85 protein-coding genes, 1 tRNA gene, 2 rRNA genes and 5 pseudogenes (2 of these 93 running past the window's edge) are annotated in these 115343 nt (G+C 74.4%); 45 read left to right on the forward strand and 48 right to left on the reverse strand.

All coding sequences use genetic code 11. The annotated features are described in order from the left end of the window. A 23S ribosomal RNA gene (locus tag QMQ26_RS25035) occupies positions 1-1904 on the forward strand; it begins 1206 nt to the left of the window's first position. A 76-nt stretch (positions 1905-1980) separates the two neighbouring features. Next, positions 1981-2097: ribosomal RNA gene (rrf, locus tag QMQ26_RS25040) — 5S ribosomal RNA — on the forward strand. 67 nt (positions 2098-2164) lie between these two features. Here the strand turns inward: rrf and QMQ26_RS25045 are convergent. Beyond that, positions 2165-2611 carry a hypothetical protein gene (locus QMQ26_RS25045; RefSeq protein ID WP_282202753.1) on the reverse strand — a complete coding sequence of 149 codons (447 nt, stop codon included), beginning with the start codon at positions 2609-2611 and terminating at the stop codon, positions 2165-2167. Positions 2612-2866: 255 nt separating this feature from the next. Between QMQ26_RS25045 and QMQ26_RS25050 the strand changes: the two genes are divergently transcribed. The 5 genes from QMQ26_RS25050 to QMQ26_RS25070 all read left to right on the forward strand — a co-directional run bounded on the left by QMQ26_RS25050 (position 2867) and on the right by QMQ26_RS25070 (position 9759). Then, positions 2867-4252, forward strand: a complete 1386-nt coding sequence (locus QMQ26_RS25050; RefSeq protein ID WP_282202754.1) for a hypothetical protein — start codon at positions 2867-2869, stop codon at positions 4250-4252. Positions 4253-4382: 130 nt separating this feature from the next. Further along, the gene (locus tag QMQ26_RS25055; RefSeq protein WP_282202755.1) at positions 4383-4838 is read left to right on the forward strand and encodes a hypothetical protein; all 456 of its coding nucleotides are present in this window, start codon (positions 4383-4385) and stop codon (positions 4836-4838) included. An 18-nt stretch (positions 4839-4856) separates the two neighbouring features. Then, a complete protein-coding gene (gene recD2, locus QMQ26_RS25060; protein WP_282202756.1) occupies positions 4857-7055 on the forward strand; it encodes an SF1B family DNA helicase RecD2 in 2199 nt (732 codons plus the stop codon). A gap of 233 nt (positions 7056-7288) precedes the next feature. Next, a complete protein-coding gene (locus tag QMQ26_RS25065; RefSeq protein WP_100840339.1) occupies positions 7289-8578 on the forward strand; it encodes a citrate synthase in 1290 nt (429 codons plus the stop codon). 461 nt (positions 8579-9039) lie between these two features. After that, the gene (locus QMQ26_RS25070) at positions 9040-9759 is read left to right on the forward strand and encodes an SDR family NAD(P)-dependent oxidoreductase (protein ID WP_100840338.1); all 720 of its coding nucleotides are present in this window, start codon (positions 9040-9042) and stop codon (positions 9757-9759) included. 7 nt (positions 9760-9766) lie between these two features. Here QMQ26_RS25070 and QMQ26_RS25075 read toward each other — a convergent pair whose 3' ends face one another. Next, on the reverse strand, positions 9767-11998 hold the full coding sequence (locus QMQ26_RS25075) for a heavy metal translocating P-type ATPase (RefSeq protein WP_282202757.1): 2232 nt from the start codon (positions 11996-11998) through the stop codon (positions 9767-9769). Positions 11999-12074: 76 nt separating this feature from the next. Beyond that, positions 12075-12293, reverse strand: coding sequence for a heavy-metal-associated domain-containing protein (locus QMQ26_RS25080; protein ID WP_282202758.1), 219 nt, complete (start codon positions 12291-12293; stop codon positions 12075-12077). Positions 12294-12641: 348 nt separating this feature from the next. Here QMQ26_RS25080 and QMQ26_RS25085 point away from each other — a divergent pair, with 348 nt between their 5' ends. Beyond that, positions 12642-13823, forward strand: a complete 1182-nt coding sequence (locus tag QMQ26_RS25085; protein ID WP_282202759.1) for a PP2C family protein-serine/threonine phosphatase — start codon at positions 12642-12644, stop codon at positions 13821-13823. A 15-nt stretch (positions 13824-13838) separates the two neighbouring features. Here the strand turns inward: QMQ26_RS25085 and QMQ26_RS25090 are convergent, their stop codons facing one another. Further along, entirely contained in the window at positions 13839-15527 is a 1689-nt protein-coding gene (locus QMQ26_RS25090) for a bifunctional 3'-5' exonuclease/DNA polymerase (protein WP_282202760.1), read from the reverse strand. Between the two features lie 309 nt (positions 15528-15836). On the opposite strand from QMQ26_RS25090, the gene QMQ26_RS25095 reads away from it, so the two are divergent. Then, positions 15837-17864, forward strand: coding sequence for a M3 family metallopeptidase (locus tag QMQ26_RS25095; protein WP_282202761.1), 2028 nt, complete (start codon positions 15837-15839; stop codon positions 17862-17864). Positions 17865-17914: 50 nt separating this feature from the next. On the opposite strand, the gene QMQ26_RS25100 is transcribed toward QMQ26_RS25095, so the two are convergent. Both QMQ26_RS25100 and QMQ26_RS25105 read right to left on the reverse strand, forming a co-directional pair. Next, positions 17915-19123 carry a glycoside hydrolase family 5 protein gene (locus tag QMQ26_RS25100; protein WP_282202762.1) on the reverse strand — a complete coding sequence of 403 codons (1209 nt, stop codon included), beginning with the start codon at positions 19121-19123 and terminating at the stop codon, positions 17915-17917. Between the two features lie 106 nt (positions 19124-19229). Beyond that, entirely contained in the window at positions 19230-19886 is a 657-nt protein-coding gene (locus QMQ26_RS25105; protein ID WP_282202763.1) for a TetR family transcriptional regulator, read from the reverse strand. A 155-nt stretch (positions 19887-20041) separates the two neighbouring features. On the opposite strand from QMQ26_RS25105, the gene QMQ26_RS25110 reads away from it, so the two are divergent. Then, the gene (locus QMQ26_RS25110) at positions 20042-21259 is read left to right on the forward strand and encodes an acyl-CoA dehydrogenase family protein (RefSeq protein WP_100840331.1); all 1218 of its coding nucleotides are present in this window, start codon (positions 20042-20044) and stop codon (positions 21257-21259) included. 134 nt (positions 21260-21393) lie between these two features. Here the strand turns inward: QMQ26_RS25110 and QMQ26_RS25115 are convergent, their stop codons facing one another. The 3 genes from QMQ26_RS25115 to QMQ26_RS25125 all read right to left on the reverse strand — a co-directional run bounded on the left by QMQ26_RS25115 (position 21394) and on the right by QMQ26_RS25125 (position 23669). Then, positions 21394-22011, reverse strand: coding sequence for a hypothetical protein (locus QMQ26_RS25115; RefSeq protein WP_282202764.1), 618 nt, complete (start codon positions 22009-22011; stop codon positions 21394-21396). 92 nt (positions 22012-22103) lie between these two features. Beyond that, positions 22104-22940 carry an enoyl-CoA hydratase/isomerase family protein gene (locus QMQ26_RS25120; protein ID WP_404813957.1) on the reverse strand — a complete coding sequence of 279 codons (837 nt, stop codon included), beginning with the start codon at positions 22938-22940 and terminating at the stop codon, positions 22104-22106. A 168-nt stretch (positions 22941-23108) separates the two neighbouring features. Beyond that, positions 23109-23669, reverse strand: a complete 561-nt coding sequence (locus QMQ26_RS25125; protein ID WP_282202765.1) for a GNAT family N-acetyltransferase — start codon at positions 23667-23669, stop codon at positions 23109-23111. A gap of 50 nt (positions 23670-23719) precedes the next feature. Here QMQ26_RS25125 and QMQ26_RS25130 point away from each other — a divergent pair, with 50 nt between their 5' ends. After that, positions 23720-24334 carry a TetR/AcrR family transcriptional regulator gene (locus tag QMQ26_RS25130; protein WP_282202766.1) on the forward strand — a complete coding sequence of 205 codons (615 nt, stop codon included), beginning with the start codon at positions 23720-23722 and terminating at the stop codon, positions 24332-24334. Between the two features lie 100 nt (positions 24335-24434). Here the strand turns inward: QMQ26_RS25130 and QMQ26_RS25135 are convergent. Further along, positions 24435-24507, reverse strand: a tRNA-Arg gene (locus tag QMQ26_RS25135). Positions 24508-25267: 760 nt separating this feature from the next. Here QMQ26_RS25135 and QMQ26_RS25140 point away from each other — a divergent pair. The 5 genes from QMQ26_RS25140 to QMQ26_RS25160 all read left to right on the forward strand — a co-directional run bounded on the left by QMQ26_RS25140 (position 25268) and on the right by QMQ26_RS25160 (position 30776). Beyond that, positions 25268-25897: a single-stranded DNA-binding protein gene (locus QMQ26_RS25140; RefSeq protein WP_282202767.1), complete on the forward strand. Its 630-nt coding sequence runs from the start codon at positions 25268-25270 to the stop codon at positions 25895-25897. A gap of 277 nt (positions 25898-26174) precedes the next feature. Continuing rightward, positions 26175-27602 carry a Cys-Gln thioester bond-forming surface protein gene (locus QMQ26_RS25145; protein ID WP_282202768.1) on the forward strand — a complete coding sequence of 476 codons (1428 nt, stop codon included), beginning with the start codon at positions 26175-26177 and terminating at the stop codon, positions 27600-27602. A 213-nt stretch (positions 27603-27815) separates the two neighbouring features. Continuing rightward, the gene (ettA, locus tag QMQ26_RS25150; protein ID WP_100840326.1) at positions 27816-29480 is read left to right on the forward strand and encodes an energy-dependent translational throttle protein EttA; all 1665 of its coding nucleotides are present in this window, start codon (positions 27816-27818) and stop codon (positions 29478-29480) included. Positions 29481-29595: 115 nt separating this feature from the next. Further along, positions 29596-30039, forward strand: coding sequence for an acyl-CoA thioesterase (locus tag QMQ26_RS25155; protein ID WP_100840325.1), 444 nt, complete (start codon positions 29596-29598; stop codon positions 30037-30039). A 44-nt stretch (positions 30040-30083) separates the two neighbouring features. Continuing rightward, positions 30084-30776: a hypothetical protein gene (locus QMQ26_RS25160; RefSeq protein WP_282202769.1), complete on the forward strand. Its 693-nt coding sequence runs from the start codon at positions 30084-30086 to the stop codon at positions 30774-30776. Between the two features lie 82 nt (positions 30777-30858). Here QMQ26_RS25160 and QMQ26_RS25165 read toward each other — a convergent pair whose 3' ends face one another. The 10 genes from QMQ26_RS25165 to QMQ26_RS25210 form a co-directional block, all read right to left on the reverse strand. Beyond that, a complete protein-coding gene (locus QMQ26_RS25165; RefSeq protein WP_100840323.1) occupies positions 30859-31269 on the reverse strand; it encodes a globin in 411 nt (136 codons plus the stop codon). Positions 31270-31349: 80 nt separating this feature from the next. After that, a complete protein-coding gene (locus QMQ26_RS25170; protein ID WP_282202770.1) occupies positions 31350-32480 on the reverse strand; it encodes an ABC transporter permease in 1131 nt (376 codons plus the stop codon). Further along, a complete protein-coding gene (locus tag QMQ26_RS25175; protein ID WP_100840321.1) occupies positions 32477-33394 on the reverse strand; it encodes an ABC transporter ATP-binding protein in 918 nt (305 codons plus the stop codon). Before QMQ26_RS25175 ends, QMQ26_RS25170 begins: the two co-directional genes overlap by 4 nt. 186 nt (positions 33395-33580) lie before the next feature. After that, positions 33581-35038, reverse strand: coding sequence for an FHA domain-containing protein (locus QMQ26_RS25180; RefSeq protein WP_282202771.1), 1458 nt, complete (start codon positions 35036-35038; stop codon positions 33581-33583). 87 nt (positions 35039-35125) lie between these two features. After that, positions 35126-36454: a vWA domain-containing protein gene (locus QMQ26_RS25185; RefSeq protein WP_100840319.1), complete on the reverse strand. Its 1329-nt coding sequence runs from the start codon at positions 36452-36454 to the stop codon at positions 35126-35128. A 39-nt stretch (positions 36455-36493) separates the two neighbouring features. Next, positions 36494-37765, reverse strand: coding sequence for a PP2C family serine/threonine-protein phosphatase (locus QMQ26_RS25190; protein ID WP_404814202.1), 1272 nt, complete (start codon positions 37763-37765; stop codon positions 36494-36496). A gap of 2 nt (positions 37766-37767) precedes the next feature. After that, entirely contained in the window at positions 37768-40227 is a 2460-nt protein-coding gene (locus QMQ26_RS25195; protein ID WP_282202772.1) for a serine/threonine-protein kinase, read from the reverse strand. Continuing rightward, positions 40220-41578, reverse strand: a complete 1359-nt coding sequence (locus tag QMQ26_RS25200; protein ID WP_282202773.1) for a hypothetical protein — start codon at positions 41576-41578, stop codon at positions 40220-40222. The genes QMQ26_RS25195 and QMQ26_RS25200 overlap by 8 nt, the downstream gene beginning before the upstream one ends. Before the next feature lie 320 nt (positions 41579-41898). Further along, the gene (locus QMQ26_RS25205) at positions 41899-42909 is read right to left on the reverse strand and encodes a glutamate ABC transporter substrate-binding protein (RefSeq protein ID WP_282202774.1); all 1011 of its coding nucleotides are present in this window, start codon (positions 42907-42909) and stop codon (positions 41899-41901) included. A 15-nt stretch (positions 42910-42924) separates the two neighbouring features. Beyond that, positions 42925-44316 (reverse strand): hypothetical protein, encoded by a 1392-nt coding sequence (locus tag QMQ26_RS25210; RefSeq protein ID WP_282202775.1) that lies wholly within the window; start codon positions 44314-44316, stop codon positions 42925-42927. Between the two features lie 481 nt (positions 44317-44797). On the opposite strand from QMQ26_RS25210, the gene QMQ26_RS25215 reads away from it, so the two are divergent. After that, positions 44798-45370, forward strand: coding sequence for a nucleosidase (locus QMQ26_RS25215; protein ID WP_282202776.1), 573 nt, complete (start codon positions 44798-44800; stop codon positions 45368-45370). 120 nt (positions 45371-45490) lie between these two features. On the opposite strand, the gene QMQ26_RS25220 is transcribed toward QMQ26_RS25215, so the two are convergent. Both QMQ26_RS25220 and QMQ26_RS25225 read right to left on the reverse strand, forming a co-directional pair. Continuing rightward, on the reverse strand, positions 45491-46060 hold the full coding sequence (locus QMQ26_RS25220) for a hypothetical protein (RefSeq protein WP_282202777.1): 570 nt from the start codon (positions 46058-46060) through the stop codon (positions 45491-45493). A 207-nt stretch (positions 46061-46267) separates the two neighbouring features. Continuing rightward, complete coding sequence (locus QMQ26_RS25225; RefSeq protein ID WP_100840313.1) at positions 46268-46711, reverse strand: MarR family winged helix-turn-helix transcriptional regulator; 444 nt, start codon at positions 46709-46711, stop codon at positions 46268-46270. A 106-nt stretch (positions 46712-46817) separates the two neighbouring features. Here QMQ26_RS25225 and QMQ26_RS25230 point away from each other — a divergent pair, with 106 nt between their 5' ends. Beyond that, positions 46818-47651, forward strand: coding sequence for an alpha/beta fold hydrolase (locus QMQ26_RS25230; protein ID WP_282202778.1), 834 nt, complete (start codon positions 46818-46820; stop codon positions 47649-47651). A 48-nt stretch (positions 47652-47699) separates the two neighbouring features. On the opposite strand, the gene QMQ26_RS25235 is transcribed toward QMQ26_RS25230, so the two are convergent. Continuing rightward, entirely contained in the window at positions 47700-48566 is an 867-nt protein-coding gene (locus QMQ26_RS25235) for a PP2C family protein-serine/threonine phosphatase (RefSeq protein ID WP_318552040.1), read from the reverse strand. Between the two features lie 15 nt (positions 48567-48581). Between QMQ26_RS25235 and QMQ26_RS25240 the strand changes: the two genes are divergently transcribed. The 8 genes from QMQ26_RS25240 to QMQ26_RS25275 all read left to right on the forward strand — a co-directional run bounded on the left by QMQ26_RS25240 (position 48582) and on the right by QMQ26_RS25275 (position 57118). Beyond that, a complete protein-coding gene (locus tag QMQ26_RS25240) occupies positions 48582-49898 on the forward strand; it encodes a helix-turn-helix domain-containing protein (protein WP_282202780.1) in 1317 nt (438 codons plus the stop codon). 269 nt (positions 49899-50167) lie between these two features. Next, positions 50168-50908, forward strand: a complete 741-nt coding sequence (locus QMQ26_RS25245; RefSeq protein WP_282202781.1) for an LbetaH domain-containing protein — start codon at positions 50168-50170, stop codon at positions 50906-50908. 2 nt (positions 50909-50910) lie between these two features. Next, complete coding sequence (locus QMQ26_RS25250) at positions 50911-51993, forward strand: hypothetical protein (protein WP_282202782.1); 1083 nt, start codon at positions 50911-50913, stop codon at positions 51991-51993. Beyond that, the gene (locus QMQ26_RS25255; protein WP_282202783.1) at positions 51990-52202 is read left to right on the forward strand and encodes a hypothetical protein; all 213 of its coding nucleotides are present in this window, start codon (positions 51990-51992) and stop codon (positions 52200-52202) included. The genes QMQ26_RS25250 and QMQ26_RS25255 overlap by 4 nt, the downstream gene beginning before the upstream one ends. Then, on the forward strand, positions 52199-52444 hold the full coding sequence (locus QMQ26_RS25260) for a hypothetical protein (RefSeq protein WP_282202784.1): 246 nt from the start codon (positions 52199-52201) through the stop codon (positions 52442-52444). Before QMQ26_RS25255 ends, QMQ26_RS25260 begins: the two co-directional genes overlap by 4 nt. Then, positions 52423-53292, forward strand: a complete 870-nt coding sequence (locus QMQ26_RS25265; RefSeq protein WP_282202785.1) for a serine hydrolase domain-containing protein — start codon at positions 52423-52425, stop codon at positions 53290-53292. The genes QMQ26_RS25260 and QMQ26_RS25265 overlap by 22 nt, the downstream gene beginning before the upstream one ends. Further along, positions 53289-54362 carry a UDP-N-acetylmuramate dehydrogenase gene (locus tag QMQ26_RS25270; protein ID WP_282202786.1) on the forward strand — a complete coding sequence of 358 codons (1074 nt, stop codon included), beginning with the start codon at positions 53289-53291 and terminating at the stop codon, positions 54360-54362. The genes QMQ26_RS25265 and QMQ26_RS25270 overlap by 4 nt, the downstream gene beginning before the upstream one ends. Before the next feature lie 92 nt (positions 54363-54454). Next, entirely contained in the window at positions 54455-57118 is a 2664-nt protein-coding gene (locus QMQ26_RS25275; protein WP_282202787.1) for a DUF7507 domain-containing protein, read from the forward strand. Positions 57119-57326: 208 nt separating this feature from the next. On the opposite strand, the gene QMQ26_RS25280 is transcribed toward QMQ26_RS25275, so the two are convergent. The 7 genes from QMQ26_RS25280 to QMQ26_RS25310 form a co-directional block, all read right to left on the reverse strand. Beyond that, positions 57327-58346 (reverse strand): N-acetylglucosamine kinase, encoded by a 1020-nt coding sequence (locus QMQ26_RS25280; RefSeq protein WP_282202788.1) that lies wholly within the window; start codon positions 58344-58346, stop codon positions 57327-57329. Positions 58347-58407: 61 nt separating this feature from the next. Then, positions 58408-59688 (reverse strand): 6-phospho-beta-glucosidase, encoded by a 1281-nt coding sequence (locus tag QMQ26_RS25285; RefSeq protein WP_282206611.1) that lies wholly within the window; start codon positions 59686-59688, stop codon positions 58408-58410. An 8-nt stretch (positions 59689-59696) separates the two neighbouring features. Next, positions 59697-60590 (reverse strand): carbohydrate ABC transporter permease, encoded by an 894-nt coding sequence (locus tag QMQ26_RS25290; protein ID WP_282202789.1) that lies wholly within the window; start codon positions 60588-60590, stop codon positions 59697-59699. Positions 60591-60594: 4 nt separating this feature from the next. Then, positions 60595-61551: a carbohydrate ABC transporter permease gene (locus tag QMQ26_RS25295; RefSeq protein WP_100840307.1), complete on the reverse strand. Its 957-nt coding sequence runs from the start codon at positions 61549-61551 to the stop codon at positions 60595-60597. A gap of 1 nt (position 61552) precedes the next feature. Then, on the reverse strand, positions 61553-62926 hold the full coding sequence (locus tag QMQ26_RS25300) for an ABC transporter substrate-binding protein (RefSeq protein WP_199847231.1): 1374 nt from the start codon (positions 62924-62926) through the stop codon (positions 61553-61555). A gap of 98 nt (positions 62927-63024) precedes the next feature. Then, complete coding sequence (locus QMQ26_RS25305) at positions 63025-64215, reverse strand: ROK family transcriptional regulator (protein ID WP_282202790.1); 1191 nt, start codon at positions 64213-64215, stop codon at positions 63025-63027. 244 nt (positions 64216-64459) lie between these two features. Next, the gene (locus QMQ26_RS25310; protein WP_100840306.1) at positions 64460-65230 is read right to left on the reverse strand and encodes an SDR family oxidoreductase; all 771 of its coding nucleotides are present in this window, start codon (positions 65228-65230) and stop codon (positions 64460-64462) included. 90 nt (positions 65231-65320) lie between these two features. Here QMQ26_RS25310 and QMQ26_RS25315 point away from each other — a divergent pair, with 90 nt between their 5' ends. Further along, entirely contained in the window at positions 65321-66211 is an 891-nt protein-coding gene (locus tag QMQ26_RS25315) for a LysR family transcriptional regulator (RefSeq protein WP_282202791.1), read from the forward strand. Positions 66212-66538: 327 nt separating this feature from the next. Here QMQ26_RS25315 and QMQ26_RS25320 read toward each other — a convergent pair whose 3' ends face one another. Further along, positions 66539-67609 carry a mechanosensitive ion channel family protein gene (locus QMQ26_RS25320; protein ID WP_282202792.1) on the reverse strand — a complete coding sequence of 357 codons (1071 nt, stop codon included), beginning with the start codon at positions 67607-67609 and terminating at the stop codon, positions 66539-66541. Between the two features lie 298 nt (positions 67610-67907). Between QMQ26_RS25320 and QMQ26_RS25325 the strand changes: the two genes are divergently transcribed. Next, positions 67908-68519, forward strand: coding sequence for an HNH endonuclease (locus QMQ26_RS25325; RefSeq protein WP_033212661.1), 612 nt, complete (start codon positions 67908-67910; stop codon positions 68517-68519). A 245-nt stretch (positions 68520-68764) separates the two neighbouring features. Here QMQ26_RS25325 and QMQ26_RS25330 read toward each other — a convergent pair whose 3' ends face one another. Continuing rightward, on the reverse strand, positions 68765-72592 hold the full coding sequence (locus QMQ26_RS25330) for a beta-N-acetylglucosaminidase domain-containing protein (protein WP_282202793.1): 3828 nt from the start codon (positions 72590-72592) through the stop codon (positions 68765-68767). A gap of 378 nt (positions 72593-72970) precedes the next feature. Here QMQ26_RS25330 and malQ point away from each other — a divergent pair. The 4 genes and pseudogenes from malQ (at position 72971) to QMQ26_RS25350 (ending at position 77686) form a co-directional block, all read left to right on the forward strand. Beyond that, positions 72971-75123 (forward strand): annotated as a pseudogene (gene malQ, locus QMQ26_RS25335) (4-alpha-glucanotransferase). A gap of 21 nt (positions 75124-75144) precedes the next feature. After that, positions 75145-75366 (forward strand): hypothetical protein, encoded by a 222-nt coding sequence (locus tag QMQ26_RS25340; RefSeq protein ID WP_100840302.1) that lies wholly within the window; start codon positions 75145-75147, stop codon positions 75364-75366. A 174-nt stretch (positions 75367-75540) separates the two neighbouring features. Further along, a complete protein-coding gene (locus QMQ26_RS25345) occupies positions 75541-76245 on the forward strand; it encodes a response regulator transcription factor (RefSeq protein WP_282202794.1) in 705 nt (234 codons plus the stop codon). Beyond that, a pseudogene (locus tag QMQ26_RS25350) lies at positions 76242-77686 on the forward strand (sensor histidine kinase). Before QMQ26_RS25345 ends, QMQ26_RS25350 begins: the two are co-directional and overlap by 4 nt. Before the next feature lie 74 nt (positions 77687-77760). On the opposite strand, the gene pepN reads toward QMQ26_RS25350, so the two are convergent. Continuing rightward, positions 77761-80325: an aminopeptidase N gene (gene pepN, locus QMQ26_RS25355; protein WP_282202795.1), complete on the reverse strand. Its 2565-nt coding sequence runs from the start codon at positions 80323-80325 to the stop codon at positions 77761-77763. Between the two features lie 163 nt (positions 80326-80488). Here pepN and QMQ26_RS25360 point away from each other — a divergent pair, with 163 nt between their 5' ends. The 6 genes from QMQ26_RS25360 (at position 80489) to QMQ26_RS25385 (ending at position 88935) form a co-directional block, all read left to right on the forward strand. Continuing rightward, on the forward strand, positions 80489-81658 hold the full coding sequence (locus QMQ26_RS25360) for an ROK family transcriptional regulator (protein ID WP_100840296.1): 1170 nt from the start codon (positions 80489-80491) through the stop codon (positions 81656-81658). 192 nt (positions 81659-81850) lie between these two features. Continuing rightward, positions 81851-82945 (forward strand): sugar ABC transporter substrate-binding protein, encoded by a 1095-nt coding sequence (locus tag QMQ26_RS25365; protein ID WP_282202796.1) that lies wholly within the window; start codon positions 81851-81853, stop codon positions 82943-82945. Positions 82946-83098: 153 nt separating this feature from the next. Continuing rightward, complete coding sequence (locus QMQ26_RS25370; protein WP_100840294.1) at positions 83099-83887, forward strand: ATP-binding cassette domain-containing protein; 789 nt, start codon at positions 83099-83101, stop codon at positions 83885-83887. Beyond that, a complete protein-coding gene (locus QMQ26_RS25375; protein WP_100840293.1) occupies positions 83884-85143 on the forward strand; it encodes a sugar ABC transporter permease in 1260 nt (419 codons plus the stop codon). Before QMQ26_RS25370 ends, QMQ26_RS25375 begins: the two co-directional genes overlap by 4 nt. A gap of 204 nt (positions 85144-85347) precedes the next feature. Next, positions 85348-87249 (forward strand): 1-deoxy-D-xylulose-5-phosphate synthase, encoded by a 1902-nt coding sequence (gene dxs / locus QMQ26_RS25380; RefSeq protein ID WP_199847230.1) that lies wholly within the window; start codon positions 85348-85350, stop codon positions 87247-87249. A gap of 168 nt (positions 87250-87417) precedes the next feature. After that, a complete protein-coding gene (locus tag QMQ26_RS25385; protein ID WP_100840291.1) occupies positions 87418-88935 on the forward strand; it encodes a glycosyltransferase family 39 protein in 1518 nt (505 codons plus the stop codon). A 69-nt stretch (positions 88936-89004) separates the two neighbouring features. On the opposite strand, the gene QMQ26_RS25390 is transcribed toward QMQ26_RS25385, so the two are convergent. The 6 genes and pseudogenes from QMQ26_RS25390 to QMQ26_RS25415 all read right to left on the reverse strand — a co-directional run bounded on the left by QMQ26_RS25390 (position 89005) and on the right by QMQ26_RS25415 (position 96559). Further along, on the reverse strand, positions 89005-89589 hold the full coding sequence (locus QMQ26_RS25390; RefSeq protein ID WP_100840290.1) for an alpha/beta hydrolase: 585 nt from the start codon (positions 89587-89589) through the stop codon (positions 89005-89007). A gap of 107 nt (positions 89590-89696) precedes the next feature. Beyond that, a complete protein-coding gene (locus tag QMQ26_RS25395; protein ID WP_282202797.1) occupies positions 89697-91823 on the reverse strand; it encodes a 3-hydroxyacyl-CoA dehydrogenase NAD-binding domain-containing protein in 2127 nt (708 codons plus the stop codon). 2 nt (positions 91824-91825) lie between these two features. Continuing rightward, positions 91826-93043: a thiolase family protein gene (locus QMQ26_RS25400; RefSeq protein WP_100840288.1), complete on the reverse strand. Its 1218-nt coding sequence runs from the start codon at positions 93041-93043 to the stop codon at positions 91826-91828. A gap of 173 nt (positions 93044-93216) precedes the next feature. Further along, a pseudogene (locus QMQ26_RS25405) lies at positions 93217-94454 on the reverse strand (HRDC domain-containing protein). 291 nt (positions 94455-94745) lie between these two features. Beyond that, complete coding sequence (locus tag QMQ26_RS25410; protein WP_100840286.1) at positions 94746-95486, reverse strand: response regulator transcription factor; 741 nt, start codon at positions 95484-95486, stop codon at positions 94746-94748. 419 nt (positions 95487-95905) lie between these two features. Then, entirely contained in the window at positions 95906-96559 is a 654-nt protein-coding gene (locus QMQ26_RS25415) for a DUF3000 domain-containing protein (RefSeq protein WP_100840285.1), read from the reverse strand. Between the two features lie 172 nt (positions 96560-96731). Here QMQ26_RS25415 and hemE point away from each other — a divergent pair, with 172 nt between their 5' ends. Then, positions 96732-97811 carry a uroporphyrinogen decarboxylase gene (gene hemE, locus QMQ26_RS25420; protein WP_282202798.1) on the forward strand — a complete coding sequence of 360 codons (1080 nt, stop codon included), beginning with the start codon at positions 96732-96734 and terminating at the stop codon, positions 97809-97811. A 253-nt stretch (positions 97812-98064) separates the two neighbouring features. Here the strand turns inward: hemE and QMQ26_RS25425 are convergent, their stop codons facing one another. After that, the gene (locus QMQ26_RS25425) at positions 98065-99066 is read right to left on the reverse strand and encodes a DUF4349 domain-containing protein (RefSeq protein ID WP_282202799.1); all 1002 of its coding nucleotides are present in this window, start codon (positions 99064-99066) and stop codon (positions 98065-98067) included. Between the two features lie 184 nt (positions 99067-99250). On the opposite strand from QMQ26_RS25425, the pseudogene hemG reads away from it, so the two are divergent. Continuing rightward, a pseudogene (hemG, locus tag QMQ26_RS25430) lies at positions 99251-100653 on the forward strand (protoporphyrinogen oxidase). Next, positions 100650-101360, forward strand: a complete 711-nt coding sequence (gene hemQ / locus QMQ26_RS25435; protein WP_100840281.1) for a hydrogen peroxide-dependent heme synthase — start codon at positions 100650-100652, stop codon at positions 101358-101360. Before hemG ends, hemQ begins: the two are co-directional and overlap by 4 nt. A gap of 216 nt (positions 101361-101576) precedes the next feature. On the opposite strand, the gene QMQ26_RS25440 is transcribed toward hemQ, so the two are convergent. The 3 genes and pseudogenes from QMQ26_RS25440 to QMQ26_RS25450 form a co-directional block, all read right to left on the reverse strand. After that, positions 101577-102338, reverse strand: coding sequence for a TIGR04222 domain-containing membrane protein (locus QMQ26_RS25440; RefSeq protein ID WP_100840280.1), 762 nt, complete (start codon positions 102336-102338; stop codon positions 101577-101579). Between the two features lie 80 nt (positions 102339-102418). Next, positions 102419-103465 carry a TIGR04222 domain-containing membrane protein gene (locus QMQ26_RS25445; protein WP_282202800.1) on the reverse strand — a complete coding sequence of 349 codons (1047 nt, stop codon included), beginning with the start codon at positions 103463-103465 and terminating at the stop codon, positions 102419-102421. Positions 103466-103499: 34 nt separating this feature from the next. Then, positions 103500-104763 (reverse strand): annotated as a pseudogene (locus tag QMQ26_RS25450) (DUF692 domain-containing protein). A 215-nt stretch (positions 104764-104978) separates the two neighbouring features. Here QMQ26_RS25450 and QMQ26_RS25455 point away from each other — a divergent pair. Further along, positions 104979-105896, forward strand: a complete 918-nt coding sequence (locus QMQ26_RS25455; RefSeq protein WP_282202801.1) for a GNAT family N-acetyltransferase — start codon at positions 104979-104981, stop codon at positions 105894-105896. Positions 105897-105943: 47 nt separating this feature from the next. On the opposite strand, the gene QMQ26_RS25460 is transcribed toward QMQ26_RS25455, so the two are convergent. From QMQ26_RS25460 to QMQ26_RS25480, 5 genes are all read right to left on the reverse strand, one after another. Then, the gene (locus QMQ26_RS25460) at positions 105944-108013 is read right to left on the reverse strand and encodes a restriction endonuclease (RefSeq protein ID WP_282202802.1); all 2070 of its coding nucleotides are present in this window, start codon (positions 108011-108013) and stop codon (positions 105944-105946) included. Positions 108014-108109: 96 nt separating this feature from the next. Further along, a complete protein-coding gene (gene msrB, locus QMQ26_RS25465) occupies positions 108110-108514 on the reverse strand; it encodes a peptide-methionine (R)-S-oxide reductase MsrB (protein ID WP_100840275.1) in 405 nt (134 codons plus the stop codon). Between the two features lie 26 nt (positions 108515-108540). Next, positions 108541-109887, reverse strand: coding sequence for a UDP-N-acetylmuramate--L-alanine ligase (gene murC, locus QMQ26_RS25470; protein WP_404814203.1), 1347 nt, complete (start codon positions 109885-109887; stop codon positions 108541-108543). Between the two features lie 156 nt (positions 109888-110043). After that, positions 110044-110508, reverse strand: a complete 465-nt coding sequence (locus QMQ26_RS25475; RefSeq protein WP_100840273.1) for an indole-3-glycerol phosphate synthase — start codon at positions 110506-110508, stop codon at positions 110044-110046. A gap of 121 nt (positions 110509-110629) precedes the next feature. Further along, complete coding sequence (locus QMQ26_RS25480) at positions 110630-111418, reverse strand: pyrimidine reductase family protein (RefSeq protein ID WP_282202804.1); 789 nt, start codon at positions 111416-111418, stop codon at positions 110630-110632. A gap of 329 nt (positions 111419-111747) precedes the next feature. On the opposite strand from QMQ26_RS25480, the gene zapE reads away from it, so the two are divergent. The 3 genes from zapE to QMQ26_RS25495 all read left to right on the forward strand — a co-directional run. Beyond that, entirely contained in the window at positions 111748-112704 is a 957-nt protein-coding gene (gene zapE / locus QMQ26_RS25485; RefSeq protein ID WP_404814204.1) for a cell division protein ZapE, read from the forward strand. 38 nt (positions 112705-112742) lie between these two features. Beyond that, positions 112743-114833: an excinuclease ABC subunit UvrB gene (uvrB, locus tag QMQ26_RS25490; protein WP_100840270.1), complete on the forward strand. Its 2091-nt coding sequence runs from the start codon at positions 112743-112745 to the stop codon at positions 114831-114833. Between the two features lie 222 nt (positions 114834-115055). After that, positions 115056-115343 carry the 5' end (the start) of a TerD family protein gene (locus QMQ26_RS25495; RefSeq protein WP_100840269.1) on the forward strand. The gene runs 297 nt beyond the window's last position, so 288 of the gene's 585 nt are visible here — the first part of the coding sequence; it begins with the start codon at positions 115056-115058; its stop codon lies off the right edge, out of view.

The raw sequence follows: 115343 nt of genomic DNA on the forward strand, positions 1-115343 counted from the left end.
TTCCGCGCCGACAATGTAGCGGGGCTCAAGCACACCACCGAAGTCGTGTCATTGCAGCAATACTCCCAACGGAGGCTGTGATGGGTAGGGGAGCGTCGTGTGCCGGGTGAAGCAGCCGAGGAATCGAGTTGTGGACGGTTCACGAGTGAGAATGCAGGCATGAGTAGCGATACAAGAGTGGGAAACTCTTGCGCCGATTGACCAAGGGTTCCTGGGTCAAGCTGATCTGCCCAGGGTAAGTCGGGACCTAAGGCGAGGCCGACAGGCGTAGTCGATGGACAACGGGTTGATATTCCCGTACCCGCTTTGAAGCGCCAACGTCGAACCTCTTGATGCTAAGCCCGTGAAGCCGGCCCGGAGTCTTCGGACGAAGGGACGTGGTGGAGCCGGTGACCCAACGGGGTAGTAGGTGAGCGATGGGGTGACGCAGGAAGGTAGTCCAGCCCGGGCGGTGGTTGTCCCGGGGTAAGGGTGTAGGACGAACGGTAGGCAAATCCGCCGTTCACATAGTCTGAGACCTGATGCCGAGCCGATTGTGGTGAAGTGGATGATCCTATGCTGTCGAGAAAAGCCTCTAGCGAGTTTCATGGCGGCCCGTACCCTAAACCGACTCAGGTGGTCTGGTAGAGAATACCGAGGCGTTCGGGTGAACTGTGGTTAAGGAACTCGGCAAAATGCCCCCGTAACTTCGGGAGAAGGGGGGCCATTGCTGGTGACGGGACTTCGCTCCCTGAGCTGGTGGTGGCCGCAGAGACCAGCGAGAAGCGACTGTTTACTAAAAACACAGGTCCGTGCGAAGCCGTAAGGCGATGTATACGGACTGACGCCTGCCCGGTGCTGGAACGTTAAGGGGACCGGTTAGTCCGATTTCGGTCGGGCGAAGCTGAGAACTTAAGCGCCAGTAAACGGCGGTGGTAACTATAACCATCCTAAGGTAGCGAAATTCCTTGTCGGGTAAGTTCCGACCTGCACGAATGGCGTAACGACTTCTCGACTGTCTCAACCACAGGCCCGGTGAAATTGCATTACGAGTAAAGATGCTCGTTTCGCGCAGCAGGACGGAAAGACCCCGGGACCTTTACTATAGCTTGATATTGGTGTTCGGTTCGGCTTGTGTAGGATAGGTGGGAGACTGTGAAACTCGGACGCCAGTTCGGGTGGAGTCGCCGTTGAAATACCACTCTGGTCGTGCTGGATGTCTAACCTGGGTCCGTGATCCGGATCAGGGACAGTGTCTGGTGGGTAGTTTAACTGGGGCGGTTGCCTCCTAAAGGGTAACGGAGGCGCCCAAAGGTTCCCTCAGCCTGGTTGGCAATCAGGTGTTGAGTGTAAGTGCACAAGGGAGCTTGACTGTGAGACTGACGGGTCGAGCAGGTACGAAAGTAGGGACTAGTGATCCGGCGGTGGCTTGTGGAAGCGCCGTCGCTCAACGGATAAAAGGTACCCCGGGGATAACAGGCTGATCTTCCCCAAGAGTCCATATCGACGGGATGGTTTGGCACCTCGATGTCGGCTCGTCGCATCCTGGGGCTGGAGTAGGTCCCAAGGGTTGGGCTGTTCGCCCATTAAAGCGGTACGCGAGCTGGGTTTAGAACGTCGTGAGACAGTTCGGTCCCTATCCGCTGTGCGCGTAGGAGTGTTGAGAAGGGCTGTCCCTAGTACGAGAGGACCGGGACGGACGAACCTCTGGTGTGCCAGTTGTCCTGCCAAGGGCATGGCTGGTTGGCTACGTTCGGGAGGGATAACCGCTGAAAGCATCTAAGCGGGAAGCCTGCTTCGAGATGAGCACTCCCACCTCCTTGAGAGGGTAAGGCTCCCAGTAGACGACTGGGTTGATAGGCCGGATATGGAAGCCCTGTGAGGGGTGGAGTTGACCGGTACTAATAGGCCGAGGGCTTGTCCTCAGTTGCTCGCGTCCACTGTGTTGTTCTGAAACAACGACCCCCGCATGATGGCGGGCGGTGCACAGTTTCATAGTGTTTCGGTGGTCATAGCGTGAGGGAAACGCCCGGTTACATTCCGAACCCGGAAGCTAAGCCTCACAGCGCCGATGGTACTGCAGGGGGGACCCTGTGGGAGAGTAGGACGCCGCCGAACAATCTTTGTGGGAAAGCCCCCTGATGGGATGTCAGGGGGCTTTTTCGCGTTCCCGGCAGACTGCCGGTCACCAGGAGGGGAGGACCGGGCGGGGTGCGCCTGCCGGCGTGCGCTGGGCCGGGCAGCACGGGGTGGTGTTGACGGCGAGTTCGGTGACCGAGGGGATGCGGCGGCGGTTGGCGGAGGACCCGTGGCTGTCCGTCTCGATGTCGGGGCGGTACGCGGACGGGGCGGACGAGCAGACGGACGCCCAGGTGCGGGCAGCGTTGCACCGGGCGCTGCCGGGGACGTCAGTGCAGGTCGAAGAGGTGTTGCACGCCTCGGTTCCGCTGGTGGTGCCGCTGCCGGCGGGAAGCGCCGCCGAGGTGGGGGCGGGGCAGGGCGCGGGGTAGTCGTTGACGCCGTTGGCGGTGGCGGGCCCGCAGCGGCTCGCGGAGTTGGTGCGGGGGGCCTGGCCGGCCGGGGCGGGGGAGGTGGTGCTGTCGGAGTCGGTGGCGTTGACGAAGCCGGGCAAGCCAGTGCCCGTGCCGGTGGTGGTGAGGGGGTATACCGGGAGGCGCCGGGGGTGGTGCTGGCCCCGCGGGACCTGTTGCGGACGGACCCGCTGCTGCGGGGGAGGTGGACGTCCAGTGGACGGCGCTGCTGGACCTGCGGCGGTTGCGGTTGGGCGGGGGGACGGTGTTTGCGGAACGGAGCCGGGTGGAGCGGTTGACGGCGGGCTATCCGGTCCGGGCGGCATTCCGCGGGGCGGAGCCATTGGTGGGGGGCGGTGCGGGCGGTCAGTGAGATCCCGGCGGTGCTGATGGCGCGTTCGGGGATGCTGGTGTCAGTGGTGATGCTGGGGGTGCTGTCGGCGGTGGCGATGGTGATGACGGCTCGTCAACTGGCAGACTTCCGGCGGGCGGAGCTCCTGCTGCAGTTGGCGCGCGGGTCGGGTCGGGCCCGGCTGCTGGGGACTGCGGCGGGACTGGAGGCGATGGAGGCGCGCGGGTCGGGTCGAGCCTGGCTGCTGGGGGCCGCGGCGGGGTTGGAGGCGATGGAGGCACGCGGGTCGCGGACGCTGGATGCGACCTGGGCGTTCTGGACGGCCGAGCAGCCCTGGGAGACCGGCGGGACTTCCCGCAGGGCGGGGGAACTGTCGTGCGGGGCTCGGGACTTCGGTAAGGCGCTGGCGGTGTCGGCGTGTGGCGGGGTGGTCTCGGACCGGTTCCCCTGCCCGGCCGGGACCAGGACGATGGGGGTGCCGAAGCTGACCGAGCGGCTGTCGGCGCTGGTGGACGCCTGCGCGGTGCAGTGGGCCCGGACGGTGGTGCTCCGGTCGTTCGCGTCGGCGGGTCTGCCGGCGATCGGGGTGTCTGCGGTGGTGGCCGCGGCCCGGCTGGGGGCGCGGCGCAGGGAGGCGGCGCTGGCGCTCCAGCGGGCCCGAGGTGCGGGTGAGTCCCGCGCTGGCCGCCGTTCGGCGGCTGGAGGCGGCTCCGGCGGCCTTGGCGGGCCTGCTGGCGGGGTGGGCGGTGTCCGTCCGGTGGGCGGACGGGCGGCTGCTGGGGGCGTGGTGGCGGGTGCGTCGGCGGTGGCGGTGTGGTGGCAGGGCCGGGCGGCACGCCGGGCGGGTCGTGAGCCGGTGCGCCGACGGGGTCCGAGGCGGGCATCGGGGTTGTCCGCGCGGCTGGTGGCGGAGGGGGCGGGCGTGCTGCAGTTACGGCTGCGCGGCGCGGCCCCGGCGGGGGTCGGGGCGGAGCCTCAACTGGCGCTGATGCCGGTGGTATCGGGCCTGGCGGCGGCCGCGCAGTGGCGTACGGGCGGTGGCGCAGTGATCCTGGGCCCGGCGCAGCGTCCGCTGCCGGTGGAGGAGTTGGGCCGGGTGCCGGGGGTGGCCGGGGTGCTCCAGGTGCGCGGTGGGCTGGCGGCGCTGACCTCGGACGACGACGGTGTGACGGTAAGGGCGTCGGCCTATCCGGTGGCGTTGGCCCGGTACGAGCCGGGGTCGGCGCTGGCGGCGCTCGCGGCGGTGCCGGAGCTGGCCGAGCCGCTCGGCACGAGGGCGGAACTCTCGGCGCTGGCCGATCAAGTGACGGCGGATCGGTTCCCGGACGGCTCGTTTGACGCGGACGCGGGGCGCGGTGGCGGACCGGGCGATCGGGCCGGTGGCCGGTGACGTCGACGTGGCGGGTGGGCTGCTGGTGTTCGGCGGGCCGGGGGCAGAGCGGGCAGCGCGGCGCGGCGGTGCTGTTCGCCGATCCGGGTCGGCCGGGGTCGGCGGCAGGTGCGGCGCGGATCGACGCGGCGTGCCGGTCGAAGTCCGCTTCCTGGGTGGGCAGTTGAGGGAAGCGTCGGGGGACGGTCTGGTGGCCGCGCTGGAGACGGCGTTCCGGGTGCTGGCGGCGCTCGGGCTGCTGCTCGGGCTGGTCGCGGTGGTACTGGAGCTGTTGCTCGGCGGGCGGGCCGCGGCGGGCGTCCGGCTGGTCCAGCTGCTGCCGGTGGTGGCGGCGGCGGTGGTCGGCGGCACGCTGCTCGGGCTGGCGCTGCCGTGGTTGCTCGGCCCGGCGCTCGACCTGCGAGCCTCCACGGCCGGTCCGGGCGCGCCGGTGCTCGCCCCGGACCGGGCGGCGGTCGGGTTGCTGGTGCCGGGCGCGGTGGTGCTGGAGGGGGTGGCGGGGTGGTGCGCCGCGAGCGCGCGGCCCCGCCGGGCGCGACCGGTCTGTCGGTCGGGCGGAGTACCTTTCCCGGTGGCGTGTTCCTGATCGCGGGTGAGGTGTCCGGTGCAGCTGGCTCAGGTGGAGGGGGTCCTGGAGCGGATCACGTACGCCAACGAGGAGACGGGGTACACGGTCGCCCGGGTGGACACCGGGCGCGGGGCGAACGACCTGCTGACGGTGGTGGGGGCGCTGCTGGGGGCGCAGGTGGGGGAGAGCCTGCGGCTGTTCGGGCGGTGGGGCTCGCACCCGCAGTACGGGCGGCAGTTCACGGTGGAGAACTACACGACGGTGCTGCCGGCCACCGTCCAGGGCATCCGGCGGTACCTGGGCTCGGGGTTGATCAAGGGGATCGGGCCGCGGTTCGCGGAGCGGATCGTGGAGCGCTTCGGGGTGGAGACCCTGGAGGTGATCGAGAACGAGCCGCAGCGGCTGATCGAGGTGCCGGGCCTGGGCCCGAAGCGCACGAAGATGATCGCCAAGGCGTGGGAGGAGCAGAAGTCCATCAAGGAGGTGATGGTCTTCCTGCAGGGCGTCCAGGTGTCGACCTCGCTGGCGGTGCGGATCTACAAGCAGTACGGCGACGCCTCGATCGGGGTGGTGAAGAACCAGCCGTACCGCCTGGCGTCGGACGTGTGGGGCATCGGCTTCCTGACGGCGGACCGGATCGCGCAGGCGGTGGGCATCCCGCACGACTCGCCGGAGCGGGTGAAGGCGGGCCTGCAGTACGCGCTGTCGCAGTCCACCGACCAGGGGCACTGCTACCTGCCGGAGGAGCGGCTGATCGCGGACGGCGTGAAGCTGCTCCAGGTGGACGTCGGGCTGGTGATCGACTGCCTGGCGGAGCTGGTCGCGACGGAGGGGGTGGTCCGCGAGCGGCTGCCGGGGGCGGACGGGCAGCAGGTCACGGCGGTGTACCTGGTGCCGTTCCACCGGGCGGAGCTGTCGATGGCGGGCCAGCTGCTGCGGCTGCTGCGGGCGGACGGGGACCGGATGCCGTGGTTCCGGGACGTGGACTGGCCGGCCGCGCTGGGCTGGTTGGCGAAGCGGACGGGGGCGGAGCTGGCCCCGGAGCAGGAGCAGTCGGTGCGGCTGGCGCTGACCGAGAAGGTCGCGGTGCTGACCGGCGGCCCGGGCTGCGGCAAGTCCTTCACGGTGCGCTCGATCGTCCAGTTGGCGCTGGCGAAGCGGGCGAAGGTGGTGCTGGCGGCGCCGACCGGGCGGGCGGCGAAGCGGCTGGCGGAGCTGACCGGCGCGGAGGCGTCGACGGTGCACCGGCTGCTGGAGTTGAAGCCGGGCGGGGACGCCGCCTACGACCGGGACCGGCCGCTGGACGCGGACCTGGTGGTGGTCGACGAGGCCTCGATGCTGGACCTCATCCTGGCGAACAAGCTGGTCAAGGCGGTGGCGCCGGGCGCGCACCTGCTGTTCGTGGGGGACGTCGACCAGCTGCCCTCGGTGGGCGCGGGCGAGGTGCTGCGGGACATGCTCTCGCCCGGCAGCCCGATCCCGTCGGTCCGGCTGACCAGGATCTTCCGGCAGGCCCAGCAGTCCGGCGTGGTGGTGAACGCGCACCGGATCAACGAGGGCCTGCCGCCGCTGACCGAGGGCCTGCCGGACTTCTTCCTGTTCGTGGAGGACGACGCGGAGCGCGCGGCGGGCCTGACGGTGGACGTGGTGGCCCGCCGCATCCCGCAGCGCTTCGGCCTGGACCCGCGGCGCGACGTGCAGGTGCTGGCGCCGATGCACCGCGGCCCGGCCGGGGCCGGCGCGCTGAACACGCTGCTCCAGTCGGCCGTCACCCCGGCCCGGGAGGGACTGCCCGAACGCCGCTTCGGCGGGCGGACGTTCCGGGTCGGCGACAAGGTCACCCAGGTCCGGAACAACTACGACAAGGGGCGCAGCGGCGTCTTCAACGGCACCGTGGGCGTCGTGACGGCACTGAGCGTGGACGACCAGCGGCTGACGGTGATGACCGACGAGGACGAGGAGATCCCGTACGACTTCGACGAGCTGGACGAGCTGGCGCACGCGTACGCGGTGACGATCCACCGTTCGCAGGGCAGCGAGTACCCGGCGGTGGTGATTCCCGTCACCACCTCGGCGTGGACGATGCTCCAGCGCAACCTGTTGTACACGGCGGTGACGCGGGCCCGGAAGCTGGTGGTGCTGGTCGGGTCGCGCAAGGCCATCGGGCAGGCCGTGCGGGCGGTCAGCGCCGGTCGGCGGCACTCCGCGCTGGACCACAGATTGGCTGCGGGCTGAGTTCCAGGGGGTACGGTACGTTCAGAGGTTGTCTTGACGTGAAGAGATTTAGGGCGGAACCTGGTCCGGTGCCGCTGCCGATCTTGTCCGGTTCGCACCGGTGGCGGCAGCGGAGTTTGTAGGCCCCGGTCCTTCCCGGGGTCACCCCCGGGTGCGCGGCCGTCCTTCGGGTGGGGGATCGTTGAGACAGTCAGGGCAGTCGGATGAGGATCAATTTCGTCGGTGAGGAAGACGTGAGCGACAAATCGGTAGTACTGCGGTACCAGGACGGCGAGTACGAGTACCCCGTCGTCGAGAGCACTGCGGGCAACTCCGGCTTCGACATCTCGAAGCTGCTCCCGCAGACCGGCCTGGTCACCCTGGACAACGGTTTCGGCAACACCGCCGCCAACAAGTCCGCGATCACCTTCATTGACGGTGACGCCGGAATCCTGCGCTACCGCGGCTACCCGATCGAGCAGCTGGCCTCGGAGGCCAACTTCATCGAGACCGCTTACCTGCTGATCAACGGCGAGCTGCCGAAGGCCGGCGAGCTGGAGGCGTTCAGCAACGAGATCACCCAGCACACCCTGCTGCACGAGGACGTCAAGCGCTTCTACCAGGGCTTCCCCCGGGACGCGCACCCGATGGCGATGCTCTCCTCGGTGGTCGGCGCGCTCTCCACGTTCTACCCGGAGAGCCACAACCCGTTCGACGAGGCGCAGCGCAACCTGTCGACGGTCCGCCTGCTGGCGAAGCTGCCGACCATCGCGGCCTACGCGTACAAGAAGGCGATGGGCCAGCCCTTCGTCTACCCGCGCAACGACCTCGGCTACGTCGAGAACTTCCTGCGGATGACCTTCGCCGTCCCGGCCGAGGACTACGAGCTGAACCCGGTCGTGGTCAACGCCCTGGACAAGCTGTTCATCCTGCACGCGGACCACGAGCAGAACTGCTCCACCTCGACGGTGCGCCTGGTCGGCTCCTCGCACGCCAACCTGTTCGCCTCGATCTCGGCGGGCATCTCGGCGCTCTGGGGCCCGCTGCACGGCGGCGCCAACCAGGCCGTGCTGGAGATGCTGGAGCAGATCCAGAAGGACGGCGGCGACGTCGACGCGTTCATCCGCAAGGTGAAGAACCGCGAGGACGGCGTCAAGCTGATGGGCTTCGGCCACCGCGTCTACAAGGCGTTCGACCCGCGCGCCGCGCAGGTCAAGGTGCTCGCCCACGAGGTGCTGGCCCAGCTCGGCCAGTCCGACGAGCTGCTGGAGATCGCGCTCAAGCTGGAGGAGCACGCGCTCAAGGACGACTTCTTCGTCTCGCGCAAGCTCTACCCGAACGTGGACTTCTACACCGGCCTGATCTACCGCGCGATGGGCTTCCCGACCAGCATGTTCACCGTGCTGTTCGCGATCGGCCGGCTCCCCGGCTGGATCGCCCACTGGCACGAGATGATCAAGGACCCGACCAGCCGGATCGGCCGCCCGCGGCAGATCTACACCGGCGTGGAGATCCGCGACTACGTGCCGCTCGACGCGCGCTGAGCCGTCGGCCGCGGAGCCGAAGGGGCCCGGTCCCGCCCTCCCGTACAGGGGGCGGGACCGGGCCCCTTCGCGTGTCGCCGTACCGGGGCGCACGGCGCCCGGGACGGGCCCGGTCGGGAACGGCCGCTCAAAGCGTCCCCGGGTCCGGGTCCGGCCCGGTGCCGTGCGCGAGGGCGATCGACGAATCGACAGCCCGTCCGGGGCCCGCCGGAGCCCCGCTCTACAAAAGGTAAGACGTACCAGGGGGCGCAGAGTTACGCCAGGGGGGTGTGAGTTGGCTCTCTCCACTCTCCGTGTGCGTCCGCGCACCCGGGCGTCCGCGCGCATACCACACCGCACGGCCGGCGTGCGGCGTCACCCACCCCACCGGCTCCGCGACCCAGCGTGATAGGAATCGTGGCAATCCGGTACGGACCGCCCGCGACCTGCGGCGCGGCGAACGGTCAGGGAGGGAGTGCGCAATGGCCAGGAACGTCGTCGTCACCGGTGGTGGCACCGGCATCGGGCTGGATCTGGCCCGGCGCTTCGCCGAGGCCGGGGAGCGGGTGGTGATCGTCGGCCGCCGCCCCGGCGTCCTCGACCACGCCGTCCAGGAGCTCGGCCCGAACGTCACCCCGCTGGTGTGCGACCTGGCCGACCCGGACGCGGTGGAGGCCGCCCTGGACGTGCTGCCCGCCCGGATCGACGTGCTGGTCAACAACGCCGGCAGCCGGGAGACCGTGCCCGGCGCCGGACCGCACGCGGTGCTGGCCCGCTGGCGCGGCGACTTCGAACGCAACGTGCTGACCGCGGTGCTGCTCACCGAGTCCGTCCGCGACCGGCTCACCCCCGGCTCCGGCCGGGTGGTCACCGTCTCCTCGATCGCCGCGCTGCGCGGCGCGGGCTCCTACGGGGCCGCGAAGGCCTCCCTGCACGCCTGGAACCACTTCCTGGCCGCCCAGCTCGGCCCGTCCGGGATCACCGCCAACATCGTCGCCCCGGGCACCGTCGCGGGCACCGAGTTCTTCGGCCCGCGACTGGACGAGGCCGAGGTGGCCCGGCGCTCGGCGCGCACGCTGCTCGGCCGGATCGGCGAACCCGGGGAGGTCGCCGCCGCCGTCTACTTCCTCGCCTCCGCCGAGGCCGGGTTCATCACCGGCGAGATCCTGCACTGCAACGGCGGCGAACTGCTGGGCCGCTGACGTCCCGTCAGGCTGCTCGGAACTTGCGTAGTCGCAGGCTGTTGCCGATGACGAACAGGGAGGAGCTGGCCATGGCGGCTCCGGCGATCATGGGGTTGAGGAGGCCGGTGGCGGCGAGGGGGAGGGCGGCGGTGTTGTAGGCGAAGGCCCAGAAGAGGTTGCCTTTGATGGTGGTGAGGGTGTGGCGGGCGAGGCGGATGGCGTCGGCGGCGGTGCGCAGGTCGCCGCGGACGAGGGTGAGGTCGGCGGCTTGGATGGCGGCGTCGGTGCCGGTGCCGAGGGCGAGTCCGAGGTCGGCTTGGGCGAGGGCGGCGGCGTCGTTGACGCCGTCGCCGATCATGGCGACGGTGTGGCCTTGGTGTTGGAGGTGTCGGATGGTGGCGGCTTTGTCCTGGGGGAGGACGTCGGCGTGGACGTCGTGGGCGGGGATGCCGATTTCGGCGGCGACGGCTTCGGCGGTGGTCCGGTTGTCGCCGGTGAGCAGGATGGGGCGTAGGCCCAGGGCGCGTAGTCGGGTGACGGCTTCGGCGCTGGTGGGTTTGACGGCGTCGGCGACTTCCAGCAGGGCGCGGGGTGTGCCGTCCCAGGCGAGGGTGATGGCGGTTCGTCCGGCTTGTTCGGCGGTGGTCTTGGCGGTGGCGAGGGCGGGTGGCAGGGGGGTGTCGAGGAGGGTGGCGCGTCCGGCGGTCACCGCGTGCCCCTCGACGGTGCCCCGCACGCCCAGGCCGGGGAGGTTCTGGAAGTCCTCGACGGCGGGCAGCTCACCGAACCGTTCTCGGGCGGCGGTGGCGATGGCGCGGGCGATGGGGTGTTCGGAGGCGTGTTCCAGGGCGCCGGCCAGCCGTAGTGCCTGGTCCTCGTCGACGTCTTCGGTGGTGTGGAGGGTGAGGAGGGTCATCTGTCCGGTGGTGACGGTGCCGGTCTTGTCGAGGACGACGGTGTCGGCTTTGCGGGTGTTCTCCAGGACTTCGGGGCCTTTGATGAGGATGCCGAGTTGGGCGCCGCGTCCGGTGCCGACGAGGAGGGCGGTGGGGGTGGCCAGGCCCAGGGCGCAGGGGCAGGCGATGATCAGGACTGCGACGGCGGCGGTGAACGCTTCGGTGGGGTTGTCGGAGGTCAGGAGCCAGCCGACCAGGGTGGCCAGTGCCAGGACGATGACGGCGGGTACGAAGAGGGCGGAGATCCGGTCGGCCAGGCGTTGGGCGGCGGCTTTGCCGTTCTGGGCGTCCTCGACGAGTCTGGCCGTTCGGGCCAGTTGGGTGTCGGCGCCGATGCGGGTGGCCTGTACGACCAGTCGGCCGCCCGCGTTGACGGTGGCGCCGGTGACGGTGTCCCCGACGGTGACCTCGAGGGGCACGGATTCGCCGGTGAGCATGGAGGCGTCCACGGCGGAGCTGCCCTCGATCACGGTGCCGTCGGTGGCGATCTTCTCGCCGGGGCGCACCACGAAGCGGTCCCCGACGGCGAGTTGCCCGACCGGGACGCGGACCTCCCGGCCCCCACGCAGCACCACCACGTCCTTCGCACCGAGGTCGAGCAGGGCGTGCAGGGCGGCGCCGGCCCGGCGCTTGGAGCGGGCTTCCAGCCAGCGGCCGAGCAGGATCAGGGTGGTGACGGCGGACGCGGTCTCCAGGTAGAGCGCGGAGGAGGCGTCGGTGGCGCCGACGGTGAGCGAGAAGGCGTGCCGCATGCCGGGCATCCCGGCGTCGCCCCAGAACAACGCCCACACCGACCAGCCGAACGCGGCCAGGGTGCCGAGCGAGACCAGGGTGTCCATGGTCGCCGCGCCGTGCCGGGCGTTGGTCCAGGCGGCCCGGTGGAACGGCAGGCCGCCGTACACGACGACCGGGCCGGTGAGCGCGAAGGCCAGCCACTGCCAGTTGTCGAACTGCAGGGCGGGGACCATCGAGAGCAGCACGACGGGGACGCTGAGCACGGCGCTGACCAGCAGCCGGTCGCGCAGGGGATCGGGCTCGGCGGGCCCGGGTGCGGGCGCGGCGGGCGGGGGCGGGAGTTCGGCGGTGTAGCCGGTCCGCTCCACGGTGGCGATCAGGTCGGCGACGCTGGTGCCGGGGCCGAAGTCCACCCGGGCCTTCTCGGTCGCGTAGTTGACGCTGGCCCGCACGCCGTCGATCCGGTTGAGCTTCTTCTCGATCCGGGCGGCGCAGGAGGCGCAGGTCATGCCGCCGATGGACAGCTCGACGCGGTCGCGGGCGGCGGGGTCGGTGGTGGTGCTCATCAGCTCGTCCGGTTCGCTCGGGTTCGCTCGGGTGTGCGGTGCGGGGCGGGGCGGCGCGGGGCCGCCCCGTGGCGGGTCAGGCGGCCCGGCCGACCAGTTCGTAGCCGGCCTCGTCCACCGCGGCGGCGATCTGCTCGTCACTGGGGGCGGGCTCGGCGGTGACGGTGACGGTGCCGGCCTGGGCGTCGGCGCTGACCGCGGTGACGCCGGGCAGCGCGGAGACCTCGCCGTCGATCGCCTTCTCGCAGTGGCCGCAGCTCATCCCGCTGACGGTGTAGGTGACGGTGCTGGACATGGGAACCTCCCGGAACGTGCTGGGGCGGGGCCGGATGCCGGGCCCGGGGCGTGCTGCGCCTCGGAGAACCACAGTACCCCCTGGGGTATTCCACCGAGGGCGGGGCGCATTCCGGCCCGCACGTCCGCGGCCCGTCCCCGAGGGTAGTCCGCGCCGGACCGGGAGCGGCGGCGGCGGGCGGCCCCACGCCGGGCCGCCGCCCGGCCGTCATCCGAACGGCCAGGCCCGGCGGGGTGCCGCGACCCGGGGCGCGGGGCCCCGGCCGGACGCCCGGGAGCCCTCCGTCCGGCGCCGCCGGCGTTTCGCCCGGACGGAGCAGAGCGGCCTGCTGTCCGATATGTTCGTTAGGTGCACTTTCGACGCGGGGGCGGCACGCCGTCCGGCAGCACCGGCGGAGTGCCGCCCAGCCGGCAGCGCAACGCCCTGCTGGCGGCCGACCTCCAGGACCTGTCGCTGCTGCGCCGGGCCGGGCCCGCGCTGCTCGCCATCGCGATCGTCTCCCTCGCCGACTACCTCTCCGGGCAGGACCGCTACCTGGCCCCGCTGATGGTCGTCGTCCCGTCGGTCGCCGCGCTCACCCTGCGTCCGCGCGAACTGCTCGCGGTCTGCTTCCTCGGCCTGATGGCGCTGCTCGTCCTCAGCGGCTACGACGAGGTCGACAACCTCAGCGACAGCCGCTTCCTGTACGGCGCGATGGTCAGCTACGTCGCGGTCACCGCGCTCAGCGCCGGGATCGCCGAGCTGCGGATGCGAAGAGCCGCGGCCTTCGCCGCCGTCAGCTCGGTCGCGGAGGCCGCCCAGCGGGCGCTGCTGCGCCAGCCCGAACCGGTGGTCGGGCCGCTGCGGCTGGCCGTGCGGTACGTGTCCGCCGCGGACGCCGCCCGGATCGGCGGCGACCTCTACTCCGTCCTGGACACCCCGTACGGCACCCGGGTGCTGGTCGGCGACGTCCGCGGCAAGGGGCTCGGGGCGGTGCAGACCGCGGCGGTGGTGCTCGGCGCGTTCCGGGAGGCCGCGTACGACGAGGAGCAGCTGCCCGCGGTGGCCGGGCGGATCGAGGCCAGCATGCGCCGGCACGTGCCCGACGGGGAGTTCACCACCGCGATGTTCGCCGCCTTCCGCGAGCCCGGCAGCGTCGACCTGCTGCACCTGGGCCACGTCCCGCCGCTGCGGGTGCGCGCCGACGGGCGGGCCGAGGTGCTCGAACCCGAGGACCCCTGGCTGCCGCTCGGCCTCGGGCACCTGGTCAGCGGCCGGCCCAGCCCGACCGCGGTGCCGTTCGGCCCGCGCGACGTGCTGGTGCTGTGCACCGACGGCGTGATCGAGGCGAAGGGCGCGCCCGGCGGCGAGTTCTACCCGCTGGCCGAACGCGCCGGGCCGCTGGTCCGCGACGGCTGGCGCTCGCTGGCCGACCTCGACGCCGCCGTCGCCCGCCTGTACGCCGACCTGCTCGCGCACACCGGCGGCGAACTCGGCGACGACGCGCTGCTGCTGCTGGTCACCCGGCCCGCGCCGGACGCGGCGCCCTGAGCCGGGCGGGGGCGCTCACTTCGCGTCCCCGTAGCAGTCGACCACGGCGGTGCTCAGCGGGAAGCGCACCGGGGTGTCGCCGAAGACCAGGGCGGTGGCCTCCTCGGCGGCCTCGGTGACGGCGGCGGCGACGGCGTCGGCCAGGTCGGCGGGGGTGTGCACCATCACCTCGTCGTGCTGGAAGAACACCAGGTGCGGGCGGTCGTCGCCGGAGCGCAGCGCGGCCAGCCGGCGGCGCAGCGCCGCCAGCAGGGCCAGCGCCCAGTCCGCGCCGCTGCCCTGGATCACGAAGTTGCGGGTGAACCGGCCGCGGGCGCGGGCCGAGCGGCCGCCCGCCTCGCCGGACTCCGGGGCCTCCGTCAGGTCCAGCCAGTCCGCCGAGGGCGGCGGGCAGGCCCGGCCCAGCCGGGAGGACACCACCCCGCCGTCCTCCCCGGTGCGGGCCGCCGCCTCCACGTACCCCATCGCCGCCGGGTAGCGGCGGCGCAGCGTGTTCAGCAGCGGGCCGATGCCGCCGCCGGTCTGGCCGTACATCGCGCCCAGCAGGCCCAGCTTCGCCTTGTCCCGGTCGCCCTGGAACGCGCTCGCGGCCAGCGCCGCGTACAGGTCGCCGTCGGCGGCCGTCCGGGCCAGCCCGGCGTCCCCCGACAGGGCGGCCAGCACCCGGGGCTCCAGCTGCGCCGCGTCCGCGACCACCAGCAGCCAGCCCGGATCGGCCACCACCGCGCCGCGCAGGGTGCGCGGGATCTGCAGCGCCCCGCCGCCGCGCGAGGCCCAGCGGCCCGTCACCACGCCGCCCACCACGTACTCCGGGCGGAACCGGCCGCCGCGCGCCCAGGCCGCCTGCCAGGCCCAGCCGTGTGCGGCGTGCAGCCGGGACAGCTCCTTGTAGCGCACCATCAGGGCGGCCGCCGGGTGGTCCACCGCCTTCAGCTCCCAGGAGCGGGTCGAGGACAGCTGGACGCCCCGGTCGGCGAACGCCTTGATCACCTGGGTGTGCGAGTCCAGGTTGAACGGGCGGGCGCCCAGCGCGCGCTGCACCTCCAGGGCCAGCTCGGCGAGCTTCGGCGGCAGCGCGCCCGGGATCGCCGGGCGCGGCCCGAGCAGCTCGGTCAGCAGCCCGTCGTGCACGTCGGAGCGCCAGGGCAGCCCGTCGTGCGCCATCTCGCAGGCCAGCAGCGCCCCCGCCGACTCGGCCGCCACCAGCAGCCGGAACCGGGCGCGGGCCGCCGGGTCGGCGATCGCCGCGAGCCGCCGCAGCTGCTCCGCGTGGACCGCCACGGTGGCCTCCAACTGGTCCGTGCCCGGCGGCAGTTGCAGCCGGTCCGGGGCGAACAGGCCGTCCTCGTCGGGCAGCGCGCCCTCCGGCAGGTCGGCCGGCACCGGCAGGCCGCGCAGCCGGGCCCAGGCCGCGCCCAGCGAACGCGGCGCCCCGAACCGGCCCTCCCGGCCCAGCAGCAGCGCCTCGGTCAGCCGCAGGTCGTGGCAGCGCGCCAGCCGCTCCGGCAGGGCGGCCAGCAGCGGGCCGTACCCGGTGTCCGCCGTCGGCCACACCCAGCGCGGGGCGTGCGCGGCCTCCACCGCGGCCACCGCCTCGGCGAGCCGCGGCGCGCGCTCGGGCGGGCCCAGCGGCGCGCCGTCCTCGCCGAGCGGCCGCAGTCGGCCGCCCGGGCCGTGCGGGTCGGGCACCAGGGCGTAGCGCACGGGCGGCGGCTCCTCTCGACCAGCTGTTTCGGTGCTTCTCGGTGCTGCTCAGTGCTTCTCGGGGGCGTCCGGGGCCCGGGGGCGGGACCTGACGACGGTAGCCGGTGGGGGTGACAGCCGGCGTCGCGGCACGAGGGGGGGACGCGCGGTCGAAGGGGCGCGCGGGCCGGGGGCACCCGGTCGGAGGGGGCGCGCGGGCCCTGGGGCGGGGGTGCGGGACGGGCCGGGTGGGGCGCGCGGGGCGGGGCCGGGCGGCGGCTTGCCGTGCCAGTGTTCCGCCGACGCCCGGGGGCCCGTAATCTCGCCGACATGAGCGACAATCCCTTCTTCTCGCCCAGCACCCTGGTGTACGAGCTCCCGCCCTTCGCCGAGATCCGGGAAGAGCACTACCGCCCGGCCTTCGAGCGGGGCATGGCCGACCAGCTCGCCGAGGTCGCCGCGATCGCCGCGGACCCCGAGCCGCCGACCTTCGACAACACCGTGGTGGCGCTGGAGCGTTCGGGAGCGGTGCTGCGCCGGGTGACGGCGGTCTTCTTCAACCAGGACTCCTCCGACACCACCCCCGGCGTCCAGGCGCTCGACGCCGAGGTCAGCCCCCTGCTGGCCGCGCACGCCGACGCGATCCACCTCGACCCGGCGCTGTTCGCCCGGCTCGACGCCCTGCACCGGGCCCGGCACGGCCTCGGCCTGGACGCCGAGTCGCTGCGCCTGCTGGAGCGCCGGCACACCGCCTTCGTCCGGGCCGGCGCCCGCCTGGACGCCGACGGCCAGCGCCGGCTGCGCGAGATCAACGCCGAACTCGCCGCCGACAGCGCCGCGTTCCGCAGGAACACGCACGCGGCCTCGCTGGCCGGCGCGGTCGCGGTGGACAGCGCCGCCGCCCTCGACGGCCTGCCCGAGGCGGAGATCGCCGCCGCCGCGGAGAACGCCCGGGCGCTCGGCCGGGACGGCCGCTGGGTGCTCAGCCTGAAGAACTTCTCCCAGCAGACCGAACTCGCCCGCCTCACCGACCGCGACCTGCGCCGCCGCCTGCTCACCGCCTCGCTGGGCCGCGGCCTGGACACCAACGGCCCGCTCGCCGCCAAGATGGCCGCGCTGCGCGCCGAACGCGCCGCCCTGCTCGGCCACCCCACCCACGCCTCGTACGTGGTCGCCGACGAGACCGCCGGCACCGTCGAGGCGGTCGGCGCGATGCTCGGCCGGCTGGTCGCCCCCGCCGTCGCCAACGCCGAGCGCGAGGCCGCCGACCTGGCGGCCGCCGCGGCCGTCGACGGGATCGGCGAACTGGCCGCCCACGACTGGGCGTTCTACGCCGAGAAGGTGCGCGCCGAGCGCTACGACGTGGACACCGCGGCGCTGCGCCCCTACTTCGAGCTGGAGCGGGTGCTGCGCGACGGCGTCTTCTTCGCGGCCGGGCTCGCCTACGGGCTGACCTTCACCGAGCGGCCCGACCTGACCGCGTACCACCCCGACGCTCGGGTCTTCGAGGTGTTCGACGCGGACGGCTCGGCGCTGGGCCTGTTCATCGGGGACTTCCACGCCCGCGAGTCCAAGCGCGGCGGCGCCTGGATGAACGAACTCGTCGCCCAGTCGCGGCTGCTGGGGACCCGCCCGGTGGTCGTCAACAACCTCAACATCGCCCGCCCGGCGCCCGGCGAGCCCGCGCTGCTCAGCTGGGACGAGGTGCGCACCCTGTTCCACGAGTTCGGGCACGCGCTGCACGGGCTGTTCTCGGACGTCGAGTACCCGTCGTTCTCGGGCACCGAGGTGCCGCGCGACTTCGTCGAGTTCCCGTCCCAGGTCAACGAGATGTGGATGACCCGGCCCGAGGTGCTGGCCAACTACGCCCGCCACCACGAGAGCGGCGAGCCGCTGGACGCCGCCGTGGTCGAGCGGATGCTCGCCGCCGAGAACTACGGGCAGGGCTTCCGGACCGTCGAGTACCTGTCGGCGGCGCTGCTCGACTGGGCCTGGCACACCCGCGGCGCGGACGACCCGGTCGTCGCGGACGCGGAGGAGTTCGAGGCGCGGGCGCTGGCCGAGGCGGGCATCGCGGTCGCGGCGGTGCCGCCGCGCTACCGCACCGGGTACTTCAACCACGTGTTCTCGAACGGGTACAGCGCCGGGTACTACGCGTACATCTGGTCGGAGGTGCTGGACGCGGAGACGGTGGAGTGGTTCGGCTCCGGCGGGCGCGGCGCGCGGGAGAGCGGGCAGCTGTTCCGCGAGCGGCTGCTGTCGCGGGGCGGGAGCCGGGACGCGCTGGAGTGCGTGCGGGACGTGCTGGGGCGGGAGCCGGAGATCGGGCCGCTGCTGGTCCGGCGGGGGCTCGGCTAGGGGTGTGCCCGGGCGGTTCCCCGCGCCCCGGCCGGGGCGCGGGGGTGCGGCTACGAGGTGAAGACCGGTCCGTAGCCGGGGGCCGGGCGGCCGTCGGGGGTGAGGGCGCAGTAGCCGCCGTCGCCGCGGCACCAGTACCACATGGTCCAGCCGGCGGCGAAGGCGCGCATGGCGGTGAGCTGGCGGCGGATCAGTTCGGCGTTGCCGGGGGTGGCGGCGGAGGGCGGGCCCCACTCGCCGACCAGGACGGGCAGCCGGTGGGCGCGGGGGTAGGCGGTGACGGCGGCGGTGTACGCCTCGACGAAGCCGCCGGACGGGTCCCAGTCCCGGCCGGCCTCGACGGCGGTGTCGTAGAAGTGCGGGGCGTAGCCGATCCGGTCGGCGCCGGGGCGGGGGTCGGTGAAGCCGGGCAGGCGGGTGGGGACGCCCTGGCCGACCAGGACGGTGGGTTCGACGAACAGCCAGGCGTCGCGGTCGGCCCGGCGGACGGCGGTGATCAGGCGGCGGTACATCGCGGCGAGCCGGCCCCGCTCCAGGGCGGCGGAGGCGGCGGCGAGGACGGCCGGATCGGCGGGGTCGCCGGCGACCGGGCCGAAGGGCTCGTTGAACAGGTCGTAGCCGAGCAGGGCGGGCGCGCCGCGCAGTTCGCGGGCGACGGTGGTGTACAGGTCGGCCTGGGCGCGGCGGAGGTCCGGGTCGTCGTAGAGGTGGCGGAAGGCGGCCTGGACGGCGGGCTGGAAGTAGCCGGCGAACCAGTCGTCCGGGTCGGGGGTGAAGGGCAGGCCGTCGTCGCGGGTGGCCCAGGCGGGGGCGCCGCCGTCGCCGCCGAGGAAGTACTGGCCGTAGACGTCCTGGTGGAAGTCGACGACCGCGTACAGGCGGTACTCCGCGGCCCAGTCCAGGAGCCGGCGCAGCCGGGCGAGCTGGGCCCGGTCGTAGTGGCCGCGGGCGGGTTCGAGCCGGGACCAGGAGACCGCGATCCGGACCAGCCGGAAGCCGGCGGCGGAGAGCGCGCGCAGGTCGGCCTCGGTGGTCTCGTCGTACTTGTCGAGGTTGAAGCCGCGCAGGTCCAGGACCCGGCCGCGGCGGTCGGTGAGGACGGTGCGACCGTCGGCGAGGGTGGTGGCGGAGACCTCGCGGGCGTCGGCCGGGCCGCGGGCGGCGGACCGGCCGGGGTCGGCGGGCGGGCCGGCCGAGACGGTGCCGAGGACGGCGGCGGCGGTGAGCAGCAGGGCGGCGGCGGAGCGGAGGACGCGCACGGGGGCACCTCACGGCGGGCGGGGGGCGGGGTGCGCCGATCCTGCCTGAGCCGCCCCCGCCGCACAAGAGGTGAGACATGCTCATGTTCGGTGCGGCGTGCGGGGGTCAGGACTCCGGGGCGGCCAGCATCGGCGGCAGGTCGGCGGCGGCGGAGAGGCGCCCCCACAGCAGGTCGGCGAGGGCCTGCACCATCCGGGCGCGCGGGCAGGGGCGGGTCTCCAGCCACCAGTCGCCGGCGGCCAGCACCATGCCGGTGATCGAGCGCCCCCAGGTCTCGGAGAGCAGCGGGCCGTCCTGGCCGAGGTCGACCTGCTGCTGGATGGCGCGGGTGATCTCCTCGGCGATCTGCCGCAGCGCGGGCGCCAGCGCGTTGCCCGCCCCGGTGGGGTCGCCCGGCTCGGGGTGGGTGAGCAGCCGGTACACCTGCGGGCGGGACTCGATCGCGGCCAGGTAGACGTCCAGCACGTGCTCGACCCGGTCGCGGCGCTCCAGCGGCTCGTTCAGCGCCGCGCGGACGGCGGCCAGCAGCCCGGCGGTGTGGCGCTGGGTCAGCGCGCCGATCAGGCCGTTCCGGTCGCCGAAGTGCCGGTAGAGGATGGGCTTGGTGATGCCGGCCTCGGCGGCGATCGCGTTCATGCTGGCGCCCGGGCCCTCGCGCTGGACGACCCGGTCGGCGGCGTTGAGCAGTTGCTCGCGGCGGGGCTCGGTGCGGGCGGCGGCGCGGGGGTCGGCGGGCGGGCCGGTGCGGGGGTCGGTGGTCATGCGCTGCTCCTCGTGCGGGCGGGTAGGCGGATCGGCGGATCGGCGGGCGTTGACACCGGTTACCTATCGGTAGCAGACTCGCCGCCATGTTACCGGAGGTAACAGCGCAGTGGCGTGCACCCTCCGGCCCGCACGACCGTCTCCTGGAGGCCGACATGACCACCTTCTCGCTCGACCCCGGGCCGGACCAGATCGCCGTCCGCGACTGGCTGCACGGCTTCGCCGCCGACGTCATCCGCCCCGCCGCCGCGGAGTGGGACGAACGCGAGGAGACCCCCTGGCCGATCATCCAGGAGGCCGCCAAGCTGGGCATCTACTCGCTGGACTTCTACGCCCAGCAGTTCTTCGATCCGTCCGGCGTCGGCATCCCGATCGCCATGGAGGAGCTGTTCTGGGGCGACGCCGGCATCGCGCTGGCCATCACCGGCACCACGCTGGCCGCCGTCGCCGTGCTCGCCAACGGCACCGAGGAGCAGATCGGCACCTGGGCCCCGCAGATGTTCGGCACCCCCGAGGACGTCAAGGTCGCCGCGTTCTGCTCCTCCGAGCCCGACGCCGGCTCCGACGTCTCCGCGCTGCGCACCCGCGCCGTCTACGACGAGGCCAAGGACGAGTGGGTGATCAACGGCACCAAGACCTGGGCCACCAACGGCGGCATCGCCCACGTCCACGTGGTGGTCGCCACCGTCGACCCCGAACTCGGCTCCCGCGGCCAGGCCTCGTTCGTCATCCCGCCCGGCACCAAGGGCCTCAGCCAGGGCCAGAAGTTCAAGAAGCACGGCATCCGCGCCTCGCACACCGCCGAGGTCGTCCTCGACGGCGTCCGCGTCCCCGGCCACTGCCTGCTCGGCGGCAAGGAGAAGCTCGACGCCCGCCTCGCCCGGGCCCGCGAGGGCACCAGGGGCGGCGGCAAGAACGCGGCGATGGCCACCTTCGAAGCCTCCCGCCCCGCCGTCGGCGCGCAGGCCATCGGCATCGCCCGGGCCGCGTACGAGGTCGCCCTCGACTACGCCGGGACCCGCGTGCAGTTCGGCAGGCCGATCATCGAGAACCAGGGCGTCGCCTTCCAGCTCGCCGACATGAAGACCCGGATCGACGCCGCCCGGCTGCTGGTCTGGCGGGCCTCCTGGATGGCCGTCAACAACCGGCCGTTCACCAGCGCCGAGGGCTCGATGTCCAAGCTGTACGCCGGTGAGACCGCCAGGTTCGTCACCGCGCAGGCCATGCAGATCCTCGGCGGCAACGGCTTCACCCGCGAGTACCCGGTCGAGCGGATGCACCGCGACAGCGCGATCTACACCGTGTTCGAGGGCACCAGCGAGATCCAGCGCCTGGTCATCGCCCGGGCGATCTCGGGGGCGCCGATCCGCTGAGCGGCCCGGACCGGCCCGGACCGGCCCGGCCCGGCCCGGGTCACGAACGGCCCGGCGGTGGCGGCACCCACCAGTGCAGCCGCCACCGCCGGGCGCTCCGCCGTGCCGGGCGCTCCGCCGCGCCGGGCGGCCCGTCAGCGGGCCGCCCAGAAGGTCAGCCCGGCGGCGGCCGCCCCCACCAGTGCGCCGACCGCCGTCTGGGCCCGGGTGTGGTCCCGCAGGACCACGCGGGACCACCCCACCAGCGCCACCCCGGGCAGGGCCAGCAGCCACCACGGGCCGAGCGCGACCGCGGTGCAGACGATCGCGCCGCACAGCACCGCGGTGTGCACCGACACCTTCCACCACACCGTGATCACCATGATCGGCACCAGCGAGGCGAACATCGCCAGCACCATCGCCGTCATGTCGGCCGGGGCGTCCAGCCACACCATCGCCAGCAGGCTGACCAGCACCGAGCCCATGACGAACGGGAGCACCACCAGGCGGCGCCGGCGCCGGCCGACGTGCCGGTCCTCGATGCTGCCGCGGCGCATCCCGCTACGGATGAACCAGGTCGGTATCACGGCCGCGAACAGCGCCGCGAACACCGCCCAGCCCAGGCCCGACCAGCCGTAGCGGACCACGCCGATCAGCGGCAGCACCGCGATGATCACGTTCTTCGGCTCGACCCCGTCGGTGATCCGGCGGGCCCAGCCGCTCGCTGCGGGAGAGGCGCCCTCGGCCTCGACGGCGGGCCTGGAGGTCGACATGCTGCTCCTTCGGCCGGGACGGGGCCCGTTCGGTGATCAGATCACCAGCGATTGTTCAGCACCGCCGAACCGCCGAACCGCCGGGTACCCGGCTAGAACTCCGGTTCGCGGCGCTCCAGGAACGCCGCCAGGCCCTCCCGGACGTCCGGGGACGTCCGGGAGGCGCGCTCCCAGGGGGCCAGGGCGGCCGCCGCGTCCGCCGGGCCGGCGGCCAGGACCGCCTTCACCGCGCCGATCGTCTGCGGCGAGCGGCGGGCCAGCAGCCGGGCGAACTCCCGCGCTCGGAGGTCGAGTTCGGCGGGCGGGACGACCTCGTCCAGCAGGCCGAACAGCTCCGCGCGGGCGGCCGGCAGCAACGCGCCGGAGAACAGCAGGTACTTGGCCCGGGCCGGGCCGACCAGCGCGGCCAGCCGCAGCGTCGGGACCGCCGGGTAGACCACGCCCAGCTTCGCCGGGGTGATGCCGAGCCGGGCGTCCTCGGCGGCCAGCCGCAGGTCGCAGGCCAGCGCCAACTGGCAGCCGCCACCCACGCAGGCGCCGCGCACCACCGCCAGGGTCGGACGCGGGAACGCCGCCAGCGCCTCCTCCGCGGCCACGTTCCCGGCGTGGTAGGCGTCGGCGGACGCCGGGTCGGCGTACACCTCGGCCAACTCGGCGATGTCCGCGCCCGCCGAGAACGCGCCGCCCGCGCCGGTCAGCACCAGCACCCGGACGTCCGGGCGGGCGGCCAGCACCGCCAGCACCCGCGGCAGGGCCCGCCACATCGCGCCGGTCACCGCGTTGCGCCGCTCCGGGCGCTCCAGCAGCAGCGTGGCCACCCGGTCCGGGCCGACCCAGCAGCGCAGGCCCGCCGCGCCGGTGGGCAGTTCGACGTCCCCGGGGCCCGGGCGGTCGAGCGGGTGGGCGGTGCGCGCGGGCACGGTGGGCATGGCGGGCCTCTCGGGGGACGGTGCCGGACGGGCCGTCAGCCTTTCACGCGGGCGCGGGGCGGGCCATGTGATCCGCGTCAACCGGGCGGCGGGGCGGGGGCGGTGCTTGCGGGGCGGCGAGCGGCGAGGTCGTCGGGCGGCGAGGGCATCGGGTCAGCGGGCGGCGGGTCAGCGGGCGGCGGTGCGGGCGGCCCGCCACTCCGGGGCCAGCATCGACCAGACCTCCAGGTCCAGCCGGACGCCCAGGTGCTCGGTGTGCCCCCGCAGGGTGCCGTCCAGCGTCATGCCCAGGCGCCGGGCGACGGCCCGGCTGCGCAGGTTGACCGTGCTGTTCCACCACTCGGCGCGGTACAGGCCGCGTTCGAGCAGCGCGTAGTCCAGCAGGTGGCGGACGGCGGCGGAGACCAGGCCGCGGCCCTGCCCGGCCGGCTCGGTCCAGACGCCGATCTCGCAGACCCCACCCGCCGCGTCGAACTGGACGAACATCACGCCGCCGACCAGCGTTCCGCGCAGCCATATTCCGTGGACCCGGCCGGTGTCGGCGGCCTGCTTCTCGGCGAACTTCTGCAGCGTCGCGCGGGCGGAATCCGGATCGGTGCTGCGGGTCGCCCACGGAATCCACGGATCGATCCCGTCCCGGGCCCGGTCCATGTGTTCCAGGAACTCCGCGGCCTGCCACGGTTCCAGCGGGCGCAGTTCGGCGTCCTCGGCCAGCGCTACGGCGTACATCGGCATCCCCTCGGGTACATAACAAACGTTTGGTAGGTACCCTAGCGCGCATGACTCCACCCGCACGGGGCGATCACGAAGCCCGCCGGCGCGACGTCTCGGAAGCGGTGCGGCGGGTGCTCGCCGACCGCGGCTTCGGCGGACTGACCCTGCGCGCGGTGGCCGCCGAACTCGGCGCCTCCACCGGCCTGCTCACCCACTACTTCCCGCACAAGCGGGCGCTGGTCGCCCACGCGCTGGAGGTGCTCGACCAGCAGGCCGCCGAGCGCCACCGGCCCGCCACCGAGGCCGCCGCCGGCGCCCGCGGCCTGCCCGTGCTGCGCGCCGTGCTGCTCGACGTCCTGCCGCTGGACGCGCAGGGGGCCGCCGACAACCGGGTCTGGGTCGGCTCCTGGGACGCCGCCCTCGGCGACGACGCGCTCACCGCCGAGCACGCCGAGCGCTACCGCCGGGCCCGCCGGCGGATGGCCGAACTCTGCGCGGAGGCCCAGGAACTCGGCGAACTGCCCGCCGGCCGCCCGGCCGAGGACCTCGCCGCGCGGGCCCAGTCCTTCGTCCTCGGGCTGGTGGTGCAGGCGCTGTTCGCCCCCGCGGAGTTCCCACCGACGCGCCAACGCGCACTGCTGGACGGGTTCCTGGCGGACCTGGCGGCGGGGGAGGAGTGACCCCGCCGGGAACGGGCAGGCGGGGCGGTGGACCGGTGCGTGCCGGGTGCGGTGCGGGAGGGCTCGTCCGGTGGTGTCGCGGCCGGTCGGAGTGTGTGGGCGCCCCCAGCAGGATTCGAACCTGCGACCTACCGCTTAGAAGGCGGGTGCTCTATCCGCTGAGCTATGGGGGCCGGGGTGTTGACGTCGGCCCGCTTGCCGGGCCTGGGCCGGGACGGGATGTTCCGGGACAGGATACGGGTGTTCAGTTCTGCCCCCTGGACTTCGAAGACCGGACCGGGGTGTGTCGGCCTCCGCGGGGCGGTCCGATAATCGCAGGTAGTCCCGTGGAGTGCAGCGGTCTACCGGCTCTCGGAGCGGGACGTTGTGCAGTCGTTACGGGGCTGCGACCCCACCCGTTATGGATTCGGCGGGGGCAATCGCCCGGAGCGGGCCGCGGGTGGGGGCGCGTTTAGGGGTTCCATCGGTCGGATGACATGGACGGGGCGAGTCGCGGGCCACCCGTTCGTGGTTTCGCCGCTGGACCCGGGGTGTCCGGAGGGTGTGCGGGCGGTCACCGGAAGGGGTGATCGGCGCAGGTGCCCGAACGGTTCTTGCGGTGGACGGGGTGCGGGGTCGGGATCCGGTCGGGGTCGGGTCGGGGTCGGGTCGGGCCCGCGGGAGCGCGGGGCGGGTCCGGGTGCGGACGCGGGGCGGCATTTGTCCGGGGTGCTCGGATTGTTGTCGTGGGCACGGCATTCAAATGGTCAATTTCCGACCGAAAAGGACGTGAATTCACTCGCGGGAGTTACTTCGGTTTTCCACAGGGCCGGGTTGTCCACAGGGGCGCGGAAGGCCCTGGTACGGATTTCCCGGAAGGCGGAGGATCTTTCCCGGCGGGTATTCCGCCGGGAAAGACCGTCGGCCGCCACGGCCGGGAGCGGAGGAGTCGGAATGGACGAGGCACTGGTGACGATGGTCGGCAACGCCGCCTCGGGCGTGACGTACCGGGAGACGTCCGGCGGGGTGCCGGTGGCGAACTTCCGGCTCGCCGCGCGGGAGCGGCGCTACGACCGCGAGCGCGGCGACTGGACGGACGGCGAGACGACCTGGGTGACGGTGGTGGCCTGGCGGCGGCTCGCGGTCAACCTGGTCAGTTCGGTGAACAAGGGGGACCCGCTGCTGGTGAGCGGGCGGTTGCGGGTCCGCGAGTGGGGTGAGGAGGGGAGTCGGCGGACGGAGGTGGAGATCGAGGCCCGTTCGGTCGGCCACGACCTGGTGCGGGGCACCTCGACGTTCCGGCGCGCGCTGGAGGGCAAGTCGGAGCCGGTGCGCGGCGGTTCGGCGGCGGTGTCGCCCGCGTCTGCGTCTGTGCCTGTGCCTGCGTCTGCGTCCGTGCCCGCGCACGTGCCCGCGTCGGCGGAGGGCGGGCAGCGGGCGGTGCGGCTGGTGGAGGAGGCGGTTCCGGACTGGATCGTGGCGGCGGTCGCGGCCCGGCGCCGGGCGGAGGAGGCCGCCGCAGCCGGGGCGGGGCCGGTGGGGTGGCTGGGGAAGGGGGTGCGGATGTGGCGGAGGAGGTTCTGAACTGACCCAATCGGGGCACTTCTTGAGCCGGGGAGTGCAATCCTGATTGCCGCGGAGACGCCTCGTGGCTTTATGTCGACTCATCAACTCGCTCCGGCAACCAGCTCCTTGATAACAGAACAGCCACGATATTGTCCTGATTCGCTACGGGCCTGGAGCGGTCGGGTCGTGTCAATAGGATGCGTCTGGTCCACACACGTGCAGCGGTGCCGCAGGGGGTGCCGCTTTGCAGGGGGCGGGTTGCCAGAAGGCACGTCGCCGCCCGGAGGGATCCCACATGTTCCACAAGCAGGGGCGGGCCGTCTCCCGCATCGTCGCTGTCATGCTCGCGTCCGGCCTCACGGTCGGCTCGGGCCTGCTCGCGGCCGGTACGGCGGCTGCGGCCGACCCCGCCACGGGGGTCAAGGCGAAGCTGGACGGCGGCATCCGTTACGGGGAGCAGATCGAGCACGAGGTCCGCCCCGGTCGCTGGCTCCCGGTCACCGCCGGGCAGTTCAGCCTTAAGGTGATCGGCACCGACACCGTCCTCCAGGTGTACTGCATCGACCTGCTCAACGACACGCTCAAGGACGCGACCTACCACGAGACCGACTGGGCCTCGACCTCGCTGTCCCAGCCGGAGAAGGCCAAGGCCAAGGCCGGCCCGAAGATCCAGTGGCTGCTGGAGCACTCCTTCCCGAACGTCGACGAGGGCGCGCTCAGCAAGGCCTCCGGCATCGCCGGGCTCACCAAGGACGACGCCGCCGCGGCCACCCAGATCGCGATCTGGCACTACTCCGACCCGAACGTGCCGACCAAGCAGAGCGACGACCACGAGAAGACCAAGAAGTTCACCGACTGGCTGATCGCCCAGGCCGACGCCAAGGGCGGCGCCGAGGAGCCGAAGCCCTCGCTGGCCCTCAACCCCGGCTCGGTGGCCGGCAAGAGCGGTGACCTGCTCGGCCCGATCACCGTCACCACCGGCGGCACCACCGACAACGTCACCGTCGCGCTGGACAAGAAGGGCACCGACGCGGGCGTCACCCTCGTCGACAAGAGCGGCGCCGCAGTGAAGAACGCCAAGAGCGGCGACCAGCTGTTCGCCAAGGTGCCGGCCGGCACCGACGCGGGCACCGCGACCGTCAGCGCCGACGCCACCGCGACCATCAACCTCGGCCGGGCCTTCGTCGGCGACGACAACGGCAAGCACAGCCAGACCCTGATCCTGGCGGGTGCCGACAAGGTCAAGGTCAACGCCCTCGCCACGCTCTCCTGGGCGCCGCAGGGCGCGGTGCCGACCGCGGACGCCGCGATCGACTGCACCAAGGGCGCCCTGGTGGTCACCCTCGGGAACAAGGGCGACCAGCCCGCGACCTTCAAGGTCGGCGGCAAGGAGTACACGGTCAAGCCGAACGGCACCGAGGCCGTGACCCTGCCGGTCGAGGAGGACACCAAGTACGACTTCACCGTCACCGGCCCGGGCGGCTTCTCCAAGCAGTTCGGCGGCCTGCTGAACTGCAAGACCGACAGCGCCACCCAGACCCCGACGCCGTCCGCCTCGGCCTCCCCGGTGCCGTCGCCCAGCCCGACCGGCCCCGAGCTGGCCTCCACCGGTGGCGGCATGGGCACCGGCCTGACCGCCACCCTGGCCGGCGTGCTGGTCGTCGCCGGCGGCGCCGCGGTCTACGGCATGCGCCGCCGCGGCCGCCACAGCCGCACCTCCTGAACGACGAGCTGAAACCCGCCCGGCCTCCGCGCCGGGCGGGGGACGGCCCCGCCGCCCGCCCGGGCGGCGGGGCCGTTCGCGTACCGGGCGCCCGCAGCCGGCGGCCCGGCGGGCCCGGGGGCGCCCGGCCGGGCGTTCGGGGCGGTCCCGGCCTTACGGCACAATGGAAGGCTGCAAGCCGATTACTCACGACGACGCCGGAGCGATCTCAACGTGGCGGAATACATCTACACCATGCGCAAGGTGCGCAAGGCACACGGCGACAAGGTCATCCTTGACGACGTGACGCTCAGCTTCCTCCCCGGGGCGAAGATCGGCGTCGTCGGCCCCAACGGCGCCGGTAAGTCGACCGTGCTGCGGATGATGGCGGGCCTCGACCAGCCCTCCAACGGCGACGCCTTCCTCTCGCCGGGCTTCACCGTCGGCATGCTCCAGCAGGAGCCCCCGCTGGACGAGTCCAAGACGGTCCTGGAGAACGTCCAGGACGGCGTCAAGGAGATCAAGGCCAAGCTCGACCGGTTCAACGAGATCGCCGAGCTGATGGCGACCGACTACTCGGACGAACTGCTCGCCGAGATGGGCACCCTCCAGGAGGACCTGGACCACGCCAACGCCTGGGACCTCGACGTCCAGCTGGAGCAGGCCATGGACGCGCTGGGCTGCCCGCCCGGCGACTGGGCGGTCACCAAGCTCTCCGGCGGCGAGCGCCGCCGCGTCGCGCTCTGCAAGCTGCTGCTGGAGCAGCCCGACCTGCTGCTGCTCGACGAGCCCACCAACCACCTGGACGCCGAGTCGGTGAACTGGCTGGAGCAGCACCTGGAGAAGTACCCCGGCACCGTCGTCGCCGTCACCCACGACCGGTACTTCCTGGACAACGTCGCCGAGTGGATCCTCGAACTCGACCGCGGCCGCGCCTACCCGTACGAGGGCAACTACTCCACCTACCTGGAGACCAAGCAGACCCGGCTCAAGGTCGAGGGCCAGAAGGACGCCAAGCGCGCCAAGCGGCTCCGGGAAGAGCTGGAGTGGGTCCGCTCCAACGCCAAGGGCCGCCAGGCCAAGTCCAAGGCCCGCCTGGCCCGCTACGAGGAGATGGCGGCCGAGGCGGACAAGATGCGGAAGCTGGACTTCGAGGAGATCCAGATCCCGCCGGGCCCGCGCCTGGGCAGCGTCGTCATCGAGGTCGACGACCTGCACAAGTCGTTCGGCGACAAGATCCTGATCGACGGCCTGAGCTTCACCCTGCCGCGCAACGGCATCGTCGGCGTGATCGGCCCCAACGGCGCCGGCAAGACCACCCTGTTCAAGATGCTCCAGGACCTGGAGACGCCGGACAGCGGCACCGTCAAGGTCGGCGAGACCGTCAAGATCAGCTACGTCGACCAGACCCGCTCCAACATCGACCCGAAGAAGACCCTGTGGGAGGTCGTCTCCGACGGCCTCGACTGGATCAACGTCGGCCAGGTGGAGATGCCGTCCCGGGCGTACGTGTCCGCGTTCGGCTTCAAGGGCCCGGACCAGCAGAAGCCGGCCGGCGTGCTCTCCGGCGGTGAGCGCAACCGCCTCAACCTGGCGCTGACCCTCAAGCAGGGCGGCAACCTGCTGCTCCTCGACGAGCCGACCAACGACCTCGACGTCGAGACCCTGTCCTCGCTGGAGAACGCGCTGCTGGAGTTCCCCGGCTGCGCCGTGGTCATCTCCCACGACCGCTGGTTCCTGGACCGGGTGGCCACCCACATCCTCGCCTACGAGGGCGAGAGCAAGTGGTTCTGGTTCGAGGGCAACTTCGAGTCCTACGAGAAGAACAAGATCGAGCGCCTCGGCGCCGACGCGGCCCGCCCGCACCGCGCCAGCTACAAGAAGCTGACCCGCGACTGACACCCGGGCGCAACCCCGGCCCGGCAGACTGCCCCCGCGGGCGGGCTGCCGGGCCGCCCGCCCGTAGGCTGCCCGCACGGATACCCACGGGTACGGAGAATTCGAGGAGAACGCCGTGGCTCGCCACATCTACGCCTGCCCCCTGAGGTGGTCCGACATGGACGCCTTCGGCCACGTGAACAACGTGGTCTTCCTGCGCTACCTGGAGGAGGCCCGGATCGACTTCATGTTCACCCAGGCCGCCGAGGCCGGCGCCGGTGAGTTCGCGGGCGGCTCGGTGGTGGCGCGCCACGAGATCGACTACAAGCGGCCGCTGGTGCACCGCCCCGAGCCGGTCACCATCGAGACCCGGGTGACGAAGATCGGCGGCGCCTCGCTGACCGTCTCCTACGAGATCAAGGACGTCGCCGCCGACGGCACCGAGACGGTGTACGTCACCGCCTCCACCGTGGTCGTCCCCTACAACCTGGCCGAGGGCCGGCCGCGCCGGATCAGCCCCGTCGAGCGGGAGTTCCTGAGCCGCTTCATGGACGAGCAGCCCGCCGGCTGCGCCGCCTGACGGGACGAGCCGACACCCGCCGCTGACGAAACGAGCTGACCCCGGTGACCGTGCAGACCCGACTCGACCTCGCCGACCGGCGGGAGGGCGCCGACCTGAGCGCCTTCCTCGGACGGCTGCTGCGCTTCGACCGGGCCGCGGCGGTCCGGCTCCAGGTGGTGCCGGGCGCGGACGGCGGCGGGGTGCTGGCGGTCTTCGGCCGGCTGCCGCTCGGCGGGGCCGCGGTGCTCGCGGTGCGCACCGTGCGGCTGGCCGGGCTCGACACGTCCGCCGACCTGACCGTCTCCGCCGGGCAACTGCTGGAGTCGGTGGACGAGGCGGGCGCCGCCCTCGGGCTGCCCGCGCCGGTCACCGGCCCGTCCTGGGCCGGGCTGCTCCCGCCGCGCTCCGGCTGGCAACCGCTCGGGCAGCCGCCGGTCGACCGGGTGGTGGGCGAAGTGCTCGCCGCCGTCGAGGAGTTCAAGCGGCGCACCGCCGAGGTGCCGGACCACCACCGGACCAGGCAGGCGGTCGACGCGATCGCCGACGAGATCTGGTCCCGGCCGCTGGGCGCCGCCGAGGGACTGCCGCTGCGGGCCGCGCACGCCGCGCACGCGATCGGGTTCCTGCGCCCCGGCACCCCGCTCTCCGCCCACCGGGCCGGGGCCTGGCTGCGGCTGGACGCGCCCGCCGGGTCCGTCCTGCTGCGCACGGCGGCCGCGCCCGGCGCGGGCCTGGGGCTCAGCCCGCTGCGCTGAACCCGGCCGCAGGGTCGCGGGACCGCGGAGCCGCAGCGCTCCGGGCTGTGGTCCTCCGGACCTCAGCGCTCCGGCGGGGTGTTCAGCCCGCGGTGTTGATCATCGAGGCGGCGGCGTACGTCATGTAGTTCCACAGCTCGCGGTCGGCCTCGGCGGGTAGCGCCAGCTCGTCCAGGGCGGCGCGCATGTGGCCCAGCCAGGCGTCGTGCGCGGCCCGGTCGACCCGGAACGGGGCGTGCCGCATCCGCAGCCGGGGGTGGCCGCGGCGCTCGCTGTAGGTGCGCGGGCCGCCCCAGTACTGGATCAGGAACAGGGCGAAGCGCTCCTCGGCCGGGCCGAGGTCCTCCTCCGGGTACATCGGGCGCAGCAGCTCGTCCTGGGCGACACCGCGGTAGAAGAGGTGCACCAGCCTGCGGAAGGTCGCCTCGCCGCCGACCTGCTGGTAGAAGGTCTCCTCTTGTGCGGTGGTGGTCTCGCGCCCGGTGTCAGTCACCCGTCCATGGTCGCAGACGCCGACGGGGGCCGTACACCGGGACTTCCGGCGTACGACCCCCGTCCCGGGGCGGTCGGCGGCTACGCGTCGTCCCAGTTGAAGAAGCGCCAGGCGACGGCGCACAGCACCGCCGTGAAGGCCAGCAGGATGCCCATCGCGGGCAGCGCCTCGGCCAGGCCGCCGCCCTGGCTGAGCACCGACTTGGCGGGCACGATCAGGTAGCGCAGCGGCAGCGCCCGGGAGATGTCCTGGAGCCAGCCCGGCGCGAAGTCCAGCGGGATGAACGCGCCGCCGAGGAAGGACATCGGCAGGATGATCAGCTGGTTCATGCCGTTCGCCGACTCCTCGGTCTTCGCCAGCGAGCCGGTGACCAGGCCGATCGACATGAACGCCAGGGTGGCGCAGACCACCAGCGGGAACACCAGCCACCAGTTGCCGGTGAGCTTGAGCCCGAAGTAGTCGATCTGCGCGACCAGCAGGAACAGCGCGGTCTGGGCGAGCGCGACCAGCACGCTGACCAGCACCCGGGCGCCGACGATGGTGCCCGCCGAGATCGGCGCCAGCCGCAGCCGGCGCAGCACCCGCTTCTTGCGCCAGGTGACCAGGGTGAACGACGCGCCGTAGACCGCGCCCATGGCGACGGCGTAGGCGAGCAGGCCCGGGGTCAGGTACTGGATCGGCTTGGTCGAGTCGTCCTCCACCTTGGAGGCGTCCAGGGTGTACTTCGGCGCGACGTTCGAGGCCGCCTGGTTGGCGCCCTGCACCAGGGCGTTGACGATGCCCTGCACGGTGGCGGACTTGACCTGGTCGGCCTGGCTGAAGCGGAGCACCAGGGTGCCGTCCGGCTGCTCCGTGACCAGCCCGTCCAGGTCGCCCTTCCTGACCTTGGCGAGGGCGTCCGCCTCGTTCAGGTCGGTGGTGATCTCCAGCGCCTCCAGCGCGCCCTCGGCGTGGGCCCGGGCGTCGTCCAGCACCTTGACCTGGCCGATCTCGGCGACCTTCACGTGGGTGCTGCCGCCGCCCTTGTAGAGGACGCCGAACAGCAGCAGGAACATCAGCGGCAGCGCGAGGGTGAAGAACAGCGTGCCCTTGTCGCGGACGAAGCCCAGCAGCATCACCCGGGAGAGGCCGACGAAGGCGTTGGCCCGCTCGCGCTCGCCCCCGCCGGCGGGCGCGGGGGCCGGAGTACGGGCCTGTTCGGTGGCGGTCATGCCCGGTACTCCCGTCCGGTCAGCTGGAGGAAGACGTCCTCCAGGGTGGCGCCGCGGACTTCGAGGCCGCGCAGCGCGTTCTGCTCGGCCAGTACGGACAGCACCGGCCCGGGCTCGGCGGTGGACAGCGCCAGCGTGACGCCGTCGTCCTCCAGGTTGGTGTACACGGCGCCCGCGGCGGTGAGCAGTTCGCGGGCCCGCTCGGCGCTCACCTGCCCGGACTCGATCCGGACCCGGACGGTGTCGTCGATCTCGCGGACCAGCGCGGCGGGGGCGCCGGTCTTCAGCACCCTGCCGTGGTCCATCACCGCGACGCGGTCGCAGAGGATCTCCGCCTCGTCCAGGTAGTGGGTGGTCAGCAGCACGGTGCGGCCCTCGGCGTTGATGTCGCGCAGCAGGTCCCACAGGTTGCGGCGGGCCTGCGGGTCGAGGCCGGTGGTCGGCTCGTCCAGGAAGACCAGCTCCGGGTCGTGCACCAGCGCGCAGGCGATGGACAGGCGCTGGGCCTGGCCGCCGGACATCTTGTCGGTCAGCACGTTCGCGGACTCGGTCAGGCCGACCCGCTCCAGCATCGCGTCGGCGGCCTTCGGGCCGATGCCGTAGAACGAGGCGAAGGTGCGGATGGTCTCGCGCGCGGACAGCTTGGTGAAGAACGCGGACGCCTGGAACTGCACGCCGATCCGCGGCAGCAGCTTCGGGTTGCGCGGCCACGGCGACAGGCCGAGCAGTTCGACCCGTCCCTCGTCGGCCTCCCGGATGCCCTCCAGGATCTCCAGGGTGGTCGTCTTGCCGGCGCCGTTCGGTCCGAGCAGGCCGTAGAACTCGCCAGTCCTGACGGACAGTGAGACCCCGTCCACGGCCTGGACATCCCCGTACCGCTTCCGGATTCCGTCAGCGGTTATTGCATCGCTCATGGGGCGAAGCGTAGGCGGTCGGGGCCGCCCCACGAGCATTTTTGTGCGAATCCTGAGCTTGCGGGACGGTCGGGCGGACGCGGCGGCCCGCGCCGGGGAGTGAACTCCCCCGGCACGGGCCGGTCGTGACATGGCGTCAGCGCGCGGTCCGGCGGCCCGGCCGTCGGGCGGGCCGCCGGTGCGGGGTCAGGCCAGGTGCACCGTGATGGTGGTCCAGGCGCCGACGTGAATCCGGTCGCCGTCGTTCAGCGGGATCGCGGTGTGCGGCGGCAGGGTGTCCGGGCCGCCGTTCATGGTGGTGCCGTTGGTGGAGTCCTGGTCGACCACCACCCAGCTGCCGTCCGGCTGCTCGGCCAGCAGGGCGTGGTGGTGCGAGGCGCCCGGGTCCTCCGGGGCGACCGACAGGTCGATCTCCGGCACGGTGCCGCGCTGCTGGCTGCGCCGCCCGATCCGCAGCTGGCCGCGGCCGGTCAGCGGAATCCGCCGCTCCGAGGTGTACTGCGGGAAGTACAGGCCGGCTGCCTCCGGGCCGCTGCGGGTCATCATGTCGGTGAAGTAGTCGTGGTCGGGCGCCACCACGGCGAACCAGGTGGCCCGCTGCTGCGGCGCGCCGCCCGGCTGCCCGGGCGGGGTGAGCCGGAACGACGTCCCGGAGTCCGGGCCGGGCTGCGAGCGGTGGCCCGCCGGGGGAGCGGACGGCTCGGCGTACACCGGTCCGGTGCGCTCGTAGTCGACGTCCGGGAACCCCGCGGCCGAGGGCTTGTCGAACGACGGCGCGGACGGCGCGGAGGCCGCGGCCTGGGCGGCCTGCGCACCCGGGTAACCGGGCCGCTCGTACGGCGAGGGCGACTGGTGCTGCTGCGGGGCGTGCTGCTGCGGCTGCTGGTGCTGCTGCTGGGGACGCTCGTACAGCGACTGCTGCGACTGCTGCGACTGCGGTGGCTGCGACGGCTGCTGCTGGGCGTGCGGCTGCTCGTACGGGGCCCGCTGCTGCTGCTCGTACGGCTGCTGGTGCTGTTGCGGCTGCTGCTGCGGACGCTCGTACGGCGACTGCGGCGGGGCCGGCGGGTCGAACCCGGTCGGCGGGGCCGGGGGCGCGGCGGCGGGCGGCGGGAAGCCGTAGCTCTGCTGCTGGTGCTGGTGCTGGTGCTGCTGCTGCGGGGCGGGCGCGGTGCCCGGCGGGCGGGCGGAGGTGGCCAGGTTGTAGTCGTAGCCGCACTCCTCGCAGTACCGGCCGGTCTGCGGGCTGCGGCAGATCGGGCAGGTGACCAGGCCGGTGGTGGCCGGGGGCGGCGGCGGAGCACCGTACGGGCCGGGGGCGCCGGGCCCGCCGGGGGCGCCCGCGGCGGGCCCGGTGGGCGTGCCGGCGGGCGGCGTCTGGGTGCGGCGCGGCTCGAAGTAGCCGCCGCCACCGGCCGGGGTGCCGGACGGCGGGGTGCTGCCCGGGCCGACCGGGGGTAGCCGGAGGAGGTGTACGCGGGCGGGGCCGGCGGCGCGGCGGGGCCGCCGGGGCGGTGCTGGCCGCCGGCGGGCTGGCCCTGGGCACCGGGCTGGCCCTGGGCGCCGGGCTGGGCCGGACCGTTCGGAAAACCGGGGATCGCCAGGCCGGGCGGCGGCGTCATCGGGAAGCCGCAGTAGTCGCACCAGTCCTCGGCCTGTGACTCGTGTCCCCTAGGGCAGATCGGCATCAGGTCCCCACTCCAGCAGGTTCGGGTCCGGCGGGTGTCCGGCTCACTTCTTCACGCGCACGGTCTTGGTCGACCGGGTCTCGAGTGTCATCGAGTCGGCCTCGCTCACGTTCTTACGGAACCGAACGGTACCCTCCCGTTCGTCGACCACGTCCACCACCTTCCGCAGCAGCTTGAGGGTGCCCTCGTTGCCGCTGGCGTATGCGAGTCGGACGGCGGCTCCCAGCTCGGCGGTGGCGCGGTCCAAGTCGCCCGCCCGGTGGGCCTCCAGGCCGCCGCGGATGGCGTCGGCCAGCTCGGCCTGCCCGGTGTAGTGCGCGACCTGCGGGTTGATCCGGGTCGAGGAGGCCAGGTCGTCCGTCCACACGGCGCGCACCAGTCCCTGGCCGAGCACCTCGGCGGTGCCGTCGGGGTGCGGCAGGACCAGGCTGATCCGGGCGGCCAGCATCTCGCTGCCGACGGCGGCGGCCGGGACCTCCACGCACACGTGGTAGTCGCGGGACTCGTCGCCCCAGGAACCGGTCGGGTAGTCCCCGGCCCGGGTGCCCGCGTCGGCGCGGCGGCCGGTGAGGTCCTCGACGGCGGGGGCGGCCTGCTTGACGAACTTCACCCGGGCGTTCGCCGGCGTCCACACCCGCAGGGCGACGTCGGCGACCTGCTTGCCCATGGTGGCGGACATCATCGCGCGGAAGTCCTCGGCCAGGCCGGAGGACTCGGCGACGATGTCGACGGTGCCGAGCAGCGCGGAGGATATCTTCCGTAGCTCGGCGACCTCCCAGTCGGTGCCGACGCCGCGGCAGTCGGCGGTGAAGTACCCGGAGGCGGCGTCCAGGGCGCGTTGCAGGTCGGCGGGCCGCTCGTGCTCGTTGCGGCCGTCGGTGAGCAGGACGGCGTGCCGGATGGCCGCCTCCGGGCGGGAGGCGAACAGCTGCCGCGCCTTGGTGATCCAGCTGCCGATCGCCGTGCCGCCGGACGGCCTGAGCCGGCGCAGCGCGTCCTTGGCCTGCTCGCGGGTGGACCGGTCGGCGACGGCGAGGCGGCCGTTGCCCGGGTAGACGTCGCCCGCCTCGTGGGTGCCGGCGACCACCGCGAAGGCGACGCCGTCGCGGAGCTCGTCGATGGCGGCGGCGGTGGCCTCGCGGGCGTGCCGCATCTTGCCGTCCGGGTGCTCCATGGAACCGGAGCAGTCGATCACCAGCACCACGGCGGCGTCCGGCCCGCAGGCGCCGATCGGGCGCCCGCCGGAGGTGCCGCCGCCGGTCGCGGTCACCGTGACGATGGCGTTGACCTCCCGGGCGCCCTGGGCGAGGTACTCGTTCTGGAAGACGTCGACGTCGAACCGGGGCGCGTCGGGCTTGGACAACGAGGCCATGCGGAGAGCTCCTGTCGAGGGCGCGGAGGGTCGGAAGGGTCAGTTCCCGGCCGGTCCGGCACCCGGTGCCCCGGCCGGCGCGGCGGCGGGCGGCGGCGGGACGGCGGGTGCGGGCGGGGCGGCCGGCGGGGCGACGGGTGCGGGCGGGGCGGCCGGCGGGACGGCGGGTGCGGGCGGTGCGGTGGGCGGCGCGGCGGGGGCCGCCGGAACCGCGGCGGCGACCGGGCGCAGCGGGACGGTGGCGTCCGGGTCGGCGGCGCGCGGCAGCGGCACGTCGAGCAGGGTGGCGTCGTGGACGGCCGGCGCGGTCGGCGGGTCGATCGGCAGCACCGCGACGGTGATGTTGTCGTGCCCGCCGCGCTCGACCGCGAACCGCACCAGCTCCCGGGCGGTGGCCAGCGGTTCGGCGCGGGCGTCGGTCCGGACGAAGAACGCCAGGTCGGTGGCGGCCTCGGCGTAGTTCCACAGGCCGTCGGTGCAGATCAGCAGCACCCCGGGGACGTGCGGGGTGAAGCTGACGGTGTGCGGGTCGAGGTCCTCGGCGTCGGCGCCGAGCCAGCCGGTGATGGCGTGGGCGCGCGGGTCGGCGTACGCCTCGGCCTCGGCCATCAGGTTGGCGGCGACCATCCGGGCCGCCCAGGAGTCGTCCTCGGTGAGCCGGTACGGCTCGGCGGACTCGCGGTCGTCCGGAATCCAGTAGGCCCGGGTGTCGCCGACCCAGCCGATGGTGACCAGGCCACCGGAGCTGACCGCGCTGACGTAGGTGCAGGCCGGCGCGTTGCTGTGCCGGCCGTCGGGGGCGGTGCCGTCGTGGGCGAGCGCGGTGACGGCCCGGTTGGCGGCGCCGATCGCCTCGCGCATCGCCTGCCCGGGCTCGCGGCCGACCGCCAGCGCGGCGACCAGCGAGTCGGCGGCGGCGGTGACGGCGGCGGCGGACGCCTCGTCCGGGCGGGACGAGGAGGACACCCCGTCGCAGACCACGGCGAGCACGGCGGGCGCGCCGTCCGGGCCCTCGGCGGCGGCGACGGTGAACGCGTCCTCGTTGCGGTGGTGCCGCAGGCCGCGGTCGGAGACCGCCGCGACACCGGCCGACTCCAGCTCCTGGTGGTCGCGTTCGCGCGGCTGGGCCTGCCCGCAGCGCTGGCACCAGCCGTCCGCGAGCTCGGCGGAGCCGCAGTGCGGGCAGCTGGGCACGACGGGCAGGTCGCGCAGGGTCGGCGGTCCGGTCAGGGCGGTGCCGCAGGCCCCGCAGAAGGCGTCCTGGGGCCCCAGTGGTTCGGCACAGTTCGGGCACTCGGTCTGCTGCGGCATGCTCACACCCATGTCCTGGGGCGGGCCCGGTTGGCCCGTTCCACCCACTCGATCCTCGTCTCGGCCCGGTCGGACAACCGCGCCAACATTCGGTAGGAGTGTTCCAGGGCGAGCCTCAGTTCCCGTTCCGCGGCGGGATGTCCCAGCACGGTCAGCGTGGCGGGCCTCCCGGCGGCCCCCGCCAGCACCCAGTTCAGCGCCGAGTCCAGTACCTCGACGGCGAGTTCCTCGTGCCGCCGGGCGTCCAGGGTCAGCGCCGCCAGCCGGTCGGAGCTGTCGGCGAGCTCGGCGGCCAGCGGCTCGGTGGCGGCCCGGCCGCGCAGCCGGGCCCGGACCGCGCCGATCCGGGCGGCGGTCCAGTGCGCGGAGCTCTCCGGCACGGCCTCCAGCGCGGTGACCGCGCCCGCCCGGTCGCCGTCCGCGAGCCGGACCCGGGCCAGCCCGAACGCGGCGCTCACGAAGGACCGGTCCACGGTGCCGACCAGGGCGTAGTACCCGGCGGCGGCCGCGGTGTCGCCGAGCAGCTCGGCGCAGACCGCGAGCGCCAGCTTGGGCGCGCTCTCGCCGGGGAACGCGTCGTACAGCGCCTCGAAGGAGTCGCGGGCCTCGGCGGCCCGGTCGGCGGCGAGCGCGGTCAGCCCCCGGTGCCACACCACCCGCCACTCACCGGGGTGCTCGGCCTCCAGGGCGGCCAGCACCCCGGCGGCGGCCGCGGCGTCGCCGAGCTCCAGGTGGGTGCGCAGCTCCCGCAGCCGCAGTTCGGTCGAGCCGACGCCGGCCGCCCGGAGCACGGCCAGCGCCTCGGCGGGCGCGGCGGGCAGCGCGGCCAGCAGGCCCGCGGCCGGGTCGGCCGGGTCGGCCAGCGGCGCGGGCAGCGCCAGCGCGGCGGCCCGGGCCTGCGGCGGACGCTCGGCCAACTCGGTGTCGACCACCCGCAGTTCCGGCCCGAACAGGGCGGAGGGCGCGGGCCTGGCCTGCCCGTCCTGCAGGCTCAGCACCTCGCGCAGCACGCCGATCAGCTGCCCGGCCATCTCCTCGGCGGAGCCGAACCGGCGGGCCGGGTCCGGATCGGTGGCGCGCACCAGCAGGCGGTGGAAGGACTCGTAGCGGGCGAACACCTCCACCTCCTCCTCCGGGCCCGGCAGCTCGTGCCGCCAGCGGTCGGTGTAGCCGCGGAAGTCGAAGGTCAGCACGGCCAGCGTGCGGGCCACCGTGTACAGGTCGGAGGAGGGCGAGGGGCCGGCGGTGGCGATCTCCGGGGCCTGGTAGCCGACGGTGCCGTAGATCGGGCCGTCGTCGTCGTGCCGGCGGACCGCGCCCAGGTCGATGATCTTGAGCATGTCGTCCGACTGGATCACGTTGTCCAGCTTGAAGTCGCAGTACACCAGCCCGCGGGCGTGCAGGTAGCCGAGCGCGGGCAGCGCCGCCAGCGCGTACGCCAGCGCCTGCTCGACCGGCAGCGGCTCGCGCCGCCCGTCCGCGGCGCGGCGCTCGTTGGCGATGTCCTTCAGCGACTTGCCGCCGACGTACTCCATCACGATGTAGCCGTCGGCGACGCCGGTCCGGGCGTCCGGGTGCTCGACGAAGTTGATGATCCGGACGATGTTCGGGTGGTCGACCTCGGCCAGGAACCGCCGCTCGGCGATCGCCACCGCCAGCGCGTCCTCGTCCCCGGTGTCCAGCAGGCCCTTGAGCACCACCCAGCGGTCGTTCACCCGGCGGTCCACCGCCAGGTAGATCCAGCCCAGGCCGCCGTGCGCCAGGCAGCCCATCACCTCGTACTGGCCGCCCACCAGGTCGCCGCGCCCCAGCTTCGGGCTGAACGAGTACGGGGTGCCGCACTTGGTGCAGAAGCCCTCCGGGCGGCCCGGACGGCCGTCCTTCTCCCGGCCCACCGGCTGGTCGCAGCGCGAGCAGAAGCGCTTGCGCTCCGGCACCTCCGGGTTCGCCAGCACCGCCAGCGCCGGGTCCGCGGCCGGCACCGGGGCGATCGCCACCAGGCCCGCCCCCAGGTTGCCGCGCCGGGCAGTGCCCGTGCCGCCCCGCGAACTGCGCACCGACACCGAACCGCCGCGCGCCGAACGGCTCGACCGGGACCGGCCGGACGAACCGCGCGAGGCACCCGAGGCACCCGGGCCGGACGGGGCCGGGCCGGAGGACGCCGGGCCGGAGGACGCCGGGCCGGACGGGGTGGAACCGCTGCGCGGGGCGGGGAGCGGGGCGGGTGCTTTCACGGAATGCGTGGCGGCGAGGCCGCACTCGTCGCAGTAGCCGTCCGGGTCGACGGTGCCCGGGCAGTCGCCGCGCCCGCACGGGCCACCGGTGGCGATGGCGGTGGCGGGGGTGGGGGCGGGGGTCGCCGAGGGGGTGGTGCCCCGTTCGGGGGCGAGGCCGCACTCGGTGCAGTACCCGTCGGCGTCGATCTCCCCGGCGCAGCCCGTGCGGGCGCATGCGTCAGCCATCGGTGTCCTCCCCCTGCTCGGTGTCCTGGACCTGCGGCGACGGCGTTTCCGGTTCCTGACGCGCCTGCGGTGGCGACTGCCGTTCGGCCGCGCGCAGCGCGTGCTGGAAGCGGCCGACCGCCTCGGCCGCCGCCCGCAGGTCGCACGGGGCGCTCCAGAGCAGCCAGCGCGCCTTCTCGAAGCGTTCGACCACCTCGGGGTCCTCGGCCAGGCCGAGTCGGGCGGCCATCGCCTTGTACGCCTCCAGCCGTCCGCGCAGCTCGGCCCGGACGGCGAGCGGCTGGGCGACCTCGGTGAGCGACTGCCGGGCCCGGCCGAGTTCCTTGGCGGCGGCGTCCTCCAGCGCGTCCAGCAGCGGGCCGAGCCGGTACCACTGGCCGGTCTGCTGGAACTCGACGGCCTGCCCGATCGCCTCGCGCAGCCCGGAGTGCGGGCCGGGCACGGCGGGCACCTCGGTCGAGGCGATCTTCGCCAGCACCTCGCCGCGGGCCCGGCGGGCCTCGGCGAGCGTCAGGTCGGCGCGCTGGAGCAGGTCGGCGACCTGCTGGAGCCGCTCGTGGGACTCGTCGCGCAGCCGCAGCAGCCCCTCCAACTCGACGCGTATGTCGTCCAGTTGGCGTCCCATCCGGTCGAACCCGGCGGTGTCGACGGCGCCGGTGGGGGAGGCCCAGGTGGTGCCCTCGGCGGCCCGGCCGCGCTGCGCGGGCACCCGGCTGGGCCGCCACAGCGCGAGCGGGTCGGCCACCACCTGGGCGCGCAACGCGCCCAGGTGCTTGGCCAGGTCGGCGAGGTCGTCGGCCAGCGGGTGCCCGCCGGGGCGCACCCCGACCGAGACCGCGAGCATCTGGACCCGGCCGAGTTCGGCCAGCAGCAGGTCGATCCGGGCGGGCAGCGCGGACCAGACCGCGTCGACGGCGCTCACCACCTCGACCACCACCGCGTACCAGCCGTTCATCCGCTCCAGCAGTTCGGCGAGCGTGACCTGCTCCACCAGCCGGGCCGAGGAGCCGAGTTGACCCGACGGGTGGGGCAGCCGCCCGCCGGAGACGGTCACCGAGCGGCCGGAGAGCAGCTCGGCGAGCTCGGCGAGTTCGGCGGCGGTCGGCCGGGTGCGCCGGGAGCGCACCGCGCGAGCGGAGGCCAGCGCCTCCGCGTAGCGGTCGAACAGCGCCCACAGCAGGGCGACGCCGCCCTCGGCGACCTCCCAGCGCTCCCGGGTGCGCCCGGACAGCTCGGCACCGGTCAACAGCCGCAGCCCCGGGTGGTCCTGGAGCGCCAGCAGTGCCGCTTCGACCGCGTCGCGCTCGGCACCCAGCCGGGCCAGCGCGCGATCGACCTCCTCACGGTTCATCACCGGGCGGGTCGTTCCAGCCAACGCGGTTCCTCCTCTCGGCCACGGTCGTGGTGACGGGGCGTCGGTCCTGGGGCGGTCGGAGCGACGGCCCGTGGGCCGCCAGTCTCCCCGACGCCCGGCACCGCGCGGACGCCGGTCCCCCGGATTCCCGGTCCGGTAAGGGGAACCGGACCGGTTCCGTCCCGCCGTCACCGCCGCGGTCACCGTTACCGCCACCGCCGTCACCCGAACCGTCCGGGCCGTCCGGGCACCGGCCCGCGTCCTGGCCGGAGCACCGGTCCGAGCATCGGCCCGAGCCCCGGCCCCCACCTCGGTGGTCACCACGGCCGGTACGGGTCGGGCACCCCCATGCTGGGCCGCAGCCAGGTGTCGTAACTGGCCTGCCAGCCGCCGCCGCGCCACTCGACCAGCACCTGGTTGACCCAGGCGATCAGGTCGGTGTCGTCCTGGTTCATGCCCACGCCCATGTACGTGGGGAGGAAGGACTCCCCGGCCAGCTCCATGGTCTGGTCCTGGGCGACCATCGCCGCCGCCAGCGAACTGTCCGACAGGGTGGCGTCCGCCTCGCCGAGTTCCATCAGCACCAGGCAGTCCAACTGGTTGTCGGGCGTGACGATCGAGGCGGCGCCGTGCGGGTCCGCCTTCAGCTCGGTGTGCGAGGAGGAGTTCAGCGCCGCGCACACCCGCTTGCCGCCGAGCGCCTGCGCCACGCTGGTGGCGTGCGCGGCCTTCGGCGCCACCACCCGCTGGGAGACCTTGAAGTACGGGGCGGAGAAGGCGATCTGCTTCTTCCGCTCGCAGGTGACGGTCATCGCCCGGGCGATCAGGTCGACCTGGTGGCCCTTGAGCACGTTGATCCGGTCGGCGGTGGAGATGGTCTTCAGCACCACCTTGTCCGGGTCGCCGAGCACCGACTTGGCGACGGCACGGGCCAGGTCGATGTCGAAGCCCTCGATCTTGCCGGTCTGCGAGTCGCGGTAGCCCCAGTTGTAGGCGCTCTGGTCGACGCCGACCACCAGCCGGCCGCGCCTGCGGATCTCCTGGATCTTCGCCCCGACCCGCTGCCCGGGCGGCAGCGACACCCCGGTGTCGCAGTCGTCCGCCGCGACGCTCGCGACGTCAGCGACGTTAGCGACGCCCGCGACGCCCGTGATACCCGCGACGTCAGCGGCGACCTTCACCGCGACGTCCGCCGAGACGTCCGCCGCCCGGGCCGGTGCGCCGCCGCCCGCGCCGACGGCCGGACCGCCGGCCGGACCGCCGGCGCCCAGCAGGCCCGCCACCAGTGCCGCGACCGCGACCAGTGTTCCGGTCCTCGCCCTGCGCATCCTTCGCTCCCCCCGTTACCGGTACTCGGCCAGTCGGCGTCCGAGGCCGCGCACCGTGCCGCCGGCCGCCAGCGCGGCCAGCAGCGCCGCCGCCACCGCCTGGATGGCCAGCCCCCCGTCGACGCCGCCCGCGGCGGAGTCGAACGCGGCCTGCTCGGCCCGTCCGGCCTGCTCCCACTGCTGTTCGGCGGCGTTGAACGCGGCCTCCGCGGTGTCGTCCCGGCCCGGGGCCAGGGTCGTGCGCAGCGTCCCCTCGTAGTCGCCGCCCGCGTCCAACTCGGCGGCGGCCGCGTGCCGCTGCTGCCACTCGTCGAACCGGTGCTGGGCGTCGGTCAGTTGCCGCCGGGCCCGGTCCGGCGGCGCGACGAGCAGCCCGACCGCCGAACCGGCGCTGTCGGCCGGGCCGGCGAGGGTCCGCGCCAGTTCCGCCCAGCGGTCGTCGTACGCCTCGGTGGCGCCGCGCGAGACCAGGTTGAGGTTCTCCGCCGTGTGCGCCTGCAACGCCACCACCCGGACCTGGTTCAACCGGCGCAGCGGGTCGATGCCCTGGGTGCGGGCCTCGTGCAGGCCGGTGCCGGCCGCCACGGTGCCGCCGACCGTCCACACCAGCGCGACCAGCACCGCCGCCGAGGCGGCCAGCAGCCCGGGGTTGAACACCCGGTTGGTGCGCCGGAACAGCACCACCTGGTAGCGGCCCAGCGCGCCCAGCAGCAACACCCCCAGCACCAGCGCCGCCCAGGGCACGGCGGCGGCCGCGTCGTAGTCACCGTCCAGCGCGGCGGCCTCGGTGTCGGCCAACTGCTGCGCGTTCGGCAGCACGGTCTTCTGCAGGTAGTCGGAGGCGTAGCGCAGGTACGCGCCGCCGAGCGGCAGGCCCTCCCGGTTGATCGCCCGGGCGGTCTCCACCAGGCCCGCGTAGCGCGGCAGTTGCCGGCTCAGCTCGGCCAGCCGGCGCTGCGCGTCGGACGAGGTGCCGCTGCGCGCGGCGGCCTGCGGGATCAGCCGAGACGCGGTCGCCAGGTCGTCCTGGTAGCGCTTGCGCACCTCGGGCGGCTCGGCGGCGGCCATCAGGAAGCCCGCGGCGGCGGTGGCGTCGGCGTCGGCCAGCGAACGGTACAGCTCCGCCGCGTCCTGGCTGAGCGGCTCACTGCGGGACGCCAACTGCCGCGCCGCGGCCGCCCGGTCGGCGGACTGCCAGGCCGCCGTGACCCCGAACAGCAGCGCCAGCGCCACCAGCACCGCGCCCGCCGTGCGCAGCCGCCCCGGCGGAGTCCGGGCGGCCAGCCGCAGCCGCGCCAGCGACCCAGCCAGCGACCCGGACGACCGCCCCGGCCCCCGGCCCGGCACCGCTCCCGGCGGACGGCCGGGCGGCGGCGCGAGGACGCCCCCCTGTGTCTGTGCGGCCACCGTTCCCCCTCGGCTCCACCGGCCCCGTCTCCGGGCAGTATCACCACGCCCGGCGGCCCCCGGGCCGGAGTTGGCCTGGAGTTCGCCGGGCGGTGACCGATCTGTGCCCCACCGCCCCCGACCTCGCCCGATCCCGCCGCCCCGGCCGGGCCGTTCCCGTTCCCCCGGCCTCGCCCGACCCCGCAGCTCCGACCGGACCGTCCCCGGCCGGGGTCCCACCGTCCTCGGCCCGGCCGTCTCCGTCCCACCGTCCTGCCGCCCCGGCCCCGACCTCGCCCGATTTCGTCGCCCCGGCCCGGCCGTCCCCGTCTCGCCGTCCCGGCCCCGGTCTCCTCCGGCCTTGTCGTCCCGCTGTCCCGCTGTCCCAGCCACCCCGGCCCCGGCCCAACCACCCTCGTCCCGTCCCGTCCCGTCTCGGCCGGGCTGCCCTCGCCCCGTAGCCCCGGTCCGGCCGTCCCGGGCCCCTCGTAAGCTGGGCGTCATGCGCCTGACCGGAACCGTCACCCCCGACCGCCCGCTGCTCGTCGTCGCCCTGCCCGAGGAGGCCGCGCACTTCGACGGCGGCCTGCCGGTGCTGCTCACCGGCATGGGCAAGCTCAACGCGGCGGCCGCGCTGGCCGGCCTGCTGGCCGGCGGTGAGCGGCCCGCCGCCGTCGTCAACCTGGGCACCGCGGGCGCCCTGCGGTCCGGCCTGGCCGGGACGCACGAGATCGGCCGGGTGCTCCAGCACGACCTCGACACCCCGCTGCTGGAACAGCTCACCGGCCACCGGATGGACGGCCCGATCGACCTCGCCCCGGCCGGCCCGGTGCTCGCCACCGGCGACCGCTTCGTCTCCACCGACGCCGACCGCGACCTGCTGGCCCGCAGCGCTGACCTGGTCGACATGGAGGGCTACGCGGTCGCCACCGTCGCCCGCCGCGCCCAGCTCCCCGTCCGGCTGATCAAGCACGTCAGCGACGAGGCCGGGGACGGCGCGGTCCGCAGCTGGCAGGAGTCCGTCGACGACTGCGCCCGCCTGCTCGCCGACTGGGCCCGCACCCACCTCGGCTGACGCCCCGACACCCCCGTTCGCCCGGCGGACCCGCGAAAACGCCGGAGCGCCCGCCCGGACCGTTCGACGGTCGGACGGGCGCCCCGGCGGCGCGAGCGGTTACCGGCTCACCGGCGCGGATCAGCTCTGGTACGGGTTGGCACCCGGCGCCGGAGCCTGGGCCGGAGCCTGCGGGTACGGGGCCTGGCCGGGGACCTGCTGGTACTGGCCGGGGGCCTGGGCCGGCGGGTACTGGCCGGGGACGCCGGGGCCGCCGCCGAGCAGGCCGCCGGTGAAGGCGTCCATCTCGGTCCGCCAGTAGCGGTGGATGTTCAGGCGGGTCGGCTGCGGCTCGCCCGGGATCAGGAAGCGCAGCGAGCTCCACAGGGTGTTCCGGCGCACGTCGCTGATCGAGGCGCGGGCCTGGTCGAGCGGGATGACGTGCAGCAGCTCCAGCGGACGGTTGCTGACCCGGGAGGCGCGGTGGATGACGACGACCCGCTGGGTCAGCGTCACGAAGTAGTACTTCACGAACAGCTGGCCGATCAGACCGAACTGCTGGGTCAGCCACGGGCTCGGACCGGTGACCGTGTGGAAGGTCGTCACCGGACGGTCGTTGGGCTCGATCGCGGCGATCGCCGCAGCGACCTGCTCCTGCATCGTGGACTTGCGGATCGCCATCTGGCGCTGCTCCCGGTACTCCAGGCGCACGCCCCCGTCGGACGCGCTGTGAGCGCGCGACACTAACAACCCCACCGATCGGCTTCAACGGACAGAACGGGCATCCCCGGCACCGCGGCCGGATGTTCACTCAACCGATACCGGACCAGGGAACTCGTCGGCGCGGTGACGTACCGTCACCTGCGCGGAAACCGCCGCGGAGAGCCCGTTCCCGGGCCCGGTGCGTGCGGGCCCCGGTCAGCCGCGCACCGACAGGTGCCGGGCCAGGACGGCCAGCGCCGCGGTGACCTCGGCGAGCCGCTCGGGTCCGGCGTCCGGGCCGAGCGCGGCGGCGAGCGCCTCCTCGACGCCGGTGGCGCGGACGGCGGCGACCCGGGCGGAGGGGCGTTCGGCGGGGCGGACCAGGGTGCGCCGCCGGTCGGCCGGGTCCGGGTCGGTGCGGACCGCGCCCGCCTCCTTGAGGCGGGCCACCGCGGTGGAGATCTGGCTCTGCGGCAGCCCGGTGCGGGCGGCGATCTCGCCGACGGTGGTGCCGGGGTGGGCGGCGACGTCGCTGGCCGCGATCAGGGTGTTGCGGGTGCCGCCGGGGTGGCGGCCGCTGCCGCCGGGGGGCTCGGGCAGGGCGTCCTCGCCGATCTTCATCAGGGTGCGGCCCAGTAGGAACAGTTCGACTCCATCCACGGGCCCGATGGTACATCGAACTAGATGCATCCATATTGATGTATCTAGTTCGATGAATTACGGTGAGGGGAAGAGCGGCGGACCGACCGCCGCGGAGGGGGACCCGATGCCCGTCGTCACCGGCACGCTCGCCGTACCCGGCGCCGTCCTGCACCACCGCACCGAGGGCACCGGCCCGCTGCTGCTGATCGCCCAGAGCGGCGAGGGCGACGCCGACCGCACCGTCGACCTCGTCCCGCACCTGACCGACACCTACACCGTGCTCACCTACGACCGGCGCGGCCTGTCCCGCAGCCGCCTCGACCACCCCGAGCGCGGCGCGAGCCTGGCCGAGCACGCCGACGACGTCCGGCGGCTGCTGGAGGCGGTCGCCGACGGGCCCGCGCTGATGCTCGGCTGCAGCTTCGGCGCCGTGATCGGCCTGCACCTCGCCGCCCGGTGGCCCGGACTGCTGCGCACCCTGATCGCCCACGAACCCGTCGCGCCCGGCCTGCTGGCCCCCGCCGAGGCCGCCCGCCACCGGCGCGAACTCCTCGCACTCCAGGAGCTGTACCGGCGCGGCGGCCTCGCCGCGGTCCTCCCCGAGATCGCCCGGGTGCTCGGCATCGACCCGACCGCCGCCGACGCCGAGCCCGGCCTCACCCCGCAGCCGGTCGACGCCCGGCGGGCGGCCGGCTTCGACCGGCTCGTCCGGCACGACTTCACCGCCGTGGTCGAGGACGTCCTCGACCACGCCGCCGTCCGGGCCACCACCACCCGGATCGTGCCCGCCGCCGGCCGCACCACCCCGCCCGCCGTGTTCGACCGCCGCTGCGCCCAGGCCCTCGGCGCCCTGCTCGACACCCCGGTCGAGCTGCTGCCCGGCGGCCACAACGGCAACACCAGCCACCCCCGGGCCTGGGCCGCCCGCCTCAAGCGGCTCCTCCCGCAGGCGAGTTGACCCGTCGCCCCAACCCGTCGCCCCAGCCCGCCGGATCAGTCCGCCGGGTCAGTCCGCAGGGTCCGCCACCACGTCGGCGATCGCGCTCAGGGCGGTGTGCAGGGACTCCTCCGGAACGGTCCGGGACAGGCCGTCCGAGCAGGGCAGGTAGCGGTCGCCGACCCGGGCGGTGTGCAGCGACACGTCCGGCCGGTTGTCCCCGGAGCCGGTCAACGCTCTTACCGACAGGGTGTGTTGCGGGCGCGAGGCGGCCTCCGCCAGGGTGAGCCGACCGTCGTCCACCAGCGACTGCACCAGGGTGTGGTCGTGGGTGACCAAGTACAGCTCGCCGCCGCGCAACAGGGAGGCCCGGCTGTCACCGATGTGCACCAGCGCCAGCCGCGCGCCCGACCACAGCACCCCCGTCAGCGTCGTCCCCGCGCCGGGCGGCCGGGCCACCGCCCCCGCCTTCCCGTCGACCCCGGCCAGCGCGTCCTCCAGTGCGTCCAGCAGCTCCCCGGCGGACAACTCCCCGGCGAGCAGCTCCGGTTCGCGCAGCGCGGCGATCGCAGCCGCGCTCGCCAGACCGCCACCGCCCTCCGGGCCCATCCCGTCCGCGACCGCGACCAGCCCGGGCCCCGCCTCCGAACGGGCCGCGCACCCGTCCCGTTCGCCCTGTCCGTCTCGTCCGTCCTGTCGTCCCGCGCTCCCGAAAGATGGTCGACGAGGAGTGCGGCGAGCTCCCGGCGGGCCTCGGTCCCTGCCCGCACCCGCACCCGCTCCCAGTACCGGGCGACCTCCTCGCACCGGCCCGTCCGGCCGGCCCCACGGGAGGCCGCCCCCTTTCCGCAAAGAGTCCCCGGGAAACCCCGCGGGTTCCGGCGGGTCGGGCGTCCGTCCGCCGGTACGTTGGCGGTTCTCGACGAGGGGGGACACGCTCCGGGAGGCGACGTGCGGGGCAGTGGGGTCACGTTCGGCAGGTTCATCGCGCAGCGCCGGGCCGGCCTGGGCTGGACGCAGATCCGGCTCGCGGCCGAACTCGGCCGCAGCGAGGACTGGATGTCCCAGGTCGAACGGGACATGCAGCAGGTCAAGGACCTGACGCTGCTCCAGCGGCTGGCCGGGGCGCTGGGCGCCGAACTGTCCGAGCTGATCGCGCTGCCGCAGCCCGCCGCCGGTCGGCCGCGATCACGTACCCGGAAGAGCGCCTCCGTTACGCTGGCGAGCACTTCCGCTGCCGAGGAGGACGATGTGCGACGCCGCCCGTTCCTGACCCTGGCGGCTGCCGCCCTCTTCGCCCCCGCCATCGGCCCGCAGGCCGCGCACGCCGAGCAGCGGCCGCCGCTGAACGGGCTGGAGGACCTCCTCCTGTACGGGGCGGGGCGGGTCCCGGCGCCCCGCCGCGAGCCGACCCGGGAGACCGTCGCGCTCGACCTGCTGACCTCGCGCCAGGAGTTCAGGGCGGCCCGGTACGAGGACCTGGCCCGCGCGCTGCCCGGCCGGATCGCCGCCGCCGAACTGGTCGGCAGGTCCGAGGAACGGGCCCGGAACGTCGCCCGGCTCTACAACCTCGCGGTGCGGCTGTGCATCAAGGTCGGCACGGACAACCTGGTCGCCGTCACCGCCGACCGCGCGCTCACCGCCGCCCGGCTGGGCGGCGACCCGCTGGTCGTCGCCGAGGCCCAGCGGATGGTCTCCAGCGCCTGGCGCCGGCAAGGCGGCCTGGCCCGCGCGACGGACATCGCGGTGGTCGCGGCCGAGGACCTGCGCGCGGACCGCACGGTGCCCGAACGCGCTCGGCTGGCCGCCCGCGGCGACCTGTACGCCACCGCGGCCTACACCGCCGCGAAGTCCGGCGACCGCGCCTACGCGCACGCCCTGATCCGGGAGGCCGCCGACAGCGCGGCGGCGGCCGGCCGGGCCTCCGGCCAGGTGGACGGCGTCCGGGGCGTCGCCCTGCACGAGCTGTCCGTGCACTACGAGTTGGGCGACGCGGGCAAGGCGATCGACCTGGCCGCCACGATCGACCCGGCCGCCCTGCCGACCGCAGAGCGGCAGGCCCGCTTCTTCGTCGACGTGGCCCGCGCGTTCGACCGGTGGGGCAAGCCCGAACGCTGCTACCGGGCCCTGCTGGCCGCCGAGCAGGCCGCCCCGCAGGAGGTCCGCCGCAGCGCGGTCCGCGCCCTCGCCACCGGCCTGCTCCGGCACGACCGCACCCTCCCCGGCATCCGCGACTTCGCCGCCCGCGCGGGCGTGCCGACCGCCTGAACCCGCGGCCGGAGCCGTAGCGGCAGCCGTGGCCTTGGTCGTGGCCGGTGGCAGGACGACCCGTAGCCGGCCTACGGGTCACGGCCGACCGGCCCGCGGCCGGAGCAGCGGCGCCGACCAGGCCGATCCGTAGCCCGGCTACGGCCCGCGGCCGACCGACCCGTAGCCGGGCCACGGCCCGTAGCCGGGCTGCGGAACCGGTCGCCGGTCCGGGGGTTCACTGGGAAACGCCTTCACCTTCCACTCGTTCGCCCGAGAGGAGACCGGCCGTGTCCCGGCTCACCGACGCGTCCACGACCGCCACCGCCCCGGACCGCATCGACCACCGCGTCGCCCCCGCCTACTACATCGACACCGCGCGGGTCACCGACCCGGTCGTGCGGGACCTGCTGCGCCGCTGCCCCACGGTGTTCGACCTCAAGCCGGCCGTCGCCGAGCTGCTGGCCGGACGGCTGGGCGTCCCACTGCCGGAGACCGCCGGGACGGTCGAGCCCGGGGCGACCGTCCGGGGCCGGGTGATCGTGGCCGCCGGGGCCGTCGTCGCCGCGGGCGCCCACGTCACCGGGCCCGTACTGGTCTGTCCCGGCGCGGTGGTCGGGGCCGGGGCCCGGGTGCGCGACAACACCGTGGTCGGCCCCGGCTGCCGGATCGGTTTCGGTGCCGAGGTCACCCGCTCGCTGCTGGTCGGCGGCGTCTTCATGAAGCACGCCGGCTTCGTCGGCGACTCCGTGCTCGGCACCGGCGTCAACATCGGCGCGTTCGTCTCCACCACGGGCCTGCGCACCACCTCCGGCCCGGTCACCGAACCGGCCACCGAGGAGGTGTGCGCCCGTCTCGACGGGCACCGGGTGCACACCGGCCAGACCAAGTTCGGCGCGGTGATCGGCGACGGCGTGATCGTTCCCGCCGGCACCGTGCTCCAGCCCGCCACCCTGATCGGCGCGCACACCCTGCTCCACCCCCGGACCCAGATCGGGGGCTTCTTCCCCGCCGGCAGCCAGGGAAGGTGACCGTGCCCACCACCGACGCGAGCGCCGTGCACATCACCGGCGGCCGCCGTCTCGCCGGAACCGTGCCCGTGCAGGGCAGCAAGAACACCGCCCTGCACCTGTACGCCGCCGCGCTCCTCGCCGACGAACCGCTCACCCTGCACGGTGCGCCCGCGATCCTGGACACCGGCGTGGTGGCCGAGATCCTGAACCGCACCGGAACCCGCACCACCGTCACCGGCGACGCGTTCACCACCCGCCCCGCCGACGTCTACCTGCCGGTCGTCCCCGACCGCCTCGGGCGGCGCATCCGGACCACCGCGGTCCTGGCCGGCGCGCTCCTGGCCCGGGCCGGTCGGGTCACCTTCCCCGTCCCCGGCGGCGACGCCTTCTGCGTCCGCCGGATCGACCGGCACCTCGCGGCGATGGCGGCCGCCGGAGCCGAGGTCGAACTGGACGGCGGCCTGGTGCGCGCGCGGACCTCGGGCCGCCGCCCGCCGTTCGTCACCGACGCGGGGACGGGCGGCTGGGGACCGAGCCTGGGCGCCACGGTCACCGCAGTGCTGCTGGCCGCCCGCACCCGGGGGACCTCCACCGTCCTCAACCCCAGCGTGGAACCCGAAGTCACCCACACCGCCGCGCTGTTGGCCCGCTCCGGGGTCGGCATCGAGTGGCAGGGCCGCGCCGCCCTGCACGTCACCGGCACGGACCGGATCGCGGGCGGGGAGTTCACCGTCCCGCCGGACCGGCTGGAGGCCGCGACGCTCGCGCTGGCCGCCGCGATCACCGGCGGCACCGTCCACCTCGCCCGCTTCCCCGCCGCCGCGTTCCCCGACGGGCTGCTGACGGCGTTCGCCGACGCCGGCCTCCGCCTCGACCCCCTCGACGGCGGGACGGTCGTCACCGCACCGGCCGGGCCGCGCCCCGTCCGGCTGGCCACCGGCCCCCACCCCGGCTACCCGACCGACGTGCAGCCCCAGTTGACCGCCTACCTCACCCAGGCCGACGGCACCTCGCGGATCGAGGAGCGGGTCTACCCCCGGCGCGACAGCCACCTCGCCCCGCTGGCCGCCCTGGGCGCCGGTGTCGGGCCGACGGTCCGGTGATCACCGTCCGCGGCCGCACCCCGCTCAGGGCCGCCGACGTGACCGGGGACGACATCCGGGCGGCGACCGCCCTGGTGCTCGCCGCCCTGGCCGCCGACGGCACCTCCACCGTCCGGGGCCTGTACCACCTGCGACGCGGGTACGGCGAGCTGCTGACCAAACTCTCCCTCCTCGGAGCCGAATTGACGACTGAACAGGAGTGCCCGTGACCCCACTCGACCCCGGCGGGACCGCCCCGACCCGGACCGCCCCGACACCGTTCGAGCCGGCCGTGCTCGCCGCCCTGCACGAACAGCTCGACCTGCTGACCGTCGACGGCACCGTCCCCGGCGGCGTCATCGCCCACGGGACCGCCGACACCGCGCCCGGCTACCTGACCGCGGGCGTCGTCGCCCCGAGTGCGGGGACGCCCCGCCCGGACCGGACACCGTGTACGACGTCGCCTCGCTGACGAAGGTCCTGGCCACCTGGACGGTGGCCGGCAGTTCGCTCCGGCCGCCCCTCACCCTGGACACCCCCGTCCGCGACCTGCTGCCGGGAATCGGCGCGGACGCCCCGGGCGGGCGGGTGACGCCCCGGCAGATCCTCACCCACACCTCCGGGCTGCGCGCCGACACCCGCCTCGACCGGTACCGGGGTCGCACCGAGCCGCTCGCCGAACTGCTCTGCGCCGAACCGCTGATCGCCGAGCCCGGAACCGAGCACCGCTACATCAACCGGGGATTCGTCCTGCTCGGCCTGGCCCTCGCGCACGTCCTCGGCCGCCGGCTGGACGAACTCGCCGCGAGCCGGTGGAACGCCCTCGGCATGGCCGCCACCGCCTACGGCCCGCTCACCCGTTCCGCCCGCCTCGCCCCGACCGAGCGCCGCCTGCCCGGCGCGCCCCGCCTGTGGGGCATCCCGCACGACGACAACGCCGCCCTGCTGGGCGGGGTCGCCGGACACGCCGGCGTCTTCAGCACCCCCGCCGACCTCGCCGCCTTCGCCACCGCCCTGCTGCGCTCCCACGCCGACGGCGGGACGCTCGGCCGCTGGCTGGCCGCGAGCCTGCGCCCGGCCGCCGCGATCGGGGACGGGCTGCACCGCGGCCTGGCCTGGACCGTCACCGGGGACGGCCGCACCGCCCACCACCACGGCTTCACCGGCACCAGCCTCTACCTCTCCCCGGCGACCGGCCGCTACCTGGCCCTGTGCACCAACGCCGTCTACCACCACCGGGACAACCGCACCCGCCTCGCCCCGCTGCGCGCCCTCGCCCTGGCCGCGGTCGACCCCGGCCCCCGGGGGGCCGCCCCGTGACCGGCAACACGCTCGCCGACCTGACCACCCTGCGACTCGGCGGCCCGATCGCGGAGCCGCTGCGGCTCCACGACCCCGGCCACTGGCCGGAACTGGTCCGCACCGTCCACCACCGGGGAGAGCGCCGCCCGCTCGTGCTCGGCCACGGCAGCAACGTCATCGCCGCCGACGCCGGGCACGCCGGCACCGTCGCGGTGCTCGACACCCGGGGCATCACCGCGGAGGAGCGGGACGACGGCACCGTTCTGGCGACGGTGCAGGCCGGGCACCCGCTCGCCGACCTCACCGCCTGGGCCGCCGCCGAGCGGCTGGCCGGGATCGAGTGCCTGGCCGGGGTGCCGGGCACCGTCGGCGCCGCCCCCGTCCAGAACACCGGGGCCTACGGGCAGCAGCTCTCCGACGTCCTCGACCACCTGACCGCCTGGGACTGGGACACCGGCCTGCTGCGGACCCTGCCCGCCCGGGCCTGCCGCTTGCGCCACCGGCACAGCCGTTTCAAGGACGACCCCGGCCGCTGGACCGTCCTGACCGTCACCGTCCGCCTCACCCGCGGCCCCGCCGCCCCCGTCGCCCACCGCCCGCTCGCCGAGGAACTCGGGGTCCGTCCCGGCGGCCGTCCGCCCGTCGCCGAGGTCACCCGCGCCGTCCTGGCCGACCGCCGCCGCCGCGGCCTGCTGCTCGACCCGCACGGCCACGACGCCCGCCAGGTCGGCTCGGTCTTCCTCAACCCGCCCGTCACCGCCGCCGCGGCCGCCCGCTGGTCGGCGGCCGGCTGCCCCGTCCGCCCCGACAGCGACGGGCGGCTGCGGGCGAGCGCGGGCTGGCTGCTCGAACGCGTCGGCTGCCGCCCCGGCCACCGGATCGCCGAAGGAATCCGCTGCTCGCCGCACCGGGCCCTCACCCTCACCGCCCACGACGGCGCCACCGCGAGCGGGTTCACCCGCGTCCTGGCCGACCTCGCGGCCCGGGTCGAGGCGGCCACCGGGGTCGTGCTGCACCCCGAACCCGTCGCGGTCGGCGGCGCCCCGGGCGGGCGTCCCGGGACCGTCGCGGCTCGGCGCGCCCACTGATGGCGCACTGGGCGGGCGGGGGCGGGCGGGGTGCCTAGGCTCGGGCGGCCCCGACCGGGGCGGACGGGATACGAGGTGCGGTGGGAGAGCGGATGGCGGGACGGGTGCGCGGGGTGGCGCGGGGGATGCTGGCGCTGCTGCTGGCGGCGGGGCCGGTGCTGGCCGGGCCGCGGGCGGCGGCGGACCCGCCGACCGGCGGGACGGTGATCGTCGACGAGACCTTCGCGGGCGCCTCGATCGCCGACCCGTCCTGGGAGCCGCTGGGCGACACCTGCCTGACCGGCGCGTCCCCCGGGAGCACGCCCGCGCCGGGCACCGCGCCCGTCCCGTCCTGCCCGGCCGGCGGCACCCCGGCCGCGCCGGTGCCCGGGGTGACGCCCGGTTACCTCCAGCTCAACGACGCGGCCGGGTTCGTCGGCGGCTCGGTGCTGTACCGCCGCCCGGTGCCCGCCTCGGCGGGCCTGTCGGTGACCTTCGAGCAGTACCAGTACGGCGGCAACGCGCAGCCCGGCGACGGCATCGGGTTCTACCTGGTGGACGGCGCGACCCCGCTGGACTCCAAGGGCGCGGACGGCGGCAGCCTCGGCTACGCGCAGCGCAACCTCAGCCCCGGCGTGGTCGGCGGCTACCTGGGCGTGGGCCTGGACATGTACGGCAACTTCTACAACGACGGCGAGAACCGGGGCGCGGACTGCCCGACCGGCCAGCAGTCGCCGGTGAGGCAGGACGGCCCGGTCGCGCCGAACGCGGTCACCCTGCGCGGCCCGGGCGCCGGCATCTCCGGCTACTGCTACCTGGCGTCCACCACCGAGGCACCGGCCGGTGACCCGCCGCGGGCCGCGACCACGCTGCCCGGCAGCCTGGGCGCGCCGTTCGGCACCACCGACCCGGCGGTCGCCGAGCGCACCGTCAACGTGCAGATCACGCCGGCCCCCGACCCCCGGGTGATCGTCCAGATCGACTTCCAGGACGGCACCGGCTGGCACCGGGTGCTGGACCGGCCGGCCCCGGCCGGGCTGCCGTCCACCTACAAGTTCGGGTTCAGCGCCTCCACCGGCGGCTCCACCGACGTCCACCTGATCCGCAACGTCACGGCCTCCTCGATCCTGCCGCTGGGCGCGCTCGACCTGGTCAAGCAGGTCGACCGGAGCGGTCCGCCGCTGCCCGCGGTGATCACCGCTGGGACGGTGATCCCGTACCAGTACGTGGTCACCAACGCCGGTGCGGTGGAGGTGAGTTCGCTGGCCGTCAGCGACGACAAGCTGGCCCCGGTGAACTGCCCGGCCACCACCCTGCCGCCCGCGCCCGCCCCCGGTTCGACCGTGGTGTGCACCGGCAGCTACACCGTCACCGCGCAGGACGTCGCCGCCGGACGGGTCGTCAACACCGCGAGCGCCACCGCGAACCCGGCCATCGGCCCCCAGCTCGGCACCGGACCGGCCACCGTGACGGTGCCGATCGCCTCGGCGCTGACCCTCGACAAGCGGGCCGTCACGCCCGCCCCGCACACCGTGGGCCAGGTGGTCGACTACACCTTCACCGCCACCGACACCGGCGGCTCCACCCTCTCCACCCTGGTGGTCCAGGACCCGGGGATCACCGACCTGGCCTGCCCCGCCTCGGTGGTGGAACCCGGCGGCTCGGTGGTCTGCACCGGCAGCCACACCGTCACCGAACAGGACCTGGCGGCCGGCTCGTTCAGCAACACCGCCACCGCCACCGCGGTCTCCCCGATCGGGCAGTCCGTCCAGGCCGCCCCGTCCACCGCGGTCATCCCGGTGGTCGCGGTCGCCGACCTCGCCGTCACCGTGGACGCCGACCCGCAGGTGCTGCCGGTCGGCTCCACCACCACCTTCACCGTCACCCTGCGCAACAACGGACCGGCCGACGCGACCAATGCCGTCGTCGACAGCCCCGTCCCCGCCGGCACCACGCTGCTCACCCCGACCGCCGCCGCCGGCACCGCCTACGACCCGGCCACCGGACGCTGGACGGTGCCCGCGCTGCCCGTCGGCGGCTCCGTGCGGCTCACCCTGCCGGTCCGGCTGGACGTCGCCGCGCCCGCCACCGACACCGCGACCGTCACGGCCGCCGACCAGTACGACCCGGTGACGGCGAACAACACCGCGAGCGTCACCGTCCGGCCGCTCACCGACACCGACATCGTGGTCGGCAAGAGCGTCGACCACTCGCGCCCCGGACTCGGCGGGCAGGTGGTGTTCACCGTCACCGCCGCCAACGACGGCCCCGCGCCCGCCACCGGCCTGGTCCTCACCGACCTGCTCCCGCCCGGCCTGGAACTGGTCCGCGCCGAGCCCGGCACCGGCGGGTACGCGGCGGACACCGGCCGCTGGACGATCGGCGACCTGGCCGTCGGCGCGCAGGCCCGGCTCATCCTCACCGCCCGCGCCACCGAGCCCGGCACCCACACCAACACCGCGACGCTGACCGGCCTCGACCAGACCGACACCGACCCGTCCGACAACACGGCGAGCGCCACCGTCACCGTCGACGCGCCCAGTCCCAGTCCCAGTCCCAGCCCGAGTCCGAGTCCGGCCCCGACCACGAGTCCGGCCCCGACCACGAGTCCGGCCCCGAAGCCCCCGCGCCACGATCACCCCGGCCCCGAGCTGCCCGGCACCGGCGCGCCGGCCGCCGCCACGGGCGTGGTCGCGGTGCTGCTGCTGATCGGCGGCGCGGTGCTGCTGGCCGCCCGACGGGAGCACGTCCGGCGGGAGCCCACCCGCCGGAGCTGACCCGCGGAGCCGATCCGCCGGAGCCGATCCGCGGCAGGCGGGAGAACGGAACCGCCGGCGGGAGCGGTCGGGGCATGTGCGGTGCCTCGACCGCTCCCGCCGGCGGCGGTCGCGGGGACGGCGCTCGGGCCGCCGCTGACCGGTCCGGCCGGCCTGACCTGCCTGACCGGCCCGGCCGGTCAGGCCACCCTCGGACCGGTCCGGCCGGTCAGGCCGCTATCGGGTGGGCGGTCGGGTACCCGTCCCGCAGCCGGCGGTGCGCGGCGGGGTCGGCGTCCAGGTGGTCCAGGCCCAGCAGGGCCGCGCCCAGCACCGGCGGGGCGACCACCACGCGCGGTTCGGCGAGCGGCGCGTCCGCGGCCAGCCGGGCGGTCAGGTTGTCGAGCAGCAGCGGCTGCCGGGAGGCCAGCACCCCGCCGCCGAGCACCACCGGCACCGGCCGGTCGAGCAGGTCCAGCCTGGTCAGCGCGATCACCGCGAGCCGGGCCACCTCGTCGGCCTGGCGGTCGATCAGGTCGAGCGCGACCGGGTCGCCCGCGGTGCCGGCCGCGAACAGCACCTGGGCGACCTCGTGCAGCCGGGCCCGGTCGATCCGGCCCAGGTGCATGGCCTCGGCGAAGGCGTTGGCCCCGACCAGTCCGAAGTGCGCGCCGATCATGGGGGAGAGCAGGGTGGCCGGGCCGCGGCCGTCCTCGGCCCGGGCCGCGTGCCACATCGCCTCGGCGGCGAGCCCGCCGCCGCCGCCCCAGTCGCCGGTGAGCTGGCCGAGCGCGGGCCAGCGGGCGGTGCGCCCGTCGGGCCGCAGGCCGACGCAGTTGATGCCCGCACCGCAGACCACCGCGACGCCCAGCGGCCCGTCGGTGCCGGCCCGCAGCAGGCCGAAGGTGTCGTTGGCGACGTGCGCGGAGGCGCCCCAGCCGTGGCCGGATATCGCCTCGTGCAGCTGCTGCTCCTCGATCGGCAGGTCCGCGTTGGCCAGGCAGGCGCTGACGTGGTCGGTCAGCGGCCGCCCGTCGGGGCGCGGTTCGACGCCGACCTGCCGGGCCAGGTCGTCGACCAGCGGGGCGAGCGCGGCGACGGCCGCCTCCGGGCCGGTGTGCTGCGGCTGGAAGCCGCCGCCGCGGGCGGTGGCCAGCACCGTGCCGTCGGCGCCGACCAGGGCCAGGTCGGTCTTGCTGTTGCCGGCGTCGATGGCGAGGACGCCGGGCAGGTGTGCGGAGTGGCTCATCGGCCGGTCCCCCCGTGGTGGTGCTCGGTGGTGGTGCGGTGGTGCTCCGCCATGGTGCCGGTCACGCCCAGCTCAGGTGGTCGTGGTTGTGGGCCAGCAGCCGGTCGGTGAGCTGGTCGGCGAGTTCGATCTGCCCGACCAGCGGGTGGGCGAGCAGTGCGTCGAAGACCCGGTCCCGGCCGCCGTGCAGCGCGGCGTCCAACGCCAGGTGCTCGTACGCGGTGACGTTGGCGATCAGGCCCGCGTAGAGCGGTTCGACCGGGCGCTGGGGCAGCGGGCGGACCCCGGCGGCGTCCACCTCGGCCGGGACCTCGATCACCGCGTCGTCGGGCAGGAACGGCAGCACGCCGTCGTTGCGGGTGTTGACCACCTGGACGGTGGTGCGGCCGTCGGTGCCCAGCAGCGCGGCGATCAGCTGCACCGCGGCCTCGGAGTAGAACGCGCCGCCGCGCTTGCCGAGCAGCTCGGGCTTGGTGTCCAGGGCCGGGTCGGCGTACATCTCCAGCAGCTGCTTCTCGATCGCGGCGACCTCGGCGGCCCGGGAGCCCTTGACCTTCAGCTCCTCGACCACCACGTCGTGCTGGTAGAAGTACCGCAGGTAGTAGGAGGGGACGACGCCGAGCCGGCGGACCACCGGCAGCGGCAGGTGCAGGTCGGCGGCGATCTCCGGGCCGTGCTCGGCGAGCAGTTGCGGCAGCACCTCGCGGCCGGTGGCGGCGCCGGGGGCGTCGAGCAGGGTGACGCCGCGCTCCCAGGTCAGGTGGTTCAGACCGACGTGGTCCAGGCGCACCAGCTCCGGGTCGACGCCCAGGTGGGCGGCGAACTTGCGCTGGAAGCCGATCGCCACGTTGCACAGGCCGACGGCCTTGTGCCCGGCGGTCTGCAGGGCGCGGGTGACGATGCCGACCGGGTTGGTGAAGTCGACGATCCAGGCGTCCGGGTTGGTGCGGCGGACCTGCTCGGCGATGTCCAGCACCACCGGGACGGTGCGCAGCGCCTTGGCGAGGCCGCCCGCGCCGGTGGTCTCCTGGCCGACGCAGCCGCACTCCAGCGGCCAGGTCTCGTCCTTGTCGCGGGCCGCCTGCCCGCCGACCCGCAGCTGGAGCAGCACCGCGTCGGCGCCCTGGACGCCCGCGGTGACGTCGGTGGCGGTGGTGACGGTGGCGCCGTGGCCCTGTTTGGCGAAGATCCGGCGGGCCAGGCCGGCGATCAGCTCCAGCCGGTCGGCCGCCGGGTCGATCAGCACCAGCTCGCGGATCGGCAGGGTGTCGCGCAGCCGCGCGAACCCGTCGATCAGTTCCGGCGTGTAGGTGGAACCGCCGCCGACGATTGCCAACTTCAGTGCGGACATCAGCCCTTGACCCCTGTCAGTGTGACGCCTTCGACGAAGGCGCGTTGTGCGAAGAAGAACAGAACGATCACCGGTGCCATCACCAGCAGCGTCGCCGCCATGGTGAGGTTCCAGTTGGTGTGGTGGGCGCCCTTGAAGGACTCCAGGCCGTAGCTGAGGGTCCAGGCGCCCGGGTTCTCGGAGGCGTAGACCTGCGGGCCGAAGTAGTCGTTCCAGCAGGAGAAGAACTGGAACAGCGCGACGGCGGCGATCGCCGGTTTGGCCATCGGCAGCACCACCCGCAGCAGGGTGCGCAGTTCGCCGCAGCCGTCGATCCGGGCGGCCTCGACGTACTCCTTGGGGATGGTCAGCAGGAACTGGCGCAGCAGGAAGATGGTGAAGGCGTCGCCGAACGCCATCGGGACGATCAGCGGCCACAGCGTGCCGGTCAGGTGCAGCTGCTTGGCCCAGAACAGGTACATCGGGATCACCGTGACCTGCGGCGGCAGCATCATCATCGCGACCACCGCCATCAGCGCCAGGTTGCGGCCCCGGAACCGGAACCGGGCCAGCGCGTACGCCACCGGCAGGCTGGAGAGCACGGTCAGCACGGTGCCGGCGCCTGCGTACAGCAGGGTGTTGCGCCACCAGGTGAGGAAGCCGGGGGTGTCCCAGACCTTGCGGTAGTTCGACCACTGCCAGTGCTGCGGCCACAGGTCGGAGGTGAGCGCCTGGTGGTCGGTCATCACCGAGGTGAGGAAGACGAACACGAACGGCAGCAGGAAGAACAGCGCGGCGGCGATCGCGGTGGAGTGCACCGCGACCCAGTGCAGGGCGGCGCGGCGGCGGGCGGCCCGGGCGGCGGCGGGGGCCGGCAGCGGGCGCCGGCGGGGGAGGGTGGAAGCGAGTGCCATGGGGTCAGTCCTCCGCCAGGAAACCGGACTTGCGGCGCAGCAGCACGCCGGTGAACGCCATCGAGAGGGCGAACAGGATGAGTGCGACGACGCAGGAGGAGCCGTAGTCGAAGCGCTGGAAGCCGAGGTTGTAGACCATCTGCGGCAGCGTCCAGGTGGAGCCGGCCGGGTAGCCGGGCTCGAACTGCTGGCCGGAGCCGCCGATCACGCCGGAGGCGACCTTCCCGGCGACGATCGCCTGGGTGTAGTACTGCATGGTCTGGATCACGCCGGTGACCACCGCGAACACCAGGATCGGCGAGATGTTCGGCAGCGTCACGTACCGGAAGCGCTGGAAGCTCCCGGCGCCGTCCAGTTCGGCGGCCTCGTACTGCTCGGTCGGCACGTCCAGCAGCGCCGCCATGAAGATCACCATCAGGTCGCCGACGCCCCAGATCGCCAGCAGCGTCAGGGCGGGCTTGGACCAGGACGGGTCGGTGAACCAGCCGGGCTGCGGCAGGCCGAGCTCGCCCAGCAGGTGGTTGACCGGCCCGGTGCCCGGGTTCAGCAGGAACGCGAACGCCATCGTCGCGGCCACCGGCGGGGCCAGGTACGGCAGGTAGAAGGCGGTGCGGAAGAACCCGGCGCCGGACTTCACCTTGGTGATCAGCAGCCCGACGCCGAGCCCGAACACCACCCGCAGCGAGACCATCACCGCGACCAGCCAGAGGGTGTTGCCCAGGCCCTTCCAGAAGAAGGGGTACTTGTCGAAGACGTAGTCCCAGTTCCGCAGCCCGGCGAAGGCCGGCGGGAGGAACCCGTCGTAGCTGGTGAACGAGAAGTAGACCGTCGACACCAGCGGGTACAGGAAGAAGAACCCGAACCCGACCAGCCACGGGGAGAGGAAGGCCAGGGTCCTGGCCCGCTCCCGCCGGTGCTTGCGGCGCAGCGCCGGCGGGAGGGCGGAGCTCACGGTCGCCATGTCACTTCGCCTGGGTGACGGCGTCGTCGATCTCCTTGGCGGTGGCCGTCAGGCCCGCCCCGAGGTCGGTCTGCTGCCCGGACTCCACCGCGTAGCTGAGGTTCTGCAGCGACACCTGGTACGCGCCGCCGTTGATGCTCGCCGGGGTGGTGGAGGAGTGCGGGTTCTTGGCGATGTCGATGAAGGTGCGGAAGTTCGGGTCCGCGTCCAGCTTCGGCGAGTCCAGCGCGGCGAGGGTGCTGGGCACGTTGTGGATCGCGTTGGCGAAGGACACCACCGCGTCGGTGTCGGTGGTCAGGTACTTGACGAAGGTCCAGGCCGCGGTCTGCTTCTTCGAGCCGTTGGCGATGCCGACGATGGTGCCGGTCTGGTAGCCGCGCCCGTAGGTCGCCGCCTGGTCGTCCGGCACCGGGAACGGCGCGGTGGCCCACTCGAAGTCCGGCTTGTCCTCGGCCAGCGAGGCGGTGCGCCACTCGCCGTCCAGGCTCATCGCGACCTGCCCGGTGGTGAACGGGTTCTTGGCGCTGAACTCGTCGCCGAACCCGGTCCGGTACTTCTCCAGCCGGTCGAACCCGCCGAGCCGGTCGACCAGGTGCTTCTGCCAGGTGAGCGCCGCGGTCACGGTCGGGTCGGTGGCCACGTTCGACCTGCCGTCCGGGCCGAAGTACGTGCTGCCGTACTGGCCGAGGTAGTGCGCGATCGCCGTCTCGTAGCCGTGGTAGTTCGGCATGAAGCCCAGCTGCTTGAACGAGTCGCCGTCCGGGACGGTCAGCTTGGCGGCGTCCTCGGCGAACTCGCTGAAGGTCTTCGGCGGCGCGGTGATGCCCGCCGCCGCGAACGCGGTCTTGTTGTAGTACAGGCCGTAGGCGTCGCCGAGCAGCGGCAGCGCGCACTGGTCGCCCTGGTAGCGGCTGTACTCCAGCATCGCCGCCGGGAAGGTCTTCGCCGGGTCGACGCCGTCCTTCCGCAGCATCGGCCCGAGGTCGGCCCAGACGTGCGAGGCGCAGAACCGGCCCACGTTGTCGGTGGAGAACGAGGACACCACGTCCGGGGCGTCCGGGCCGCCGGCCCGCAGCGCCTGCTGGGCCTTGTCGTCGGCGATGTTCCCGACCACCTTGACGTGGATGTTGGGGTGCAGCTTCTCGAAGGCGGCGACGTTGTCGTTGATCGCCTTCACCTCGTTGTCCTGGCTCCAGCCGTGCCAGAAGGTGATCGTCACGTCCTGGCCGGCCGCCGAACCGTCCTGCCCGCCGCCGGAGTTGGTGCCGGTGCAGGCGGCGGCCAGCAGCGTCGTGCAGACGGCCGCGGTGAGCGCGGCCAGCGGGCGGCGGGCCAGCGGGCGGCGGGCGAGCGGGGATCTGCGGGTCGTGTCCACGGAAGGGCGCTCCTGGGGGAGGGGGCGAGGGCAGGGCGGCAGGGCCCGGCGACCCCGCGTGGGGGGAAGGGGAGTGGGTGCGAACGTGCGTCAGTGCGTCAGTGGGTGCTGAACAGGACGTCCCGGGTGCTCGCCAGCGCGCGCTGCAGCGCGCCGGTCAGGACGGGCGACCCCGGCACGGCCGACAGCCGCACCTCCGGCCGCGGGATGGACATCCGGCCCAGGGCCTCCTGAACCAGCTCCCGCAGGCGTTCACCGCCCGCGGTCGGCGTCCCCCCGGAGAGCACCACCAGCTCCGGGTCCACCACCGAGGCGATCACCGCCAGCCCGACCGCCAGCCGCTCGGCCAGCTCGGCCAGGAAGACCTCGCCCTCGGCACTGCCCAGGGCCCCGGCCACCGCCTGCGCCGCGTCGGCGCCGCGCAGCCCGTGCCGGCGGGCCAGCGCCAGCACCGCGGGCTCACCGGCCAGGTCCTGGAACCCGCCGGTCACCTTCCGGCGGGAGCTCAACGACACCGGGGCGTCCGGCACCGGCATGTAGCCGACCTCGCCCGCGCCCCCGGTGAAACCCCGGTGCAGCCGGCCCGCGATCACGATCGCCGCGCCGATGCCCTCCTCGGCCCACAGCAGCACGAAGTCCTCGCACCCCGCCGCCGCCCCGCCGGCCTGCTCCGCGACCGCGGCCAGGTTCACGTCGTTCTCGATCGACACCGGCGCGCCCAGGGCCTGCTCCAGCTCCTCCACCAGCCGCGGCGAGTGCCAGCCCGGCAGGTGCGAGGCGTACCGCAACTTCCCGGTCACCGGGTCCGGCGCGCCACCGATCCCGACCACCACCTCGCGCAGGCACCCCGGTGCGAGCTGCGCCCGGCGCACCGTCTCGGCGACCGCCTCGGCGACCCGCGGCACCGTCTCCGCCGCGGACCAGCCCTTGGTCGGCACCCGGTGCTCGGCCAGCGTCGTCCCGGTGACGTCCGCGACCGCGACCCGCACCGTCGTGCTGGTCACATCCACGCCCGCGACGTAGCCCGCGGCCGGATTCACCTGGTACAGCTGGGCGTTCGGCCCCGGCCCGCCGGCGGTCGTGCCCACCGGCACCACCAGCCCCACCGCCTCCAGCCGGGCCAGCAGCTGCGAGGCGGTCGGCTTCGAAAGCCCCGTCAGGCTTCCGATCTGGGTGCGGGACAGCGGGCCGTTCGCGAGCAGCAGCTCCAGCGCGGCACGATCGTTGATGGCCCGCAACAGGCTCGGCGTACCGGCCAGCGGGGAACGGGGTGTCTTTCGGGTGGTCACGGCCCGATCCTCCTCTGCATACGCGGTTGCGGCCAACTGTTAGGAAAGTTTCCAATCGAGAGCCGTGGATGTCAACGGTCCGTGACCTGTTCGTTGACTGCGGCGCGCGGACGGCGCGCGGACGGCGGGCGGACAGCGGGCGCGGGAGGAGCGGGCGCGGCGGGGGAGGGGAGCAGGGGAAAAGGGACGGGGGCAGGAGCGCGGGAAGAACCACCGCGCTCCTGCCCCCGTCCCGGGACCGGCCCTACCAGGGAAGCGGACCGTCCTCGTTGAAGAACCCGCCGCTGGGGCCGCCGTCCGGCAGCGCCGCCAGCCGGACGGCGATCGCCGCGCCCTGCGCGGGGGTGCGCACGCCGCGGTGGCCGTTCAGGTCGGTGGCGCAGTAGCCGGGGCAGGCCAGGTTGATCAGGATGCCGGTGTCGCGCAGCTCCTTCGCGTACTGCACGGTCACCGCGTTCAGGAAGGTCTTCGACGGGGAGTAGGCCGCCGAGATCGGGCCGGTCTCCTCCCCCGGCCGGGACTGCAGGGTCAGCGACCCCACCCCGCTGGACATGTTGACGATCCGCGGCGAGGCCGAGCGGCGCAGCAGCGGCAGGAGCGCGTTGGTCACCCGGATCACGCCGAGCACGTTGGTCTCCACCGCCAGCCGGACCTCCGCCAGGTCCACCAGGGTCGGCTCCTGCGGCGAACCGCCGGTCACCGCCGCGTTGTTGACCAGGACGTCGAGCCGTCCGAAGCGGTCCGCCAGCAGCTCCGCCGCCGCGGCCGCCGAGGCGTCGTCGGTGACGTCCAGCGGCACCCCGAAGGCGTCCGCCCCGCCCGCCCGCAGTGCCTCGACGGCGGCCTCCCGCCGCGCCTCGTCCCGGGCGCCCACGCCCACCCGCCAGCCCAGCGCGCCGAGGCCCGCCGCGATCTCGTACCCGATGCCCTTGTTCGCGCCGGTCACCAGCGCCACCGTCCGCGCGTCCTGCTCGTGCTGCGCGCCCTGCTCGTGCTGTTCGTTCTTCTCGTTCATACCGCCATGCTCGGCCCGCCGCCCCGGCCGTGGCCAGGACCGATCCGGCACCCCGGCGATACCCGGCGGGTATCGCCGTAGGCTGGACGGATGGAGACCCGGGAACTGCGGTACTTCGTCGCCGTCGCCGAGGAGTTGCACTTCGGGCGGGCGGCCCAGCGGCTCGGCATGGCCCAGCCCCCGCTGTCGCGGGCCGTCGCCCGGCTGGAGCGCCGGCTCGGCACCGTCCTGCTGGCGCGCGACAGCCACGGCGTGGCGCTGACCGACGCGGGCCGGGTGCTGCTGCGCGAGGGCCGCACCGTGCTGGACGCGGTCGCCGCGGCCGAGGCCCGCACCTGCCGGGCCGGGCAGCCGGGCCTGGTGCTGGTGGCGAAGGCGGGCGCGTCCACCGAACTGCTGGCCAAGCTGCTGGCCGCCTACGCCGCCGAGCCCGACGCGGTGCCGGTGGACGTCCGGCTGTGCCAGTACGGCGAGCAGGGGCCGCTGCTGCGGCGCGGCGAGGCGGACGTGGCGCTGCTGCACCTGCCGTTCGACTCCGCGGCCGGCCTGGACACCGAGGAACTGCGCACCGAGGGCCAGGTCGCCCTGCTGCCCGCCGGGCACCCGCTGACCGCCCGCCGCGAACTGCGCCTCGCCGACCTGGCCGAGCTGACGGACCTGCCCGCCCCGCGCTACCCGCGCTCCGACGGCACCCACCGCGACGGCCCCGGCCCGGCGATCCGCGACCACGCCCAGCTCTACCAGCTGATCGCCCTCGGTCGGACCTACGCCGTCCTGCCCGACTCCGCCCGCAGCCAGCTCCGCGACGACGTCGCCGTCCGCCCCGTCCCGGACGCCCCGCAGGTCACCACCCTCCTCGCCTGGCCCCCCGACAGCCGCTCCCGCGCCCTGGCCGCCCTGCTCCGGACGGCGACCGGAGGCTTGACCGGGAGCTCGACCGAGGGTGCGACCGGGGGTGCGACCGGAGGCTCGGCCTCCTGACGGCCCGCCGGGGGCGGGACGGCCACGGCTTCGACCTCGGGGTCGGCCGCCGGCCCGGCGCGGTCTTCCAGCCGTGGCGCGAGTCCGACGCCGCCGACGGTCCGCGACCCTGGGACGGCACGGCCGGCGACCCGGGCACCACCGCCGTCAGCACCTCCGCCCGCAGCCCGAGCCCAACCCGCAAGCCCAGCCCGAGCCCAACCCGAGCCCAGCCCGAGCCCAACCCGAGCCCAGCCCGAGCCCCACGCCCCGCCGCAGGCCCGCCCGGCGCCGTCCGGGAGCCTCGCCCGCCCCGTCCGCGCGTCCGGCCGGGCCGGGGCCGCCGGGTCAGTTCTGCGTCGGTATCGGCTTGGCCGCCAGCGAGCGGGCCGAGTTGGGGTCGGCGAGCGCGGACGGCGGCAGGATCTCGGGGGCGGCGGCCTGGGCCGGGACGGTGGCGGCGGCCTCCTCCCGGAGCTTGACGCCCGCCAGGTCGAAGGCGGCCTTGAGCCGCAGCCGCAGCGCCCGGGCGACCTGCGCGGACTTGCCGGGGGTGCAGCGGGCCTCGACCCGCAGCTGCACCGAGTCCACGGCGACCGACTCCACGCCCAGCACCTTGACCCGGCCCCAGACCAGCTCGTCGTACGGGCTCTCCTTGGCGAACTGCTCGGCGGTCTCGGTGATCAGCGCCTCGACCTGCTCCAGGTCCTCCTTGTAGCCGACCTGCACGTCGACGGTGGCGGTGCCCCAGCCCTGGCTCATGTTGGCGATCCGCTTGACCTCGCCGTTGCGGATGTACCAGATCTCACCCGCCGAGCCGCGCAGCTTGGTGACCCGCAGGCCGACCTCCAGGACGGTGCCGGTGGCGACGCCGGTGTCGATCTCGTCGCCGACGCCGTACTGGTCCTCCATGATCATGAAGACGCCGGAGAGGAAGTCGGTGACCAGGTTGCGGGCGCCGAAGCCGATCGCCACGCCCGCCACGCCCGCGGAGGCCAGCAGCGGGGCCAGGTCGACGCCCAGCACCGACAGCGCCATCAGCGAGGCGGTGCCGAGGACGCTGAACGAGGCCACCGAGCGCAGCACCGAGCCGATCGCCTCGGAGCGCTGCTGGCGCCGCTCGGTGTTGACCACGCCGGTGTTGGCCAGCAGCCCGCCGAGCACCCCGTGGTCGCCGTCGCCCTCCGCGGGGCGGCCCATCCGGGTGACCAGCTTCTCGATCACCTTGCGGACCACCGCCCGCAGCACCAGGGCCAGCCCGAGGATCAGCACGATCCGCAGCCCGGAGACGACCCAGCCCTGCCAGTTGTCGTCCAGCCAGCCGGCCGCCTGCCGGGTGGTGTCGGTCACACCGGCCGTGCTGGTGGGCAGCGTGAACGTCGGCGTGCTGGTGCTGTCGGCAGCGGAATCGGCGAGCATCGCCCCACTGTAGCGAGCCCGTTCCGGGCCCCGTTCACCCGCTCGGACGGCCTGCGACCGGTTCCGGACACGCACCGCAGCACCACCCGCACGGTACGTGCAGGAGGGCCGCGAGCTGGGCATACCGGCTATGGCGGAACGCGCGGGGCCCACCGCACGCGCGCGGCCCGTTCACGGAGAAATGGTGGCGTCGTACGACGACGTAAGGCGACACTGAGGGAGATCACGTCCCGCGAGGGCCGCGGTCACCCGCTCGACTCGGCGCGAGCCACGCGCCGCAGGCGTCCAAGGAGGCCCCGTGCCGCATGTCCTTGTCCTCAACGCGTCGTACGAGCCACTCGGTGTCGTCTCGATGCGACGCGCTCTCATCCTCGTCCTCAACCACAAGGCGATCGCCCTGGAGGATGCGGGCACCACTCTGCACAGCGCCACCGGTGCCGTCCAGGCGCCGTCCGTCGTCAAACTGACCCGTTTCGTGCGGGTCCCCTACCGCGGCCCCGTACCGCTGACCAGGCGGGCGCTGTTCGCCCGCGACCACGGTCGGTGCGTGTACTGCGGGGCCGCCGCCACCAGTGTCGACCACGTCATCCCGCGCAGCCGGGGCGGCCAGCACCGGTGGGACAACGTGGTGGCGGCCTGCCGCCGCTGCAACCACACCAAGGCCGACCGGCACCTCGCCGACCTCGGCTGGCGGATGAAGCGCCCCCCGGCCGCGCCCAGCGGCCTGGCCTGGCGGGTCATCGGCACCGGGATCAAGGACCCGCGCTGGCGGCCCTACCTGGAGCCGTACGGCGGCCTCGACCAGTTCCGGGACTTCGAGCACCACGACCATCCGGAGACGGTCCTGCCCGCCCCCGTCCGCACCCGTCCGATCCGCCGCGGCGAGCAGCACGCTCCGCTCTCCGCCTGAACAGACAAGGGCCTGCCCGACACGACAACCGGTACGCCTCATGGGCCGCCGGCGCCCCCGCGACGGGAGCGTCGGCGGCCCGCCGCGTGCCACGGCACCCGCCCGCCGCGCCGCTCCACGGCACCCGTCCGCCGCGCCGCTCCACGGCACCCGCCCGCCGTGCGCCTCCACGGCGCCCGCCCGCCGTGCCGCGCTACGGCGCCCGCCCGCCGTGCCGCGCTACGGCGCCCGCCCGCCGTGCCGCGCTACGGCGCCTGCACGCCGTACAGCTCCACCCCGGACAGCGCGTACCCGTAGCGGGTGGCCCGGCCCACGCCCTGCACCCGCAGGTAGCGCGCGCCCGGCGCGTCGAAGCGGACCGTCTCGGTGCCGCCCTGCCCGTTGCCCACCTCCGCGACGGTGGTCCACACCACGCCGTCGGCCGAGGTCTCCAGCCGGTACGCGGAGGCGTACGCCGCGCCCCAGTGCAGCACCGCCGAACCCAGCCGGACCGGCTGCGGCAGCCGCAGCTGCACCCAGGCGCCGTCCTCGGCGGGGGAGCTCCAGGAGGTCCCCGGGTCGCCGTCGGCGACCGCCGCCGCCGGGGTCTTCGCGCTGTCGTCGCCCGAGGAGGAGGCCGTCGCCGACCGCGCCAGGTCCGGCCCGCCGGTCGGCGGGACGACGTGCACCAGCAGCTCCTGGCGGACGGTCAGCGTGCCCGCGGTGAACACCACCGGCACCCGGTAGCTGCCCGACGGGGTGTCCGCGGCGGCGGTGACCAGCAGCGGCGCGCCCACCCGGCCGCCGCGCGGCACCGTCACCGCCGGGGCCGGGGCCACCGTGAGGCCCTTGGCCACGGCCGGGACCTCGGCGGTCAGGGTGCCGGTCAGCGGGTCCGGCCGACCGGACTCCACGGTGGCCCGGGCCCGGGCCGGGGCGGCGGCGCCCGCCACCACGTCCAGGGCCGGCTCGGCCAGCGTCAGCCGGGCCGCCGGCGCGTCCGCCCACCACGGGATCACCTGGTTGACCACCGGGGCCTCGCCGCCCGGCTGCCACACCAGCCGCAGCGCCTCCACCGGCCCGCCGTCGGCCTTCAGCTCGTTGTAGCCGGGCCGCACCGGGCCCAGGTCCGCCCAGCTGCCGTCCGGGCGGCGCACCTGCGCGGTCGCCTCGGCCCGCACCGTCGGGTCGGTCAGCACGGTCAGCCGGTCCAGCGGCCGGGCCGAGCCCAGCTCCACCGTCAGCGGGGCGTCGCCCGCGGCGGGCGGCGCGGCCGCCCGGAACGCCGAGTCCGGGTCGCCGGAGAGCACCGCCTGCGGCGAGGAGCCCGGCGCGGCCGGCGGGCCGGACACCGAGGCGTCCACCGCGTCCGGCGCGGCGGTGGTGAACTCCCGCACCGCCACGGCGGTCTGCTGCCCGGCGGTGGCCCGCAGCCGGACCGCTCTGGCGACCGCGCCCGGCGGGGCGGTCGCGCTGACCGTCCGCTGCCCGTGCACGGTGGCCAGCCGCTGCCAGCCGCCCGAGCCGCTCCAGTACTCCAGCACCCCGTCGCGCAGGTAGTCGTCCGCCGCCGGGGCCGCGTCCGGGTCGTCGCCCCAGGAGCCCATCAGCACCGTCACCGAGCCCAGCGGCTTCGGGGTGCCCAGGTCCAGGCCGAAGCTGTCGCCGACCTGCGGCGGCGCGGACGACCAGTAGAAGGTCTGCCCGGAGCCGTCCGCCATCAGCGCCGGGCCGTGGTCGTGCGCGGTGCCCAGGGTGGTGGTCGGCGACGCCCCCGCGGTGATGCCCGACCAGGTGTCCGCGGACTTCGCCGCCCGGTCCAGGAACGCGTCCAGCACGCCCTTGCCGACCGTCACCGGGTTCTGCTCCAGCACCCCGCGCTGCCGGCCCAGCTCCAGCCGGGCCTGCCAGGCCGCCGCGCCGTCGCCGCCGTGCTGCGCCAGCAGCATGTCCACCGCCGCCCGGCCCGCCGCGCCGTACGCCGACAGCCGGGCCAGCCACGGCGCCGCGTCCGCCGCCAGCGGGTCGCCCGCCAGGGTCCGCGGCGCGTCCGCCATCACGGTGAACGCCTCGCGCAGCGGCTGCGCCGCCTGCTGGAGCTGCGCCGGGTCGGCCGGCGCGCCCGAGGCGGGCTCGGCCGCCGCCCAGAACCGCTCCACCAGCGGCGCCAGGTACGCCGACTCCTGGCCGCCCAGCGGCGAGGAGGCGCTGTTGCCGGCCAGCGCCGCCGCCGCGGCCCGCTGCGCCGGACCGGCCGTCAGCAGCCGCAGCGCCCCGGCCAGCGAGCGGTCGGGGCGGTAGCCGTCCGGCTGCCAGCCGAAGTCGGCGGCGGTCGCCAGCGGGATGCGGGAGGCCACCGGCTGGCTCATCGCGGAGGTCAGCAGCACCGCCGAGCGCCGCGCCACCTCGGGGTCGCGCCCGTCGTAGCCGCCCAGGAACAGCCGGTCCGGCGCCGAGTCGTTCACCGGGTAGTTGTCCATCGTCACCAGCCGGCGCCCGAACAGCCCGGCGGTGGCCCCGATCTGCTCGCCCGTCACCTGCTTCGGGATCGCCGACCCGCCGCTCCAGGCCACCTGCACCGCGCCCGGCAGCCCGGCCGCCAGCGCCGCCCGGTACGGGGTCGAACCCTGCTTCAGGTACTCGGTCGGCACCACCGACAGCGGCGCCAGCTCCCGGTGCCCGGCCACCAGCCGCTCCTGCACCGCCGCGATCAGGCCGCTCTGCGCCTTGGCGGCGGCCACCGGCCCGGTGCCGAACTTCCGCCGGTCCGCGCCGCAGTGCCACTCGTCGTAGGACACGTTCAGGAAGTCCAGCTGGAAGGCCCGCACGCCCAGCCGCCGCAGCCCGTCGAGCTTGGCGACCAGCGCGTCGACGTCCTTGCCGGAGGAGAAGCAGAACGACTGCCCCGGGGCGACCGAGTACGCCACCGTCACGTGCGCGGCCCGCGCCCGGGCGGTCAACTCGGCCAGCTCGGCGGCCTGTTCGGCCGGGTACGGCTCCCGCCAGCGCTGCGTCCGGTACGGGTCGCCGCCCGGCGCGTACAGGAAGTAGTTCTGCTTGGTGCGGCCCAGGAAGTCCACCACCGCCAGCCGCTGCGCGGCGCTCCACGGCGCCCCGTAGAACGACTCCGCGGTGCCGCGCGCCGCCGCGCCGGTCGGCCAGTCCCGCACCAGCACGCCCGGGAAGCCCCTGTCGCCCTCGCCGCCCTGCCCCTGGCCCGGGGCGACCGGGGAGAGCAGCTGGGCCAGGCTCTGCGCCGCGTAGTAGGTGCCCGCGCCGTCGATGCCCGCCAGCACCACCGCGCCGTACGAGCCGCCCGGGGCCGCCAGCCGGCCGGACGCCAGCAGGTAGCCGCCCGAGGGCAGGCCGGTCAGCTGCGGCACCTCGGTGTCCTTCAGCCCGTTCGCCACCGCGAGCTGCCGCAGCACCCGGTCGGTCGTCCCGCCCGCGCCCTCGTACGGGCCGCCCACGTACACCACCAGCGTGCCGGGGGCGGGCTGCTCCGGGGCCTCCGGCACGCTCAGCACCTCGGTCGCGCCGGCCCGGGCCAGCAGCGCGCGCACCGCGTCCACCGCCGGGCCGTCCGCGGCGTCCGCCAGCACCAGCAGCACCTGCCGGGGCACCGCCACCGGGCCGCCGCCGGCGTGCAGCTCCTGCGGGCGCGGGAACACCTGGGGGTCGGTCAGCGAGCCCAGCGGCAGCGGGGCCTCCGCGACCGGCGCGGCCGGCTCGGCGACGTCCGGCGCGGCGGTGCCCGGACCGGTCCGCGGGCCCGCCTCGGCGGCGAAGCCCGGCGCCGGGAGCAGCAGCCCGCCGACCACCGCGGCCGCCGAGAGCGTCGCCGCGATCCGCAGCGTGCTGCCCCGTCGGCCGGTGCGGCGCTCGGCCCGCACCGAGGCCAGCAGCGGTGCGGTGCCCTTGACGTCCGCGATGAACCGGTCCGCGGCCCGCGGTGCCAGCTGGCGGGCGGTCCGCGCCGCCGTCCGGCGGGCCGCCAGCGCCGCCGGGTGGTAGAGCACCTCGCGCAGCGCCGCGCTCTGTTCCAACCGCTGCCGCAGCCGCCGTCCGGCCGCCACCGAAACCCGCGCCTGCACCGGAGCCTCCTCGCCCGAAACGCCCAGCTCACCGGCCCCCCGCCGCCCCGGCCCCAGCCCCCGCTGCCGTCCGGCCCGCCCACCCCACCAGCTCCCCGCGTCCCTGTCAACGCCCCTGGCGGCTATGTCCGTTATCGACCGTTATCGGCGGGGTGTCCGGCGCCGGACGGGACCGGACGGCACCGGGACGGCGGCGGGACGACGGCGGGCGGGAGGCGGGGTCGGCGGCGGATCGGCGACGGATCGGCAACCGCGCGCGGGGACGTTCACCCGACCGGTGCGGCGCGCGGGGCCGTGTCGGTCGGGGTCGCCGGGCGGCGGCGCGGGTAGGACTGTGGCTGTCGACGATTCGGGAGCCCCGAGGACGGAGTGCGCTGGGTGGCCGCATACCTTGACCGCGAGCAGGCGGGATCCGAGCAGGTACCGGCGGCGGACAACCCGCCCGCCCCACCGGAGTTGACGGCGCTCGCGCACGCCCACGGGGTGGACACCAGCTACGACGCCGGCTCCGGCCCGGTGCAGGTCGGCGCGCGGACGCTGACCGCCGTGCTGGCCGCGCTCGGGTCGACGCCGGGACGCCGGAGCTGGCCGCCGCGGCCCTGGAGCGGCACCGCGCGCAGCGCGCCGCCCGGCTGCTGCCGCCCACCGTGGTCGCCTGGCAGGGCCGCCGCACCGCGCTCGACCTGCCGGCCGGAGCGGAGGTCCGGATCGAGCTCGAACAGGGCGGCGAGATCCGGGAGTCGGCCGGCGGCCACCCGCACCCGCTGCCCGCGGGCCTGCCGCCCGGCCGCCACCTGCTGACCGTCCGGGCGGACGGGCGCACCGCCCGGGCCGCCCTGCTGGCCGCCCCGCCGCGGATTCCCGAACCCACCGGGCGCAGCTGGGGCTTCCTGGCCCAGCTCTACTCGGTGCTGAGCGAACAGTCCTGGGGCATGGGCGACTTGGCCGACCTGGCCGAACTCGCCCGGTGGGCGGGCGCCGAACTCGGCGCGGGCTTCCTGCAGATCAACCCGCTGCACGCGGGCATGCCCGGCGCCCCCTCCGACCCGTCCCCCTACCGCCCCTCCTCGCGCCGCTTCGCCGACCCGGTGCACCTGCGGATCGAGGCGGTCCCCGAGTACACCCGGCACGAGGAGGCCCCCGACCTGGCCCGCCGGGCCCGGCTGCTGCGCGAGGAGGTGCTGGAGCACGACGCCCTGATCGACCGCGACGCGGTGTGGTCGCTCAAGCGCCGGGCCCTGGAGCTGCTGCACACCGTGCCGCGCGGCGTCGGCCGGGAGGCCGCGTACCGGGCGTTCGTCCGGCGCGAGGGCGAGTGGCTGGAGCGCTACGCGCTCTGGAACGCGCTGGCCGAGGTGCACGGCGCCGGCTGGCACGCCTGGCCCAAGGGCCTGCGCCACCCCGCCAACCCGCAGGTGGCCGCCGCCCGGGCCGAGTTGAAGGACCGGGTGGAGTTCCACCGCTGGCTGGCCTGGCTGGTCGACGAGCAGCTGCACGCCGCCCAGCGCGCCGCGACCGACGCGGGCATGCCGCTCGGCCTGATCCACGACCTCGCGGTCGGCGTCCACCCCGACGGCGCCGACGCCTGGGCGCTCCAGGACGTGCTGGCCACCGGGATCTCCACCGGCGCCCCGCCGGACGCCTTCAACGCCCACGGCCAGGACTGGGGCCTGCCGCCCTGGCGGCCCGACGCGCTGGCCGAGGCGGGGTACGCCCCGTTCGCCGAACTCATCCGGGCCTCCGCCCGGCACGCCGGGGCGATCCGGATCGACCACGTGATGGGCCTGTTCCGGCTCTGGTGGGTCCCCGAGGGGGCCCGCCCCACCGAGGGGACCTACGTCCGCTACGACGCGGAGGCGATGCTCGCCGTCCTCGCCCTGGAGGCGCACCGGGCCGGGACGGCCGTCATCGGCGAGGACCTCGGCACCGTCGAGCCCGGCGTGCGCGAACGGCTCGCCGAGCACGGTGTGCTGGGCACCTCGGTGCTCTGGTTCGAACGCGACTGGCGGGCCGGTGGCGCGGTGCTGCCCCCCGAGCGCTGGCGCCCCGGCTGCCTGGCCACCCTCACCACCCACGACCTGCCCTCCACCGCCGCCCGGCTCAGCGGCGAACACGTCGAACTCCGCCACCACCTGGGCCTGCTGGCCCGCCCGCTGGCCGAGGAGCAGGAGGCGGCCGCCGCCGAACTCGCCGACTGGCAGCGCGAACTGGTCCGGATCGGGCTGCTCGCCGAGGGGGAGCCGCCCACCCCCGAGGCGCTCTACGCCTACCTGCTGGCCACCCCCGCCAAGCTGGTCGGCGTCTGGCTCCCCGACACCGTCGGCGACCCCCGCCCGCAGAACCTCCCCGGCACCTGGGACCAGTACCCCAACTGGCGCCTGCCGGTCGCCGACGGCACCGGCACCCCCCGCACCCTGGACGACCTGGCCGCCGCCCCCGGCACCGCCGGCATCGCCGCCACCCTCGCCCCGCTGGCCCCGGCGCCGGCGGGACACGCCGACAGGCGCACCCCGCCGGGCGGAGCGGCGTAGGAGGCCGGTACCTTGGGAAACGTGGACAAGAGGAACGCAATGCGCGCCGGTGCGGTCACCGCGGCGGCCACGCTGATGATGCTGATGTCGTCGCCCGCCATGGCCTACGTGCGTGACGACGGTGACGACCCGGGCAAGGGCCTGAGCGTGGGTCAGACCCTGGGCCTGTTCGTCGCCCTCCCGATCGTCGCCTTCGCGGTGATCGCGGGCCTCTGCCTGATCCCGGGCAGCAAGAAGAAGTAACCCGGGCCCGTACCCCGACGACGGCGACCGCCGGACCCCGACCAGCCTCGGCGATCCGGCGGTCGCCGTCGTACGTCCGCGCGGCGACGGCAGCGGTGGTGGCGGTGGCGGTGGCGGACCGGTGTGCGGTCGGACCATCCCACCGCCGGTGGCCCCGGACGGCAGAATGGCCGCATGCAGTACGCGGACACCCCCTGGCGGGTCCTGGTGGTCGACGACGAGCCCGACCTGGTCGAGGTCCTCTGCGGCGCACTGCGCTACGAGGGCTGGCAGGCCCGCGGCGTCACCGGCGGCCTGGACGCCGTCGCCGCCGCCGACGACTGGCACCCGCACGCCATCGTGCTCGACGTGACGCTCCCCGACTTCGACGGGCTCGAAGTGCTGCGCCGGGTCCACACCGCCGACCCCGAGGTGCGCGTCCTGTTCCTCACCGCCCGCGACGCCGTCGAGGACCGGATCGCCGGGATCAGCGCGGGCGGCGACGACTACGTCACCAAACCGTTCAGCCTGGAGGAGGTCGTGGTCCGCCTGCGCGGCCTGCTCCGCCGCACCGCGCCCCCGGGCCCGGCCGCCCCCGGCACCCTCGCCGTCGGCGACCTGCGGCTCGACCCCGCCACCCGGGAGGTCAGCCGCGGCGGCGAACCCGTCGACCTCAGCCCCACCGAGTTCGCCCTGCTGCGCCACCTGATGGAGCACCCCCGTCAGGTGCTCAGCAAGGCCCGCATCCTGGACGCCGTCTGGTCCTACGACTTCGGCGGCCAGGCCCACGTGGTCGAGCTGTACATCAGCTACCTGCGCCGCAAGATCGACGCCGGCCGCCCGCCGATGATCCACACCGTCCGCGGCGCCGGGTACGTGTTACGCGCGGCCACCGGATGAGGCGCCCCGCCCCGCGCCCGCACACCCTGCGGGCCCGCCTGGTGGCCGGCGTGCTCGCCCTGCTCGCCCTGATCTGCGCGGGCATCGGCGTCGTCACCTGCGAGGCGATCCGGCACTTCCTGGTCGACCGCCTCGACCGGCAGCTCTCCGCGGCCGGCGGCCGCTACGCCGCCGGCCTCGACGACCCCGGCCACGACATCTGCGCCCAGTCGCCCGGCACCTTCGGCGCCCGGCTGGTCGACGGCGGCGTCACCCGCGCCGCGGTGGTCGGCGGCGTCCCGCCCGGCGGCGACGTCCCCGTCCCGTTCGCCCCGGACGGCGCCGACGCCGCCGTCCCGCTCGACGCCGCCGACCTGGCCGACCTGCGCGACCTGCCCGCCGACGGCCGCCCCCGCGACCTCACCCTCTCCGCGCTCGGCCGCTACCGGGTGGCGGCCGTCCCCGGCGACGACCGCGACACCCTGGTCACCGGCCTGCCGCTGCACCCCGTCGACGAGACGGTGCAGCGCCTGCTGCTGATCGAACTGGTCGTCTTCACCGCCGCGTTGACCGCCGCCGCCACCGGCGGCACCCTCGCCGTCCGGCTCGCCCTGCGCCCCCTCGACCGGGTCGTCGCCACCGCCGAACGGGTCTCCGCCCTCCCGCTCGCCAACGGCGCCGTCGACCTCGGCGAGCGCGTCCCCGACGACGACCCCCGCACCGAGGTCGGCCGGGTCGGCACCGCGCTCAACCGGATGCTCGGCCACGTCGCCGACGCGCTGACCCGCCGCCAGAACGTCGAGGAGCGCCTGCGCGCCTTCGCCGCCGACGCCAGCCACGAACTGCGCAACCCCGTAGCCACCGTCCGCGGCCACGCCGAACTCGCCCTCCGGCACCCCGGCCCCGTCCCCGAACCCGTCCGGCACTCGCTGGAGCGGATCAGCGCCGAGTCCCGCCGGATGGGCACCATCGTCGAGGACCTGCTGCTGCTCGCCCGCCTGGACGCCGGCCGCCCGCTGGCCGTCCAGGACACCGACCTCACCCGGATCGCCCTCGACTGCACCGCCGACGCCCGGGCCGCCGCCCCCGGCCACCGCTGGCTGCTCGAACTCCCCGCCGAACCCGTCACCGTCCCCGGCGACCCGCACCGCCTCGCCCAGGTCGTCACCAACCTGCTGGCCAACGCCCGCACCCACACCCCCGACGGCACCACCGTCACCCTGCGCCTCGACCCGGCCGGCCGCCTCACCGTCACCGACGACGGCCCCGGCATCCCGCCGACCTCGCCCCGCACGTCTTCGACCGCTTCACCCGCGGCGACCGCGCCCGCTCCCGCCGCACCGGCTCCACCGGCCTCGGCCTCGCCATCGTCCGGGCCGTCGTCCAGGCCCACCACGGCACCGTCACCCTCGCCAGCGCCCCGGGCCGGACCACCGTCACCGTGACGCTCGGAGAGCGCTGAACGGCCGGGGGCCGGAGGCGACGCGTCGCCTCCGGCCCCCGGCCGTCCCGTCCGTGCGGACCCCGCGTCAGCGGTCAGCGGTCGGCGGCCTGCGCCTTCAGCGCCCGCTCCACGCCCGCCCGGGCCTCGACGACCTGGCGGCGCAGGGCCGGGGACGGGTCCGCGGCGGCGAGCCAGGCGTCGGTGGCGTCGAGGGTGGCCTGCGAGACCGCGTAGGAGGGGTAGAGCCCGCCGATGATCTGCTGCGAGATCTCGTGGCTGCGGGTCTCCCAGACCTGCTTGACCGAGGCGAAGTACTTCTCGGTGTAGGCGGCCAGCAGCTCCCGCTGGTCGGCCTGCTGGAAGCCGGCGATGACGGCCTCCTGGACGTAGTTGGTCAGGGTGTCGGAGTCGACCACCGACGCCCACGCCTCGGCCTTGGCCCCGGCGGTGGGCCGGGCCGCCCGGCAGGTCGCGGCGTGCTCCTGCCCGGAGGAGGTGTTGTCGCTGGCGAGTTCGGCGTCGATCGCCGCCTCGTCCGCGCGCCCGGTGGCGACCAGGCGGGTGAGCAGGCTCCAGCGCAGCTCGGTGTCGACGGCCAGGCCCTCGATCTCGACCGAGCCGTCCAGCAGCCCGGCCAGCAGCGCCAGCTGCCCGTCGGTGCGGGCGGCGCCGGCCAGCGTGCGGGCCCAGGCGAGCTGGTGGTCGCTGCCGGCGGGGGCCGCGCGCAGGGAGCTCTCCGCGGCGGCGGCCCAGCGCTCCAGGCCGCTCTCGCGCCAGGCGGGGTCGGCGTACAGCTCCAGGGCGAGCTTGACCTGGCGCTGGACGGACTGCACCACGCCGATGTCGCTCTCGCGCGGCAGGCCGGAGAGGGCCAGCGAGAGGTAGTCGCGGGTGGCGAGTTCGCCGTCGCGGGTCATGTCCCAGGCGGAGGCCCAGCACAGCGCGCGCGGCAGCGAGTCGGCGAAGTCGCCGAGGTGCTCGGTGACGACGGCCAGCGAGTCGGCGTCGAGCCGGACCTTCGCGTAGGAGAGGTCGTCGTCGTTGAGCAGCAGCACGGCGGGCCGGGCCCGGCCGGCCAGCTGCGGGACCTCGGTGCGCCCGCCGTCGACGTCGAGCTCGATCCGGTCGGTGCGCACCAGCTTGCCGTCGGTGAGCTCGTACAGGCCGACGGCGATCCGGTGCGGGCGCAGCACGGCCTCGCCGCGGGCGCCGGCGGGGAGGGCGGGGGCCTCCTGGAGGACGGCGAAGGACTCGATGGTGCCGTCCGCGGCGACGGTCAGCTCGGGGCGCAGCACGTTGATGCCGGCGGTCTCCAGCCAGGCCCTGGACCAGGTCCGCAGGTCGCGGCCGCTGGCCTCCTCCAGGGCGCCGAGCAGGTCGGCGAGCCGGGTGTTGCCCCAGGCGTGGCGCTTGAAGTAGGCGCGCACGCCCTGGAAGAAGGCGTCCTGGCCGACGTAGGCGACCAGCTGCTTGAGCACCGAGGCGCCCTTGGCGTAGGTGATGCCGTCGAAGTTGACCTGGACGTCCTCCAGGTCGTTGATCTCCGCCATGATCGGGTGGGTGGAGGGCAGTTGGTCCTGCCGGTAGGCCCAGGTCTTCATCTGGTTGGCGAAGGTGGTCCAGGAGTGCGGCCACTTCGAGCCGGGGGCCTCGGCCTGGCAGACGACCTCGGCGAAGGTGGCGAAGGACTCGTTCAGCCACAGGTCGTTCCACCACTCCATGGTGACGAGGTCGCCGAACCACATGTGGGCGAGCTCGTGCAGGATGGTCGCGGCGCGGGCCTCGTAGGAGGCGTCGGTGACCTTGGAGCGGAAGACGTACTGGTCGCGGAAGGTGACGGCGCCCGCGTTCTCCATCGCGCCGGCGTTGAACTCCGGGACGAACAGCTGGTCGTACTTGGCGAACGGGTAGGGGAAGTCGAACTTCTCCTGGAAGTAGTCGAAGCCCTGCCGGGTGACGGCGAAGATCGCGTCGGCGTCCAGGTGCTCGCGCAGCGACGGGCGGCAGTACACGCCGAACGGCACGTGCTGGGCGCCGTTGTCGTAGCTGTCGAAGACGCCGACGTAGGGGCCGGCGATCAGCGCGGTGATGTAGGTGGACATCCGGGGGGTGGGCTCGAAGGTCCACACCCGGGTGTCGCCGTCGCCGGCGGGCTCGGGGGTGGGGGAGTTGGAGACCACGACCCAGCCGGCCGGGGCGGTGACGGTGAAGGCGAAGGTGGCCTTCAGGTCGGGCTGCTCGAAGCTGGCGAAGACGCGGCGGGCGTCCGGGACCTCGAACTGGGTGTAGAGGTAGGTCTCGCCGTCGGCGGGGTCGACGAAGCGGTGCAGGCCCTCACCGGTGTTGGTGTAGGCGCAGTCGGCGACCACCCGCAGCTCGTTCTCCGCGGCCAGGCCGGGCAGCGCGACGCGGCTGTCGGCGAAGTTCTCCAGCGGCAGGGCGCGGCCGTTGAGGACGATCTCCGTCACGGCGGGGGCGACCAGGTCGATGAAGGTGGAGGCGCCGGGTTCGGCGGCCTTGAACCGGACCACGGTGGTGGACCGGAAGGTGCCGCCCTCGCGCGCGGAGCTCAGGTCGAGCTCGATCTCGTACGCGTCCACGGCCAGGAGTGCGGCCCGGGTGCGGGCCTCCTCACGGGTCAAGTTGGTGCCAGGCACTCGCAGGACTCCTTCGTCAGGGCTCGGGTTACCGGGAATCCTCCCATGCGCGTAACGATCCGTGTTCGTGCTTGACTCCCCCTCCGAGCAGTACCGGAGCATAGAGTTCAGAAGTTGAAGCTGAACTTCTCAGGAACAGCAAGTGCGCCCTGGAGGGTGGAACATGTCGACGGACACACCGGGATCGCAGTCCTCGCTGCACCGGGCCAATCTCGAACGGGTGCTGCGGGCTGTGCGGATGGCCGGATCGCTGACCCAGGCGGAGATCGCCCGGGGCACGGGGCTGTCGGCCGCGACGGTGTCCAACATCGTCCGCGAACTGAAGGAGTCCGGCACCGTGGTGGTGGCCGACACCTCCTCGGGCGGGCGGCGGGCGCGCAGCGTTTCGCTGAGCGGGGACGCGGGGATCGTGGTGGGCGTGGACTTCGGGCACACCCACCTGCGGGTGGCGGTCGGCAACCTGGCGCACCGGGTGCTCGCCGAGGAGAGCGAGCCGCTGGACGTGGACGTCTCCGCGCAGCAGGGCTTCGACCGCGCCGAGCGGATGGTGGAGCGGCTGCTGAGCCAGGCCGGCTTCCCGGCGGACAAGGTGATCGGGGTGGGCCTGGGCGTGCCGGGCCCGATCGACGTGGAGACCGGGGCGCTCGGCTCGACCGCGATCCTGCCGGGCTGGACGGGCGTGATGCCGGGCCAGGAGCTGTCCGGGCGGCTGGGCATGCCGGTGCACGTGGACAACGACGCCAACCTGGGCGCGCTGGGCGAGCTGGTGTGGGGCGCCGGGCGGGGCCTGGGCGACCTGGCGTACATCAAGGTGGCCAGCGGCGTGGGCTCCGGCCTGGTGATCAACAGCCAGATCTACCGGGGCCCGGGGGGCACCGCGGGCGAGATCGGGCACATCACGCTGGACGAGGCGGGGCCGGTGTGCCGCTGCGGCAACCGGGGCTGCCTGGAGACCTTCGTGGGCTCCCGCTACCTGCTCAACCTCTTGAACGCCAACCACCCCGGCGAGCTGACCCTGGGCAGGGTGGTGCAGCTGGCCCAGCAGGGCGACCTGGGCTGCCGCCGGGTGATCGCCGACGCGGGCCGGCAGATCGGGATGGGCGTGGCGACCCTGTGCAACCTGCTCAATCCGCGCCGGGTGATCCTCGGCGGCGATCTCGCCGAGGCCGGTGAACTGGTGCTTTCCCCGATCCGGGACTCGGTGGCACGGTACGCGATCCCCAGTGCCGCCCGGCAGCTGTCGGTGGTCCCGGGGACGCTCGGTGGCCGGGCCGAGGTGCTCGGCGCGCTCGCCCTGGTGATGAGCGAGATGGGCGAGAGCGGGGTGCTCTGACCGGGACCGGCCGTCGGCCGCAGGGGGGTCCGGGGGCTCGCTCGGTATCGGGTGAGCCTTCAGGAAGATAACGAAAAGGTTTGGATCCCGGGCCTTGCGGCTTTACTTATTGACGATAAGCTTCGTCACGGGGTTGACTCCTGCCCACCTCGCCGCAACATTCGCGGCTCTGTCAGGGAGGCTCCCCCCACCATGAACGCAATGATGCGTCGCGTCGCCGTCGGCACTGTCGCTGTCTCGATGGCTCTGACCATGGCCGCCTGTGGCAAGGCCGGTGACGACAAGAAGGACAGCGCCGCCTCGGGCAACAACAAGTCGATCGGCCTGCTGCTCCCGGAGAACGCGTCCTCCACCCGGTACGAGTCCTTCGACAAGCCGTTCATCGAGGCCAAGGTCAAGGAACTCTGCGCCGACTGCAAGGTCGAGTACAACAACGCCGAGGGCTCCGCGGCCAAGCAGAAGCAGCAGTTCGACACCCTGATCGCCCAGGGCGTCAAGGTCATCATCCTGGACGCGTTCGACGCCAAGTCCACCCAGGCGTGGGTCACCGAGGCGGCCGGCAAGGGCGTCAAGGTCATCGCGTACGACCGCCTGGCCACCGGCCCGGTCTCCGCCTACGTCTCCTTCGACAACGAGAAGGTCGGCGAGCTCCAGGGCCAGGCCCTGGTCGACGCGCTGGGCGACAAGGCCGCCGACGCCAACATCGTGATGATCAACGGTGACGACGCCGACCCGAACGCCGGCAAGTTCAAGTCCGGCGCCCACAAGGTGCTCGACGGCAAGGTCAAGAAGGTCGTCTACGAGCAGAGCGGTGAGTGGAAGCCCACCGTCGCGGGCCAGAAGGTCGGCGCCGCCATCACCCAGCTCGGCAAGGACGGCTTCCAGGCCGTCTACTCCGCCAACGACGGCATGGCCGCCGCGATCATCACCCAGCTGCAGTCCCAGGGCATCAACGTCCCGGTCGGCGGCCAGGACGCGGGCCTCGACGCGATCCAGCGGATCGTCGCGGGCACCCAGTCCTACACCATCTACAAGGCGTACAAGCCGCTGGCCGACTCGGCCGCCCAGCTCGCCGTCAACCTGCTGCAGGGCAAGGACATCAAGTCCGTCGCCACCTCGACCATCGACAGCGACACCGACAAGGGCATCCCGGCCCAGCTGCTCGACCCGAAGGTCGTCACCAAGGCGAACATCAAGGACACCGTGATCGCCGACGGCCTGTACAAGGTCGCCGACATCTGCACCGCGGACTTCGCCGCCGCCTGCACCGCGGCCGGCCTGCAGTAACACCCGCCGGGCGGGGGCTCCCTGACCATCCGGGAGCCCCCGCCCGCGCCGCTCCACCCCTCAGCACCACAGCACAGCACTACCCCGTTTGCCCGGCCCGGCACGCGGGACGGCCGTGCCGGAAACGTCAGGTCCGGCACGGGACTCAAGGAGTTGGTTCACGTGACAGGCGCACCCGTACTGGCGTTGCGCGGGGTCTCCAAGCGCTTCGGTGCCGTCCAGGCACTCACCGACGTGCATCTGGAGGTCCACGCGGGCGAGGTCGTCGCCCTGGTCGGCGACAACGGTGCCGGTAAGTCCACCCTGGTCAAGACCATCGCGGGCGTCCACCCGATCGACGAGGGCGTCATCGAGTGGGAGGGCAAGGCGGTCGCCATCAACCGCCCGCAGGACGCCCAGCAGCTCGGCGTCGCCACCGTCTACCAGGACCTCGCGCTCTGCGACAACCTCGACGTGGTCGGCAACCTCTTCCTCGGCCGCGAGATCAAGCGCTTCGGCACCCTGGACGAGGTCGCGATGGAGAAGCGCGCGCGCGAGCTCCTCGACACCCTGTCGATCCGCATCCCCAGCGTCCGCATCCCGATCGCCTCGCTCTCCGGCGGTCAGCGCCAGGTGGTCGCGATCGCCCGCGCCCTGGTCGGCGACCCCAAGATCGTCATCCTGGACGAGCCCACCGCGGCCCTCGGCGTCGAGCAGACCGCCCAGGTCCTGGACCTGGTCGAGCGGCTCCGCCAGCGCGGCCTCGGCGTGATCCTGATCAGCCACAACATGGCCGACGTGAAGGCCGTCGCGGACACCGTCGCGGTGCTCCGCCTGGGCCGCAACAACGGCAGCTTCGAGGTGGCCAGCACCTCGCACGAGGAGATCATCTCCGCCATCACCGGCGCCACCGACAACGCGGTGACACGTCGTCAGGCCCGAATCGCGGAGGAATCCAAGTGAGCACCGAAACCCCCACCACGCCCCCCGTCTCCCCCGCGGTGGACCCGCGCCTGCTGGTCCGCAAGGAGGGGCTGGCCGGCTACTTCGACGAGTTCGTCCGCAAGATCCGCAGCGGCGAGCTCGGCTCGCTGCCGGTGGTCATCGGCCTGATCGTGATCGCCGCGATCTTCCAGGTCAAGACCGGCACCTTCCTCAACGCCGACAACCTCACCAACATCACCAAGTGGATCGCGGGCCCCGGCCTGATCGCGGTCGGCGTGGTGTTCGTGCTGCTGCTCGGCGAGATCGACCTCTCGCTCGGCTCGGTGGCCGGCGCCACCGCCGCCATCACCTCGGTGCTCTCGGTGCGCCAGGGCCTGAACGAGTGGCTCGCCATCGTGCTGGCGATCGCCGCCGCGATAGCCATCGGCGCCCTGCACGGCTACTTCTTCGCCAAGATCGGCGTCCCCGCGTTCGTGGTCACCCTGGCCGGCATGCTGGCCTGGAACGGCCTGCAGATGCTCGTGCTGGGCAACCTCGGCACCGTCAACAACCCGATCGACGGCGTGGTCGCCAACCTGGACACCTACTTCCTGGGCGACGGCGACGTCATCTGGGCCTGGCTGTTCGCGATCGTCACCATCGTGCTGTTCGCCGCCGGCCAGCTGCTCGACTCCCGCCGCCGCGCCGCCGCCAACCTGCCGGCCCGCCCGATCAGCGAGATCGCGCTGCGCACCGGCGTGATCGGCGTCGTGGTGCTGGTCGCCGCCTACATGCTCAACCAGGACCGCGGCCTGCCGCTGCCGCTGGTGATCTTCGTCGGCATCGTCGCGCTCGGCGACTTCGTGCTGCGCCGCACCGCCTACGGCCGCCAGATCTTCGCGGTCGGCGGCGGCATCGAGGCGGCCCGCCGCGCGGGCATCAACGTCGCCTGGGTCCGGATCTCGGTCTTCATGATCTCGGCCGGCCTGGCCGGCCTCGGCGGCCTGTTCATCGCCTCCCAGCAGGGCTCCGCGGACAAGGCGCTGGGCAGCGGCAACGTGCTGATGAGCGCCATCGCCGCCGCCGTCATCGGCGGCACCAGCCTCTTCGGCGGCCGCGGCAAGACCTGGTCGGCGCTGCTCGGCATCCTGGTCATCCAGTCCATCACCACCGGTCTGGACATGATCCACGCCCAGCAGGCCATCCAGTACATGATCACCGGCGCGGTGCTGCTCGCCGCGGTGGTCCTGGACTCGGTCTCCCGCCGCACCCAGAAGTCCCACGGCCGCGGCTGACCCCCCGGCCCCACCACCCGGACCGCGCGACCGGCGCCCCATACCAGGGGCCGGTCGCGCGGTCCGGCGCGTTCGGCCCGGGGCCACCCGAAGAGCTGGTCGGGTCGCCCGCCGCACTACGCGCCGGTAATGGACATTAGACTCGAGCGGGGCGTACGCCCTCCGGGCCCATGCGGGCGCGAGAACTTGGACGAGGAGGAACGGGTGGCCCTGCTGACCCGCATTCGGGGACCGCGCGATCTCGATCGACTCACGCCCGCGCAGCTGACGGCGCTCGCCGAGGAGATCCGCGCCTTCCTGGTGGAGGAGGTCTCCAAGACCGGCGGCCACCTCGGCCCCAACCTCGGCGTGGTCGAGCTGACGCTCGCGATGCACCGGGTCTTCGACTCCCCGCGCGACCGCATCCTCTTCGACACCGGCCACCAGAGCTACGTCCACAAGCTGCTGACCGGCCGCCAGGACTTCTCCCGGCTCAAGATGAAGGGCGGCCTGTCCGGCTACCCCTCGCGGGCCGAGTCCGAGCACGACGTGATCGAGAACTCGCACGCCTCCACCGTCCTCGGCTACGCCGACGGCCTGGCCAAGGCCAACAAGATCCAGGGCCACAAGGACCGCCCCGTGGTCGCCGTGATCGGCGACGGCGCGCTCACCGGCGGCATGGCCTGGGAGGCGCTCAACAACATCGCCGACAGCCGGGACCTGCCGGTCGTCATCGTCGTCAACGACAACGAGCGGTCCTACTCGCCGACCATCGGCGGCCTCGCCAACCACCTCTCCACGCTGCGCACCACCCGGGGCTACGAGCGCTTCCTGTCCTGGGGCAAGGACGCGCTGCAGCGCACCCCCGTGGTCGGCCAGGCGATGTTCGAGACCCTGCACGGCGCCAAGAAGGGCCTCAAGGACTTCATCGCCCCGCAGGGCATGTTCGAGGACCTCGGCCTCAAGTACATCGGCCCGATCGACGGCCACGACCTGCAGGCCCTGGAGTCCGCCTTCACCAAGGCGCGCGGCTTCGGCGGCCCGGTCATCGTGCACTGCATCACCGAGAAGGGCCGCGGCTACCACGCCGCCGAGAACAACGACGAGGACCGCTTCCACGCGGTCGGCGTGATCCACCCCGACACCGGCCTGCCGGTGAAGACCGCCGGCAAGGACTGGACGTCCGTGTTCGGCGAGGAGATGGTCGCGCTCGGCCGCGAGCGCCGCGACATCGTGGCGATCACCGCCGCGATGCTGCACCCCGTCGGCCTGGCCCCGTTCGCCAAGGCGTACCCCGACCGGATCTTCGACGTCGGCATCGCCGAGCAGCACGCCGCGGTCTGCGCCGCCGGCCTGGCCACCAACGGCCTGCACCCGGTCGTCGCGGTCTACGCGACCTTCCTGAACCGGGCCTTCGACCAGGTGCTGATGGACGTCGCGCTGCACCGGCTGGGCGTCACCTTCGTGCTCGACCGGGCCGGCGTCACCGGCACCGACGGCGCCTCGCACAACGGCATGTGGGACATGTCGATCCTCCAGGTCGTCCCCGGCCTGCGGCTGGCCGCCCCGCGCGACGCCGAGCAGGTCCGGCTCCAGCTGCGCGAGGCCGTCGAGGTCACCGACGCCCCCACCGTGGTCCGCTACTCCAAGGGCAGCGTCGGCCCGTCGGTGCCCGCCGTCGGCCAGGTCGGCGGCATGGACGTGCTCCGGCGCCACGAGGGCGGCACCGCGGACGAGGCCGCCGACGTGCTGATCGTCTCGGTCGGCGCGATGGCCCCGGTCTGCCTGGAGGCCGCCGAGCTGCTCGCCGCCCGCGGCGTCACCAGCACCGTGGTCGACCCGCGCTGGGTCAAGCCGGTGGACGCCGCGCTGCCCGGCCTGGCCGCCCAGCACCGCCTGGTGGTCACCGTCGAGGACAACGGCCGGGCCGGCGGCGTCGGCTCGGCGATCGCCCAGGCGCTGCGCGACGCCGACGTGGACGTCCCGCTGCGCGACTTCGGCATCCCGCAGCAGTTCCTCGACCACGCCTCGCGCGCCGAGATCATGGCGGAGATCGGGCTGACCGCCCCGGCGATCGCCGAGAAGATCGCGGCCCTGGTCGACGCCCGCTCCTTCGCCCGGAGCTGACCGCCCCGCCCGGGGCCGGCCGCCCCGCCGGGGCCGCCCGCAACCTCCGTGGACGCACCGCCCGGGAGCCGCAGCGCCGGCCCCCGGCGGTGCGGCTATTGTCGGACCGTCACACTCATTCCTGGACCGGCACTCCTCCGCCCGTTCGCGCCCGGTAGGTTGTCACCCGTGCCCCACACCGCCACGAGCCGTCCCCGCGCCCTCGCCGACCGCCTCCACGGGCACGTCCGGGCCGGGTACTGGACCAGACTGGTCCCGCTGCTCGCGGCCCTGGCCACCGTCACCCACCTGCCCTCCTTCCTCCGCCCCGTGTGGAGCCCCGACGAGGGCTACCTCGCCACCCAGGCCCGGATGCTCGCCGACGGCGGCGTCCTCTACGACACCGTCGTCGACCGCAAGCCCCCGCTGCTGCCCTGGCTGTACGAAGCCTGCTTCGCGCTCTTCGGCTCCGTCTCGCTCTGGCCGCTGCGCCTGCTGGCGATCGGCGCCCACCTCGCCACCGCCGTCCTGCTCGCCTCCACCGCCCGCGGCCGCTGGGGCGACCGGGCCGGCCGCTACGCGGGCATCCTCTACCTGCTGGTCTCCATCGGGCTCTCCCCGGAGGACACCCAGGCCGCCACCTTCGAAGTCTTCATGCTGCCCGCCATGGTGCTCGCCTTCCGCTACGCGGAGCGCCGCCGCTGGCTGGCCGCCGGCATCGCCGTCGCGCTCTGCTCGCTCACCAAGCAGACCGGCGGCGCCGTCATGCTCCCCGTGCTCTGGATGCTGCTCCAGGACACCCGCCGCCGCGGCGTCCCCTGGCCGCCGGCCCTCGCCAAGATCGGCTTCGGCTTCGCCCTGCCGATAGCGCTGGTCGCCGCCATCCTCACCAAGCCCAAGGGCTTCCTGTTCTGGGTCGTCACCGGCTCCGGCGACTACGCCGTGCTCGGCTCCAACTGGCCCCAGATGATCGGCCGCGCCCTGGGCAACTCCGCGATCCTGCTGAGCGCCGGACTCGCCTTCCTGCTGCCCTACGCCCACCGCCTGTGGCTGCGCCGCCGGCGCCGCCCGGTCCCCGCCCGCGGCCCCGAGCGCGGCTCCACCGCCGACCTCTGGGTCTGGCTGCTCTCCTCCGTCGTCGCGGTCTCGGTCGGCTTCCACTTCTTCGGCCACTACTACCTCCAGCTGATGCCCCCGCTGGTCCTGCTCGGCGTCGGCGCGGTCGCCACCTCCGCCGTCCCCTGGCGCCCCGTGGTCGCCTACTGCACCCTGGCCAGCACCGTCTTCTGGGGCCTCGCCGTCTTCTGGCCCGGCCAGCGCCTCACCCAGACCACCGAGGTCGCCACCGCCGTCGCCGCCCAGACCACCCCCAAGGACACCGTCCTGGTCTGGGGCATGCACCCCGAGCTCTACTGGCTCGCCGACCGCCGCCCCGCCAGCCGCTACCTCACCGCCGGCTTCCTCACCAACTTCAGCGGCGGCAAGGGCGGCGAGAAGGTCGGCGAGGAGTACTCCGTCTCCGACGCCTGGCAGACCTTCGACCACGAGATCTCCGCCAACGGCCTCCCCGAGGTCTTCGTCGACGACTCCGGCACCGCCCCCTACCAGCCCGACAAGGTCCCCCGGATCGCCAGCCTGCTCGACACCTACTACGAGGTCGTCGGCGTCACCGGCGACACGGTGATCTACCGCCTCAAGAAGAGGTAGCGGCCCCCGCCGACGGGCTCCGCCGGAGGCCCGGAGGCCCGGCTGCTCCGGGCGGACGGCGGAGCCCGCTCAGCCGGTCCACCCAGTCAGCGCGGCGATCAGCGGTTCCGGCCGGAAGGCCGGGTGCGGCGGCTCCGGGCAGCCGGGCAGCTCCACCGCGCCGGGGACCAGGGCCAGCAGCGCGTCCGCCGTGCGGCGCCGGTGGACGGGGTTCTCCGGGGCCGCGGGCAGGACCGCCACCGGCAGCCGCAGCCCGGCCAGTTCCGCGTCGGTGACACCGCGCAGCACCCCGCCGGCCAGCAGCCCGGCCGCCTCCGGCACGGCCGCCCGGATCAGTGCGTCCAGCCGTTCGTCGCCCGCCGTGGCCGGCCAGGCCAGGACCAGGGACCGGACCCGTCCGGGGGCCGCCAGGGCCAGCCGGAGGGCCGCCGAGCAGCCGTTGGAGCCCGCGACCAGGACGACCGGCGGCCCGTCCGGCAGCGCCGCCGCCAGGTGCTCCGCCTCGGCCGCCCAGCTCCCGGCCCGCATCGCCCGGTCGGGCGCGAGCACGTCGGCCCCCGCCGCCCGCAGCCCCGCCGTCACCCCGGGCCGGTCCCAGAACACCGCAGCGTCCACCGGCTCGTCCCACAGCCCGCCGTGCACCAGCACGAGCACGCCCGCACCCCCTCGTCGCGTGAAAGAGCGGCAGCGTAGCAACGCCGCCGGGCGGCACCCCGTCCCGAAGGAGGGGTGCCGCCCGGCGGCGTGGTGTCGAGGCTGCGTCAGGCGGGGACCGAAGCCAGGCCCGGGGCCAGGAACTTCTTGCCGTTGACGCGCTCGGAGACGCCCTCGCGGTCGAGGTACGGGGTGATGCCGCCGAGGTGGAACGGCCAGCCGGCGCCGGTGATCATACAGAGGTCGATGTCCTGGGCCTCGCCGACCACGCCCTCGTCCAGCATCAGGCCGATCTCCTGGGCGACGGCCTCCAGCGCGCGGGCGCGCACCTGCTCCTCGGTGAGGACGGTGTCGCCGAAGGAGAGCAGCGCCAGCACCTCGGGGTCGAGGACCTGCGCGCCGTCCTGCCAGACGTAGAAGCCGCGCTTGCCGGCCTCGACCACCTTGCCGAGGTTCGCCGAGACGGAGAACCGGTCCGGGAACGCGCCGTGCAGGGTCTCGGAGACGTGCAGGGCGATCGCGGGGCCGACCAGTTCGAGCAGGGCGATCGGGGACATCGGCAGGCCGAGCGGCTTCACCGCGGCCTCGACGGTCTCGAACGGGGTGCCCTCGTCGATGATGTTCTGGATCTCGCCCATGAAGCGGGTCAGGATGCGGTTGACCACGAACGCCGGGGCGTCCTTGGTGAGCACCGCGGTCTTCTTCAGCTTCCGGGCGACCCCGAACGCGGTGGCCAGCGAGGCGTCGTCGGTCCGCTCGGCCCGGACGATCTCCAGCAGCGGGAGGATCGCGACCGGGTTGAAGAAGTGGAAGCCGACCACGCGCTCCGGGTGCTGGAGCTTGGAGGCCATCTCGGTGACCGAGAGCGAGGAGGTGTTGGTGGCCAGCACGGTGGTCGGCGAGACCACCGCCTCCAGCTCCGCGAACACCTTCTGCTTGACGCCCATCTCCTCGAACACGGCCTCGATCACGAAGTCCGCGTCGCCGAACGCGACGGCCTTGTCGAGGTGGCCGGAGACCAGGCCCTTGAGCTTGTTGGCCTTGTCCTTGCCGATCCGGCCCTTCTCCAGCAGCTTGTCGACCTCGGCGTGGACGTAGCCCACGCCCTTGTCGATCCGCGCCTGGTCGATGTCGGTGAGCACCACCGGCACCTCCAGCCGGCGCGCGAACAGCAGCGCCAGCTGGGAGGCCATCAGGCCGGCGCCGACCACGCCGACCTTGGTGACCGGGCGGGCCAGCGACTTGTCCGGCGCGCCGAACGGCCGCTTGGCGCGGCGCTGCACCAGGTTGAAGGCGTACAGCCCGGCGCGCAGCTCGCCGCTCATGATCAGGTCGGCGAGCGCGGCGTCCTCCGCGTCGAAGCCGGCCTGCAGGTCGCCGTCCTTGACCTGCTGGATGATGTCCAGCGCCTTGTACGCGGCCGGGGCGGCCCCGTGCACCTTGGCGTCGGCGACCCAGCGGCCCCACAGCACGGCGTCGTCCCACGCCTTGCCGCGGTCGAACTCCTCGCGCTCGACGACCACGTCGCCCTTGAGCACCTTGGCGGTCCACAGCAGCGACTGCTCCAGGAAGTCGGCCGGCTCGAAGATCGCGTCCGCGATGCCGAGCTCGAACACCTCCTTGCCCTTGAGCTGCTTGTTCTGCGCCATCGAGTTCTCGATGATGACCTTGACCGCCTTGGCGGGGCCGATCAGGTTCGGCAGCAGGGTGCAGCCGCCCCAGCCGGGCACCAGGCCGAGGAAGACCTCGGGCAGCGAGAACGCCGGGACGCCCGCGCTGACGGTCCGGTAGCCGCAGTGCAGGCCGACCTCGACGCCGCCGCCCATCGCCGCGCCGTTGTAGTAGGCGAAGGACGGGACGGGCAGCGCGGCGATCCGCTTGAAGACGTCGTGGCCGCCCTTGCCGATGGCCAGCGCGTCGGAGTGCTCGGTGAGGATCTCGACGCCCTTGAGGTCGGCGCCGACCGCGAAGATGAACGGCTTGCCGGTGATCGCGACCGCGACCACCTCGCCCGCGGCGGCCTCCGCCTCGACCTGGTCCAGCGCCGCGGAGAGCTTGGCCAGCGAGCCCGGGCCGAAGGTGGTCGGCTTGGTGTGGTCGAAGCCGTTGTCCAGGGTGATCAGGGCCAGCTTGCCGGCCTGCAGCGGCAGGTCCAGGTGGCGCACGTGCGCGGTGGTGACGACCTCGCCGGGGAACAGTTCGGCGGCGCGCTGCAGCAGTTCAGTGGTGCTCATGGTCACTTACCACCCTCGAAGTGGGGGTTCTCCCAGATGACGGTGCCGCCCATGCCGAAGCCGATGCACATGGTGGTGAGGCCGTAGCGGACGTCCGGACGCTGCTCGAAGCGGCGGGCCAGCTGGGTCATCAGGCGCACGCCCGAGGAGGCCAGCGGGTGGCCGAACGCGATCGCGCCGCCGTACGGGTTGACCCGCTCGTCGTCGTCCGCGATGCCGTAGTGGTCCAGGAAGGCCAGCACCTGCACGGCGAACGCCTCGTTGACCTCGAACGCGCCGATGTCCTCGATGGTCAGGCCGGCCTTGGCCAGCGCCTTCTCGGTCGCCGGGACGGGGCCGATGCCCATCACCTCGGGCTCGACGCCCGCGAAGGCGTAGCTCACCAGGCGCATCTTGACCGGCAGGCCCAGTTCGCGGGCCACGTCCTCGGCGGCCAGCAGCGAGGCGGTGGCGCCGTCGTTCAGGCCGGCCGCGTTGCCCGCGGTGATGTTGCCGTGCGGGCGGAACGGGGTCTTCAGGCCGGCCAGCGACTCCAGCGTGGTGCCCGGGCGCATCGGCTCGTCCACCGTGGCCAGGCCCCAACCGGTCTCGCCGATCTCGGGGTTGGTGTTGCGGATCGCGATCGGCACCAGGTCCGGCTGGATGTCGCCGTTGGCGTACGCCTTCGCGGCCTTCTCCTGCGAGCGCACCGCGTACGCGTCGCAGCGCTCCTTGGTGAGGTGCGGGAAGCGGTCGTGCAGGTTCTCCGCCGTCATGCCCATGAACAGGGCGGACTCGTCGACCAGCTTCTCCGAGACGAACCGCGGGTTCGGGTCCACGCCCTCGCCCATCGGGTGCCGCCCCATGTGCTCGACGCCGCCGGCCACCACGACGTCGTAGGCGCCGAAGGCGATGCCGCCCGCGGTGGTGGTGACGGCCGTCATCGCGCCGGCGCACATCCGGTCGATCGCGTAGCCCGGCACGGACTTCGGCAGGCCGGAGAGGAGCGCGGCGGTGCGGCCGATGGTCAGGCCCTGGTCACCGATCTGGGTGGTCGCGGCGACGGCGACCTCGTCGATCCGCTCGACGGGCAGGCTCGGGTTGCGGCGCACCAGTTCACGGATGCACTTGACGACCAGGTCGTCGGCGCGGGTCTCGTGGTAGATGCCCTTCGGGCCGGCCTTGCCGAACGGGGTGCGGACGCCGTCGACGAAGACGACGTCCCTCGCGGTACGAGGCACGGGGGCTCTCCTCCCAGGGGGACATGACGATGAGCGCGCCCAGGATCGGCGCTGCTGCGCCCACCAATCTACCCACGAGTAACAACGCCCGGCAAGGACCGTGAGGGCGGTCACGCCGCCCCGCCCCTCCCCGCCGCCGGTCCCCCGCCCCGGCGGGGGTCCGGGGACCGGCCTCAGCCCTCCGCCGCAGCCCGGAACGCCTGCGCCAGGGCCGGGGCGACCAGCTCGGTCTGCCAGGCGCGGGCACCCAGGGCGCGCAGCGCGTCGGCGACCGCGTCGGCGTCCGGCCGGGCCGGCGGCTCCCAGGAGACCCGGCGGACCAGGTCGGGGGTGATCAGGTTCTCCGCGGGCAGGTGGTGCTGCTCGGCCAGCGCGGTGACGGCGGCCCGGGCGCCGCTGAGCCGGGCTGCGGCGACCGGGTCCTTCTCGGCCCAGGCGCGCGGCGGCGGCGGCCCGTCGTGCGGGGCGGTCGCGGGCGGCAGCGCGGACTCCGGGATCTCGCGGGCGCGCTCGATCGCGGCCAGCCACTGCTCCAGCTGGCGGCGGTTGATCCGCGGCCCGAAGCCCTGGACGGCGATCAGCGCGGGCGCGTTGGCCGGCATGGCCAGCGCGGCGTTCACGATCGCGGCGTCGGCCAGCACCCGGCCGGGGGAGACGTCCCGCTCGCGGGCGATCCGGTCCCGGGTGAGCCACATCTCGCGGACGGCGGCCAGCTGCCGGCGGCGGCGGACCTTGTGCAGCTGGGAGGTGCGGCGCCACGGGTCGACCCGGGGGCCGGCGGGGGCGCGGCGGCCAGGGCGGCGAACTCCTGGTGGGCCCAGCCGAGTTTGCCCTGCTGCTCCAGCTCGGCCTCCAGCGCGTCCCGCAGGTCGACCAGCACCTCGACGTCCAGCGCCGCGTAGCGCAGCCAGGGTTCGGGCAGCGGGCGGGTGGACCAGTCGACCGCCGAGTGCTCCTTGGCCAGCGAGAGGCCCAGCACGTTCTCGGTCATCGGGCCCAGGCCGACCCGGGGGAACCCGGCGAGGCGGCCGGCCAGCTCGGTGTCGAACAGCAGGCCCGGGTGCATGCCCACCTCGAACAGGCAGGGCAGGTCCTGGGTGGCGGCGTGCACGACCCACTCGGTGTCGGCGAGCGCGGCGTTCAGGCCGGTCAGGTCGGGGCAGGCGATCGGATCGATCAGCGCGGTGCCCGCGCCCTCGCGGCGCAGCTGGATCAGGTAGGCGCGCTGGCCGTAGCGGTAGCCGGAGGCGCGCTCGGCGTCGACGGCCACCGGGCCGGTGCCGCGGCGGAAGCCCTCGACGACGGCGGCGAGGGCCGCTTCGTCCGCCACCACCGGTGGGAGTCCGTCCCTGGGCTCGAGGAGCGGTACCGGGGCGGTCTCTTCGGGGATGGAGGCTACGGCGTCGGTCACCCCCCAAGGGTACGTCGTGTGTCGCCGCCGGGAGTGTTGTCTGACTGGTCGGACCATGTTCTGACATATGCCAGCCGGGGAGGGCGGGCCGCCGCCGGGCCGCCCGGTCCCGGTGCGGCGGGGTGCCCGCCGGACGTTCGCGGCGCGGCGCGGGGGCCGCTGACGGGCTGTCACGCCAGGGCGTACGGGGGAGCGGCGGGAAGCGGCAGCGAGGCGGCAGGGAAGCAGCAGGGCGAACGGCGGCGGCCCGGAGGAAACGTTCCTCCGGGCCGCCACCAGGGACGATGTGGGTCAGTGGATGATGCCGGTGCGCAGTGCCACCGCCACCATGCCGGCCCGGTCGCCGGTGCCCAGCTTGCGGGCGATGCGCGCCAGGTGGCTCTTCACCGTCAGTGCGGACAGGCCCATCGCCACGCCGATCGCCTTGTTCGACTGGCCCTCGGCGACCAGCCGCAGCACCTCCACCTCGCGGCCGGACAGCTCGCGGTACGCGGACGGCTGGGCGCCGGGCGCACCCGGGGCGCCGGGGGCGGCACCGGGCTGGCCGGGGGCGCCGTGGTGGCCGGGCGCACCGGGGTGGTGGTGGCCGGGGAGGCCGGGGCGGCGCATCCGGCCGGCCAGGCCGGCGCCGATCGGCAGGCCGGGACGGCCGGGCATCGGCATGTTGGTCCGGGTGCCGGTCACCACGTAGCCCTTGACGCCGCCGGCCAGTGCCGAGCGGACCGCGCCGATGTCGTCGGCGGCGGACAGCGCCAGGCCGTTGGGCCAGCCCGCGGCGCGGGTCTCGGCGAGGACGGTCAGGCCGGAGCCGTCCGGCAGGTGCACGTCGGCGATGCAGATGTCGCGCGGCGTGGAGACCCGGGGCCGGGCCTCGGCGATCGAAGACACCTCGATGACGTCGCGGACACCGAGTGCCCATAGGTGCCGGGTCACCGTGTTCCGGACCCGGGGATCTGCGATGACCACCATGGCGGTGGGCTTGGTCGGGCGGTAGGCGACCACGCTTGCGGGGTGCTCGAGAAGGACCGACACCTGAGGCCTCCGGGGGGAGTGGCGGACGAACCCCGAGGGGGCGGTCGGAGCGTTCCGCGTCTGGAAAGGGTCACTGACACCTTCGGCATCAACCGTGCCCGGCTTTAGCGGGTGATCACGATCTGGTGAGTAACAATACGGACAAATCGTGCAGGTGACCGGTACGACATGCTTGGAAATCGCACACATTCGATCGGGAACGGCGACGCGGCGATCGCAAACGTGCAGGTAATTGACCCGGAGTGGATGGGAAGTCACACTCCGTCAGCCCTGCGGGTGGCGCCGCTCCCGGGACGCGGGCTTGTCCCCCTGAGGTGTCTGCCGGGGTGCCTGCCAGGGTGTCTGCCGGGGTGCCTGCCGAGGCGTCCGCGCGGTGCCGCCGGGGCACCGCGCGGGGCGCCCGGACGCCTGACGGCCGGTCAGTGCGAGTTGCGCGGCCGGCGGCGGGCCGGCATCGGCACCACGCCGCCGAGCCCGCCCGGCCCGTCGGCCGCCAGCGGCGCGGGCGCGGACGGCGGCAGCCCCGCGCAGACGCACAGCAGGTCCGCCCAGGCGGCCAGGTGCCGCTCGAAGCGGCGGTCGGCCGGCGTCCAGGACGCCCGCAGCTCGATCTCGGTGGACGCGCCGCGCTCGGCCAGCGCGCCGAAGTACTGGGAGTGGCACCTGGTCACCGTGCCGGACGGCTCGGCGTACCCGGCGGCCTGCGCCTGCAGCGCGTCCAGCAGCCAGCTCCAGCCGACCTCGGACAGCAGCGGGTCGCCCGCCATCTCCGGCTCCAGATCGGCCCGGGTCATGGTCACCACCCGGAAGTCGCCGTTCCACGCCTCCGGCGCGGCCGGGTCGTGCAGCAGGACCAGGGTGCCGTCCGCCAGCTCCTCGCCGTCCACCTCCACCGAGGCGGAGAGCGCGAAGGCGTGCGGGGCCAGCCGGCGGGGGGCGGGCTGCGGGGACAGCCGTACCTCGGGGCGCAGCCGCGCCCCGGTCAGCGCCTCGACCGCGTCGCGGAACTCGATCGGCGCCGACTCCCTGCCCGTTCCTCCACCCTGCGCGGATTGCCCGCCGACCGCTGCCATGACCGGAAGCCTAGGCGGCGCGGACCCGCAAGCCGAGCACTTTCGTGCCTCCGGCGTGCCGAAAACCCGGAAACCGGGCGGGCCGTGCGCACCGCCCCGGCGGCCACCGCCCGAGGTGTCCGTTTTGCCCGCCCGGGCGGGGGCCCACCGGCCGCGTGCGAGGATGTGACCCGTGAGTGAGACCCCCGCAGCCCAGTCCGGTCAGCGGCCCCGCGGCGCCGCGTACGACTCCGTCTTCCTGCGCGCCGCCCGCAACGAGCCGGTGCCGCACACCCCCGTCTGGTTCATGCGGCAGGCCGGCCGCTCACTGCCCGAGTACCTGAAGGTCCGCGAGGGCGTCCCGATGCTCGACGCCTGCATGCGGCCCGACCTGGTCAAGGAGATCACCCTCCAGCCGGTGCGCCGGCACAAGGTGGACGCGGCCATCTTCTTCTCCGACATCGTCGTCCCGCTCAAGGCGGTCGGCATCGACGTCGAGATCAAGGGCGGCGTCGGCCCGGTCATCGCCGACCCGATCCGCACCGCGGCCGACCTCCGGCGGCTGCGCCCGCTGGAGCCCGACGACATGCCCTACATCACCGAGGCGGTCGGCCTGCTGGTCGCCGAACTCGGCGCCACCCCGCTGATCGGCTTCGCCGGCGCCCCCTTCACGCTGGCCAGCTACCTGGTCGAGGGCGGGCCCTCGAAGTCGTACGAGAACACCAAGGCGATGATGTACGGCGCCCCCGAGGTGTGGGCCGAACTGGTCGACCGGCTCGCCCAGATCACCTCCGCCTTCCTGAAGATCCAGATCGAGGCCGGGGCCTCGGCGGTCCAGCTCTTCGACTCCTGGGCCGGCGCGCTCGCCCCCGACGAGTACCGCCGCTCGGTGCTGCCCGCCAGCACCAAGGTCTTCGACGCGGTCGAGCCCTACGGCGTCCCGCGCATCCACTTCGGCGTCAACACCGGCGAACTCCTCGGCCTGATGGGCCAGGCCGGCGCGGACATCGTCGGCGTCGACTGGCGCGTCCCGCTCGACGAGGCCGCCAACCGGGTCGGCCCCGGCAAGGGCCTGCAGGGCAACCTCGACCCCGCCGTCCTCTACGCCCCCACCCACGTGGTCGAGACCAAGGCCCGCGAGGTCCTGCACGCCGCCCAGGCCCTCGGCGGCAGCCACCACATCTTCAACCTCGGCCACGGCGTCATGCCCACCATGGACCCGGACGCCCTCACCCGCCTGGTCGCCTTCGTCCACGAGGCCAGCGCCCGCTGAGGCCCCCGGCCGACTCCCCGCCGCCCGGGCGGGCGAGGGCGGCCGGGGCGCGGCGGTGGGCGTCCTCGGCCGGGGCGGGTCGAACCCGAGCAGGATTGCCGACGTGCCGGGAGGCCGCCGCCCCGGAGACCGGCAGGCGGCGGCAGACCTCCGCGTCCGAGCAGCCCCGGGCCGTCCCACCCTCGCCACCGTGGGCGTCGCCCCCGCCCCGCTCACCCTTCCCCGGCCTCCGGGGCGGTCCGGTGCTCCTCGGTTACTCCTCGCCGTCCGGGGTGTGCGTCGGGCGGGGCGGGGCGGGCGGCATCGGGGCGTGCGGGGTGTGCGGGGCGCGCCGGACCGGGCCGCGGGGGGTCCGGGGGCGCTTGCGGAGCTGCCTGCGCAGCAGCCAGGCGAACGGGGCCAGGACCAGCAGGAAGGGGGCCAGGGCCGCCAGCACCATGAGCAGGGCGCGGACCAGGACCACCAGCGCGTGCCAGCCGCCGGAGAGGGCGTGGCCGACGGAGGCCCAGAAGCCGGTCTGCTTCTTCTCCGGTTCGACCCGGACGGCCTGGCGGGCCGTCACCAGGTCCAGGGTCACGGTGGAGAGCGAGGTGCGGGCGGCGAGCTGCTGCTGCTGGTGCTGGAGTGATTCGAGGTCGGACTCGCGGCGGGTCAGCTCGCTCTCCAGCGACACCACCTCGGCCAGGCTCTTCGCGTCCGCCATCAGCGCCCGCACCCGGTCCACGCTGGCCTGCATGGACTTGACCCGGCTGTCGGTGTCGGCGATCTGCGCGGTGAGGTCCTCGGCCTGGCTGCTGAGGCCGAGCCGGGTGCCGAGCCCGCCGAGCCCGTCCAGGGTGGCCTGGTAGGCCGCGGACGGGACCTTGAGCGTCAGCGTGGACTGCGTGCTGTCGCCCGTCCCGCCGCGCAGGTCCTCCCCGGCGACGTACCCGCCGGCCCGGGTGACCAGGTCGACGGCCTTGGCGCTCGCGTCGCCGACGTTCTCCACCCGGAGCGTCAGCTTCGCCTGGTAGGCGATCTGACGATCCGTCGCGGCCGCCGTCGCCGTCCCGGCCGCGCCCCCGGCGCCGGCCCCGGCGGGGGCGTCGCCCTTGCCGGGGGTGGCCGCCGCCGCGCCCGGCGCCTGGGCGCCGCCCTTCGCGTCGGCGACCGCCGCCGAGCTCGACGCGTGGTCGCCGCTCGCACTGCACCCGGCCAGCAGCAGCACCGCGGCCAGTGCCCCGACCGCGCCCGCTCGGCGTACCTGCAGGTCCATTCGGTTCCCTCCCCGTGTTCCGGGGCGGGCCGTCCGCCCGCCCCCACGAGACTGTGACGCGACGGCCCCGGGAGCGGACCCGCACCGACGGTACCGGAACGATCACGCTGCGGACTCGCCCCGGTCTCGGGGCGCTCCGGGGCCGATCCCGGCGATCCGGATAAGGGCTGGGAGACTGGTCGGCATGGCGAAACCTCACGTCGTGGTGATCGGTGGCGGGATCGCGGGCCTGGCCGCGGCGGCGTTCCTCGGGGACGCGGCGGTGCGGGTGACCGTGCTGGAGGCGTCCGGGCGCTTCGGCGGGAAACTGCGCGGCGGCGAGGTCGGCGGCGTCCGGGTCGACCTCGGCGCCGAGTCGGTGCTCGCCCGCCGCCCCGAGGCCGTCGAGCTGGCCCGCCGGGTCGGCCTCGGCGACCGGCTGGAGCCGCCCACCACCGCCAAGGCCGCGATCTGGACCAGGGAGGGCCTGCGCCCGCTGCCCGGCGGCCAACTCATGGGCGTACCGGGCGACCTGGACGCGCTGGAGGCGTCCGGCGTGCTCACCCCCGAGGGCCTGGAGCGGGCCCGCCGGGAGCGGCCCGCCGCGCTCGGCGAGGACGCCCCGATCGGCCGCTACATCGCCGACCGGCTCGGCCGCGAGGTGGTCGACCGGCTGGTCGAGCCGCTGCTCGGCGGCGTGTACGCCGGGCACGCCGATGAGATCTCGATCCGCGCCGCCGTCCCGCAGTTGCTGCAACTCGCCCACCAGCCGGGGCCGTTGACCGCCGCCATCCGCGAACTCAGCAGCCGCGCCACCGCCACCGGACCGGTCTTCCAGGGCCTGGACGGCGGGCTCGGCACCCTCCCCGAGGCGGTCGCCGCCCACGACCGGGCCCACGGCGCCGACCTGCTCACCGGCCACCCCGTCGAGGCCCTGCGCCGCACCCCCGACGGCTGGCGGATCACCGCCGGCGGGCGCGAACTCGCCGCCGACGCCGTGGTGCTGGCCGTCCCCGCCCCGCAGGCCGCCGCGCTGCTCGCCGCCGACGCCCCCGGCGCCGCCGCCGAGCTCCGGCAGGTCGAGTACGCCTCGATGGCCCTGGTCACCCTGGCCTTCCGCCGCGCCGACCTGGCCGGCAGCCCGCTCACCGGCAGCGGCTTCCTCGTCCCGCCGGTCGACCGGCGCAGCATCAAGGCGTCCACCTTCTCCAGCAACAAGTGGGGCTGGCTGGCCCGCTCCGCCCCCGACGCCTTCCTGCTGCGCACCTCGCTCGGCCGCCACCGCGAGGACGCCGCCCTGGACCTGGACGACGCCGAACTCGTCGCCCGCTCGCTCGCCGACCTGCGCACCGCCGTCGGCCTGCGCGCCACCCGTACGACCACGCCGTCACCCGCTGGCGGGCCGGGCTCCCGCAGTACCCGGTCGGCCACCTCGACCGGGTCGCCCGGATTCGCGCCCGCCTCGACGCCCTGGGCGCGATCGCGGTCTGCGGCGCCGCGTACGACGGCGTCGGCATCCCCGCCGTCATCGCCGGCGCCCGGCGCGCCGCCGAGCACCTCACCCCCGGCACCGGCGCCGCCCGCACGGAAGGGACAATGAACCCATGACCGAAAGCACTGAGCAGCCCGTGAAGAAGAAGGCCCGCGACCTCAACCAGGTCATCCGCTACACCATGTGGTCGGTGTTCAAGCTCAAGGACGCCCTCCCCGAGGACCGCACCGGCCTCGCCGCGGAGGTCGACGCCCTCTTCGAGCAGCTCGCCGCCAAGGACGTCGTGGTCCGCGGCACCTACGACGTCTCCGCGCTGCGCGCCGACGCCGACCTCCTGGTCTGGTGGCACGCCGAGGACTCCGACGACCTCCAGGAGGCGTACAACCGCTTCCGCCGCACCGGGCTCGGCCGCCACCTGGAGCCGGTCTGGTCCAACATGGCGCTGCACCGCCCCGCCGAGTTCAACAAGTCGCACATCCCGGCGTTCCTCGCCGACGAGCGGCCCCGCGAGTACGTCTGCGTCTACCCCTTCGTCCGCTCCTACGAGTGGTACCTGCTCCCGGACGAGGAGCGCCGCGCGATGCTCGCCGAGCACGGCATGATGGCCCGCGGCTACCCCGACGTGCGCGCCAACACCGTCGCCTCCTTCGCCCTGGGCGACTACGAGTGGCTGCTGGCCTTCGAGGCCGACGAACTGCACCGCATCGTCGACCTGATGCGCGACCTGCGCCCCTCCCGGGCCCGCCTGCACGTCCGCGAGGAGGTCCCCTTCTTCACTGGCCGCCGCAAGCCGGTCGCCGACCTGCTGGCCGGCCTCTACTAGGCCCTGTCCGGTCGGTCTTGTCGGATCGGCGCGCGGCGTCGGGCGCCCGGCTGGGAGTGCCGGCGGAACGCCCTCGTACTGGATGTACTTGGGTGTTTCGCCGGTGCTTCCAGCCGGGATGATCCGGCGTCGTGCGCCCGGCAAGATCGGCCGGACAGGGCCTGGGCCCCGGCCGCACCCCGCCGCGCGCGGCCGGGCCGGCCCCTGCCCCCCGGGTCAGGAGCCGAGGGCCGCGCGCAGCCGCGGGTCCCGGACGGCGGCGGTGCCGGAGATGGCGACGGCGGTGAGCAGGTCGTCGTCGGTGGCGACGGTGTGGCGGCAGGGGAGGGCCCGCAGCAGGGTCTGGCCGGCGGGGGCGGCCCACGCGGTGTAGGCGTGGACGTCGACCCGGGCCATCAGCAGGGTCCCGCCGGTGAGGACCAGCGGGAGAGCGTACCAGGCCACCGCGGTGCGGGCGGCGGTGCCGTCGGGGGCGGTGAGCAGGACGGTCAGCAGCAGCATCGAGGCCGCCCCGAGCAGCGCGTAGCGGACCTGCCGGACCGCCCGCAGGGCGCGGTCGCGGACCACCGCCGGCGTCGCCAGCCCCGCCAGCGCCAGCCGGTCGCCGATGTCGCGGACGGTGGGGTGGGCGGCCAGCGCCGCCTTCAACTGGGCGGTGCGGCACTGGCCGTCGGGGCCGATCGCGCCGATCAGGGCCCGTTCGAGGCGGCCCCGGCCCCGCGGGTCGACGACGGTGGTCCAGCCGGTGTGCGCGAGGTGCAGCCGGCCCAGCGCGGCCATCCGGACCAAGGCCAGGTCGACCACCCGGGCTGGGCCCCCGGCCAGGTACGCGGTCTCGTAGAGGCCGACCCCGGAGGGCCGGTGGGCGGGGTGCGGGGCCCGCCCGGTGAGGGCGTCCGCGACCGCGGCGACCCGCACCAGGCGCAGGCACGAGAGCACCGCGGCGGCACAGGACGGGATCAGCAGCAACACCCACATGCCCTTCGTTCTAGTCCTGTGCGGGCCGGAAGCGGAACGGGTACCCGCGCCGCGATACCGAACTGTGACTCGGCGGGGCCTCAGGAACCACCGCACCCGCCGCCCCCGCCGCAGCTGGACCCGCAGGAGCTGGACGACCCGCAGGAGTGCGAGGAACCGCCGCAGGAGTGCGAGGACGAACTCCCGCAGGAGTGGTGCGAACCGCCCGAATGGCCGGACGACCCGCAGGACGAGCCGCTGGACGTCCCGCACCACGCCCCCGCACCGGCCCCCGCACCGGCCCCGGCCGCGTACTCCGTGCCGCCGCCCGCCCGGCCGCGCCGCGAGCCCCGCACCGGTCGGAGGAGGACGGCGGCGCCGCCGTCGAGCGCCTCGCGCAGCGCCCGGTGCGCGGAGCCGCCCAGCGCGGCGGTGCCGTCGAGGGCGAACGCGCCGACCAGCCGGGCGTGCTCCCGCTGCACCTCCCGCGGCCGCCAGGCGCTGCCGCCGCGCATCAGCTGCAACTGGCGCAGGCCGGCCGGGGTGATCCGGCTCCGCGGCGGACGGGTGGCGACCAGGACGAGCACCGTGAACAGGACGAGTGGGAAGTACGGGACGAACGCCGGAGCGGCGGACTCCCCGGGCCCGTTCAGCCACCGCACGGTGGAGACCGCGCCGAGTACCACCGCGACCAGCAGCGCCAGCAGCACCAGCCGGCGGGCCCGCCGGGCGGCCCGCAGCGCGGCCGGGTTGCGCAGCAGGCCGCGGGCGGCGAGCCCGTCGCCGATCCGCTGCACCTCGGGGCTGCCCATCACGGAGGTGCGCAGCACGGACAGGTCGCGCCCGGCCCGGCCGCCCACGGCGGTGATCAGCACCCGCTCGACCGGGTCGGACGTCCGGTCGGAGGTGACGGTGACCCGGTGGGCCCGGGAGATCACCACCCGGCCCTCGCGCTCCATCCGGACCAGCGCGGTGTCGACCACCCGGGCGGGCCCGCCGGCCAGGAAGGCGGCGTCCAACAGCGGCAGGCCGCGCCCAGGCAGCCCCCGTACGTCGGTGACCCGGCGGCTGCGCCGGTTGAAGACGGCGGAGACGGCGACGGCGCACGCGACGAGGGCGAACGCCAGGAAGAACCGGAAGTCCAACATCCCCCGTGGTTCCTTTCTGTGCGGTGCGGAGCGGTCAGGGGTGCGCCTTGGCGGTGCGGTCGCGGCGCGGCAGCAGGCGGCTCCACCGGGAGGCGGCGGGGCGCAGCAGGCGGCGCAGCGCGGGCTGCCAGTCGGCGGCGGCGGGGCCGCCGTCCAGGGCCCACTCGGCGAAGGCCCGGGCGTCGGCCCGGTAGCCGCCGGTGAGCGGGCGGACGGCGGCGTAGCGGTCGAACAGCGGGGCGAAGTCCGGGCCGAGCAGATCGGGCAGCTCCGGCATCAGGTGGCCGACGGTCTCCCGGCGCTTGGCGAGCAGGCCGGCGGCCTGGACCCGCAGCTGCTCCGGGTCGAAGCCGGCCGGGGCCGGGCCGCCGGCCGTCAGAGCGGCCAGCAACTCCTCCTGGCGGTGCGCCAGTTCGACCCGGGCGAGGGCGAGTTCGGCGTCGGCGCGGTCGCGGATCAGGTATTCGTGGTGCTCAGACACGGGCGGCTTCCCTCCGGTGCAGGCGCTGGACGCGGCGGATGGCGTCGAGTTCGGCGGACAGTTCGGCGGGCGGCGGGTACGCGCCGTCCCGCTCCAGCAGCACCCCGGGCGGGTCGGCCCGCTCGCAGAGCGCGGCCAGCACCTCCAGCACGGGCGCGGTGACGGGGTGGGTGTGGGTGTCGTGCCAGACGCCGTCGCGCTCGACGCCGCCGGCCACGTGCACGTAGGCGAGGGCCTCCAGCGGCAGCCGGTCCAGTTCGGCGGCCGGGTCGACGCCCAGGTTGACCCGGTTGGTGTGCAGGTTGGCGACGTCCACCAGCAGGCGGACGCCGGTGCGCTCGACCAGCTCGGCGAGGAACTGGGCCTCCGTCAACTCGTCGCCCGGCCAGGCCAGGTGGGCGGCGATGTTCTCCAGCACCAGCGGCACCGGCAGCTCCCGCTGGGCGATCCGCACGTTGGCGGCCACCACCCGCAGCGCCGCCCGGGTGCGCGGCACCGGCAGCAGGTGCCCGGCCTCCAGGCCGCCCGCCCGGACGAACGCCAGGTGCTCGCTGACCAGCGGCGACCCGAGCGCCTCGGCGACGCCCGCCAGCCGGGCCAGCCGGGCCGGGTCCGGTTCGGCGGCGTCCCCCAGGCCGAGCGAGACGCCGTGCGGGACGACCGTGACGCCGCGGGAGCGCAACTCGGCCAGCGAGGGCGGCAGGTGCTCGGCGCAGACGTTCTCCGCGACCACCTCCACCCAGTCGAGGCCGTCCAGCCGCTCCACCGCGGTGTCGATCTCCGGGCGCCAGCCGATGCCGGTGCCCAATCGTGGAATACCGGACGAAGACATATTCCACCCCCTTTTCCGGCGGGCCTTTCGGAAGGCCCCGCTCCCCGTTGCCGAGGATGTATCCGCCGGGCACCGATGCCAAGCGGGACAACGGAAACTCAGAGCTGAACTTGAGGTTCGGCCGCACCGGCCGAACTTCCGCGCGGGTGGGGGGAAATTCGGCGGCGCACGGACGGACGACTGACTAACGTGACATGCCTATGACTTCCTCGCCGTACCGCATCCGCCCGTTCGCCTCCACCGACGCCGTCGGGGCCGCCGAAGCCTACCGGGCCGGCCGCCCGCACCTGGTCACCACCCCCGAAGTCACCGCCTGGCTGGCCGCCCTGCCGCACTACCACCTGCTGGTCGCCGAGCGGGGCGGCCGGGTCGTCGGCACCGCCCGGTTCGGCCCGGTGGCCGAGAGCACCACCCCCCACCAGGGCTTCCTCAACGTCAGCGTGCTCCCCGAGCACCGCGGCGCGGGCATCGGCACCGCGCTGCTCACCGCCGCCGAACGGGAACTCGCCGCCCTCGGCACCCGGGACGCCCACGGCTGGGCCGACGACACCCCCGAGGCGCTCGGCTTCGCCGCCGCCCGCGGCTACCGGCGCGGCCGGGCCGGCCGCTTCTCCGGCCTCGACCTCACCGCCCCGCTGCCCCCGCTGCCGCCCACCCCGCCCGGCGTCGAACTGCGCACCGCCGCCGACTTCCTGGACGACCCGTACCCGATCTACCTGGTCGACATCGACGGCACCCGCGCCGAGCCGGGCGACCTCGTCCTCGACGACCAGTCCTACGAGAGCTGGCTCGCCGAGATCTGGCAGCGCCCCGACCAGGAGCACGCCCTCACCGCGGTCGTCCTCGCCGACGGCGAGCCGGTCGCGTTCTCCGCCGCCCAGACCGACGGCCACCGCACCTACTGGTCCTCCTTCACCGCCACCCGCTCCACCCACCGCGGCCGCGGCCTGGCCAAACTCGCCAAGGCGCACTCCCTGCACCGCGCCAAGGCCCGCGGCCTCACCGCCGCGTACACCCAGAACGACGCGGACAACGCCCCGATGCTCGCCATCAACGACTGGTTCGGCTACCGCGCCTGCGCGACGGAGTGGAAGCACGCCAAGGCGATCGGACGGTGACCGCGGCGCCCGGGGGCGGGCGCCCGGGCGCCCCCGGGCGCCGCCCGTCAGGCGACGTCCACGCCGTGGTCGCGGGCCAGGCCGGCCAGGCCGTCCGACCAGCCCTGGCCGACCGCGCGCAGCTTCCAGCCGTCGGCCGGGTGCCGGTACACCTCGGCGACCAGCATCGCGGAGACCGCGGGGTCGGCCGGCGGCCGGAACAGCCAGCTGCCATCGCCGGAGGAGAGCTCCACCACCGGGTCGACCAGGTCCGCGCAGCTGCCGTCGCCGTCCGCGTCCAGGTTGACCGAGACCGCCACCCGCCGCACCGCCGCCGGGAGCCGCCCGGTCCGGACGGTCGCGCTGCGCTCGTCCGGACGGAGCGTCACGGCGCCGTCCTCCGCCTCCGGTTGGTGGTAGAAGACGAAGTCCCGGTCGTGCCGGACCTTGCCGTCCGCGTCGAGCAGCAGCAGCGTCAGGTCGGCCTCCGCACCGCCGGACCGGAACACCACCCGCAGCTCGCCGTCGGGCAGCACCAGGTTCTGGCCCGGCACCAGTTCGGCGGCGGGGGCGGCGGTGCGCCGCACGGGGGCGGCGGGGACCGCGGGGGCCGGGCCGAGCCGGCCGGGGAGACCGTGCTCGCGGAGCAGCGCGAGCAGCAGCGGGCCGTCCACCAGGGTGAGCGGTTTGTTCTCGGCGTGCTTGCGGGAGCCCGGGCCGAAGCCCGAAGTGGTCACCAGGATGCCCCGGTTGGCGCCCTGGTGGCGCATGGTGGACTCCAGGTCGCGCACCGCGCTCGGCGAGACGGTGTGCCGGTAGCGCTTGGCCTGGATGACGATCTTCCCGCCGGTGATCGGGTCCGGGTCCTCGGCCAGCACGTCCACGCCCTCGTCACCGCTGCGCGCGGTGGTGCTGGTGCGCAGGCCCCGGCGGCGGAACAGCTCGGCGATCAGCCGCTCGAACTCCAGCGGGTCCATGGCGAACAGGTCGGGCCCCTCGTCGGCCGCGGCGAAGGCGGTGGGGAGCTCCGGGACGGCCTCGCCCTTCTCCGGCCGGGCGGAGATCCGGCCGCCGAGCGCGTCGACCAGGCAGTCCAGCGGGGCGACCCGGTCCAGGGCCAGCGCCTCGAAAGCGGCGCGGTCGGCCTCCACGGTCAGCAGGCAGCGCTCGCCCTCCTGCCCGGTCGCCGGATCGGGGGCGACCACCACGCCGTTCAGGCCCACCGAGGCGAGCAGGCCGTCGGTGTCGGCCCGGAACACCTCGGCCAGCACCCGCAGCGCGCACTGCGCCAGCACCTCGCGGTAGAGCTCCCGGCGCTGCCCGGCGGGCCGGGCGACCTCGTCCTCGCGGTCCTCGGAGCGGACGTAGCGGTACCGGCCGACGCTCGGCACCACCTCGTACGGCGGCAGCTCCCAGCGCACCACCAACCGCCGGGTCGAGGCGTCCCAGGAGGTCTCGCCGTCGGCGGGGAAGCCGTCCGGCCAGTCCTCGCGCCAGTCGACGACCGCCTCGAAGTACTCGGCGACCGCCGCCGGATCGCCCGCCCGCAGCCGCGCCGTCAGCTCCCCGGCCTGGGCGGACCGCCCGGCCAGCAGCCGGTGCCGCTCGGCCGCCCAGGCGTCGTACTGGGCCCGGTAGTCGGCGAGTTGGCGCTGCCGGTGCTGTTCGGCGGCCCAGGCGGCCTGCCAGTCGTACTCGAACCTGGCCCTGGCCTGCGCGGACTGCTCCTCCCACTGCCGGCGCGCCCCCGGCTGGTACGCCTGCGGGCCGGACGGGGGCGGCACCAGGTACCAGTCCTGGTCGGGCATCGGCACCGGCACGCCCAGCGGACCGGGGTCGAACGGCGGCACCGCGGGACGCCCGCCCCCGGCCAGCACGAAGCCGGGCCCGGCCAGCCCGGCCGCCAGCACCCCGCGCAACTCGGCGACCCGCCCGTCCAGTTCGGCGCTGCGCCGGGCGGCGTCCGACTCCCGCCCCTGCTGGTACGCCTTCACCGCCTCGCGCTCACCCCGGGCGGCCGCCCGCTGCGCCTCCCGCTGCGCCCGTTCGCTCTCGCGCTGCCGGGCGGCGGCCGCCTTGCGCTGGGCCTCCGCGCGGCAATGCTGCTCGCGCTGCGCCTCGGCCAGTACCGACCACACCCCGGAAGACCGTCGCCGTGCCACGCCCGCCCCACCCACGTCCAAGACCGTTCGGAAGAAGATCCAGTCTTCCACGCGGGCGGGCGGGCGCGGGGCCTACTCGGCGGGCTCGAACCGCAGCGAGATCGAGTTGATGCAGTACCGCTGGTCGGTCGGGGTGTCGTACCCCTCGCCCTCGAAGACGTGCCCCAGGTGGCTGCCGCACTTCTTGCAGCGCACCTCGACCCGGCGCATGCCGAGGCTGCTGTCCTCCAGGTACTCCACCGAGTCACCGGCCAGCGGCGAGTAGTACGACGGCCACCCGCAGTGGCTGTCGAACTTGGTCTCGCTGCTGAACAGCTCCGCGCCGCACGCCCGGCAGCTGTACACGCCGACCGTCTTGGTGTCGGTGTACTCGCCGACGAACGGCCGCTCGGTACCGGCCTCGCGGAGCACGTGGTACTCCTCCGGAGTCAGCTCGGCGCGCCACTCGGCGTCGGACTTCTGGACCTCGTAGCTCACGGCACTCTCCAGCTCGGACGGGGACGTCAGACAGCAGGTGCAACGTCGGCCAGGGCGGCCAGAATTTCCGGGCCCAGGTTGGTGACGTCGCCCGCGCCCATGGTCAGCACCAGGTCGCCGGGGGCGGCCAGCGCGGCCAGCAGCGCGGGGGCGGCGGCGAAGTCGTGCTCGGCCCGGACGTCGGCGCCGGCCCGGCGGGCCGCGTCGATGATCAGCTCGGCGGTGACGCCGGGGATCGGGTCCTCGCGGGCCGGGTAGATGTCCAGCACCACCGAGGCGTCGGCCAGCGCCAGCGCCCCGCCCATCTCCTCGGCGAGCTGCTGGGTGCGGGAGAACAGGTGCGGCTGGAAGACCACCAGCACCCGGCCCGCGCCCGCCGCCTCCCGGATCGCCTCCAGGTCGGCGGCCATCTCGGTGGGGTGGTGCGCGTAGGAGTCGATCACCTGCACGCCGCGCGCCTCGCCCTTGAGCTGGAGCCGCCGCCGCACCCCGGTGTACGCGCCCAGCGCCTTCGCCAGCCCGTCGGCCGGGACGCCCAGCGCGATGCCCGCGGCCAGCGCCGCCACCGCGTTGTGCGCGTAGTGCCGGCCGGGCACCGAGACGGTGAAGGTCAGCGGCTCGCCGTCCAGCTCGACCGTCACCTCGCTGGTCATGCCGCGCGCCTCGACCTTCCGCACCCGCAGGTCGGCGTCCTCGGCGGCGCCGACCGTCACCACGTTCAGCCCGTCCCGCCCGGCCACCCGGCGGGTCAGCTCGCGGGCGCCCGCGTGGTCGGCGGAGACCACCAGGGTGCCGCCGGGCTGGAGCCGGCCGACGAAGGTCTCGAAGGACTCGTAGATCTCCTCGATCGACGCGTAGTTGGCGTGGTGGTCCAGCTCCACGTTCAGCACGATCGCCACCTCGGGCGCGTACTTGTGGAAGCTGCGGTCGCTCTCGTCCGCCTCCGCGACGAAGATCTCGCCCGCCCCGTGGTGCGCGTTCGACCCCGGCGCGTCCAGGTCGCCCCCGATCGCGTACGAGGGCTCCAGGCCCAGCTCGCCCAGGCTGACCGCCAGCATCGAGGTGGTGGTGGTCTTGCCGTGGGTGCCCGCCACCGCGAGCGCCCGGCGGCCGCCCATCAGCGCCGCCAGCGCGTCCGAGCGGTGCACCACCGGGACGCCGCGCTCCCGCGCGGCCACCAGCTCCGGGTTGTCGGCGCGGATCGCGCTGGAGACCACCACGCTGCTGGTTCCGGCCGGGAGGTGCTCCGCCGCGTGCCCGACGAACACCGTCGCGCCCAGCTCGCGCAGCGCCCGCACGGTCTCCGACTCCTTCGCGTCGGAACCCGAGACGGTCGCGCCGCGCACCGCGAGGATCTTCGCCAGGCCGGACATGCCGGCGCCGCCGATGCCGATGAAGTGCGGGGCGTGCAGGTCGTGGGCGGCGTCGTTCAAGGCTGGCTCCGTACGGGCGTGAGGAGGTGGGATCGTCCCGTGCGCCGTGTAGCTACGAGGACGCACGGGACGATTCTGCCCTAACCGGGAGGGCGGTCAGGCTTCGCTGGCGAACAGTTTGAGCACCGGGACGCCCACCTCGTGCCGGGCGCGGGAGGCCCAGTCCCGGTGGAAGAACTCCTCGACGAAGTGCGGCGAGGTCAGCACCAGCACCTCGTCGGCCCGGTTCTCCTCCACCACCTCGCGCAGCCGCACCAGCGGGTGCGCCTCGACCACCTCGCCGACCGCCTCCGCCCCGGCGCGCCGCAGGTGGCGCAGGCTGTGTTCGAGGGACTCGCCCGCGAGGGTCGGCGTCTCCTCCTCGCCCTCGTCGCGTTCGTGCACCGCCTTGTCCAGATGGCCGAGGGCCACGTCGTCCAGGGCGCGCAGCAACTCGTCCTGCTTGCCGCGCGGTTGCATCAGGACGACGAAGGAGACCTTCTCCTCGCCGTGGAGCGTGGTGACCAGCTCCACGTCGGCGTCGGAGAGCGCCTTTTCGATCATCAGTACGGTCTTGAACACGTGAGTCCCTTCGCTGGTGCGGGCCCCCGGGTCCGGCTCCCTGCTCCCCTCCTTCATAGTGCCCGGAGGAAGGATTCCTCACGCTGCACACGCGCCACACGGATCACATGATCCACATCGGTCAGGATGTGGCGCGGGTGCGGGCTGGGACGCTCGGGGAGCGGTCCGGATCGGTCGGCCGCAGATAGCGGGTGAAGAGGAAACCTTTCTCCTCGATCAATGACACCAGCCGCATCGGTCGGACGTCCGGGATTCCCGGCCCGTTCACGATCCTCGGTGAATCACCCGCCGTCACCAGGGGAGCCACCGACAGGCACAACTCGTCCAGCAGGCCGTCCGCCGCGAGCTGACCGAGCAGGCGGGGCCCGCCCTCCGTGAGCTGGCGGCGCCAACCACGCTCCGTGAGCGCGGCCACCGCCCGGGGGAGGTCCACCGAGCCCGTTCCTGCGGTGATCACATCGGCTGCGGCGGCGACCTCGGCCAGACGGTCGGCCGGCGCGTCGACGGTGGTGACCACCACCGTGGGCACCAGCGGCTCGGTGAACAGCGGCGCCGACAGGTCCAGCTCCAGGCTCCGCGACACCACCGCGATCACCGGTGCCGGCAGCTGGCCCGCGGCGGCCCGCCGCGCCGCGAAGCCGGCCCGGGCCCGGGCCGGCCGGTAGCCCTCCGCCCGCACCGTCTCGGCCCCCACCAGCACCACGTCGCACAGCGCCCGCAGCACCCCGAAGATCCGCTTGTCCGCCTCGCCGGACAGCCCCTCCGAGAGCCCGTCCAGCCGGGCCGACCCGTCCAGCGAGGTGACCATGTTCGCCCGCAGCCACGTCCCCTCCGCCGGGTACGCGTACGCCTGCGCCAGCCACTCGGGGGTGCCGGGAGTGCCGGGGGTGTCGCCGATCAGTTGCCTCATGCCCCGAGTCTCGCAGGGGGTGGGGAGAGGAAGCGCACCGACGGTGAGCGCACCGACAGGGGCGCGGGGAACTGCGCGCTGCGGGAGGAGCACGTCAGCGAGGTCGCGGCACAGTGCGGGCTCCCGCCCCGCGTCGCGATCCTGCGGTGCGTGCTCGCCCGGGCCGCGCAGGTCTCCCCGCGCCCCTGCCCTCGCCCGGCCGCGCAGCGGTTCTCGTGGCGCGAGTACCCTGTTGTTCCGTGTCTGCTGCCTCGGAGTCCGATATTCACACCGCGATAGCCCTGACCGATCGGCGACCGGTGGTGCCGGCCGAGCGGCTGGTCGCCGAGATGGTGCCGCCGCCGCGCTTCGCCGGGGTGAGCTTCGGCAGCTACCTGCCGGACTCCTCGCAGCCGAGCCAGTACGAGGCCGTCCAGATCCTGGAGTCCTTCGCCGCCGGGCTGAACAGCGCCGCCGAGCCGCCGAAGCGCGGCTGGTTCCGCCGCTCCGCCCCCGCGCCCACCGGGCCGGCCGGGATCTACCTGGACGGCGGGTACGGCGTGGGGAAGACGCACCTGCTGGCCTCGCTCTGGCACGCGGTGCCCGGCCCGAAGGCGTTCGGGACGTTCGTGGAGCTGACCAACCTGGTGGGCGCGCTGACCTTCCAGGGCGCGGTGCGGACGCTCAGCTCGCACCGGCTGCTCTGCATCGACGAGTTCGAACTGGACGACCCGGGCGACACCGTGCTGGTGTCGACCCTGCTGGGCCGGCTGGTGGAGAACGGCGTCAAGCTGTGCGCGACCTCGAACACGCTGCCGGAGAAGCTCGGCGAGGGCCGGTTCGCCGCCGCCGACTTCATGCGGGAGATCCAGGGCCTGTCCGCGCACTTCCGCCCGGTGCGGATCGACGGCCAGGACTACCGGCACCGCGGCCTGCCCGACGCCCCGCCGCCGTACACCGACGCCGAGGTGACCGCCCGCGCGGCCCGCACCCCGGGCGCGTCGCTGGACGACTTCGACGCGCTGCTGGAGCACCTGAAGGAGGTGCACCCCAGCCGGTACGGCGCGCTGCTGGACGAGGTGGGCGCGGTGTTCCTGCGCGGGGTGCGGCAGGTGGACGACCAGGCGACCGCGCTGCGGCTGGTGGTGCTGGCCGACCGGATGTACGACCGGGAGCTGCCGGTCACCGCCTCGGGCGTGCCGTTCGACCGGGTGTTCACCGAGGAGATGCTGCGCGGCGGCTACCGCAAGAAGTACCTGCGGGCGGTCTCCCGGCTGGTCGCGCTGGCCCGGGACTCCGCGAAGTAACCACCGCGTTGTCGGTGGCCGGTCGTACCGTGGAGGGCGTGCGTCCCATCACGAGTATCGAGCGGTCCGTGGCGCCCTTCGAGGTCGTCAGCCCCTACCAACCCAACGGTGACCAGCCGGCGGCCATCGCCGAGCTGGAGCGCCGCGTCCGCGCGGGCGAGAAGGACGTCGTCCTGCTCGGCGCGACCGGCACCGGCAAGTCGGCCACCACGGCCTGGATGATCGAGAAGCTCCAGCGCCCCACCCTGGTGATGGCGCCGAACAAGACGCTGGCCGCCCAGCTGGCGAACGAGTTCCGCGAGCTGCTGCCGAACAACGCGGTCGAGTACTTCGTCTCGTACTACGACTACTACCAGCCCGAGGCGTACGTCCCGCAGACGGACACCTACATCGAGAAGGACTCCTCGATCAACGAGGAGGTCGAGCGGCTGCGCCACTCCGCCACCAACAGCCTGCTCACCCGGCGGGACGTGATCGTGGTCGCGTCCGTCTCCTGCATCTACGGCCTCGGCACCCCGCAGGAGTACGTCGACCGGATGGTCCGCCTGAAGGTCGGCGAGGAGGTCGACCGGGACGCCCTGCTGCGCCGCTTCGTCGACATCCAGTACACCCGCAACGACCTGGCGTTCACCCGCGGCACCTTCCGGGTCCGCGGCGACACGGTCGAGATCTTCCCGGTCTACGAGGAGCTCGCCGTCCGGATCGAGATGTTCGGCGACGAGATCGAGGCGCTGTACACGCTGCACCCGCTGACCGGCGAGGTGATCAGCCAGGACGACTCGGTCTACGTCTTCCCCGCCTCGCACTACGTGGCCGGCCCGGAGCGGATGGAGCGGGCGATCGGCGGCATCGAGGCCGAGCTGGAGCAGACGCTGGCCCGGATGGAGAAGCAGGGCAAGCTGCTGGAGGCCCAGCGGCTGCGGATGCGCACCACCTACGACATCGAGATGCTCCGCCAGATCGGCACCTGCTCGGGCGTGGAGAACTACTCGATGCACTTCGACGGCCGCGAGCCCGGCTCCCCGCCGAACACCCTGCTCGACTACTTCCCGGAGGACTTCCTCCTGGTCATCGACGAGTCGCACGTCACCGTCCCGCAGATCGGCGCGATGTACGAGGGCGACGCCTCGCGCAAGCGCACCCTGGTCGAGCACGGCTTCCGGCTGCCCTCGGCGATGGACAACCGGCCGCTGAAGTGGGAGGAGTTCCAGCAGCGGATCGGCCAGACCGTCTACCTGTCGGCCACCCCGGGCAAGTACGAGCTGGCCCGCGGCGACGGCCAGGTCGAGCAGATCATCCGCCCGACCGGCCTGATCGACCCCGAGGTGATCGTCAAGCCCACCGAGGGCCAGATCGACGACCTGGTGCACGAGATCCGGCAGCGGGTGGAGAAGGACGAGCGCGTCCTGGTCACCACGCTGACCAAGAAGATGGCCGAGGACCTCACCGACTACTTCCTCGGCCTCGACATCCGGGTCCGCTACCTGCACAGCGACGTCGACACGCTGCGCCGGATCGAGCTGCTGCGCGAGCTGCGGGCCGGCGAGTACGACGTGCTGGTCGGCATCAACCTGCTCCGCGAGGGCCTCGACCTGCCCGAGGTCTCGCTGGTCGCGATCCTGGACGCGGACAAGGAGGGCTTCCTGCGCTCCGGCACCTCGCTGATCCAGACCATCGGCCGCGCCGCGCGCAACGTCTCCGGCCAGGTGCACATGTACGCCGACAAGATCACCCCGGCGATGGAGCTGGCGATCAGCGAGACCAACCGCCGGCGCGCCGTCCAGCAGGCGTACAACGAGGAGCACGGGATCGACCCGCAGCCGCTGCGGAAGAAGATCGGCGACCTGCTCTCCACCATGGCCGGGGAGGACGTCGACACCGAGGAGCTGCTCGCCACCGGCTACCGGCAGCAGGGCAAGGGCAAGGCGCCGGTCCCGGCGCTGGGCATCGATCGCAAGCCCGCCAAGAGCCTGCCCGCGGCCGAACTCGCCGAGCTGATCCAGGGCATGACCGACCGGATGCACACCGCCGCGGCCGAGCTGCAGTTCGAGGTGGCGGCCCGGCTGCGCGACGAGGTCAAGGAACTCAAGCGCGAGCTGCGGCAGATGCGCGAGGCGGGAATGGCCTGATCCGGCGTCACCCGCGGCCGGACGGGGGTGATTCCCCGTCCGGCGGGTGCCGTTGTGTCGTAGTTTGGCCACAGCCCGACCCTTCGGCGCCGCACCGGCGGTGCAACGGCGGCGCGTCGGCGTAGGGTGGGGCGCGGTCTGCCCGGGGCCGGGATGTTCCGGGTACGGCCGGAGGTGCGACAGGACGCCGGGCGGGGCCCGGAGGAAGCAGAGGTCGGCAGCGTGTCCGTGAACCTGGCCAAGGGCCAGAGCGTGAGCCTGTTGAAGTCCACCGGCGAGACCCTGTCCGTGGTCCGGATGGGCCTCGGGTGGAAGTCCGCCCCCGGCAAGCGCGGCTTCTTCAGCCGCCGCCCCAAGGAGATCGACCTCGACGCGTCCGCCCTGCTGTACGACGGCAAGGCGATGAGCGACGTGGTGTTCTTCTCCCACCTGGTCAGCAACGAGGGCTCGGTCCGGCACACCGGCGACAACCTGGTCGGCGGGGTCGGGGCGGGCGGCGACGACGAGAGC

It is taken from the genome of Kitasatospora fiedleri (genome assembly GCF_948472415.1).
Taxonomy (GTDB): domain Bacteria; phylum Actinomycetota; class Actinomycetes; order Streptomycetales; family Streptomycetaceae; genus Kitasatospora; species Kitasatospora fiedleri.

Coding starts and splice junctions, on each gene's coding strand:
- QMQ26_RS25070 (WP_100840338.1), top strand. CDS start 9,040: ATGGCCAGGAACGTCGTCGTCACCGGTGGTGGCACCGGCATCGGGCTG.
- QMQ26_RS25075 (WP_282202757.1), bottom strand. CDS start 11,998: ATGAGCACCACCACCGACCCCGCCGCCCGCGACCGCGTCGAGCTGTCC.
- QMQ26_RS25080 (WP_282202758.1), bottom strand. CDS start 12,293: ATGTCCAGCACCGTCACCTACACCGTCAGCGGGATGAGCTGCGGCCAC.
- QMQ26_RS25095 (WP_282202761.1), top strand. CDS start 15,837: ATGAGCGACAATCCCTTCTTCTCGCCCAGCACCCTGGTGTACGAGCTC.
- QMQ26_RS25105 (WP_282202763.1), bottom strand. CDS start 19,886: ATGACCACCGACCCCCGCACCGGCCCGCCCGCCGACCCCCGCGCCGCC.
- QMQ26_RS25110 (WP_100840331.1), top strand. CDS start 20,042: ATGACCACCTTCTCGCTCGACCCCGGGCCGGACCAGATCGCCGTCCGC.
- QMQ26_RS25115 (WP_282202764.1), bottom strand. CDS start 22,011: ATGTCGACCTCCAGGCCCGCCGTCGAGGCCGAGGGCGCCTCTCCCGCA.
- QMQ26_RS25120 (WP_404813957.1), bottom strand. CDS start 22,940: ATGCCCACCGTGCCCGCGCGCACCGCCCACCCGCTCGACCGCCCGGGC.
- QMQ26_RS25125 (WP_282202765.1), bottom strand. CDS start 23,669: ATGTACGCCGTAGCGCTGGCCGAGGACGCCGAACTGCGCCCGCTGGAA.
- QMQ26_RS25130 (WP_282202766.1), top strand. CDS start 23,720: ATGACTCCACCCGCACGGGGCGATCACGAAGCCCGCCGGCGCGACGTC.
- QMQ26_RS25140 (WP_282202767.1), top strand. CDS start 25,268: ATGGACGAGGCACTGGTGACGATGGTCGGCAACGCCGCCTCGGGCGTG.
- QMQ26_RS25145 (WP_282202768.1), top strand. CDS start 26,175: ATGTTCCACAAGCAGGGGCGGGCCGTCTCCCGCATCGTCGCTGTCATG.
- QMQ26_RS25170 (WP_282202770.1), bottom strand. CDS start 32,480: ATGACCGCCACCGAACAGGCCCGTACTCCGGCCCCCGCGCCCGCCGGC.
- QMQ26_RS25175 (WP_100840321.1), bottom strand. CDS start 33,394: ATGAGCGATGCAATAACCGCTGACGGAATCCGGAAGCGGTACGGGGAT.
- QMQ26_RS25185 (WP_100840319.1), bottom strand. CDS start 36,454: ATGGCCTCGTTGTCCAAGCCCGACGCGCCCCGGTTCGACGTCGACGTC.
- QMQ26_RS25190 (WP_404814202.1), bottom strand. CDS start 37,765: ATGCCGCAGCAGACCGAGTGCCCGAACTGTGCCGAACCACTGGGGCCC.
- QMQ26_RS25195 (WP_282202772.1), bottom strand. CDS start 40,227: ATGGCTGACGCATGCGCCCGCACGGGCTGCGCCGGGGAGATCGACGCC.
- QMQ26_RS25200 (WP_282202773.1), bottom strand. CDS start 41,578: ATGAACCGTGAGGAGGTCGATCGCGCGCTGGCCCGGCTGGGTGCCGAG.
- QMQ26_RS25205 (WP_282202774.1), bottom strand. CDS start 42,909: ATGCGCAGGGCGAGGACCGGAACACTGGTCGCGGTCGCGGCACTGGTG.
- QMQ26_RS25215 (WP_282202776.1), top strand. CDS start 44,798: ATGCGCCTGACCGGAACCGTCACCCCCGACCGCCCGCTGCTCGTCGTC.
- QMQ26_RS25230 (WP_282202778.1), top strand. CDS start 46,818: ATGCCCGTCGTCACCGGCACGCTCGCCGTACCCGGCGCCGTCCTGCAC.
- QMQ26_RS25275 (WP_282202787.1), top strand. CDS start 54,455: ATGGCGGGACGGGTGCGCGGGGTGGCGCGGGGGATGCTGGCGCTGCTG.
- QMQ26_RS25280 (WP_282202788.1), bottom strand. CDS start 58,346: ATGAGCCACTCCGCACACCTGCCCGGCGTCCTCGCCATCGACGCCGGC.
- QMQ26_RS25290 (WP_282202789.1), bottom strand. CDS start 60,590: ATGGCACTCGCTTCCACCCTCCCCCGCCGGCGCCCGCTGCCGGCCCCC.
- QMQ26_RS25295 (WP_100840307.1), bottom strand. CDS start 61,551: ATGGCGACCGTGAGCTCCGCCCTCCCGCCGGCGCTGCGCCGCAAGCAC.
- QMQ26_RS25310 (WP_100840306.1), bottom strand. CDS start 65,230: ATGAACGAGAAGAACGAACAGCACGAGCAGGGCGCGCAGCACGAGCAG.
- QMQ26_RS25315 (WP_282202791.1), top strand. CDS start 65,321: ATGGAGACCCGGGAACTGCGGTACTTCGTCGCCGTCGCCGAGGAGTTG.
- QMQ26_RS25320 (WP_282202792.1), bottom strand. CDS start 67,609: ATGCTCGCCGATTCCGCTGCCGACAGCACCAGCACGCCGACGTTCACG.
- QMQ26_RS25345 (WP_282202794.1), top strand. CDS start 75,541: ATGCAGTACGCGGACACCCCCTGGCGGGTCCTGGTGGTCGACGACGAG.
- QMQ26_RS25360 (WP_100840296.1), top strand. CDS start 80,489: ATGTCGACGGACACACCGGGATCGCAGTCCTCGCTGCACCGGGCCAAT.
- QMQ26_RS25365 (WP_282202796.1), top strand. CDS start 81,851: ATGAACGCAATGATGCGTCGCGTCGCCGTCGGCACTGTCGCTGTCTCG.
- QMQ26_RS25395 (WP_282202797.1), bottom strand. CDS start 91,823: ATGAGCACCACTGAACTGCTGCAGCGCGCCGCCGAACTGTTCCCCGGC.
- QMQ26_RS25415 (WP_100840285.1), bottom strand. CDS start 96,559: ATGGCAGCGGTCGGCGGGCAATCCGCGCAGGGTGGAGGAACGGGCAGG.
- QMQ26_RS25425 (WP_282202799.1), bottom strand. CDS start 99,066: ATGGACCTGCAGGTACGCCGAGCGGGCGCGGTCGGGGCACTGGCCGCG.
- hemQ (WP_100840281.1), top strand. CDS start 100,650: ATGACCGAAAGCACTGAGCAGCCCGTGAAGAAGAAGGCCCGCGACCTC.
- QMQ26_RS25440 (WP_100840280.1), bottom strand. CDS start 102,338: ATGTGGGTGTTGCTGCTGATCCCGTCCTGTGCCGCCGCGGTGCTCTCG.
- QMQ26_RS25445 (WP_282202800.1), bottom strand. CDS start 103,465: ATGTTGGACTTCCGGTTCTTCCTGGCGTTCGCCCTCGTCGCGTGCGCC.
- QMQ26_RS25455 (WP_282202801.1), top strand. CDS start 104,979: ATGACTTCCTCGCCGTACCGCATCCGCCCGTTCGCCTCCACCGACGCC.
- murC (WP_404814203.1), bottom strand. CDS start 109,887: ATGTCCGGCCTGGCGAAGATCCTCGCGGTGCGCGGCGCGACCGTCTCG.
- QMQ26_RS25480 (WP_282202804.1), bottom strand. CDS start 111,418: ATGAGGCAACTGATCGGCGACACCCCCGGCACTCCCGGCACCCCCGAG.
- zapE (WP_404814204.1), top strand. CDS start 111,748: ATGGTGCCGCCGCCGCGCTTCGCCGGGGTGAGCTTCGGCAGCTACCTG.